Origin of the sequence: Stutzerimonas stutzeri, assembly GCF_002909485.1 — a bacterium.
Lineage (GTDB): Bacteria > Pseudomonadota > Gammaproteobacteria > Pseudomonadales > Pseudomonadaceae > Stutzerimonas > Stutzerimonas stutzeri_AH.
The window spans coordinates 339,270-452,442 of the sequence record NZ_PPXG01000002.1 but is presented as its reverse complement, the minus strand read 5'-3'; the positions used below and the strand labels follow the sequence as shown (position 1 = coordinate 452,442).

The following is a 113,173-nucleotide window of genomic DNA, read 5'->3' as shown; positions in this document are numbered from 1 at the left end:
GCCGCCGATCAGTCGGCGCGCTTGGGCGAAAGCAGTTCAATCTTGTAACCGTCCGGGTCCTCTACGAACGCCAGAATGCTGGAGCCGTGCATCATTGGCCCTGGCTCGCGGGTAATCTTGCCGCCACGGGCGCGGATGTCTTCGCAAGCTTTGTAGACGTCTTCCACTTCCAGGGCGATATGGCCGTAGCCGTTGCCCAGTTCGTACGTCTCGACACCCCAATTATGGGTCAGCTCGATCACGCTGTTATGCGCCTCGTCGCCGTAGCCGACGAAAGCCAGGGTGAACTTGCCGTCCGGATAATCTTTGCGGCGCAGCAGGGTCATGCCCAGCACTTCGGTGTAGAAGGCGATGGATTTTTCCATATCGCCGACACGCAGCATGGTATGCAGCAGTCTCATGATTCAGGTCTCCTCGTTCGGCAGCGCTTGTGGCATTGCAGAAAGTACAACCCCGGCACGTGGCCGGGGTCGGTTGGCTCAGGCGCGCCAGCTTATCAGAACTGGGTGCGGCCCTTTCCAGCAGCGATGCGCATGCGCAGCGCGTTAAGCTTGATGAAGCCGCCAGCGTCCGCCTGGTTGTAGGCGCCGCCATCCTCTTCGAAGGTCGCGATATTAGCGTCGAACAGCGAATCGTCAGACTTGCGACCGACGACGATGACGTTGCCCTTGTACAGCTTCAGGCGCACTACACCGTTCACGTTTACCTGGGAGGCGTCGATCATTTGCTGCAGCATGCTGCGCTCCGGGCTCCACCAGTAGCCGTTGTAGATCAGGCTGGCGTACTTGGGCATCAGCTCGTCTTTCAGATGCGCGACTTCGCGGTCGAGGGTGATCGACTCGATAGCGCGGTGGGCCTTGAGCATGATGGTGCCGCCGGGTGTCTCGTAACAGCCGCGGGACTTCATTCCCACATAGCGGTTCTCGACGATGTCCAGGCGACCGATGCCGTTCTGGCCGCCGATGCGATTCAACTCGGCCAATACCTGAGCCGGGGACATGTCCTTGCCGTCAATGGCGACGATATCGCCCTTGCGGTAGGTCAGCTCGATATAGGTCGGCGCATCTGGAGCTGCCTCGGGAGAGACAGTCCACTTCCACATGTCTTCCTCGTGCTCGGTCCAGGTGTCTTCCAGCACACCGCCCTCATAGGAGATGTGCAGCAGGTTGGCATCCATGGAGTACGGCGATTTCTTCTTGCCGTGACGCTCGATCGGGATGGCGTGCTTCTCGGCGTAATCCATCAGCTTCTCGCGCGACAGCAGATCCCATTCGCGCCAGGGAGCGATCACTTTGACGCCGGGTTTGAGCGCATAGGCGCCCAGCTCGAAACGAACCTGGTCGTTGCCCTTGCCGGTGGCACCGTGGGAGATGGCATCGGCACCGGTTTCGTTGGCGATCTCGATCAGACGCTTGGCGATCAGCGGACGGGCGATGGAGGTGCCCAGCAGGTACTCGCCTTCATAAACGGTGTTGGCGCGGAACATTGGGAAGACGAAGTCGCGGACGAATTCTTCGCGCAGGTCATCGATGTAGATTTCCTTGACGCCCAGAGCCTGCGCCTTGGTACGCGCTGGCTCGACTTCTTCGCCCTGGCCGAGGTCGGCGGTGAAGGTCACCACTTCACAGTTATAGGTGTCTTGCAGCCACTTGAGAATCACCGAGGTGTCCAGGCCACCGGAATAGGCCAGAACTACCTTCTTAACGTCCGCCATGCCATCAGCTCCACGGGTTGTACGGAAAACCCGAGATTCTACCGGTCATGGGCCGGCTTTTATAGGGGCGCACCGTTGCGCCTGCACTCAAGATGAAGGAGCGACGGCGGCTGTGGGCGCGGCCGCCGGCGCCGTCTCCCGTTCCAGGCGCAACGTAACCCGCCGATTCTTGGCGCGATTAGCCTCGCTGCTATTGGCGACTACCGGATAGCGCTCGCCATGGAAGCGCAGCGTAATCTGCTCTTCCGGCACCCCGTTGGCGACTAGGTATTCCTGCACTGCCAATGCACGACGTCGGGAAAGGTCGCGATTGAGCAGGCGGTTGCCGCTATTGTCCGAGTGGCCATCGAGCTCAATGCGGTTCACGCTGGGATCAGCACGCATGTACTGAAGGACGGTGTCGAGCCTGGCGCGCCCTTGGGCATCCAGCACTACGTCACTGCTCGGAAAGCCGATCTGCGACTGGCGAACCTGGTCGTAGTTGACCGGCAGCAATTTGGCCGCGCAGGCGCGATAGTCCTCGTAAGCCTTGGCAAAACGCGCAGGCAACAGACGAATCTCCAGCGTATCGCCGCCGTGCAACGTGCGGTGCCGAACCACTGGGCTGCGCCCCTCGAGCAGCCCCGTCAGCAAACGGCCAGCCTGTAGCTGCGTGCTGTTGAACGGAATATCGCCACCATTGACGGATACCACGCCAAGATTGATATCACTGCGTGAGGGCTGCCAAGGTGCAGCGGCGGCGAGAAGAGTGGCCGATCCGGCGCCAAGCCAACGTTCCGGCGAGTGCAGGCGGAACACCGCCTGCTCACCGGCGCGACGCACGAACTCGCCACTGCCGAACCCGGTGATTGGCTGCGTCAGCCGGCACTCGAACTGATCGCCTTCAACCTGCCATTGCACCCGCTCCAGTCGGGTCTGGAATGTCAGGGCGCTGGCCGGTGAGGCGAGCAGGCACAACAGTACGAGGGGGCGCAGGCGCACGATGAACTCCGAGAGGATGCGTATTCCTTCTTGGTATCGGTGCCCGGCCCGCAAACTTGAGCGCGGCAACGCCAGCGATCCTGCTTCAGCAGACGAAGGCAAGATGCCGCGCTCGGGCTTTTCCGGTAGCATTCGCGCACGTTTCACCCGCCTGGAAACCCCTGCATGTCCGACCGACTCACACTGCTGCGCCCCGACGACTGGCACATTCACCTGCGCGACGGCGCTGCACTGCCTCACACCGTCGCCGATGCTGCTCGCCAGTTCGCCCGCGCCATCATCATGCCGAACCTGGTTCCACCGGTACGCAACGCCGAAGAGGCCGAAGCCTATCGCCAGCGCATTCTGGCGGCCCGGCCTACCGGCAGCGGTTTCGAGCCACTGATGGTGCTGTACCTCACCGACAGCACCAGCCCTGACGATATCCGTCGGGCCAAGGCCAGCGGCTTCGTGCATGCAGCCAAGCTCTATCCGGCCGGCGCCACTACGAATTCGGCCTCCGGCGTAACGGCAATCGACAATATCTTTCCAGTGCTGGAAACCATGGATGAAGTGGGCCTGCCGCTGCTGGTCCACGGCGAGGTCACCCGAGGCGAGATCGATATATTCGACCGCGAGAAGTACTTCATCGACGAGCAGTTGAGTCGCGTCACGGCGCGTTTCCCAACGCTGAAAGTAGTGTTCGAACACATCACCACGCGTGACGCGGTGCAGTTCGTCGAAGCAGCCAGCGCCAATGTCGGTGCCACCATCACGGCGCACCACTTGCTGTACAACCGCAACCATATGCTGGTGGGTGGCATTCGCCCGCACTTGTTCTGCCTGCCAGTGCTCAAGCGCAACGTCCACCAGGAAGCGTTGCTGGATGCCGCCACCAGCGGCAGTCCGAAGTTCTTCCTCGGCACCGACTCGGCACCCCATGCCCAGCACGCGAAGGAAGCCGCCTGCGGCTGTGCCGGCTGCTACACCGCCCATGCCGCCATTGAGCTGTACGCTGAAGCTTTCGAGCAGCGCCAGGCACTGGATAAGCTGGAACCCTTCGCCAGTCACTTCGGTCCGGACTTCTATGGCCTGCCACGCAACACCACCCAGATCACTCTGGTACGCGAGGAATGGAATGTGCCAGCCAACCTGCCGCTCGGCGAGCAGATCGTCGTGCCGCTGCGTGCCGGAGAACAACTGCACTGGCGTCTGGAGACAAGCGCATGAGTGAAGAACAATTCGAAGACGAACTCGAGGAGCACCTGCCCGGCAAACCCCGATCGCCCATGGCGCGGCGTTTCCGTGGTTTCCTGCCGGTCGTAATCGACGTGGAATGTGGTGGCTTCAACAGCGCGACGGACGCCCTGCTGGAAATCGCCGCCGTAACCATCGGCATGGACGAACAAGGCCTGCTATATCCCCAGGACACGCTGTTCTATCGCGTAGAGCCATTTGCTGGCGCAAACATCGAGCCCGCTGCGCTGGAGTTCACCGGGATCAAGCTCGATCATCCGCTGCGCATGGCGGTCCCCGAGTCGCAGGCACTGACCGATATCTTCCGCAGCGTGCGCAAGGCGGTGAAATCCGCCGGCTGCAAACGCGCGATTCTGGTAGGTCACAACAGCAGCTTCGACCTCGGCTTTCTAAACGCCGCCATCGCCCGGTGCGAGATCAAACGTAATCCGTTCCACCCCTTCTCCAGTTTCGATACGGCTACCCTCGCCGGCCTCGCCTACGGCCAAACCGTTTTGGCCAAAGCCTGCCAGACTGCCGGGATCGACTTTGACGGCCGCGAAGCTCACTCGGCCCGTTATGACACCGAGAAGACGGCGGAGCTGTTCTGCGGCATCGTCAATCGCTGGCGTGAGATGGGCGGCTGGGAAGAGTTCGACGAGTAACGGGCGGTTCTGACGTAGAGCCGGCGGAGCGATAGCGCTCCGCTGCGGCCAGCGAATACCGCAATAGACGTATAGAAATGAAAAAGGCCAGTCCTCAGACTGGCCTTTTTTGTGCAACCGCAGCGTTAAAGCGGCTTGCCGCGATTGCCGTGTTGGCCCACGAACGCCTGGATAGCCTTCAACTCATTCGGTAGCACCGTACAACGCTCTGCTCGCTCGAACAGATCAGCCAGATGCGCGGGCAACGCGAGTGCCTGGCCAATTCCTGCCTTTTCCACTGCATCCGGGAATTTTACCGGGTGAGCGGTCCCCAATGTCACCATCGGGATGCTGAGACTGCGGCGGCATTCGCGCGCAGCATGCACACCGATCGCGGTATGCGGATCGAGCACCTCGCCGGTCTCCTTGAAGACCTGGGCAATGGTGGCGCAGGTCTGCTCATCATCCACGGCCAGCGAATCGAACAGCTTGCGTGCTTCGGTCCAGCGCTCCTCTTCCACGGACAGCTTGCCGCTGGCACGGAAGCCATCCAGCAACTCCGCCACGGCCTTGCCATTGCGCCCATGCAGGTCGAACAGCAGACGCTCGAAATTCGACGACACCATGATGTCCATCGACGGCGACAGCGACGCGTGCAGGGTATCTTTGTCGTAGCGATTGCCGGACATGAAGCGATGCAGGATATCGTTTCGATTGGTGGCAACGATCAACTGGTTGATCGGCAGGCCCATGTTACGCGCCAGGTAGCCGGCGAAAATGTCGCCGAAATTACCGGTTGGCACGGAGAAAGCCACCGAACGCGCTGGACCACCGAGTTGCAGCGCAGCGTGGAAGTAGTAAACGATCTGGGCCATGATCCGCGCCCAATTGATCGAATTGACCGCCACCAGACGAGTGCTCTTAAGGAAGCCCTGATCGGCAAAGCTGGCCTTTACCATCTCCTGGCAGTCATCGAAATTGCCTTCGATGGCGATGTTGTGGATGTTGTCGCCGGCAATGGTGGTCATCTGCCGGCGCTGCACTTCCGACACTCGCTTGTGCGGATGCAGGATGAAGATATCGACATTCTCGCAACGACGGCAGCCCTCGATCGCGGCCGAACCGGTATCCCCGGATGTCGCCCCCATGATGACCACGCGCTCACCACGCTTGGCCAGCACATAGTCGAGCAGACGACCAAGCAGCTGCAGGGCAAAATCCTTGAACGCCAAGGTCGGGCCATGGAACAACTCAAGCACCCACTCATTGCCATTCAGCTGACGCAGCGGAGCAATAGCGCTATGGGCGAAAACACCATAGGTCTCTTCGAGGATCTGCTTGAAATCGGCATCAGGAATGCTGCCGGCAACGAAGGGGCGCATAACCCGAAAGGCCAGCTCGTGATACGGCAGGCCAGCCCAGGAAGCGATTTCTTCTACTGTAAAACGGGGCAGGTTTTCCGGCACATAAAGGCCGCCATCGCTGGCCAGACCAGTCAGCAGGACGTCTTCAAAATTCAGGGCCGGCGCCTGGCCGCGAGTGCTGATGTAGCGCATTTCATCAAACCTTCGGTTTGCGCGGCAGGCTCACACTGCAGGCGTCAGGCTGTTCCATGCCTGCAGCTTGCGGCCTGCAGCATGGTTAATTGAGCTGTTCGACGCGGATGCGCACGACCTTGTCCACTACATCGTCGAGCGCTTCCAGCGCAGCGATGGCATCGTCGATGCGCTGCTCGACCACTCGATGGGTAACCAGAATGACCGGCACCAGGCCGTCCTGCTCCTCAGCCTCTTTTTGCATGATCGATTCGATGTTGATCCCGCGCTCAGAAAGGATGCTCGCGACCTGAGCCAGCACGCCCGGATGATCCTTGGCCTGGATCCGCAGGTAGTAAGCGCTTTCGCAGGCGCTGATAGGCAGAATCGGGTGGTCGGACAACGAGTCCGGCTGAAACGCCAGATGCGGCACACGGTTATTCGGGTCGGTGGTCAACGCGCGGGTGACATCTACCAAGTCGGCAACCACTGCCGAGGCGGTCGGATCCATGCCAGCACCCGCGCCGTAGTAGAGCGTGCTGCCGACGGCATCGCCATTGACCATAACGGCATTCATCACGCCATTGACGTTGGCGATCAAGCGGTCGGCTGGAATCAACGTGGGATGGACGCGCAACTCGATACCGGCATCGGTGCGCCGAGCGACACCCAGGTGCTTGATGCGATAACCCAGCGCCTCGGCGTAGTTCACGTCAGCCGTGGTCAGCCGCGCGATACCTTCGGTGTAGGCCTTGTCGAACTGCAGCGGAATACCGAAAGCGATCGAGGCCAGGATGGTCAACTTGTGCGCAGCGTCGATACCCTCGACATCGAACGTCGGGTCAGCCTCGGCATAGCCCAGCTCCTGGGCTTCCTTGAGAACGTCCTCGAAAGTACGCCCTTTCTCGCGCATCTCAGTGAGAATGAAGTTGCCGGTACCATTGATAATGCCAGCCAGCCAATTGATGCGGTTGCCGGCCAGCCCTTCACGAATCGCCTTGATAACAGGGATGCCACCCGCGACCGAGGCCTCGAAGGCAACGATTACGCCCTTCTCGCGCGCCTTGGCGAAGATCTCGTTACCGTGCACAGCGATCAGCGCCTTGTTGGCAGTGACCACGTGCTTACCGTTCTCGATAGCCTTGAGCACCAGCTCCTTGGCCACGGTGTAGCCACCGATCAACTCGACGATGATATCGATCTCAGGGTTGTTCACCACATCGAAGAGGTTCGCCGTAACGGGCGTCGCACCGGTATCGCACTTGGGGTTCGGATGCCGAGTGGCAATCTGCGCAACCTCGATTCCGCGCCCGGCACGGCGGGCAATCTCCTCGGCGTTGCGTTTGAGCACATTAAAGGTACCGCCACCGACGGTTCCCAGCCCACAGATGCCAACTTTCACCGGTTTCAAGCTGAACTCCCCATTCACAGCGAAGCGATCGGACTTGCCGATCGACAAAAGAGTCGCACATTACGAAGGGAGCAGCTTTTAGTCAATCGGCCGCGGCCCCGAGGCTAGCGAGATGAGCCGCCAAGACCCAAGCGCTGATGCCATTGCGCGAGCGACTCATCAGGATACTCGGCAAAGCAGCGATCATCCGCCTGCACGTGCGGCTCGACCCAGCTTGCCTTGGAGTCGAGCATCAGATGCGTATGCTCCGGCGGTACGGGCAGCTCGGTGTCGATTGCGCTAGCAAACGGGTGCATCAAATCGGGCCAGGTCGGATCCCACAACCACAGTGCACTGGCGCAAAGCCTGCAGAAATTACGGCGCCCCTCGCTGACGCTCACCTCACCCGTTTGCGGATCGGCCAGCCGCGCCTGATAGACACCGAGATGCTCACGACCTTCAACCTGCAGGGTTCTATAGTCGCCGCCTAGATTGATGGCGTAGCCACCACCGCCCGCCGTCTTGCGACAAATCGAGCAGTAACAGCGCATAAAAGGATAGGGCTGTGCAGACTCAAGACTGAATCGCACCGCCTGACAGTGACAGGAACCTTCGAGCTTCATCGCGACCTACCTCGTTCAGACCTAAAGGGTTTGAACGCGACAGGCCACGCAGTTCCAAGGCCACCCTTCGGCCCGGGGTAATCGGACCAATGGCCAGCCCCTCACTCGGCCGCGAGCGCGACCTCGGCCAGCTGTGCCGCCGGCTGATAACCTGGAATCATCTGACCGTTGGCAAGGACGATGGCCGGCGTGCCTTGCACACCAATCATCTGGCCTAGCTGGTACTGCTTGGCGATGGGAGTCTCACAGCTGGCCGCAGGCAGGTCCTCACGGGCCTTAGCCTTATTCATGGCATCCTGACGATCCTTGGCACACCACACGCTGGTCAGAGTATTTGCCCCTCGACTACCCATTCCCTGCCGTGGAAAGGCAACATAACGAACTTCCACACCAAGATTGTTCAGCTGCGCCACTTCGCTATGCAATTTCTGGCAATAGCCACAGTCGGTATCGGTAAATACCGTGATATGCGTCTTGGGAGCCTTGGGTGCAAACACCACCATTTCGTTCGCAGGGATCGCATTGATCTGTTTTGCGACCGACTTGCTCTGCGCCTGTTCGGTCAGATTGACGGCCTGACCGCCCTTGAACTGATAGAGATAGCCTTGGATCACGAACTGGCCATCGGCACTGGCATACAGCTGCCGGCCGCCTTCCAACTGGACCTGATAGACGCCCGGCATCGGGCTCTCGGCAATGGCCTCGATAGGCATGTCCGGCTGAATTTTTTGCAGCGACTGACGGATCGCCTGATCCGGATCGGCGGCCATTACAAAGGTGCAGGCCAGACCGAAAGCGGCGGCAGCGAACAAACGAATCACGCCCATGGGAACTCCTGGCAGCGACGATCAAGGAAAGGCGCAAAGCCTACCATAGCAACGCATGGCAAACTGCTCGCTGCGTCGCCAACGACTGCCTGAGACCGGCCAGCTGCGGAACGCGCGACGGAAATACACACGGCGAGGAGCAGCTGAGACCAGTCTAGCCCCGAGGATGATGCGTCGCATGCAATTCTTGGAGGCGCGCCCGGGCAATATGGGTATAGATCTGGGTAGTCGAAAGATCACTATGGCCGAGCAACATCTGCACGGTACGCAGATCCGCGCCATGGTTGAGCAAATGCGTGGCGAACGCATGGCGCAGCGTGTGCGGAGAAATCGAGGCGGCAATCCCGGCAACCTTGGCGTGCAGTTTTATGCGGTGCCAGAATGTCTGACGGGTCATTTGTCCGCCACGCAGGCTGGGAAACAGAACGTCACTAGGCTTGCCGGCGAGCAGCTGATCTCGCGCCTCGCGCTGGTAACGCTCAAGCCAGTGCAACGCCTCCTCACCAAGAGGCACCAGCCGCTCCTTATTGCCCTTGCCGAGGGTTCGCAGCACCCCCTGCCGCACACTGACCTGTTCCAGCGTCAGACTGATCAACTCCGTTACCCGTAAACCACAGGCGTAGAGCACCTCAAGCATTGCCCGATCACGCAGACCGAGCGGGTCGCCAATATCCGGCGCCGCCAGCAGGGCCTCCACATCGGCCTCAGACAACGCCTTGGGCAAGGGCCGTCCAAGCCGCGGCAGATCGATTCGCAAGGTCGGGTCGAGTGCGATATCACCCTCGCGCAAAAGATAGCGGTAAAAACCCCGCAACCCGGACAGGAACCGCGCGGTGGATCGCGACTTGTAACCGTTGTTCAACCGCCAGGCAAGGTGATCAAGAATGATCTCGCGCCCGGCAGCAGCCAACCGCACCCCCCGCTCATCCAGCCAACCATTGAACAGCGCGAGGTCGCTGCGATAAGCCTCGCGACTGTTGTCCGCCAGGCCTTTTTCCAGCCAGAGGGCATCAAGGTAACGGTCGATAACGGGATCGTCGAGTACAGGCATCAAAGCGCCAATGAGAGCGAGGTGTGACAGTTTTTCATAGGCAGCTCGTCACTGCCACAGCCCGCTTCTAGCGAGCATCGCTATCAGCTAGCGCTGCGCCAGCGCTAAACAGCATGAGGAACGGTTCACCAAGGAAGAGTACATAAACAAAAAAAGCAGCCCGTAGGCTGCTTTTTTCTTTCGGAAAAATCCGGTCTTAGACCAGCTTTTCCTTGATGCGGGCGGCCTTGCCGGACAGCGCGCGGAGATAGTACAGCTTGGCTTTGCGCACGTCACCGCGACGCTTGACGCTGATGCTGTCGACCATCGGGCTGTAGCTCTGGAATGTACGCTCGACGCCCACACCGTTGGAAATCTTACGGACGGTGAACGCGCTGTTGAGGCCGCGGTTACGCTTGCCGATCACCACGCCTTCGAAGGCCTGCAGACGCTGACGGTCGCCTTCCTTCACTTTCACCTGAACGATCACGGTATCACCCGGCGCGAACGGCGGGATTTCTTTGGTCATCTGCTCGGCTTCGAGCTGCTGAATGATCTTGCTGGTCATGCTGTGCTCCTAAGGTCAACCCTGCGGGCTGCCATCGATACGTTAACTATCGTCCCGCTGACGGATGTATTCCGCCAGCAGCTTCTGTTCTTCTCCAGAAAGCGAGCGGCTATCCAGAAGATCGGCGCGGCGCTCCCAGGTCCTTCCTAGGGACTGCTGCAAGCGCCAGCGCCGGATGTGTTCATGGTTGCCGCTAAGCAGCACGTCAGGAACACATTTATCCGCATACACCTCAGGTCGCGTGTAGTGCGGACAGTCGAGCAGGCCGTCGGTAAACGAGTCCTCCTCGGCGGAACCAGCATGACCAAGGGCGCCCGGAAGCAGCCTGGTCACCGCATCGATCAGCACCATTGCCGGCAGCTCGCCACCGGACAACACGTAATCACCGATCGACCATTCCTCATCCACGTGCGCTTCGATGAAGCGCTCGTCGATACCTTCGTAACGACCAGCTATAAGGATGAGTGCATCCTCGTTCGCCATTTCGCGGACATCAGCCTGCTTCAGCTGGCGCCCCTGCGGCGAAAGGTAAATCACCTTCGCCGTCTCGCCCGCGGCTTGTTTGGCATCAGCCAGCGCAAGCTCGAGCGGCTTGATCTTCATCACCATGCCTGGGCCGCCGCCGAATGGTCGGTCGTCCACGGTCTGGTGGCGGTCTTCGGTGTAGCTTCTGGGATTCCAGCAGTTAAGCTGCAACAACCCCTGCTTCACTGCACGACTGGTAATCCCGTAGTCGCATATCGCAGCGAACATATCCGGGAACAGGCTAATGACTTCAACGCGCAAAGCGGCCATGCCGTTCAGAAATCCGCGTCCCAATCCACCTGCATCTCGCCAGCTTCCAAATCGATCTTCAACACACACTGATCGGTATAAGGCAGCAGTCGCTCACGATCATCCAGGCTTCCAGCACAAGGCTGAACGACAAGAACATCGTTAGCTCCGGTTTCGAGCAGATGGTCCACCTTACCGAGCAATTGCGCGGCCTGGTTGAACACCTTCAAACCCAAGAGCTGATACCAGTAGTACTCACCGTCGTCCAAGTCGGGCAGTTCGCTGCGCGGGACACAGATCTCGAAATCGGCGTAGGTACGCGCAACTTCGCGGTCATCCAAGCCCTTGAGCGTTGCCACCAGAATCTTTCCCTGGAGGCGCCCCTTGACCAACTCGACCTGCTTGACCTCGTCACCTCGCCTCAGCGTCCAGCGGCGATAGCCCAGCAGATTGTCGATCGGATCGGTAAAAGAATAGATCTTTACGTCACCGCGCACGCCATGCACCGAAACGATCTTGCCAATGACGACCAGGTCATCGGCCGGAGCAGACGTTGCGTTCATGTGATTCAGGCAGCGGCCTTAGCAGCTTCCTTCAGCAGCTGAGCAACGCGCTCAGACGGCTGTGCACCCTGGCTCAACCAGTAAGTAGCGCGCTCCTGGTTTACAGAAAGCTTCACTTCCGCACCAGAGGCGATCGGGTTGAAGAAACCGATGCGCTCGACGAAGCGACCATCGCGCGGATTGCGGCTGTTGGTCACGGTCAGGTGGTAGAAAGGGCGCTTCTTGGAGCCGCCACGGGCGAGACGAATAGTTACCATGTGAACATCGTTCCTGTAGTCGGTGCTAACTTAAGGCACACACTTACTTAAAATGGGCCTAGGCCCGAAAGGCCGCACATTTTAAGGAATGCCGGGGATTTTGCAAACTCTTTTACTAATGGCGTCCGGCGGACCAGCGCAATGCCGGGCGGCGGGCAGCGGACTACCTTTCGCCCCTGCCAGCCATCACGACCCATCGCTGCATGCGCACTCTAGAACTTCGGCATGCCGCCACCTGGAAGCATTCCGCCCATGCCGCGCATCATCTTGGCCATGCCGCCCTTGCCGGTGACTTTCTTCATCATCTTCTGCATCTGCTTGTGCTGCTTGATGAGACGACCGATGTCCTGCACCTGAGTACCGGAGCCCATAGCGATACGGCGCTTGCGCGAGCCGCTGATGATATCGGGATTACGCCGCTCAGCGGGGGTCATCGAGTTGATGATCGCCTCCATCTGCTTGAACTGCTTCTCCGCCGCGCCCTGGGCGTGCCCCATCTGCGACAGATTGACCCCGCCGATGGAGGGCAGCTTGTCCATAAGGCCACCAAGACCGCCCATATTCTTCATTTGCTGCAGCTGGTCTCGAAAGTCTTCGAGATCAAAGCCCTTGCCCTTCTTGAGCTTCTTGGTGAGCTTTTCGGCCTTTTCACGATCAAGCGTCTGCTCTGCCTGCTCGATGAGGCTGAGCACATCCCCCATGCCGAGGATGCGTGAGGCAATACGATCTGGGTGGAAGGGCTCCAGGGCATCGCTCTTCTCGCCCATACCGAGGAACTTGATCGGTTTGCCGGTGACATGGCGCACCGACAGCGCGGCACCGCCACGAGCATCGCCATCCACCTTGGTCAGCACCACACCAGTCAACGGCAGCGCCTCGCCGAATGCCTTGGCGGTGTTGGCGGCATCCTGCCCGGTCATGGCGTCAACCACGAACAGCGTTTCAGCAGGATTGATCGCGGCGTGCACAGCCTGGATCTCAGCCATCATCTCGGCGTCGATCGCCAATCGCCCAGCGGTATCCACCAGTACCACATCGATGAATTTGAGCTTGGCTTCGCGAATCGCCGCCTGGGCGATATCCACCGGCTTCTGACTGATATCGGACGGGAAGAAGGTGACACCAACTTCAGCCGCCAGAGTCTCGAGTTGCTTGATGGCTGCCGGGCGATACACGTCCGCTGAAACCACCAGCACCGTCTTCTTCTTGCGCTCCTTGAGAAAGCGCGCCAGCTTGCCTACGGTGGTGGTCTTACCCGCTCCCTGCAGACCAGCCATGAGCACCACAGCCGGCGGCGTGACCTGAAGCGCCAGATCCTCGTTCGCCGCGCCCATCAGCTCTTCCAGCTCGGCACGAACGATTTTCACGAACGCCTGACCCGGCGTCAGACTCTTCGACACCTCAGTGCCGACTGCGCGCTCCTTGACCCGATTGACGAACTCCTTGACCACCGGCAGTGCAACGTCGGCCTCAAGTAGGGCCATCCGCACTTCACGCAGTGTATCCTTGATGTTGTCCTCAGTCAGCTTGGCCTTGCCGGTGACATGGCGAAGCGTTTGTGAGAGGCGATCGGTTAGGTTTTCGAACATGAGCCATTCCACGCTGGATGTGCTGAAGGGCGCGATTATAGAAGGTGGAAGCGCCGGGCCGGTACCCCGACTGCATCGCTTTTCGGTTTTACCAAGGTTTGACTTGCTTTTGCATAACGGCGTTGAGAGCAAATCCCGCTTAGCACCCGGGCCCGATGTGACGATCAGTACACTGTCGCCGGCTTTTGCGCCTCGGGTCTTTGTGCCACACTCACGACCTTTCGAGCCCGTTACCGGAACTTATGCACCCTCTGCTACCCAGCCTTGCCGCCGCTGCGCTTTACGCCGGCGTCACGGGTTATCAAAGTTTGCGCCTGGCACAACGCACCGTGCCGGACAAACGCCTGTTGCTGGCCGTTGGCCTGCTCGCCCTGCTCGCCCACGGTACTAGCCTGTTTATGCAGCTGCTCTCACCGAGTGGCTTGCACCTCGACTTTTTCACCGCGTCGAGCTTGATTGCTGCGGCAGTCATCTTGCTGATCTTGCTGGCACTGTACCGAATGCCGGTGGAGAATCTACTGCTGCTGCTTTTTCCCCTGGGCTGTTTGACCGTGCTCTTCGCGCAGTTCGCGCCGTCGGGCACGGCACCGGCGATCGCCGAGGAACCCGGCATACTCGCGCACATCCTGCTGTCGATCCTGGCCTACGGCATGCTGACCATTGCTGTATTCCAGTCCTTGCTGTTGCTGCTGCAGGATCATCATCTCAAGCACAAGCACCCCTCCGGTCTAATCCGCAACTTTCCACCGTTGCAGACAATGGAAAGCCTACTGTTCGGCTTTCTCTGGGCGGGCTGGGTATTGCTGTCCGCTTCACTGCTATCCGGATGGCTGTTTCTCGATGACCTTTTAGCTCAGCACCTGGTCCATAAGACACTCCTTTCGGTGGTCGCCTGGGTCGTCTTTGGCTTGCTACTGTGGGGCCGCCACCAACTTGGCTGGCGCGGCTACAAAGCCATCCGCTGGACGCTTGTCGGCTTCTGCCTGCTGATGCTGGCGTATTTCGGCAGCAAGCTGGTCCGCGAATTCATCCTGCATATCTGACGCAAACAGGCTAACTCGTGGAAAATCTACATCCCGGCTTCCTGGTCGGCCTGCTGGTCTTTTTGCTGCTGTGCTCGGCATTCTTCTCCAGCTCCGAGACCGGCATGCTCAGCCTCAACCGCTACCGCCTCAGACATCAGGCAAAGGAGGGGCATCGGGGCGCTCGGCGCGCTAGCGAACTGCTCGCCCATCCTGATCGCCTATTGGGCACAATTCTGGTCGGCAACAACTTCGTCAATATCCTCGCCTCCTCTATCGCCACGGTGCTAGCCATGCAACTCTGGGGCGAGGCCGGCATTGCCATCGCGACCATCGGCCTGACCATCGTGCTGCTGATCTTCGGTGAAATCACGCCCAAGACGCTGGCCGCTCTGCGCCCAGAGGTCGTCGCTTATCCGGTCAGCCTGCCACTGATGATGCTGCAGAAGATCCTCTATCCGCTGGTGGCGCTGCTCGGATGGGTAAGTAACGGCCTGCTCAAGTTGCTCGGTGTCGACGTATCCAACAAAGGTAACGACAGCTTATCTACCGAGGAACTGCGCAGCGTCGTGCGCGAATCCGGTGCCGACCTTCCACTGAATCGGCAAAGCATGCTACTGGGCATCCTCGACCTGGAACGGGTCACCGTGGACGACATCATGATTCCGCGCAACGAGGTCGCCGGCATAGATCTCAACGATGACCTAGAGTCGATCATAGGGCTATTGCGCACCACTCCACACACGCGCCTGCCAGTCTTTCGCAATGACATCAACCAGATTGAGGGCATCGTCCATATGCGACAGATCGCCCGCCTGCTCAGCCATGACCAGCTGACCAAGGAAAGCCTGCTGGAGGCCTGCAACGAGCCTTATTTCGTGCCGGAAAACACGCCGCTGTCCACGCAGCTGCTGAACTTCCAGAAGCAGAAGCGCCGCATCGGAATTGTGGTCGACGAATATGGCGACGTGCGCGGCGTCGTCACGCTAGAAGACATCCTCGAAGAGATCGTCGGAGAATTCAGCAATCAGGACGTACTGCGCAGCCCGGACATCCACCCGCAGGATGACGGCACGCTGGTTATTGATGGCGCTGCATATATCCGCGAGGTCAACCGTGCCCTAGAGTGGCAATTGCCCTGCGACGGTCCCAAAACGCTCAACGGTCTGATCACCGAAGCGCTGGAACATATCCCAGATAGTGGTATCTGCCTGCAGATTGGCAACTACCGCCTGGAAATTCTCCAGGCGGCCGATAATCGAGTGAAAAGCGTACGCGCCTGGACGATCAACGCCTCGCCATCGGCAGAGCAGGAACCAGCGTAGCGGAGCCCGTCAAGACGCCGATTCGGCAAAGCTCACAGCTGGATCTGGACCACACTAGCGGCTCGCAGTGCCTTCGCGCGAGCCGCCTCGATGCTCGCATCACGCGCCAGCGTCACCCCCATGCGGCGCTGGCCACTGACTCCAGGCTTGCCGAACAGGCGCAGGGAGGTATCCGGCTCGGAAAGCACGGCGGATAGATTGCCAAAGCTCACCTCGGCGGACTCGCCTTCGACCAGAATCACCGCTGAAGCGGCCGGCCCCAACTGACGAATGACCGGAACTGGCAACCCAAGGATGGCCCGCGCGTGCAGCGCAAATTCGGAAAGATCTTGCGAAACCAGCGTTACCAGACCGGTGTCGTGGGGGCGCGGTGATATCTCGCAGAACCACACCTGATCGCCTTTGACGAACAGCTCGACACCGAAGATACCCCGCCCACCCAATGAGTCGGTAACGGCCAGCGCAATCCGCCGCGCCTCAGCCATCGCTGCTGGGGCCATTGGCTGCGGCTGCCAAGACTCCTGATAGTCGCCCTTCACCTGACGGTGGCCGACAGGTTCGCAGAAGCTCGTGCCGCCTGCATGACGCACCGTCAGCAAGGTGATTTCGTAATCGAAGTCGATGAAGCCTTCGACAATGACCCGGCCGCGACCTGCGCGACCGCCGGCCTGAGCATAGTCCCAGGCCGCATCAACATCAGCCTCACCACGCAACACCGACTGCCCTTTGCCGGACGAACTCATTACCGGCTTGACCAAACAGGGGAAGCCCAGCGCCATGGCTGCCGCTCGACATTCCTCCAGCGAGTCGGCAAAGCGATAGGGAGAGGTCGGCAAACCAAGCTCTTCGGCAGCAAGACGACGAATGCCTTCCCGGTTCATCGTCAACTGCGCGGCACGGGCGGTCGGGATCACTGTGTAGCCTTCGTGCTCCAACTCAACCAGCGTAGCGGTGGCGATCGCCTCGATCTCGGGCACGATGTAGTGCGGCCGCTCCTGCTCGATAACGGCCCGTAGTGCAGCACCGTCTAGCATGTCGATCACATGACTGCGATGCGCAACCTGCATCGCTGGAGCGTTGGCATAGCGGTCGACCGCGACCACCTCCACACCCAGACGCTGCAGTTCGATGACCAGCTCCTTGCCAAGCTCGCCGCAACCGCACAGCAGGATGCGCGTAGCGCTGGAAGACAATGGGGTGCCTATTCTTGGCATGGGATTCCTCGCGAATAAAAAACAGACGGATGCAACGCGCCTACATCAGTTGGCCACTGAGCCGAACCCGCTCGTTGCAGCGTTGCAACACCTCGCGGCGCTCCTCGTTGCTCATCAACCCCCAGCGGCGGATTTCATCCGAGCTGCGCTGGCAACCGACGCATAAGTCGTCCTCATCGAGCGCACATAGGCTGACACAGGGCGAAGCAACCGGCTTTTCCTGCGTGCTCACTCATCCAGCTCCAGCTCTCGCGCATAGCGCTGCGCGTTATGTACGTAATGGGCCGCGCTCGCTTCGAGCATTTTCTTCTGCTCCTCGCTTAGCTCGCGCACTACCTTGCCTGGCGAGCCGACCACCAATGAGCCATCGGGAATTTCCTTGCCCTCGGCGATCAGGGTGTTGGCGCCGATGATGCAGTGCCTGCCGATCTTGGCACCGTTAAGCACCACCGCATTGATGCCGATCAGGCTGTAGTCGCCCACCGTGCAGCCGTGCAGCATGGCGTTGTGGCCAACTGTCACACCGGTGCCCAGAGTCAACGGATGCCCCATGTCGGTGTGCATCACGCTGCCGTCCTGGACGTTACTGTTTTCACCGATATGGATCAGCTCGTTATCGCCGCGCAGAACCGCGCCGAACCAGACGCTGGCACCGGCATCCAGGCGGATCTTCCCGACCAAGGTGGCATTAGGGGCAACCCAGCTTTGCGGATGCGCTTCGACCCGCGACTCTCCCAGACGGTATTTCACGACACACCTCTTTCTTATCAGTATGAATGGATCGCCCGCCGGCCGCAGAAGGCGCGCCAACAGGTATCGCTCAAGGTTCGCTGCGTCCAGACAGGTCGATGAATGCGGCAGGCGCGCGGCGCATTTCGATGCCGGCGTCGTAGACCACATTGACCAGCTCGACGATCATGATCGCCGTCAGGCCCCATATCTGGTATTCGCCGTAGCGGTAGGAAGGGATATACCAGCTCTGCCCCTGGTAATCGATTCGGTGCGTGACCTCGCGCGGATCCTCGCAGAAGAACTCCAGAGGCACCGAGAAGACCGAAGCAATCTCCGCATCGTTGGCGCGGTATTCGACGTAATCCGGCACCAGCCCGACATATGGCGTGACATGAATGCCATGTACCGATACCAGGCTGCTGAGCGGCCCGACAACCTCGACCATGCCCGGCGCCAAACCAACTTCCTCCTCCGCTTCACGCAGCGCAGTATGCAGAAGATCGCGATCTTCCGGATCGCGGCGACCGCCCGGGAACGCCACCTCCCCACCGTGCGTGGACAGCCCGGCGGCGCGGAGGGTCAGCACCAATTCCGGAGATTCGCTGCGAGTGATTGGCATCAGAACGGCCGCCTCAGGCAAGCGGCCCTCCGGCTCCAGGAGGTGCGGGGAATGATCTCGCACCCGTCGGAGTATTGAGTCCAGCATGAATATTCTCGTTTCGTCTTTGACCAGCATCATGGCATGAAAGGCGCAACGGCCCAAGGCCTCGGGACGCCAATCACGGCCGTCAAATGCCCCGCCGCGATGTCAATGATTGAACTACGAAGCATGCTGGGCCGCTGCGCCCGAATCACGCCTTTCGCCACCTTGTCCAATCGGCGCAGAGGAACCAAGATTTGCCGCAACCAACAGGAATCTGCAAATGAAATACTGCACCCAGTGCGGCAACCCGGTACTGGTCCGCATCCCCGATGGCGACAATCGTCCACGCTTCGTCTGCGATGCCTGCCGGACCGTGCACTACCAGAATCCCCGCATTGTCGCCGGCTGCGTACCTATTTGGGACGACCGAGTGCTGTTGTGCCGGCGCGCGATCGAGCCACGAAGGGGTTACTGGACCTTGCCGGCGGGCTTCATGGAGAACGGCGAGACACTGCAGCAGGCTGCAGAACGCGAGACGCTCGAAGAAGCCTGCGCGCGGGTTCGCGACCTGCAGCTGTATACCCTGTTTGACCTGCCGCACATTAATCAGGTGTACATGTTCTTCCGCGCCCAGCTGGTGGATCTGGAGTTCTGCGCCGGGGACGAGAGCCTGGAAGTCAGACTCTTCCATCAACAGGACATCCCTTGGTCCGAGCTGGCTTTTCCCACCATCGGCCGTACCCTAGAATGCTACTTCGCCGACCGGGTGCAGCAGACCTTCCCGGTACGCAATGAAGCCGTGACGGGCTATCGCAACCGCCAGCAGGACCAGGCCAGATCAGACTGATTGGCCTACCAGTCCGACTCGCACATACAGGTCTGATGTAGTTCGACAGGAATGCCTCGATGCGTTGGCTGCTCGCTTTGCTCTGCCTCACCTTCACGGCGCTCACTCACGCCAATGCAACGCCCAGCCTGGACGGCTCGCGCGTCGACAAGGTCCTGGTGATCAAGTCGGAGCGCAAACTCCATCTGGTCAGCGCTGGCCAGACGCTCAAGAGCTATCGCGTTTCGCTCGGCAAGCAGCCCAGCGGAGCGAAGGTGCGCGAAGGCGACAGGCGCACACCCGAAGGTTTCTACTGGATCGACTGGCGCAAGACCAGCGACAAGTACAACCTGTCGATGCACATCTCCTATCCCAACGCCCGCGATCTGGCCCGCGCGCAACAGGAGGGGGTACCTCCTGGAAGCATGATCATGCTTCACGGCACGCCGCTGGATGAGGAGTATCCAGAATGGTTCTTCCATACCCTCGACTGGACCGAGGGCTGCATCGCCCTGAGTAACAGCGACATGCGAGAGATCTGGGGGCTGGTCAAGGATGGCACGCTGATCGAGATTCGCCCCTAGTTAGGTCGATAGGCCGTACAAGGGGCTCGTGCGGGGACTGATGACCGTCAGAACTGCATATCGGACAAGCGCCAGACATCAAAGGCTGGCGTTTCATAGGGATGGGCCTTCTTCATCGCCTTGACGCTTTCGTGAATGAGCTCGTCCGCAACGACCATTTCGACCTTCCACTCGGGCACATTCTGTACCTGGCCGAGCTGCCCTATAAATGGCTGGCTACCCTCCAGCGGCCGATACTGCCCCTGCCCCAGCATTTGCCAACAGCAACTGTCATACGCGCCGATTCGACCGGCGCCCACTGCGAATACTGCCTGCTTGACCGCGTCCAGATGACTATCTGGAACATAGAAACACAGCTTGTACATCGACCTCTCCGTGGATGAGCCCAGCATCGAAGCCTGGCAACAAGATGGCAGTCTGCCATCGGCACAGACTCGAAAAGGTGCTGCGCATCAAAGCTATGACGCGGCATCGGCTCGGCGGTTCATAGACCTTGGTCACAAATGAAAAAGCCCGCCGATGTGCTATCGGCGGGCTTGTCGGGACACGCGAGAATAACCAGAACCGGTTTAGTCGACCCAGACCCTGGCGTTGCGGAACATGCGCATCCAGCCGCCGCCTTCCTGCCACTCATCAGGACGCCAGGAGTTGGTCACAGCGCGGAACACTCGCTCAGGGTGCGGCATCATGATGGTCACACGGCCGTCGCGGCTGCTGAGACCGGTGATGCCGCGCGGCGAGCCGTTCGGGTTGGCCGGGTAACGCTCGGTGACTTTGCCGTGGTTATCCACGAAGCGCAGCGCCACGGTGCCGGAGAGATCGGCCTGCAGCATGGCCTCTTCGCTCTCGAACTCCGCATGGCCTTCACCGTGGGCGATGGCGATCGGCAGGCGGGAGCCGGCCATGCCCTGCAGGAAGATCGACGGCGAGTCTTGCACCTGAACCATCGCCACCCGCGCTTCAAACTGCTCCGAGCGGTTGCGTACGAAGTGCGGCCAGTTCTCGGTGCCTGGGATCAGCTCGTGCAGGTTGCTCATCATCTGGCAACCATTGCAGACGCCAAGGGCAAAGCTGTCCCTGCGCTCGAAGAAGGCCTGGAAGCCATCACGCGCGCGTGCATTGAACAGAATCGACTTGGCCCAGCCTTCACCGGCACCCAACACATCGCCGTAGGAGAAGCCACCGCAGGCGACCAGGCCCTTGAACTGCTCGAGGCTGACACGCCCGGAAAGGATGTCACTCATGTGCACATCGACCGCGACGAAACCGGCACGATCGAACGCCGCCGCCATCTCCACCTGGCCGTTGACGCCCTGCTCGCGCAGCACCGCAATCTGCGGACGAACGCCACGCTTGATGTAGGGCGCAGCGATGTCCTCGTTTACGTCGAAGCTGAGCTTGGCGCTGAGGCCCGGATTGTCCTCTTCGAGCAGCACGTCGAATTCCTGATCGGCACACTCGGCGTTATCGCGCAGGCGCTGGATCTGATAGCTGGTTTCTGCCCACTGACGCTGCAGCAGACGGCGCTCACCGGCGAAGACTTCGTTCTCGCCGTGCTTGATCGACACATGGCCATTGTTGACCGGCTGACCGATGACAGCGACGCAGTCACCCAGCCCGGCTGCACTGAACTGCGCCAGCACGATTTCGGTATCGCCCTGACGCACCTGGATCACCGCCCCAAGCTCTTCATTGAAGAGCATCGGGGCAACCTCTGCGGCGCTTTCCAGCAGGCCATCGAGGTTCAGATTCAGGCCACAATGACCGGCAAATGCCATTTCCAGCGCGGTGGTCAGCAGACCGCCATCGGAACGGTCGTGGTAGGCCAATAGCAAGCCGTCGGCGTTTAGACCCTGGACCACGGCGAAGAATGCCTGCAGGTCTTCGGCATCGTCGACGTCAGGCGCCTGGCGACCCAGCTGACCGTAAACCTGCGCGAGGATCGACGCGCCCATGCGGTTCTGACCGCGACCCAGGTCGATCAGGATCAGGTCCGTTGCGCCCTTGTCCAGACGCAGCTGCGGCGTCAGGGTCTGGCGGATATCGGTAACCGGGGCGAAGCCGGAAACAATCAACGACATGGGCGAGGTCACGCTTTTCTCGGCGCCCTCCTCGTCCCAACGGGTTTTCATCGACATCGAGTCCTTGCCCACCGGAATGGTCAAGCCCAGCTGCGGGCAAAGCTCCATGCCGACGGCGCGGACGGTGTCGTACAGCCGCGCGTCTTCGCCCGGATGCCCAGCAGCAGCCATCCAGTTGGCGGACAACTTGATGTCGGAAATCTTCTCGATACGCGCCGCTGCCAAATTGGTCAGCGTTTCACCGATAGCCATGCGGCCCGATGCCGGAGCATCCAGCAGTGCCAGCGGCGTACGCTCGCCCATCGCCATGGCTTCACCGGTGTAAACGTCGTAGCTGGTAGCCGTGACAGCGCAGTCAGCTACCGGCACCTGCCAAGGGCCGACCATCTGATCACGCGCTACCTGGCCGGTGATGCTACGGTCACCAATGGTGATCAGAAAGCTCTTGCTGGCGACCGCCGGGTGACGCAACACGAGGGTGGCTGCTTCGCTCAGATCGACCGCAGCCGCATCGAAGTCATCGCCCAATTCCGCTTCACGACTGGCGCTGCGGTGCATGCGCGGCGGCTTGCCGAGCAGCACTTCGAGCGGCATGTCCACCGGGGTGTTGCCGAAGTGGCTGTCGGTGACGGTCAGATGCGGCTCTTCGGTCGCCTCACCGACGACCGCGAACGGGCAACGCTCACGTTCGCAGATGGCTTGGAAACGCTCGAAATCGACTGCGCTGACGGCCAGCACATAACGCTCTTGGGACTCGTTGCTCCAAATCTCGTGCGGGGCCATGCCCGGCTCGTCGTTGGGCACGTTGCGCAGTTCGAAGCGGCCACCGCGGCCACCGTCGTTGACCAGTTCCGGAAAGGCATTGGAGATGCCGCCGGCGCCGACGTCATGGATGAAGGCGATGGGGTTCTGGTCGCCCAGCTGCCAGCAGCGGTCGATGACCTCCTGGCAACGGCGTTCCATTTCCGGGTTCTCGCGCTGTACAGAGGCGAAATCCAGATCGGCCGAACTGGCACCGGTAGCGACCGAAGAAGCGGCGCCACCGCCCAGGCCGATCAGCATGGCCGGGCCGCCGAGCACGATCAGCTTGGCGCCAACGGTGATTTCGGCTTTCTGCACGTGATCTTCACGAATGTTGCCCATGCCGCCGGCGAGCATGATCGGCTTGTGATAACCACGCACCTCGTCGCCGCGCGGCGTGCTGATCGACTGCTCGAAGGTACGGAAGTAGCCGGTCAGCGCCGGACGGCCGAATTCATTGTTGAACGCGGCGCCGCCCAGCGGGCCTTCGATCATGATGTCCAGCGGCGTGACGATGCGCTCGGGCTTGCCGTAGGGCTTTTCCCAAGGCTGCTCGAAGCCGGGGATGTTCAGGTTGGAAACGGTGAAACCCGTCAGGCCCGCCTTTGGCTTGGCACCACGACCGGTGGCGCCCTCGTCGCGAATCTCGCCACCGGAACCGGTGGAAGCACCTGAGAACGGAGAAATGGCGGTCGGGTGGTTATGGGTTTCCACCTTCATCAGGATATGTACCGGCTCCTGCACCGCGCCGTACTGGCGGGTTTCAGGATTGGGGAAGAAACGTCCTGCGATGTGGCCAACGATGACCGACGCGTTGTCCTTATAAGCGGACAACACGTTCTCGCTATGCATCTGGTAGGTGTTCTTGATCATGCCGAACAGGGACTTCTCCTGGCTTTCGCCGTCGATATCCCAGCTGGCGTTGAAGATCTTGTGGCGGCAATGCTCGGAGTTGGCCTGCGCGAACATCATCAATTCGATGTCGTGCGGGTTACGCTTGAGGCTCTGGAAGGCGCTGACCAGGTAATCGATTTCGTCTTCGGCCAGGGCCAGGCCAAGTTCTTTGTTGGCCTTTTCCAGCGCGGCGCGGCCACCGCCGAGGATGTCCACCGCAGTCAGCGGCTTGGGCTCGGCATGGCTGAACAGGTTGGCGGCTTCTTCGAAGCGACCCAGCACCAGTTGCGTCATGCGGTCGTGCAGCGCGGCGGCAATCAGCTGTGCATCGCTATCGGCAAACTCGCCCTGCACGTAGTAGGCGATGCCTCGCTCCAGCCGCTGGATCTTCTCCAGACCGCAGTTGTGGGCGATATCGCTGGCCTTGCTCGACCACGGCGAGATGGTGCCGAACCGAGGCACCACCAGAAACAGCCGACCGGCGGGTTCCTGCATCGGCACACTGGGGCCGTACTTCAGCAGGCGTGTCAGTACGTTCTGCTCATCCGCACCAAGCGTGCCGGAAACCTCGGCGAAATGGGCGAACTCGGCATAGAGCCCGCTAACCGCGGGGACCTTTTCGGTCAGTTGTGCCAGGAGCTTGCCGTGACGGAAGGCGGAAAGAGCGGGAGCACCGCGCAGGATCAACATCGTCGGAACAGCCTCGGAGGGGGGAGCAGTCGGGGCGCGTATTCTAGCCCATGACGGCGGCCGAGGCTAAGGCTGAACACAGCCAGGTGCCGCGCGCTCCGACGGCACGCCCGCCTTGGCTCGGATCAGTGCAGGATCTGGCTGAGGAACAGCTTGGTCCTGTCGTTCACCGGGTTGGTAAAGAACACTTCTGGCTCGGCCTGTTCGACGATCTCGCCCTTGTCCATGAAGATCACACGATCCGCCACGGTGCGGGCGAAGCCCATCTCATGGGTCACGCAGAGCATGGTCATGCCGCTTTCGGCGAGGCTTACCATAGTGTCGAGCACCTCCTTCACCATCTCCGGATCAAGCGCCGAGGTCGGCTCGTCGAACAGCATGATCTTAGGCTTCATGCACAGCGCGCGGGCGATCGCCACGCGCTGCTGCTGACCGCCGGAGAGCTGGCCGGGAAACTTGTTGGCCTGCTCCGGAATGCGCACGCGCTCCAGATAATGCATGGCGATTTCCTCGGCCTGACGCCGCGGCAGCTTGCGCACCCACATCGGTGCCAGGGTGCAGTTCTGCAGCACGGTCAGGTGCGGAAACAGGTTGAAGTGCTGGAACACCATGCCGACTTCGCTGCGGATCGCCTCGATCTGCTTGAGATCGCTGGTCAACTCCACACCGTTAATGACGATGCGTCCCTGCTGATGCTCCTCCAGGCGATTGAGACAACGAATGGTGGTTGATTTGCCAGAGCCGGAAGGCCCGCACAGCACAATGCGCTCGCCCGCGCGCACGCTCAGGTTGATCTCCTTGAGCACATGAAACTGGCCGAACCACTTGTGCACGCCCTGCATGCGGATGACCGGCTCGCTGCTCTGCTCGGCCTGCGCGTTTGAATCACTCATATATCACTCCTAATGCTTGTGGCCGGTGTCCAGCTTGCGCTCCAGGCGCATCGAGTAGCGGGACATGCCGAAACAGAACATCCAGTACACCAGCGCAGCAAACACGTAGCCCTCGGTGGACATGCCCAACCAGGCGGGGTCCGAGGTGGCGCGCTTGATGCTGTTGAGGAAGTCGAACAGGCCGATGATGATCACCAGGCTGGTGTCCTTGAACAGGGCGATGAAGGTGTTGACGATGCCGGGGATTACCAGCTTCAGCGCCTGCGGCAGAATCACTAGCAGCGTGCTGCGCCAGTAGCCAAGCCCCATCGCAGCCGCCGCCTCATACTGTCCCTTGGGGATCGCCTGCAGACCACCGCGCACCACTTCAGCGATATAGGCGGCCTCGAAGAACACCACCATCAGCATCGCGCGCAGCAATTTGTCCAGGCTCATGCCTTCAGGCAAGAACAGCGGCAGCATCACCGATGACATGAACAGCACGGTAATCAACGGAACGCCGCGCCAGAACTCGATGAAGGTCACGCACAGCACCCGAATCGCCGGCATGTCCGAGCGCCGTCCCAGCGCCAATAGAATGCCCAACGGCAATGCTCCGGCGATGCCGACAGCAGCGATGACCACCGTCAGCATGAGCCCGCCCCACTGGCTGGTCGGCACCGTCTGCAGGCCGAGGAAGCCACCATGCAGCAGCCAGTAGGCCAGCAGCGGGTAAACCAGCAGATAGCCCAGCCCGTAGCGCAACTTGTGTGGCATCTGCCGCAGGAACAGCGGTGCCGCACCGATGATAGCCAGCCAGGCTGCCGCATCGACACGCCAGCGCAGCTCCGTGGGATAGAAGCCGTACATGAACTGACCAAAGCGGGTCTGAATGAACACCCAGCAGGCACCTTCGCGACTGCAATCGGCGCGGGTGTCACCGGTCCAGTCCGCCTTGAAGATGGCCCACTCAAGTACCGGCGGCACGATCAGCCAGACGAGGTACAGCCCCACGAGGGTCAGCAGGGTGTTGATCCAGCTGGAGAACAGATTGGCCCGTAGCCAGCCGAGCGCACCGATGCTGATCGTCGGTGGTGGCAGGTCGGGCTTGAAGGTATGAATAGTCATGCGCTCACCGCTCGATCAGCGCAATGCGCTTGTTGTACCAGTTCATCAGCAGCGAAATGCTGATGCTGATGGCCAGATAGACGCTCATGGTGATGGCCATGGTTTCGATGGCCTGCCCGGTCTGGTTGAGCACCGTACCGGCGAACAACGACACCATGTCCGGGTAGCCGATGGCAGCCGCGAGCGAAGAGTTCTTCGCCAGATTGAGGTACTGGCTGGTCAGCGGCGGCACGATCACCCGCAGTGCCTGCGGCACGATAACCAGGCGCAATACCTGCCCCGGGCGCAAGCCAAGTGACGCCGCAGCCTCCGTCTGTCCATGGCTGACTGCCTGAATACCCGAGCGCACCGTCTCGCCAATGAACGCAGCCGTGTACACCGACAGCGCGACCACGATCGACACCAGCTCGGGAATCACGACCCAGCCACCACGAATATTGAAGCGCTGCAGCTCGGGCACCTCCCAAGTGAAAGGGGCGCCCGCAATGAACGTCCCCAGCCACGGAATCACCAGGAAAAGCCCCAGGCTGGTCCAGAACACCGGAAACATTTTCCCGGTGGCATGCCGCCGCGCGCGCGCCCAACGATTGAGCAGGACCACCGCAACCAGCGCGACCAGCAGTGCCAGCCAGAACGCCCAGAAGCCATCCGCAGCGCTGGGTGCCGGCATCTGCACGCCGCGGTTGTTGATGAATACCGCATCCCACAAGCTCAGACTGTTGCGTGGCCCAGGCAGCGGGCTGATCACTGCGAAGTAGACGAAGAAGATCAGCAGCAACGGCGGGACGTTGCGGAAGATCTCTATATAGAGCGTTGCCAACTGGCGCATCAGCCAGTTGCTTGAGAGTCGCCCCACTCCGAGGACGAAACCCATGACCGTGGCCAGGATTATCCCTATGACGCTGACCAGCAGGGTATTGAGCAATCCGACCCAGAAGACACGACCATAGGTATCGCTCTCTCTGTAATCGATCAGGTGCTGTGAGATACCGAAGCCGGCAGCATTGTTAAGGAAGCCGAATCCAGAGGTGATACCGCGATGGGAAAGATTGGTCTGCGTGTTATGAAACAGGTACCAGCCGAACGCTACCACCGCCAAAACCGCTAATACCTGGAACACCCAAGCGCGTATTTGTGGATCGGTGAGCAACGAACGTCGCGGCACAGTGCCTTTGGCGATCGAACGCATTGAAAGTCCTCATGCCGCACGACCGACCCTTCTGGGTCGGCCGCGCTCTTCCATGAACATGGCCGGCAGCGGGCCGGCCAGCGGGGTCAGCGCACCGGCGGTGCGTACTGCAGTCCACCGTTATTCCACAGGGCATTAAGGCCGCGCTCGATTTTCAGCTCGCTACCGGCACCTACGTTGCGATCAAAGATCTCGCCGTAGTTGCCCACTTGCTTGACGATCTGAACTGCCCAGTCTTTCGGCACTTTGAGATCCTTGCCGTACTCCCCTTCCGCTCCGAGGAGTCGCGCCACATCGGGATTCTTGGTGTTCTTGGCGGTCTCTTCGACATTAGCCGCGGTCACGCCAAGCTCTTCAGCATTCACCATGGCGAATAGCGTCCAACGCACGATATCGAACCACTCCTCATCACCCTGGCGGACTGCTGGGCCAAGCGGCTCCTTGGAGATCACCTCGGGCAGCACGACATATTGGTCAGGATTGGCGAGTTTGATGCGCTGGGCGTAGAGCTGCGATTGGTCGGAGGTGAGCACGTCGCACCGGCCGGACTCCAGCGACTTGGCGCTTTCATCGGATGTGTCGTACGTAATGGGGGTGTATTTCAGGCTGTTGGCGCGGAAATAGTCGGAAAGATTAAGTTCGGTGGTGGTCCCAGCTTGGATGCACACGGTGGCGCCGTCCAGCTCCTTGGCACTGCTGACGCCAAGCTCCTTGTTCACCAAAAAGCCTTGCCCGTCGTAATAGGTCACGCCGGTGAAGTTCAGACCCATGGCCGCATCACGCGAGCTGGTCCAGGTAGTGTTGCGCGAAAGCACGTCCACTTCGCCCGATTGCAGCGCCGTGAAACGCTCCTTGGCGGTGAGCGGGCTGAACTTGACCTTGCCGGCATCGCCGAACACCGCCGCAGCTACAGCGCGGCAGACATCGACATCGATCCCCAGATACTGCCCCTTGGCATCGGCGTAGGAAAAGCCCGGAAGGCCGTCGCTGATGCCGCACTGCACGAATCCTTTCTTCTGCACCGCATCGAGGGTCGCCCCTGCCTGCGCCAGCCCGCTGATACCCAGCAGTGACGCAGCACCCAGCGCAGCCAGTGTGGAATTCACCCTAATCATCGAAACCTCCAGTTTGCTTTCTTATTCTCGGGTTCCGGCCGTACGTTCCTCGATGCCCTACTGACAGCAACGAGGCAACGGCAGCCTGACCTGAGTCTAGTCGCCCTTGGATGATCGGCAATGTTGTTTGATTTCATCGCCGCGCCCCGTATTTACAGGCCGTTTCCGACCAGGGCGAGCAGGACAAAGCAAGCCGCGTACCAGCTCTCTCGCTGGTGCGAACAGGAGGCTCTCGCACGGGTTCTATCGCTACGCAGGACCGGGTAATCTCGCGCTACTTCCTCGCTGGCAGCACTTGACTGCCCCAAGACGAGGCGACTTGCCCCCAACTGGAGCCGATCCATGAGCGAACCGTTGATCCTCGAACCCACTGACGTAGCTGATGCTTGCGTCATCTGGCTACATGGCTTGGGCGCCGATCGATATGACTTCCTTCCGGTGGCCGAGGCGCTGCAGCAGCGTTTGCACAGCACGCGCTTCGTTTTACCCCAAGCGCCGACGCGCCCGGTGACCATCAATGGCGGCTGGAGCATGCCGAGCTGGTACGACATTCTCGCCATGAGCCCCGCTCGCGCAATCAACCATGAGGAACTTGAAGCCTCGGCTCAGCAGGTCATCGGACTGATCGAAGCGCAGCGGGACTCGGGCATCGATCCGGCGCGCATTATCCTGGCCGGTTTCTCCCAAGGCGGTGCAGTTGTCCTGCATACCGCCTTTCTGCGTTGGCGAGGCCCGCTGGGAGGGATCATCGCCCTGTCGACCTATGCACCAACGTTCACCGAATCGCCCGCCTTTTCCGCGGAGGCCCTGCACTACCCTGTGCTGTGCCTGCATGGCAGTCGCGACGAGGTGGTGCCTTCGGCGATGGGCCGCGCCGCTTATCAATATCTGCACGACGCGGGCATCAGTGCGACTTGGCGAGATTACCCGATGGGTCATGAGGTGCTGCCGGAGGAGATTCACGACATCGGGGAGTGGCTCGCGACACGCCTCACCTGATAGACGAGCACGCACAAGTCGGAACCGTCGCATCAACGTTTCATCAATAACGGGCCGATATCCATCTGATCGGCCCGCTATTCAGTGGAAAGGTCCCCGCCGGACCAGCCAGCGCGAACAATAACCAGAGAGGCCCTAGAATCATGGCGCGCCAACAGGTCAAAAATCACAACGACACCACGTCCGAGCTGAAGCCAGGCCATGCCGAGCGCAAGGCTTCGCCACGAATGCGTCTTGCATTACACTGGCGCGCGACACTTTCCTAATAAATGACGAGAAGACCGTGCTCAAAGCACTCAAGAAAATCTTTGGCAAGGCCCCCGATGTGCGGGCCAGCGTAGCCGACAGTACCCCAGCTGCCGACAACGAGGCGCAGCAGCACAGCGCCCCTACCCCGCAGCCAGCCGAGACAACCGACACTCAATCCAAGCAGCTGCCCCCCGAACGTACTGCGGAGAAGCAGCGACGTCAGCGCAGCAGCAAACCAGCAAAACCAGCCGCTCCTGCCTGGAAACTGGAAGATTTCGCAGTCGAAGCCGTTGAAGGGAAAACCCGTTTCCACGACTTCAAACTCGCACCCGAACTGATGCACGCAATTCACGACCTGGGTTTCCCCTACTGCACACCGATCCAGGCTCAGGTGCTCGGCTATACGCTCGCCGGAAGAGACGCCATTGGCCGCGCCCAGACCGGCACCGGCAAGACGGCCGCCTTCCTTATTTCCACCATAACGCAGCTGCTCGATACACCGCCGCCGAAAGATCGCTACATGGGCGAGCCGCGCGCGCTGATCATCGCGCCGACCCGTGAACTGGTGGTTCAGATCGCCAATGACGCGCTGGACCTGACCAAGTACACCAACCTGAACGTGATGAGCTTCGTTGGCGGCATGGATTTCGACAAGCAGCTCAAGCTGCTGGAATCGAAGTTCTGCGACATCCTGGTTGCCACGCCCGGTCGCCTGCTGGACTTCAACCAGCGTGGCGAAGTGCACCTGGACATGGTCGAGGTAATGGTGCTGGACGAGGCCGACCGCATGCTGGATATGGGCTTCATCCCCCAGGTTCGCCAGATCATCCGCCAGACACCGCCCAAGAGCGAGCGCCAGACGCTGCTGTTCTCGGCCACCTTCACCGATGACGTGATGAACCTGGCCCAGCAATGGACAACTGACCCCGCCGTGGTCGAGATCGAGCCGGAAAACGTGGCAAGCGACACCGTAGAGCAGCACGTTTTTGCCGTGGCCGGCAGCGACAAGTACAAGCTGCTGTACAACCTGATCACCCAGAACGACTGGACACGGGTAATGGTCTTCGCCAATCGCAAGGACGAGGTGCGGCGGATTGAAGAGCGTCTGACCAGGGACGGCATCAGTGCCGCGCAAATGTCCGGCGATGTGCCCCAGCACAAGCGCATCAGGACGCTGGAAGGCTTCCGCGAAGGCAAGATACGCGTGCTGGTGGCGACCGATGTCGCCGGTCGCGGCATCCATGTCGACGGTATCAGCCACGTGATCAACTTCACGCTGCCTGAAGACCCGGATGACTACGTGCACCGCATCGGCCGCACCGGCCGTGCCGGCGCCAGCGGCACCTCAATCAGCTTCGCAGGTGAGGACGATTCCTATGCCCTGCCACCCATCGAGGCTTTGATCGGCCGCAAGATCCAGTGCGAGATGCCATCGGCAGAACTGCTCGCCCCTGTCCCCCACTCACGCTGAATCGGTCGAACGCGGCATCGGTTGCCGCGTTTTCCCTTCGCCATTACCTAGTCTGACTGTCGATGACCTGAGTCAGGGCTCTGTCATTGCGCAGCGGCTAGAGTTGTACACAGAATCAGACGCAAGGAGATAACCGATGGACAGCATTCACTGGCTTCTGACACTCATCGTCGTCGGCTTCATCCTGCTGTGCGTGGGCTTCGCTTACCGTGACGAGCAATGGGGCGTGGGCTTGCTGGGCCTTGGCGTGCTCACGATGTTTTCGACGCTGGCCTTCAAGATGTACATCACTTTCTACTGAAGGCTCAGTCTTTCTCGTCCCAGCGCTCGGCCGCAACCTTATCGCTGACGCGGCCTTCGACCCAGCGCGGGCCGGATGGCGTGGTTTCCTTTTTCCAGAACGGCGCCCGCGTCTTCAGATAGTCCATTACGAAACGGCACGCATCGAAGGCCGCATCGCGGTGAGCACTTGCCGCGCCGACAAAAACAATCGGCTCGCCAGGCTCTAGCGAGCCAACGCGGTGCAGCACATCTAGCTGCAACAAAGGCCAGCGCTGCTCGGCTTCGATGACGATCTTTTCCAATGCCTTCTCGGTCATCCCTGGGGCGTGTTCGAGAAACATTCCGGCGACATCCTGGCCATCATTGAAATCCCTTACGTAACCAACGAACCCGGCCACCGCGCCAATCCCCAGGTTGGCAGCATGCAGTGCATTGAGTTCGACTCCCGGATCGAACGCTGCCGTCTGTACACGAACCGCCATGCTCAGCCTCCGGTCACGGTGGGAAAGAACGCCACTTCGTCGCCATCGACCACCGGCTCGTCGAGCGAGCAAAGCTCCTGGTTGCGGGCGCACATCAGGTTCTGCTCGGCAAGCACCTCCCAAACACCACCGCGCGCAAGCAGGTGTTGCCGCACATCATTCACGCTGGCGAGCGAGGAATGCCATTGCTGATACTCGCTATCAATGCCGAGGGTTTCTCTATATCGGGCGAAGAACTGGACGGTAATCATGCTTGCACCTGCCAATGGCCGCTTTTGCCGCCGAGCTTTTCCAGCAGACGAACACCTTCGATCACCATGCCGCGATCGACGGCTTTGCACATGTCATAGATGGTTAGCGCCGCCACACTGGCAGCGGTCAGCGCTTCCATTTCGACGCCGGTCTGCCCGGCCAACTTGCAGGCAGCGCGAATCAGCACACAGTCTTCACCATCCGCCTGCAGCTCGACCTTGATGCTGGTGAGCAGCAGCGGATGACACAGCGGAATTAACTCGTAGGTTTTCTTCGCCGCCTGGATGCCGGCTATACGTGCAACGGCAAAAACGTCGCCCTTGGGATGGCCGCCCTGCTGAATCATCTGCAGGGTCTGCGGCAGCATGCGGACACGCGCCTCGGCCACGGCCTCACGCGCGGTGACGGCCTTATCGGTGACGTCGACCATGCTGGCCCGCCCTTGGGAATCGAGATGGGTGAGCATTCGGCGCTCCTGATCGGAAAAATCACGAGTCTACCGCAGCCGCCGGCGATGGACCCGCCCCCGTAAGAGGTACTACCGGGCATCGCCAGGATGAGGTTTTGGCTACATGTGCGCTTCGGCGTATTCGGCCAGCACCGAACGCGGCACGCCCTGCAGGGTGATATGCACGCCGTGGGGAAAGTCTTTGAAGCGCTCTGTGAGATAGGTAAGGCCCGAGCTGGTGGCCGACAGATAGGGTGTATCGATCTGCGCAAGGTTGCCCAGACAGACTACCTTCGACCCGCTGCCCGCGCGGGTAATGATGGTCTTCATCTGGTGCGGCGTAAGGTTTTGGCATTCGTCGATCAGGATCAGACTCTGCTGGAAGCTACGCCCACGAATGTAGTTCAGCGATTTGAACTGCAGGGGTACCTTTTGCAGGATGTAGTCGATGCTGCCATGAGTATTCTCGTCCTCCATGTGCAACGCTTCGAGGTTATCCGTAATCGCGCCCAGCCACGGCTCCATTTTCTCTGCCTCGGTGCCCGGTAGGAAACCGATGTCTTCATCCAGACCCTGCACACTGCGAGTGGCAATGATGCGTCGGTAACGCTTGCTGACGACGGTCTGCTCGATGGCTGCAGCCAGGGCGAGAATGGTCTTGCCCGAACCGGCGGCGCCGGAGAGGTTGACCAGATGGATATCCGGGTCGAGCAAGGCGAACAGGGCCAATGCCTGGTGAATGTCTCTCGGGCGCAGGCCCCAGGCCTCTTGATGCAGCAGCGGCTCCTGATGCAGATCGAGTAGCAGCAACTCATCGGCCTTGATGCCTTTGATCCAGCCAACGAATCCCTGCTCGTCGATGATGAACTCATTGATGTGCACAGCCGGCAGGTTATCGATCAGCTGCACGCGATGCCAGGTGCGCCCATGGCCCTGATGGGTCTCGACCTTGCTCACGCGATCCCAGAACGAACCGCTGACGCTGTGATAACCCGGGGAAAGCTGGCCGACATCATCGATCAGCTGGTCGGTATGGTAATCCTCTGCCGCCACGCCACAGGCACGCGCCTTCAGGCGCATGTTGATGTCCTTGGTCACCAGCACCACAGGCGATCCAGGCCGCTGTTTGCTCAGCTCGACCACCTGATTGATGATCTTGTTGTCGTTCAGATCTTCCGGTAGCGCGTTGGGCTCACCACGCTTGCTCATGAGTATCGACAGGCTGCCGGAAGGTCCGCTCTTGCCACGCTGGATTGGCACGCCGAGCTCGACCTCTTCTGGCGTAGCATCACCGAGGAGCTTGTCGATCAGGCGGATCGCCTGACGGCATTCAGCTGCCACGCTGTGCTTGCCGGCCTTGAGTTGATCGAGCTCCTCCAGCACGGTCATCGGGATTGCGACCTGATGTTCCTGGAAGTTCAGCAAAGCGTTGGGATCGTGGATCAGTACATTCGTGTCGAGGACGTAGAGCGTGGGCTGAGTCGCGCGAGTTCTGCCGTAGTCATCCATACTGATCACCTTCTTCTGGGGCCAGAAACGAAGAGCCAAAAGCGCTTCGCTGCACAGTGACCGCCATGCGATTCAGGTGAGCGGACGAGGGTAGCCAGGGGATTCGGGGCTGCCCAGGAGCCGCCACCTGTGTCGCAGGGTTCGGCGGTCTGAACTCGGTAATACCGTAAAAGTTATGACAGACAAAAGTCTTTTCCGTTGAACTCGACTTTTTTTTATCAATCGACCAAACGGCCTTGGCGCGTGGGTTTCGGCCGCGCTATTGTCGATGATCAAGGTGTGCGCTTTCGTCGCAGTGATTCACTTCCACGGTGACGTGTACCAACTGCGGAAAGTCCTGCAACACAGTCTTGTAGTCGTCGGCAGTGTGCACCTGATGCGTCACCAGGCTCAGAATGCAGCTGTATTGCGCACGCCCTACCCGCCACAGATGCAGATCGGTGACTTCGGTATCCGGCACCTCCTGCAGCGCCTTCCGAACCCTGTGCACCAGCGGATCATCCATCTCCCGATCGAGCAGTGCCTTGGCGGTATCCCGTAGCAGGCCGCGCGCCCAGACAAGGATAACCAGCGCGCCGACGATACCCATCACCGGGTCCAGCCAGCTCCAGCCGAAGAACTTTCCGCCCAGCAGCGCGATGATCGCAGCCACCGACGTCAGCGCATCGGTCAGCACATGGATGAAGGCGGCGTGCCGATTCAGGTCCTTGCCACCCGAAGCGTGCTCATGCGAGTGGTCATGCCCGTGCTCACCGTGGCCGTGGCCACGGCCGTGGTCATGCTGATCCCGAAGCAACCAGGCGGACAGCAGATTCACCAGCAAGCCGATCACCGCGACCATCAACGCCGCATCGAAACCGATCGCGACCGGCGACCAGAGTCGCGACAGCGATTCACCGATCATGAACAGCGCCACGATGACCAGCAGCAGTGCGCTGGTGAAACCGGCCAAGACCTCGATTTTCCAGGTTCCGAACGCGAAACGATGGTCCGCTGCATAACGCCGCGCCAGCAGATACGCCAGCGCCGCCAGGCCGATGGCGACCATGTGCGAGGCCATGTGCCAACCGTCCGCGAGCAAGGCCATGGAGTTGAACCAGTATCCGGCGGCGATCTCCACCAACATGGTCAAGCCGGTCAGAATGACCACCGCCCAGGTCTGACGCTCGGAGCTGCGCTCCAGCGGACGGTAGTCGTGAGGTGGTTGCCATTGGGCATGATTGCAGCCAGACATACGAACTCCTTGGTTGACGCCTTCTAGCTTTTGCCTTGCCACGTAGGGAAGGTCAACCGTTGCCTATGGCGGCTATAGCTGGAGCCGCTCCGCTCGTACCCCTACAATCGCGCCATCAGACAGGAGACCCGTACATGCTGATGGTGATTTCCCCCGCCAAGACGCTCGACTACGAAACACCCCCGATAACCGAACGCTTTACTCAACCCCAGTACCTTGATCATTCACAACTGCTGATCGACCAGTTGCGCGAATACTCGCCGGCGCAGATCAGCGAGCTGATGCATCTGTCCGACAAGCTGGCGGCCCTCAATGTCGCCCGTTACGGCAGTTGGTCGGCCAACTTCACGCCAGAGAACGCCAAACAGGCGTTGCTCGCGTTCAAAGGCGATGTCTACACCGGGCTGAGCGTCGAGGACTTCACCGAGAGCGACCTGCTCTTCGCGCAAAATCACCTGCGCATGCTCTCCGGCCTCTACGGTCTATTGCGGCCTCTCGACCTGATGCAGCCATATCGGCTGGAGATGGGCACCAAGCTGGCCAACCCCCGAGGTAAAGACCTGTACGCATTCTGGGGTGAGCGCATCAGCGGCTGGCTGAACGAGGCACTCGCGGATCAGGGAGACAATGTTCTACTCAACCTGGCATCGAACGAGTACTTCAGTGCCGTCCAGCGCAAGGCATTGAATGCACGAATCATCAATGTCGACTTCAAGGACATGAAAAATGGTCAGTACAAGATCATCTCGTTCTATGCCAAGAAAGCACGGGGTTTGATGGCGCGCTGGGTGATCAAGGAGCGTATTTGCGCCCCCGATCAACTGCCCTCGTTCGATTACGATGGATACCGCTACAGCCCGAACGATTCGTCCGTCGATCGACTGGTGTTCCTGCGCGACACAGCCGACCAGTAAGGCAACCCCACCGCGGAGCCCTGGCCGGCTCCGCCCCCTCAAGCCCTTTAAACCGTGCGACGACGTTTCAGTACGATACGCATCGCCTGCCCCGACACGTCTCCTACTCTTCCCCACCCCTTCCAACAAAGCTGCGCCAGGCCACTGGTGGGGTCCGTGAATCCGTTCAAAAAAACTCGCCGATCAACGGTAGTTGGCTCGGGAACTATCGAGCATGGGTGGCAATCATAAGCGCGTACCGACAATTCCAGGTGGAAAGGGACGTCGCACATGAACGTGCATTGGGTCATCAGTCTTGTAAACCGCTCCGCCCCTAGCCGTGATACGACTTCGGCGATAGCGCAACCTCCGGCAGCTACGCTGCTGAACATACGGCCACTGGCCGAGGCGTCGACAAATGCCAGCACGGCATCTGATACGACATACGCCGAGCAAGGCACGAACAGAGGGTTACGGCCATGCAAACGCACTGCCCCCAGTCAATTCCGACAAACAGCGGATGCCCAGCTCCACTCGCGACGACGGTGCTTATTGCCCCGTCATCGGCCAGCCACAACGTCCTGCGCAAATCGCCCTGAGCGGCTCCACGCATGAGACATAGCCAGCCTGACCGCTATCAGCGGCCTACCTAACAATAGATTTTTTAGTCCTGAGGCACCGCCTTGGGATAAAGCGAGCCTTATTCCCGCCATTCGGGAGGGCTTGCGCTCAAGAACACGAAACCCCAGGCGCAGCCATGAGGCTGGCGCCACCGGACAAGTAGAACGAACTTCGAAACGATTCAGGAGAAGCAATATGATCCCGGTTATTCTTTCAGGTGGTAGCGGCTCCCGACTGTGGCCCCTTTCCCGCAAGTCGTTCCCTAAGCAATTTCTCGCACTCACCGGCGAGCAATCTCTGTTCCAGCAGACTGTCGAGCGTCTGGCCTTCGAAGGCATGCAGCAGCCTCTGCTGGTGTGCAACAAAGACCACCGTTTCATCGTGAAAGAGCAGCTCGCCGCTCGCAAACTCAGCGTGCAGGGTTTGCTGCTGGAGCCCTTCGGCCGCAACACTGCTCCGGCCATCGGCATAGCTGCAATGAAACTGGTTGAGGAAGGCCGCGACGAATTGCTGCTGGTTTTGCCGGCAGACCACGTGATCGAAGATCAGAAGGCATTCCAGCGCTCGCTGGCGCTGGCGACCAATGCCGCCGAGAACGGCGAAATGGTCCTTTTCGGCATTCCGCCGACTCGCCCGGAAACCGGCTTCGGCTACATCAAAGGCAGCCAGGATGCCAACGACGGACTGCCAGAGGGCATCAAGCGTGTCGCTCAGTTCGTCGAAAAGCCGGATGAAGCCCGCGCCCAGAGCTATCTGGAGTCCGGCGACTACTTCTGGAACAGCGGTATGTTCCTGTTCCGCGCCAGCGTCTTTCTGGATGAGCTGAAGAAGCATGACCCGGACATCTACGACACCTGCTCGCTGGCGCTCGAGCGCAGCGTGAAAAACGGCGAAGAAGTACTTATCGACCCCGCCACTTTCGCCTGCTGCCCGGACAATTCCATCGACTATGCAGTAATGGAAAAAACACAACTTGCGTGCGTGGTGCCAATGTCCGCGGGCTGGAACGACGTCGGCTCGTGGTCCTCGATCTGGGATGTGCACGAAAAAGACGAGAATGGCAACGTTCTCAAGGGCGACGTGATTGCTGAAGACTCCCGCAATTGCCTGGTTCACGGCAACGGCAAGCTGGTCACGGTGCTGGGCCTGGATAACATCGTAGTGGTGGAAACCAAAGACGCCATGATGGTTGCCCACAAAGACAAGGTGCAGGACGTCAAGAAGCTGGTAAGCAAGCTCGACGCCCAGGATCGCAGCGAAACCAAGAATCACTGTGCCGTATACCGCCCTTGGGGCTGGTACGACTCGGTCGACATGGGAGGCCGCTTCCAGGTCAAGCGCATCTGCGTGAACCCCGGCGCCAGCCTTTCCCTGCAGATGCACCACCATCGTGCCGAGCACTGGATTGTCGTCTCGGGGACCGCTCAGGTGACCTGCAACGACAAGACCTTCCTGCTTACGGAGAATCAGTCGACTTACATCCCGATCACCTCGGTACACCGTCTTGCCAACCCTGGAAAGATTCCGCTGGAAATCATTGAAGTCCAGTCCGGCAGCTATCTGGGCGAAGACGACATCGAACGTTTCGATGACGTTTATGGGCGTGCCGAGCAAAGCAACGAAGCCAAAGTTGCCCGTTAATCCTTGCAAGTAAAGGCAGAAAACCCGCTTCGGCGGGTTTTCTTTTTTCGAGTTCTGGCTCTACTCGTTCCTTCGGGTGCATACTTTCCAAAATCAAGCACGAACACGGCGCCGGGCTTGCCGGCCTCGCTACACCTTGGTTTTTTGAACTGCTGCTCGAATCTGCCGTTGCTATGTAATTGCTTAAAGCTTTTCTATTGACCCCATGTCTCATCGACATAAGCTCGCACCTACTGCAACGGAAAAGTTCGGTTACAACCAAGGCCGAATTTCTCCCATCGCAGAGGCGTCTTAATTCAAATTAAAAAATAGGATCCTTACGTGACGAAAGACGAACTGCGCGCCGAACTTGAGCGCCAGGCTCAGCGCTTTACCAATGTTTACGGTGGCGAAATTACGACTTACGCCGCTGAACGCGAACCTGAGCGCAAGCCATGGCGGAAAAAACCCACTGTTCTTGATCAAGTATTTCAGCAGGAAGTGCAGAAGCTTGAACAGGAAAAACGTTCCGCTCGGGAAGGCGCCGTATCAGAACAGGCCTAATCCTGATTTCAGGGATGTTAAAAACAGGCCTTCAGGGGCGCCTCTCTGGTTAGCTGCTACTGCGCCGCAAGACACAAAGTTTGAAGTATCAGCGCTTACTGCCTAATAAAGAGCCAAGCAAGCCCCTGGCCAACTGCCGCCCCAACTGGCTGGCCGCCTGACTCAAGGCACTTTTCACTACGCGCCCAGCTAGATCGCCTAAATCGCTTTCGGCATTGGCCTTCCCCCGTCGAGGCTTTTCGCCTGCACCGTCGGGTTGATCGGGGACCTGCATAGCGCGGGCATTCAAGATCTCGTAAGCCGACTCGCGATCCAAGACCTTTTCGTAACGACCACGCAGATCAGAGCGAGCGATCAGCTCCGCACGCTCTGCTTCGCTCAGCGGCCCCACCCGTGACTGTGGCGGTGCGATAGCCACACGCTGCACCATCGCCGGCGTGCCCCGCTCCTCGAGCCCACCAACCAGCGCCTCACCGATCCCCAGCTGGGTCAGAACCTCCAGCGCGCCGAAATCCGGGTTGGCGCGAAAACCATCAGCCACGGAGCGCAGGGCTTTTTGCTCCTTCACGGTATACGCCCGCAGACCATGCTGGATACGCAACCCAAGTTGCGCCAGCACCTGATCTGGCAAGTCGGCAGGGGACTGGGTGACGAAATAGACGCCCACACCTTTCGAGCGTATCAGCCGCACCACTTGCACCAGCCGATCCTTCAATGCCTTGGGCGTATCGCCGAACAGCAGGTGCGCCTCATCAAAAAACAGCGCCAGCACCGGTTTGTCGGCGTCGCCGCGCTCCGGCAGCTGCTCGAACAATTCGGCGAGAAGCCACAGCAGAAACGTTGCATAGACTTTCGGTGCTTCGTGCACCAGCACGCTGGCATCGAGTAAGTGGATAACGCCTCGTCCATCCGGCGCCGGGTGCAGCAAATCCTCGAGCTGCAATGCTGGCTCACCGAACAACGCCTCGACACCCTGCTGCTCTAGTGTCGCCAGCCGTCTTAGCAAAGCCTGTGACGAGGCGGCCGTGAACAACGCGCTGTCCTCGCCCAGCACTTTTGGCTCGGCCTTGAGATGTGCAAGCAGCGCCTTGAGGTCCTTCAAATCGAGCAGCAGCAAGCCTTCCCGATCCGCCACCTTGAATGCGGCGTACAAGGCGGCCTGCTGGCTATCGGTCAGCTGGAGCAGATTCCCCAGCAGCAGCGGCCCCATTTCACTCAAGGTAGTGCGCAACGGATGACCACTGCGACCATGCACGTCCCACAGGGTCACTGGATACGCCTGTGGCTGATGATCCAGCCAGGGCATGCTGGCGATCCGCTCGGCAATCTTGCCCTGCGGCGCACCGGCCGCCCCTAGCCCACAGAGGTCACCCTTAATATCGGCGGCAAAGACCGCGACCCCGGCGTCACTGAACTGCTCGGCCAAGCGCTGCAGCGTCACTGTCTTGCCCGTCCCGGTAGCACCCGCGATCAAGCCGTGCCGATTGGCCAGACGCAAGGAATGACTGTTCGGCTCGCCAGAGGCGTCTGCACCGAGTACCAATCGATCAATCGCTGCTTTCATCAACCCGCCTCCGTATCGTGCCCGTCCAGCCCGCCTGGGCCACTTTCGCCCGCGGCTTGCCCGAACGGCGCCGCCTCAAGCCTGGCCTTCCCGCCCTGCATTCGAGCCCAGAGCGCCGCGGCATCAGCGAACTCAGCGCCCTGTTCAGGCGAAAGCGCTTCGGGGTCGTACCGCTGGGTACAGCCACCACCGATGATAGGTGGCGCTTTGGCCGCGGCACGCTCGAGAGGATCGGTCACGATAACTCCGGGCTGTCAGTTGAATACCATCGTCTTGTTGCTGTGTACCAGTACGCGGTCTTCCAAGTGATAGCGTAGGCCACGAGAAAGCACCATCTTCTCCACATCTTTGCCGAGGCGGACCATGTCCTCGATGCTGTCGCGATGACTGACACGCACCACGTCCTGCTCGATGATCGGCCCGGCATCGAGTTCCTCTGTGACGTAGTGACAGGTTGCGCCGATCAGCTTCACGCCGCGCAGCGAGGCCTGATGATATGGCTTGGCGCCGACAAAAGACGGCAGAAAGCTGTGATGGATGTTGATCACGCGCTGGGCGAACTCGTCGCACAACTCCGACGGCAGAATCTGCATATAACGCGCCAGCACAATGACGTCGGCGCGCTGTTCCCGCACCAGCCGAGTCACCTCGGCAAAGGCCTCCTGCTTGTTGGCAGGGTCGACCGGTACATGCACATAGGGAATGCCATGCCACTCGACCATGCTACGCAGGTCATCGTGGTTGGAAATCACGCAAGGAATATCGCAATCCAGCTCCCCGCTGTGCCAGCGATGCAGCAGATCCGCCAGACAATGGGATTCGCGACTGGCCATGAGCACTACCCGCTTGCGCTGCTCGGAGTCGGTAATGCGCCATTCCATAGAGAACTCACGAGCAATCGGCGCGAACGCCTGACGGAAACCCTCTAGATCGAAGGGAAGCGAATCTGCACGAATCTCATGACGCATGAAGAACCAGCCGCTCAGATGGTCGGAGTGGTGATTGGCTTCAGTGATCCAGCCATTGTAGGTGGCAAGAAAGTTACTGACCTTGGCAACAATGCCAACGCCATCGGGACAGGCAATAACCAGCCTGAAAGTGCGCATTAACGGTACTCCGACTCAAAAGGAAAACGCGACATTCTAGCCTAGGCGGCAAAACCACGGCCATCGCGTTAAACGCTGAAAGAGCCACAGCCAATCACCTGGTGTCCTGCAGGCAGCTTCGCAGCCAACGCAGGCGCCATGTATGTAAAGACACACACAAAACCAATCGAAAAAACCTGTCTAATAAATCAAGGATCAGGCGTTTTAAGCTTGTTCACTTCCGCTATTAGCTGCACAACGCTGCAGGAAATATCCATTCAAATAGTAGTCTGGCTTTTTTAACGCCTCCATATTTACTTGCGCATTACGCAGGACTATGATTGCTGCCACTTGCGTTCAAACCTATACCAAGGAAGTCACATGTCACTGATCAATGAGTATCGCGCCACAGAAGAGGCCATCAAGGAACTTCAGGAGCGCCTGAAGTCGCTCTCCGAAGACGACAAACTGAAAAAGGAACTGGAGTTCGAAGGCAAACTGCGCGAACTCATGGGCGAGTACCAGAAGTCGCTACGCGACATCATCGCTCTGCTCGATCCGGACGCCTCGCGCGCTGGCAAGAACCCACGTGCCGCCAAAGCACCGGCAACCAGCAAGCGTGCTCGTCGCGTAAAGCAGTACAAGAACCCGCACAGCGGCGAAGTGATTGAAACCAAAGGCGGCAATCACAAGACGCTGAAAGAATGGAAAGCCCAGTGGGGCTCCGAAACCGTTGAGAGCTGGGCCACTCTTCTGGGCTAAGCATCGCCGGTTTATAACGACGCCGTTTCTCGACATTAATCAGCTTGTCGAGACGCGGCGTTTTTATTTGTGTGGACCCATCCAGGCTGACGCGGCGGCACTTCACCAGCTTTTCGCCTGCCGACAGACTGCCGAGTTTGCAAAAGCGCTAGTTGCTTAATCCGTAACGTGCGCGCAGCTCCTGAGCGTACTCACGCCACTGTTGCAATAACTGTTGCTGCGCTGGTGTTGCCGTAGCCATGAACCGTTGTATCTCAGTGTCGAATTGCCCAAGAGTATTGGGTGCGCCGAACGCCTCGTCGCTCAGGCGCTGCTGGCAGAACCGGCTCCACTGCAACTTTTCATCGACGGACAACGCGTCGGGAAAATTCCGGGCGCGATAACGGAACAGCAACTCTTCAAGGCGCGGGTCATCGAATTGGCTCGAATGTCTCGCCAGCTCTGCAGCGGTCATGTTACGAACCTGGTCGCATAGACGGCGGTCCCGCTCGCCGAGAAAACCGTCATACAGCTGCTGCTCCGGATCATCGCTGCCGGCAAAACTTTCCTCACGATAGATATCATCCAGCTTGCCACTCCATAGGTGCTGTTGATCGCGCAAGGCGGCTGCACGTCCGTGGCAAATCGACAGATCCACGCAATGACGCTGGATATCTACTTCACGCAGCACCTTGATTGGCGCCACTACAGGGCAGCGATTGACGTGAATGAGCTTCAGCGGGACCGGCAGCTCACCCGCTGCAAGCTGGTCATGACGCGTATAAAGGCGCCGCCGCAATGTCTCGGCGCTTTCCTGCAGGAGCGGCTCGGTGTCGGCCTGCAAATCGCAGACGATTAGCGCGTTGCGATTGCGCGGATGCCAGGCCAGTGGCAGAACGACCGAGAGGAAATGCCGCGTGGCGGAAAAACGACCAGAAACATGCACCAGCGGCTCGAGCAGCTTGATCTGCTCAAGCACCATCTGCTTGCGGCGCAGATTGAACAGGTAGTCGTACAGTCTTGGCTGATGGCTGCGCACGAGCCTGGCGAGGGCGATGGTGGCACGCACGTCGGACAATGCATCGTGGGCGTTCAGATGCTCCAGCCCATTGGCCGCGCTCAGCCGCTCGAGTTTGAGCGTCACCCGCCCCTCCTCCTCCGGCCAGACTAGCCCTTCCGGACGCAATGCATATGCCGTGCGCACGAGGTCGATCAGGTCCCACCGACTATTGCCTCCCTGCCACTCGCGCGCGTAAGGATCGTAGAAGTTGCGGTACAGGCTGTAGCGGGTCACCTCATCGTCGAAGCGCAGGCTGTTGTAGCCTGCGCCGCAGGTACCAGGCAGCGACAGTTCCTGATGCAGCCGATGGATGAACTCGGCCTCACACAACCCCTTCTGCTGCAGGGTAGCCGGAGTGATTCCCGTCACTAGGCAAGCAGCCGGATGCGGAAGGATGTCATCGCCAGGGCGGCAATAGATGTTCAGCGGCTCGCCAATTTCCTCGAGCGCCTCATTGGTGCGGATACCCGCAACCTGCAATGGACGATCACGGCTGGGCGACACCCCTGTAGTTTCGAAGTCGTACCAGTAGATGCTTGAAGTCACGGGAGAATCCTTCTCAATCAGCGCAGCAGTCTATCAGCCGAGGCGGGGCACCGCTGTCTACGAACAAACGGTCTACCGTTGCACCTGTATGACGCCAGCAGCCGTCTCTGCGAACGACATCCTGCAATGAAGCCGGCATTTGGCCATAATTGCGCGCCATTGGCCCCGTTAGGTGCCGGTCGATTCTCGCGCGCATTGCCGCAACGGCAGTTGCCGCATAGCATCGTCCTTTGCCAGCCTCAGACGACTTTACCTTTGCCTTCATCTCTTCACCGACAACCGCTGCTCGACAATAGCCATCGCGTAGAGACGCCTGAAGGCATCGATCTGCTGCTGCGCCCAGCCGGACTCGTGCCGCGCGCCCTCGCGTTTGCCATCGACCTTGCGATTCGTGCCGCTATTTTGCTGGCCCTGTTCATCACCTTTGGGCTGCTGGGCAAGTTCGGCATGGGTTTGGGAGCATTGCTTCTGTTTCTTGTGCAGTGGTGGTACATGGTGCTCTTCGAGGTGCTTAATCAGGGCCGTACGCCTGGCAAGTACTGGTTGGGGCTACGTGTCGTACATGACGATGGCACGCCGATAGGCTGGACCTCCTCGCTCACCCGCAACCTATTGCGATTCGTCGACATGCTGCCTTTCGGATATTTCCTGGGCGCACTGAGCTGCCTCGGCCACCCCCTGTTCAAACGCCTTGGCGATCTCGCCGCCGGCACCCTGGTGATCTATCAGGAAAAACCCAAGGCCCGCCCCGCGCTTCCCGAGGCAGAGGCAGCAGCGATTGCCTTCAGCCTGACGCTCGATGATCAACGTGCACTGATCGCCTTCTCCGAGCGCCATGCCAGCCTTTCCACCGAGCGGCGTCTCGAGCTCGCTTCGATCCTCGCCGAGCCGCTGGCAACTACAAATGAGAATGCCGAGACGAGAATCCACGGCATCGCCCGCACGCTGGTGGGCTGCGCATGAAGCAGGCCGTATTCGAACGTCAGCATCACGCCGACTGGCACGCATTCTCCACCCAACTGGAGGCGCTGGAGCGCGGCAAACCAAGCCCAGGACAGGTCGACACGTTCCCTGCGGCCTACCGACAGCTCTGCCAGCAGCTAGCCCTGGCCGAGTCCCGCGGTTACAGCAGTCAACTGATCGAGCAGCTGCATCAACTGGCGCTGCGTGGCCATCAACAATTTTATCGGCACCGCAGCCCCCTGCCTGGTCGGCTGGCAGGTTTCATCATCAGCGATTTCGCCCGCTCGGTACGAGCTCAGTGGCGCTATGTACTGGCAGCCAGCCTGCTTTTCTACGGCAGCCTGATCGGCATGGGCTTGCTGGCATACGCGTTTCCCGACCTGGTCTATAGCCTCTTGACTCCTGATCAGGTCGCGCAGATGGAGCAGATGTACGATCCCGACGCCCGCCGTTTGGGTCGCTTCGCCGAGCGCGGTGCGGGTGACGACTGGCTGATGTTCGGCTATTACGTGATGAACAACATCGGCATCGCCTTCCAGACATTTGCCAGCGGGCTGCTGCTGGGGCTTGGCAGCCTGTTCTTCCTGCTATTCAACGGCCTGATGATTGGCGCCGTGGCGGGCCACCTGACAGGCATCGGGTACCACCAGCCGTTCTGGTCGTTTGTCATCGGTCATGGCGCCTTCGAACTGACCGCCATCACTCTGGCGGGCGCAGCAGGACTGCAGCTTGGCGCTGCAATACTGGCGCCGGGCCGACTACCTCGAAGTACCGCATTACGTCAGGCAGCCAAGCGAGGCATCCAGCTAGTCGGCGGCGCCACCGTGTTCCTGCTGATCGCTGCGTTCGTCGAGGCCTACTGGTCATCCATGACCCTGACCACGCCCATGATTAAGTACATCGTCGGCGCCCTGCTGTGGTTGCTTGTGGCGGCCTATTTCTACTTTGCCGGGCGAGGTCATCATGCAGCTGAGTGATGCCAGCGTCTCGATCCGCCCGCGCAGCCCCTGGGAGGCGCTGGACCTTGGCACTCTGCTCGCCAGGCGCCATGCGCCGCTGCTGATGGCGAGCTGGGCAGCCGTCACGCTGCCGGCATTCGGTCTGATCAGCCTGCTGCTCTGGCAGCACCCAACCGCGGCGTTGCTGTTGTTCTGGTGGCTCAAGCCGCTTTACGAGCGGTTGCCACTGCACATTCTGTCCAGAGCGTTGTTCGGCGAAACACCGGGATTCAAGGAGAGTCTGAAGGCCTTTCCAAGGCTGCTGCGCCCGCAGTGGTTCGCCAGCCTCACCTGGCGACGGCTGAGCATGACACGCAGCTTCGACCTGCCGGTGCAGCAACTCGAAGGACTCGGCGGCAAGCCACGCAGACAGCGCCTGATAACGCTCAATCTACGCAACGGGCGCGCAGCAAGCTGGCTGACCGTCGTCGGCGTGCACTTGGAAGGGGCCCTCTGGCTCGGCCTGCTCGGCGTACTGTATTTCCTGTTGCCGGCACAGCTGGTGCAGCGCTGGAATTGGGAGGATCTGCTCGGTTTAAGCGCCGAATGGCTCTGGCTCGAACACCTGTCCAATCTGCTGTATGTACTGATTCTGATCGTCTGGGAGCCGATCTACGTCGCCTGCGGCTTTAGTCTCTATCTCAACCGGCGCACCCATCTTGAGGCGTGGGACATTGAGCTGGCATTCCGCAGATTGCGCCAGCGTCTATTAAGCGCCATGCCGGCGCTGCTATTGGCATGCAGCCTGCTGCTTTGGCCAGCAGATCACGCCGCCTGGGCGGCACCTGCGTCTAAGCCCGATGAGCTGCAGCTTGGGCCGGAGACCGAACGCCTGCTCCACCAGCCGCTGACCAGCGAAGCGTCGCGGCAACAGATCAAGGAACTGCTCGACCAGCCACCCTTTCAACACCGCGAAACGGTTACCCGCTGGCGCCTTGGCGACGCTGACGACGCTCAGCAGCCCGGCGCTTTAGCGCGTCTGATCGAAAGCCTGCTGCAAGGCGGTTCGCTATGGCATGGCCTGGAACGTCTGGCGCAGGCACTGGAGGTCCTTCTGTGGGCGGCACTGGCCGCGCTGGTCGCGCTCCTACTGTGGCGGTACCGCGATTGGTTGCAAACCTTCGGCGGCCGAGCGCGGCTACCGCGCAGACGGCGGCGCACACCTCCTACCCAACTGTTCGGCCTCGACGTTGCGCCCGAAAGCCTGCCGACCGATATCGCCGGCGAGGTCGAACGGCTCTGGCAACACGATCCACGCGCAGCGCTGGCGCTACTCTATCGCGGCTTGCTCAGCCGCCTGTTGCATGACTTCCAGCTGCCGTTGAAAGCAGCGCATACCGAGGTCGAAGTACTGCAGCGTGTGCAACAGCTGCAGCAAGAGGCGCTGTCCCGTTTTGCCGAGCACCTCACATCTCACTGGCAGAGCCAGGCGTACGGGCAGCAGCGTGCCAGCGAGGCAACCCGCGACGAGCTGTGCGGCGATTGGCGAGCGTTGTTCAGCCGGGAGGTTCAGCAATGAACAATCCCCGCACCCGTGTCCTGGCCGCCGTCGCGGTTCTGCTACTTGGGCTGTTGATCATCTGGCTGGGCAGCCAGCTGCAATCCTATGAAGAAATCGTCGAGCACGGCCCTGCTCCCCATGCCCGAAGCAACACTTATCTCGCCGCCGAGCTTTTTCTGCGCGACCTTGGGCTGCAGGTATCCCAACACGAAGGCATTGCCGGGCTGGACACTCTGCCGACCGGGGGCCAGACCCTGCTCCTACTTGGGGATCGCCGCAACTTGACGCCCAGGCAGACCGATCGCTTGCTGGATTGGGCATCGGCCGGAGGCCATCTGGTCGTCGTTGCCGAAAGGCTGTGGGATGAGGAATCGAAGAAAAGCGGCGACCTGCTACTCGACCGACTCAATCTTCAGCAGTATGCAACCGAGGACATGGACGACAGTGATCAGCTGCCCCAGTCATCCTCAGCAGAGCGACACCCGCAGTTGACCAAGCTCTATCTGGAGAATGAAAGCGCCCCCGCCTACCTGGCCTTCGATACCGATTTTCACCTCTACGATGCAGACAACCGAGCTCACGCCTGGGCCAACAGTGCCGGCGCCACTCACATGCTTCAACTGCAGTACGGCGAAGGACTGATCACGGCAATCACCGACAGCTGGATTTGGCAGAACCGCAACATCAGCGACTACGATCATGCCTGGCTGCTCTGGTACCTGACTCAGGATAGCGAGGTGACACTGGTACATCGCAGCGAGCACGACAGTCTGCTCACGCAACTACAGCGCTACTTTCCGGAGCTGCTCGTAGCACTCGGGCTGCTCGTCCTGCTTGGACTCTGGCATTTCGGACAACGTTTCGGACCTGTGCAGCCCCCAGCCAGCCCTGCGCGACGGCAACTGCAAGAGCATTTGCATGGCACGGCCGCGTTCCTTTTGCGCCACAGCGGACAGGACGCCCTGCTGCAACATCTGCAACAGGACGTTCTGCACCGTGCCAACCACCGCCACCCCGGCTTCGAACACCTTCCGGCCAGCGCACAGCTGCCGCAGCTCGCGAAGCTCTCGCAGCTGTCGATTGCAAACGTGGAGCGGGCCATGCGCCCGCTGTCTCAGCAACGCCTATCGGCCACCGAGTTCACCCGGCAGGTCGCCCACCTGCAAACCCTCAGGAACGCGCTATGAGCGAAAACACCCCCGAATCGAACAGTTCTGCCCCAGCCTCCAACCCCGCAAGCCAGCGCCTACGTGCCAGCCAATTGGCCCAGGCCCTGCGCGACGAGTTGCACAAAGCGGTAATCGGTCAGGACGAGGTCGTCGACGGCATCCTGGTCGCCCTGATCGCAGGTGGCCACGTCCTGATCGAGGGCGTGCCCGGCCTGGGCAAGACGCTTCTCGTGCGGGCACTGGCACGCTGCTTCGGCGGTGAGTTCTCGCGCATCCAGTTCACCCCCGACCTGATGCCCAGCGATGTCACCGGTCACGCGGTTTACGACATGCAGACCGAGCAGTTCAAGCTGCGCAAAGGCCCAGTATTCACCAACCTATTGCTGGCCGACGAAATCAACCGTGCGCCTGCCAAGACCCAGGCCGCGCTGCTCGAGGTGATGCAGGAGCGCCAGGTAACGCTCGAGGGCAAGGCCCTGACCGTGCCGCAACCGTTCCTGGTCATGGCGACCCAGAACCCCATCGAACAGGAGGGCACCTATCCGCTCCCCGAAGCCGAGCTCGATCGCTTCATGCTGATGTTGCGCATGGATTACCCGCAGGCAGACGAAGAGCTGCAGCTGGTGCGCCAGGTCACCCGTTCGACCCGCGGCGACATGCTCGACGTCAGCCCGTTGCGCCAGTTAGTACAAGCACGCGACGTCATTGCGCTGCAGAAGATTGCCAGCGAACTGCCGCTGGATGAGCAAGTGCTGGACTACGCCGTCCGCCTGGCTCGCAGCACCCGCGGCTGGCCGGGTCTGACCCTCGGCGCAGGTCCGCGCGCATCGATCGCGCTGGTTCGCGGCGGTCGCGCAAGAGCGCTCCTGCGTGGCGGCGAGTTCGTCACACCCGATGACATCAAAACCTGCGCACTGGCGGTGCTGCGTCATCGAGTACGACTGTCGGCAGAACTGGATATCGAGGGGCTGTCGGTGGATCAGGTACTGCAACAGGTACTCGACCAGGTCGCGGCTCCGCGCGCATGACACCGTCCCGTCGCCTGCTCGTCGCCATGGCTGCGATGCTGCTGCTGGCCGTGCCGCTCGGCATCCTAGCGGCACTGCAGATTGACGCCGGGAGCTGGCAGTCCGCCTGGTGGGGGCTGTTGCTGGCATTGAGCGCGGTGGTCCTGGTGGACATGGTCTATCTCCGCCGCGTGCCGATACCTGCCGTGCAGCGCAGCCTTTCGAGCAATCTGCCGCTCGGGCGCTGGAGCACCGTGCAGCTGACCACTCGCAACGACCATGATCAACCAATCGAGATCGAACTGTTCGACCACGTGCCAGAAGGCATGGCGTTCGAGCAGCTACCGCAACACGTCCACCTGCAACCAGGCGAGCATTGCCGAATCGACTACCGCCTGCGCCCGACTCAACGTGGGCACTTTGCTTGGCTCCATTGCAGCATTCGCCTGACCAGCCGGTTTGGTATGTGGCGCAGCCGCCGTTTAGTCCCACTGTCCAATGAGGCTCGCGTCTATCCCGACTTCGCCCAGCTGCATGACGCCGGCTTGCAGGTGATAGATGTCTGGCTGAACCGTCTCGGCGTACGCCAACACCCACGCCGCGGGCTTGGCCTGGAGTTTCATCAGCTGCGCGAGTTCCGCGAGGGCGACACTTTGCGGCAGATCGACTGGAAGGCCACGGCGCGCACGCGAACGCCGATTGCTCGGGAATATCAGGACGAGCGCGACCAGCAGATCATGCTGATGCTCGACTGTGGCCGCCGCATGCGCAGTCAGGATGGCGAGCTGACTCATTTTGATCACGCGCTCAATGCCGGCCTGCTACTCGCCTACGCCGCATTGCGCCAGGGCGACGCGGTCGGCGTCTGCACCTTCGCCGGCGAGCAGCGGCATGTCCCTCCAGGTAAAGGCCAGAAGCATCTGCGCGTGTTAATGAACAGCCTCTACGATCTGCAACCCACCCAGCAACCGGCGGACTTCGCAGCGGCGGTTGACCAGCTATTGGCGCGGCAGCAGCGCCGAGCGTTGGTGATCGTGCTGAGCAACCTGCGCGACGAAGATGACGTCGAGCTGCATGCTGCGCTGGCGCGCCTCGGTCGCAGGCATCGCGTGCTGCTGGTAAGCCTGCGTGAGGAAGTACTGGATCACCTACGCCTGCGCCCGGTGGAAACCCTGGAGAATGCCATCGACTACTGTGGGGCGCAGGATTATCTGGGTGCCCGCCACGAGCTTCACAAACGGCTGACTGCCCGTGGCACACCTGTGCTGGACGTCCAGCCCTGTGACTTGGGACCCGCGCTGATTGGACGTTACCTATCGTGGAAGAAGACGGGATCGCTATGAGTGGCGCTACAGGCCGTGGCAGCAGTCCTTGTCGGTAAAACGATCAGATGCCGTGCCGCTGAGCTGCGGCGCCGCAAAGTGCAGCATCGGCTGAAAACTGAAGTAGTGATGCAGCGCCGTGATCATCTCGCGGATGTCACTCGGTGGCTCGATCAGCGAGAAGCCGGTGTCGTAGCTGCCAGGCGTCACATCCTCGCTGGACCACAGGCTGAATGCACTGAAATCCACATGGCGTAGCTGCTGGCCTGCCTGGGCAGGTATTTTCAGGCGCATATCGAAACGCACGCCGAGCATCATCGGATAGGGGCTGATCAACATCAGTCCACCCTCGGACAGGTTGCCGATAAAGCCCAACGGCTTTTCGGTAAACCGATTGAAAACATTGAGGTAATACGGCAATTGATGCCGCTGAATACGACGCTGGTTCGCCATGATCATGTCGTTGAAGCCTTCAGCTTGAGCCCTGCGATTCGAGTTCATTCGGCTCAGCTGCACTCCTGGCTGATACGCGCAGCCAGGCGCTGTCGAGCCGCCTCCAATTCTTTATCACTGTAGTAGACACGCTCCCCGGCTGCATCGTTACGGAAGAAGCGTCCACCAAGTTGCAGCTGCGAAAGCCGACTGCGCAAACTTCCGCATTCCTGCTCCCGAGCCGCTCGAGCCTCGCGCGCCTCCTCGCGTGCAGCCTGTTGTTCCTGCCGTCGCGCATCAAAAAAACGCTCGCTGCGAGCTTCACGCTCGCGGGTTTCATCGTCACGCTCAACAACCTGTGGCCGCACGTCGACTCGCTCCGCGCCGGACGGCGGGCGCTGGCCGAAGTGCACATGACCCTGGGCATCGGTCCAGCGGTAGATTTGAGCAGATGCCAACGTCGGCACCAGTACGGCAGTCAGCAGCAAAGCCCGCATGTTCCCTCACCTAGCATTGCAATCACGGCATCAACGTTTGGCCGGCTGAACGACTGGCGGCGTCTCGACATGATAATGGCCCAGCTGCCTCAGCGTCTCCAACCGCGCGCGGGCGCGGTAGGCGTACTCACTGGCCGGGTATCGCTCGACGATGAAGCGGTAGGTTTCGCCGGCATCGACGAACAATCCCTGGCGCTCCAGGCACTGCCCGCGCAACAGGGATATTTCGGGCTGAACCTGACTACGCGGCTTACTGCGGCGCTCTGCTTGCGACAGCGATTGCATCACGCGTTCGCAGTTATCGACCTCGTAATGTTGATAGGCCGCGTCCAGGTGGCGATCGAAGGCATGACGGCTGCTGCAGCCGAGGGTAAGCAAACTCAAAAAAACGATGATCAGGGTGCGCATGGGTTCCTCCGTATGCCTCCTGTATCGACCGCATTCAAAAAACCTACAGACGATCCGGCCGCCCAGCCGAAAGAGTAGTGGCCGCCGGGCGATGACTACAACGGAGGAGCATAGTAGCCTCGGGGCCAGCCAGAAAAAGGAGCAATTGAATGATTCCGCGTCGCACCAAGATCGTCGCCACCCTAGGCCCAGCCAGCAGCTCGCCGGAGGTACTGGAGAAGATGATCGTCGCCGGGCTGGACGTCGCCCGCCTGAATTTCTCCCACGGCAACCCCGAAGAGCATCGTGCGCGTGCCGAACTGGTCCGTGAAATCGCCGCGCGCCACGGCCGTTTCGTCGCGCTGCTCGGTGACCTGCAGGGCCCGAAGATCCGTATCGCCAAATTCACCGACAAGCGTATCGAGCTGAAGGAAGGCGATCTTTTCCGATTCTCCGTGACCCATCCGCGCGATGCCGGCAACCAGGAAGTAGTCGGCATCGACTATCCGGATCTGGTCAAAGACTGCGCTGTCGGCGACGAACTACTGCTCGATGACGGGCGCGTGGTAATGCGCGTCGACAACGCCACGGCTGATGAACTGCATTGCACCGTGCTGATCGGCGGACCGCTGTCGGACAACAAGGGCATCAATCGCCGAGGCGGCGGCCTGACTGCGCCGGCGCTGACCAGCAAAGACAAGGCTGATATCAAGCTTGCCGCGGAGCTTCAACTCGACTACCTCGCGGTTTCCTTCCCGCGCGATGCCGCTGACATGGAACTGGCGCGCCGCCTGCGCGACGAAGCCGGCTCCGACGCCTGGCTGATCGCCAAGATCGAGCGGGCCGAAGCGGTCGCCGACGATGAGGCACTGGACGGCCTGATCCGCGCCAGCGACGGCGTGATGGTGGCGCGCGGCGACCTCGGGGTGGAAGTTGGCGATGCCGAGCTGGTCGGCATCCAGAAGAAGATCATTCTGCACGCACGTCGCCACAACAAGGTGGTAATCACCGCGACGCAGATGATGGAGTCGATGATCCACAGCCCGATGCCGACCCGCGCCGAGGTATCCGATGTAGCCAACGCCGTGCTGGACTACACCGATGCGGTGATGCTCTCGGCCGAAAGCGCCGCCGGCGAATACCCGATCGAAGCGATCAAGGCCATGGCCCGTGTGTGCTGCGGCGCGGAGAAGCACCCGACCAGCACCAAGTCCGGACACCGCCTCGGCCAGCAGTTCGAGCGCTGCGACGAGAGTGCGGCGCTGGCTGCGATGTACACCGCCAACCACTTCCCGGGGGTCAAGGCCATCATCGCCCTGACCGAAAGCGGCTACACACCGCTGATCATGTCGCGCATCCGGTCTTCGGTGCCGATCTTCGCTTTCTCGCCGCACCGCGAAACCCAGGCACGGGTCGCGCTATTCCGCGGCGTGCAGACCATCCCGTTCGATCCGGCTGCGCTGCCTGCAGAAAAGGTCAGCCAGATGGCAGTCGAGGAGCTGCTTAAGCGCAACATCGTGCAGCCCGGCGACTGGGTGATCCTGACCAAGGGCGACAGTTACCACGACAGCACAGGCGGTACCAACACGATGAAGATCCTGCGCGTCGGCGATCAGTAAGGTTGACAGGGAATCACACGAGGCCGGCTCTTTAGCCGGCCTCGTGCTGTCTGCGAGATCGAACGGGGAGCCAACTACCGTGGCTGAGTCGCGCTGACGAAAGCGTCGCTGAATATCTGTCCACGCGGCAGGCCCGCGAGAAACAGGCGCCTGGCGCAGGCGTCAACGAACGCCGAACCGCCGCAGAACAGCGCGATGTCCCGCCGCGACGTTGGTCGTAGCGTCGAAAGCACGCTGTCACGCTGTTGCGCATCGACCCATTGCAGCTCCAGGTTCTCGTGCCTGTCCGCCAACGCCTGCAACGGCCCGCGCAGGTAGTGCTCGTCGCGGCAAAAATGCAGCAGTCTGATCGTCCCGGCATGGCCCTGGCGCAGGCTCTCGCGCAACAGGCTGAACAAAGGGGCCAACCCGGTTCCCGAAGCCAGCAGCAATAAAGAGCGCTCGGACCACTCCGGCTCGTAATGCAATGCACCACCGTGCAGGTCGCCCAGCCGCAGCGTGTCGCCCGCGCGCATCTGCCGCGCGGCATCGCAGAACGCCCCCGGCCTGGAGCAATCGAGATGAAACTCCAGCCAGGAATCGTCGCCGGGAAGGCTGGCCAGCGAATACGGCCTAGCGATGCCGGCACCGGTCCACAGCAACAGGTGCTGACCTGCACGATAGCGCAGCGGCCGCTCCGGCAGCAGACGCAGGCGCAACACGCTGCCGCTCAGCCACTCGGCGCTTTGCACCTGAGCGGGCAGTCCGTCGCGGCGGGGATCGAAGACTTCTACACCGAAATCCTCCTCGACACGGCACTGACAGGCCAGTCGCCAGCCGGCCGCATGCTGCTCGGGCCGCAGCAGGTCGGGTTGCAGATCGCGCGGTGCTCCGTCGACACAGCGCACCAGGCAGGCGTGGCAGCTGCCGGCGCGGCAACTGTAGGGTACGGGCAAGCCGGCAGCGATCAGGGCATCAAGCAGGTTGGTAGCGGGCGCGACCGACCAGCGCTTGCCGGCGCAATGCAACTCAGGCATCGGCGGTGACCCAGGCGGGTTCGCAACGATTGCGACCACCGCGCTTGGCTCGATAAAGCGCTTCGTCGGCACGCTGTAGCGCTGCATCCAGATCATCTCCGGCGTTCAGCAGGGTCAGGCCGATCGACAGGCTGAGATGTCCGGCTTCGATATTGGCGTCTTCCGGCTCGGCGTTGGCGAAAGCCTCTCGCAGGCGCTCACAGCACGCGGTGAACTGCTCGGCGTCGGTATTGGGCAGCAGTAGCACGAACTCCTCGCCGCCATAACGGGCCAGCACGTCGTCATCACGCAGACAGGACCGCGCTACGCTGGCAAAGGCCTGCAGCACGCGGTCTCCGGTGGCATGGCCGTGGATATCGTTGATGCGTTTGAAGTGGTCCAGATCGATGAGCGCCAGCCCCGATTGATGCCCCTTGCGCAGGCGGTTCAGGTCGCCCTCGGCGATGCGCAGGAAGCGCCGCCGGTTGTATAGGCCCGTCAACTCGTCGGTAGAAGCCAGATCCTCCAGTTGACGCATCATTCCGCGCAGGGTGTCCTGATGTGCCTGCAACGCGAAACGCCGCTGGCGCATGCGCTGGCGCAAGCGATACACGTGGCCGGCGAACAGACACATCCAGATCAGCGTCACCAGCAGCACGCTGGCCTGCAGCAGGAACACATCGGTCTCGATCGGCCGCTGCAGATAGTAATCCAGGGCAGCCATGCTGACGAAGCTGACGAAAGCCAGTGCGGCGTAGCGAATGAACACCTTCGGCGGCAGAAAGACGGCAAACATCAGCACCAGCAGATAGAGCACCAGCAGCGAGCCACGAGCGCTGCCGAGGTTGAACAGAAAGGTCGTCAGCCACAGCAACCCCACCAGGACCTGCGGCTCAGTCAGGCTGGGATCCTTGGAACGCAGGTTGACGCCTCGGTGAAACAGCCAGAAGAACAGCAGCTGACTGACCACAATCAATGCCGACTGCGCCACGGCGCTGGCCACCGAGGCCTGGTAGAAGCCCCCCGCCACCGCCACCCAGGTCAGCACCAGGCCCAGACCGTAGGTCACGGAGGCCAGTGCGAATCGCCGCGTAACCAACTGCTGCAATGCACGCATATCGGTCTCGTCACGCATCGCACTCATAGGGATCCTTCCCGCCGTGGCAATTTGCCGCACTCTACGCTTACCGAAAACAAAATCCTAGCCAGCATTCCCATCGCTCCTGGTCCATCCGTGTACCGCGCAGCCTGACGCGTTATACTGCGCCGCATTTTTTCGCGGCGCGTCGACTGCCACCCCCGACGCGCCTCTTATCGCCCCGTATGAGGACGCGCTGCATGACCGTGATCAAGCAAGACGACCTGATTCAAAGCGTCGCTGACGCTTTGCAGTTCATTTCTTACTACCACCCCGTGGATTTCATCCAGGCGATGCATGAAGCCTACCTGCGTGAAGAATCCCCGGCTGCCCGCGACTCCATGGCGCAGATACTGATCAACTCGCGCATGTGCGCCACCGGTCATCGCCCGATCTGCCAGGACACCGGTATCGTCACCGTGTTCGTCCGTGTCGGCATGGACGTGCGCTGGGACGGCGCGACCATGAGCCTGGACGACATGATCAACGAGGGTGTGCGCCGCGCCTACAACCTGCCGGAAAACGTCCTGCGTGCTTCGATCCTGGCCGACCCGGCAGGTTCCCGCAAAAATACCAAGGACAATACGCCGGCCGTCATCCACTACTCCATCGTTCCCGGCGACAAGGTGGAAGTGGACGTCGCAGCCAAGGGCGGCGGTTCCGAGAACAAGTCGAAGATGGCCATGCTCAACCCGTCCGACTCGATCGTCGACTGGGTACTGAAGACCGTGCCGACTATGGGCGCCGGCTGGTGCCCGCCGGGTATGCTCGGCATCGGCATCGGCGGCACCGCCGAGAAGGCCGCAGTGATGGCCAAGGAAGTCCTGATGGAATCCATCGACATCCATGAGCTGAAGGCCCGTGGCCCGCAGAACCGCATCGAAGAGCTGCGTCTTGAGCTGTTCGAGAAGGTCAACCAGCTGGGCATCGGCGCCCAGGGCCTCGGCGGCCTGACCACCGTGCTCGACGTGAAGATCATGGATTACCCGACCCACGCCGCCTCGCTGCCGGTGTGCATGATCCCCAACTGCGCCGCCACCCGCCACGCACACTTCGTGCTCGACGGTTCCGGCCCTGCCGAACTGACCCCGCCGCCGCTGGATGCCTACCCCGAGATCGTCTGGGAAGCCGGCCCGAGCGCGCGCCGCGTCAACCTCGACACCATCACCCCGGAAGAAGTACAGAGCTGGAAGCCGGGCGAGACCGTCCTGCTCAACGGCAAGATGCTCACCGGCCGCGACGCCGCGCACAAGCGCATGGTCGACATGCTGAACAAGGGCGAAGAGTTGCCGGTGGACCTCAAGGGCCGCTTCATCTATTACGTCGGCCCGGTCGATCCGGTCGGTGACGAAGTGGTTGGCCCGGCTGGCCCGACCACCGCGACGCGCATGGACAAGTTCACCCGTCAGATTCTCGAGAGCACTGGTCTGCTGGGCATGATCGGCAAGTCCGAGCGTGGCCCGATCGCCATCGAAGCGATCAAGGACAACAAGGCCGTCTACCTGATGGCGGTTGGCGGCGCGGCTTACCTGGTCGCCCAGGCGATCAAGAAGTCCAAGGTGCTGGCCTTCGCCGAGCTGGGCATGGAAGCGATCTACGAGTTCGAAGTGAAGGACATGCCAGTCACCGTCGCCGTCGACACCAACGGCGAGTCGGTGCACATCACCGGCCCGGCGATCTGGCAGCAGAAGATCGCCGACAGCCTGGCGGTCGAAGTGCAATAAGCGACACCCCAATAAAAAGCCCGGCTCGATGCCGGGCTTTTTATTGCCCGGCAATCAGCGGTTGAAGCGTTCGACCAGTGCCCGCAGCCCGTTCGCCGCGCATTCCAGGTCGCGACCGCGCTGCATGGTCAGGTCCGCCTTGCTGACATTGCTGTCGGTCGTGACGGCAATACAGGTGACCTGACGAGCAATGTCTTCGGCCACATGCGCCTGCTCTTCGGCAGCGGCAGCCATCTGCTGGCTCATCCCGGCAATGCGGCCGACCGCATCGCGAATGCCCTGCAATGCCTGCTGCGCCTCGACGACCTGGGCCAACCCCTGGGCCGCCTCCTTGTCACCCACCTGTGCGATTGTCACGGCCTCACCCGCCTTGCTGGTGAGCGACTGGATGATGGCCTGGATCTGCTGCGTCGACTCCCGCGTCTTGCTCGCCAACGCACGCACCTCGTCGGCGACCACGGCAAAGCCCCTGCCCTGCTCGCCAGCACGTGCGGCCTCGATGGCAGCATTCAGCGCCAGCAGGTTGGTCTGGTCGGCGATGCTCTGGATCATGCCGGCGGCGGATACGATCTGCTGGGTTTCGCCAGCCAGCTCGTTGACTACGTTGCCGATGTTGGTGACGGTCGCCGACAGCATTTCCATCGCCTCGCGGGAACTCGCTGCGACCCGGTCACCGTCGTCTGCCAGCGCGTTCGCCGTGGTGGCCTCCTCCGCCGTGTGCTGGACGTGCCCCGCCACTTCAGTAATGGATGCGGTCATCTGCGTTACCGCCGTGGCCGTCATATCCGTTTCACCGCGCTGTTGACGCAGATCGCTTTCGGTCTGGCTCGCCAGAGAGTAGGTCTCGGCCGATGCGCTTGCGACCTGCCCGGCGAGGTCGGACAGACGCGTCAGGGCCGTACGCAAACGAGCATCCTCACTGACCAGCGCCATCTCCAAGCGCGCAGCGTTACCATGCTGCTGTGTATAGGTCAGCGCTACCACCGGGTCGGTAAAGGCTTCGGGGACACGCTGCAGGATCTGTTGCAGCTGCCGTTGCATGGCAAAGTGATAACTGAGCCCCAATGCGAAGAACAGGCCAAGCACGACGACCACTTCTACTGCCGGTGGCAGCCAGAAAATACCGCCAGCAGCCAAGGCCGCGGCGCACATCGGCATCGCCAGCACGCGAGCCCAGCCCTCCACGCGCCGCCCCAGAGAGACCGCAGGCTTACCTGCACGCAGGCGCTCATACAGGGCTGTAGCCTGGGCCACTTGATCGACGCTCGGCTTGACCCGAACCGACTCGTAGCCAGTCAGCTTACCGCTGTCGAAAATCGGCGTGACATAGGCACTAACCCAGTAGAAGTCGCCGTTCTTGCAGCGGTTCTTCACTATCCCCATCCAGCTCTTGCCGGCTTTCAAATAGCCCCACATGGTCTCGAATACGGCCGGCGGCATGTCTGGGTGACGGACCAGATTGTGATCGCTGCCGATCAAGTCGGATCGAGAATAGCCACTGATGGCTACGAATTCGTCGTTGCAATAGAGGATCTTGCCTTGCGTATCAGTCGCGGAAATCAGTCGCTGATGCGCCGGAAAAGCCCGTTCTGTGTTGCTTACTGGCCCGTTGTTTCTCACCGCCTGAGCTCCGTGATAGCGATCTAATAGCAATTTCGACTCATCAGTCATGACGAATCAATCTGTTACAACCATCGGACGGAGCAGCGTTAACTTGAGCTGGATACGAGAGAAATCTGCCAAACGGGTCAGCGTGCCTGCTTTTCAGGCGCCTATTAGCCGGGGCGGTGTTCCTGAAGGTACAGCGCCTCGACCTTGGTCCTCGCCCACGGCGTCTTACGCAGGAACTTGAGGCTGGATTTGATGCTGGGATCATTGCTGAAGCATCGGACATCCACCCGCTCGGCAAGACCATCCCAGCCGAAACGCGCATGCAAGTCGATCAGGATGGCCTCCAGCGTTACACCGTGGAGAGGATCTTTTACTTGGGTCATGGGGCACTCATGGACACGAGGACAGAGCCTCACATATGAAAAGACCCGCTACGCAGTATGCGCGGCGGGCCTCCGTGAAGCGGGCATATTACAGGCTGATGCGGGTACCCAGCACTTCGAGGAACGCCGCTAACCACGCCGGATGGGCCGGCCAAGCCGGCGCGCTGACCAGATTGCCATCGGTATGGGCCTGATCCACGGGGATATCGATGTACTCGCCGCCAGCTAGCCTCACTTCCGGTGCACAGGCCGGATAGGCACTGCATGCACGGCCCTTGAGTACGCCCGCGGCAGCGAGCAGCTGCGCCCCGTGGCAAACGGCAGCTATCGGTTTCTTGGCTTCATCGAACGCACGCACTAGCGCCAGCACCTGTTCGTTCAGGCGCAGGTACTCCGGTGCTCGACCACCAGGAATGACAAGCGCGTCGTAATCGTCGGCACGCACCGCAGTGAAGTCGAAGTTCAGCGCGAAGTTGTGACCGGGCTTCTCACTGTAGGTCTGGTCGCCCTCGAAATCATGAATTGCGGTGCGTACGCTATCGCCCGCCTTCTTGTCCGGGCACACGGCATGCACGCGGTGACCGACCATCTGCAATGCCTGGAATGGCACCATGGTCTCGTAGTCCTCAACGTAGTCGCCCACCAGCATCAAAATATTCTTTGCCGCCATCGGATCGTCCTCTTTGCGCGGGTTTGGAGCAGTGCTCCGGTGCGCGGCGACATTAGCCACCGCGGTTGAAGATGTTGACCAGCAGGCGGTCCATCCAGCCCCACATTCGCTGATAAAGGCGCAAGTGAAACGGCCGGGCGAACCATCTGGCCAGATCGATTTCGATACTGTTCTTGAAGTCCCGTTCGAAACTCTCCTGCACCTGGGCGCTCAACGATTCATCTATCGCCTCGAGGTTGGCCTCCAGATTCCAGCGCAGGTTCCAATGGTCGAAGTTGCACGATCCTACGCTTACCCAATCGTCCACCAGCACCATTTTCAGGTGGGAGAAGTGTGGCTGATATTCGTGGATACGCACGCCCGCACGCAGCAGGCGAGGATAGAAGCGCTGCCCGGCATAGCGCACGGGCGGATGATCGGTATTGCGGCTGGTCAGCAACAGGCGCACATCCACGCCACGGCGGGCAGCCCGGATCAGTGCCCGTCGAACCTTGCCAGTTGGCAGAAAATATGGAGTCGCCAGCCAGATGCGCGTTTGCGCACGCCTCAGATTGCGCAACAAGCTGTGCAGGATGTCGCGATGCTGACGCGCCGCCGCATAGGCCACCCGCCCCAGTCCGGAGCCACTGGGCAGCAACGGGATTCGCGGTGCAACACTTGGCAAGGGCAACTGCCAGATGCGCCGCTTCAGGCAATGCACCCACTGGGTATCGAACAGCTCCTGCCAGTCCCGCAGCAGCGGGCCGGACATTTCAACCATAACCTCGTGCCAATGCACGGTGGGCTCAAGTGGATTCCAGAACTCGTCGGTGACCCCGGTGCCGCCGACATAGCCAACGTTGCCGTCCACCAGAAGCAACTTGCGATGGTCACGATGCAGATTACGCAGCTTCAGGCGTAGCGATAACGGGTTGTAAAGGCGCAATTCGACGCCGGCGTCCGTCATGCGGGCGCGGTTGGCCTGACCCATCTTCAGGCAACCGAAGCCATCGAACAGGCAACGCACCCGAACACCGCGTGACGCCGCCCGCAGCAATGGCTCGAGCAAGCGATCCAGGCAATGGCCGTCCTCGACCAGATAAAGCTCCAGATCGATACGCCGCTCGGCACGCTCGATCGCATCGAACATCGCCGGAAAGAACTGCGGCCCATCTATCAGCAAGCGAAAATGATTGTCGCTGCGCCAGGGGAAAACCGACCCGGCCAGCATCACAGGGCATCACCCTGAGCAAAGCCAATCGCTGCCCGACAACGCAGCAAACAACACAAAAAGCAAAATGACATGAAATCCCTTTTTCCGATGAGCATCCCAAAGCGAAACGGAGAACTGAAACGGCCACACGCGGTGCAATTGACCGCACGCTAGCTTAACCAGACCTTTCAGCAAGGCAAGGCACGGCCATTAGGCGAACTCGCAGTGCTCTGCCAGCAGCTGCCGTTCGGCGTAAACATGATCCCTATAGGCCAGACTCGGCCAGGCAGAGTTCCCAGACCGTAGCCAAGCGTGCGTCTAATACCCAAGCGATTCGGGTGATCCAAGCCCTAGCGCGGCGGTCGCCTGTTCCAGGCGGCGTGCCTGGGCCTTACGAGCAAGGCCGAGGACTGCCCGATCGCGTTGCCACAGCGCGCCCCAGACGCCCTGCGACTCGTTCATCACGCTGTCCACCTCGGGCTGCAGCGAAGCGAATTGTTCGAGCAATGCGGCCAGGAGCAGATGCGCGGCAGGTGCGTCGGCCGGTTGTCGTGCGACCTCGGCTGCCCCCGCAAGAACCCCAGCCAAGCGCAGTACCAGGCTGCGCGGCCACCGCTCCAGTAGCGCTACGCCGTAAAGCCAGGCCGTCAGCGCCGCCAGCACATGAAGATCTTCATGGGTACGAAATGGCCTGACGTAATCGCTCCAACCATCGCCAGGCAATCGTTCCCCAATGGTCCGCTCAAGACACAAACGCCCATGGGCAATATCAGGCACGAGCGGTAGATCCGGGCCGGTTACCAGCAGCGCGCCCGCGCTGTCCGGGTCAGTGACGAACAGACCCAGCCGGGGCGACTCACCTACGCCCTCCTCCCGGGCCGAGACCAGTAACCACTGCACAGCATCGCCCGCTGTCACGAAATCCTTGCTGCCACTCAGATAGCCGGCATGCCATCGCATCGTCATGTCCGCAGGTCGTAATTTGCGCCGTTCCGTCGTGCACAGCGCGCCAAGCCCAGCCGGGGCATCGGGCCAGAGCGCACGCAGTGCCGCCTGGTAGCCAGAGAGGAAAGCCAACCCTGGAGTGGTCGCCAGTCGACCGCCATATACCGCTTGGCTGAAGGAGTCAGCACGGCCGGCACCGTCACGCACGGACCGGTACCAGCCGCGTAGCCCCGAGGTTGCGGCAACCGGCTGCAGCGGGCCGATCAATTGTTCCCACGGCATGTTCATCTCCCAAGGCCGTCGCCAGTACAGGCGCCACGATCGCGCCGTCATTCAACCATCATCCGATCGTCACAGTGCCGACATGCGCCGCTCCTAGCCTGAGCAGGCCAAACCAGTCGAGCCCAACGATAACAACCAGACGCTCGCGTTGCATCGCCAACCCGCCACATACCGGCGGACAAGGAGACAGAGCATGAATGCCATCGTCGATCCACGCAGCACGCGTCAACTTCGAGCCGAACGCCTGGAAGGCGAACCGGCCCTGCGCGAGGCCCAAGCCTTGCGTTATCGGGTGTTCAGCAGTGAATTCGATGCCCAGCTGCATGGCGCCGAACTCGGCTTGGACATGGATGATTTCGACATTCATTGCCGACATATCGGTGTGCGCGATCTCCTGACCGGTGAGCTAGTCGCCACCACGCGCCTGCTGGACCATCTCACCGCAAGGCAGCTTGGACGCTTCTACAGCGAAGGAGAGTTCGCCCTGCACGGCTTGGCGGACATCAGCGAGCCGGTACTGGAAATCGGGCGCACCTGCGTTGCGCCGGCCTATCGTAATGGCGCGACAATCGCCGTGTTGTGGAGCGAACTTGCCGAGGTGCTTAATCAGGGCGGCTACCGCTACCTGATGGGTTGCGCCAGCATCCCCATGCGCGACGGCGGCATCCAGGCCCGCGCCATCATGCAACGGCTGCGCGACAGCCACCTGAGCACCGAGCTGCTACACGCGGAACCGCGAACGCCGCTCCCCGAGCTGGAACTGCCCGACAACGTCACCGCCCAGCTGCCGCCATTGCTCAAGGCCTATATGCGGCTCGGTGCGAAGATCTGCGGCGAACCTTGCTGGGACCCGGATTTCCAGGTCGCCGACATATTCATCCTGTTAAAGCGCGAGGAGCTTTGCCCCCGCTACGCCCGTCACTTCAAGGCAGCTGTATAGATGCCGCGGTTGCGCCTGTACTGGCGCCTGCTGCGGGTAGGCGCAGTGGTCCTGTTGGGGCTACTGTTGGCAGCAGCGCTTAGCCTCGGCGAGCGCTGTACAGCACGTATATCCCTGCGACGCAGGCAACAGCTGAGCTGCTGGTTCATGGTTCGCCTCGCAGCCACGCTACCCTATCGCGTGCGCATCATTGGCAAGCCGCCAGGGCAGCCAATGCTGTGGGTCGCCAACCATGTGTCCTGGTGCGACATCCCGTTGCTGGGGATGCTGCAGCCGCTTTCGTTTCTCGCCAAATCCGAAGTCGCTGGCTGGCCCGTGCTTGGCTGGCTGGCACGCCAGGCTGGCACACTGTTCATCCGCCGCGGTGCCGGCGACGCAGCGCGGATCAACCAGCAGCTGACCCGCCACCTCGATCAAGGCCACCCTCTGCTCATATTCCCGGAAGGCACTTCGACTGACGGCAGCAGCGTACGAACCTTCCACCCAAGGCTGTTCGCCTGTGCAATAGAAGCGGGCTGCGCCATTCAACCCGTCGCCATTCGTTATCTGCGCAACGGCAAACCCGATACCGTGGCCCCCTTCATCGGCAACGACGAACTGCCCGCGCACCTGCGTAGGCTACTGGCCGGTGACGTGGCAGAAGTAGTAATCCACCTGCTGCCACCGTTCCCCGCCACTTCACTCAGCCGAAAAGACCTTGCCGAGCGAGCACAGCAGGCAATCGAGCACGCACTGTTCGCACCGGTGCAGGAGGTAACGAAGGAGGCCGCATAGCGACCTTGTATCGACGCTGCGCTAAGCTTCGCCCATGAACTATCTCGCACACCTTCATCTCGGCGGCCCAAGCCCGGCTGACATGCTCGGCAGCCTTTATGGGGATTTCGTCAAAGGTCCGCTGCAGGGTCGCTGGCCGGCACAGATCGAAGCCGGCATTCGCTTGCACCGGCAGATCGATGCCTTCACCGATAGCCATCCGCTGGTACTGGAAGCCAAAGCGCGCTTTCCCAGTGAGCGACGCCGCTACGCCGGTATCTTGATCGACCTGTTCTTCGATCACTGCCTGGCGGCGAACTGGTCAGACTACTCTGGCGAATCTCTGGACCAGTTTACCCAGCGCGCCTACCGGGCGCTGAATGACGAGCCCGCGCTGCCGGGCAAGCTCGCCGTGATCGCACCACACATGGCAGCGCACGACTGGCTGGGCAGCTACCGCGAATTCGACGTGCTGGGCACGGTGCTAGCGAACATGAGTCGTCGCCTGAGCCGGCCGGATGGCCTGGCCGGCGGCCTGGAGGAACTGGAACAGCTGTACGATCCGCTACTTCAGGACTTCCGTAGCTTCTATCCGCAGCTGCAGGAATTTGCCAAGACAGCCATGTAGCGTGAGCGCACTGCGTTACTGGGCGTAGCCTGGGTTTTGCGCATCCAACTTGCGCAGCAGTCCTGGCCAGGCCAACGCGCCGCCCATACCCGAGCGAGTGCGGGTTACGCCCGCAGCCATGGCCTTGGCACCTGCCAGGATCTGCTCGGGGATGGCGATGAGTTCGCTGCCACCGGCCTGCGCCATGATCTGGATTTCGCAGGCGCGCTGGAAGATGAACATCATCAGAAAAGTATCGGCAATGCTGCCTCCGCATGTCAGTAGGCCGTGGTTGTGCAACAGCATGAAAGCGGTGTCGCCGAGATCGGCCTGCAGGCGCGCTTTTTCGTCGTGGTTCAGTGCGACACCTTCATACCCATGAGTCGAAAGACTGGCCAGCACGAACAGCGACTGCTGGCTGATCGGCAGCACACCCTGACGCTGGGCCGAAACGGCCACCCCGGCCGCAGTGTGGGTGTGCATGACGCAGGCAACGTCATGCCGCACCTCATGCACAGCGCTATGGATGGTGTAACCGGCAGGGTTGATCTCGTACGGACCGTCCAACACCTTGTTGCCGGCTAGGTCGACCTTGACCAGGCTGGACGCGGTGATCTCGTGAAACATCAACCCGTACGGATTGATCAGAAAGTGATCGGCATCGGGAATCTTGGCCGAGATGTGCGTGAAGATCAGATCATCCCAGCCATGCAGCGCAACCAGCCGGTAGCAGGCAGCGAGGTCGACCCGAGCCTGCCATTCGGCGGCGCTCACTTGAGTTTCCAGGGAAGGCAAAGCGTGCAGCGCAGTCATCGAGGGCACCTCTTGTTATTGTCATTGCGATGCCCTGGATTCTAGCCAGCCTGTTCCAGGCCGGCAGTTACCCTCGCAGCCAGGCCGCTGACCCGGCGAGCCACAGTTAGGCGCGCAAGGCAGTAGCGAAAGCTTCCAGCCACGGTTCGGCGTCGGTTTCCGGGGTAACCGTCTCGCTGGCGTCGAGGCGCAGCATCTCCATCACTTCCCGTACGCCCAGCTCGGCGTAGAGTTCGCGAATCAGCTCGCCACCGCCACAAAAGGTGTCACCGTAACTGGCATCGCCAAGGGCAATGACACCGCCGGGCAGGCCGCTCCAGGCGGGAAACTGATCCCGGATGGTCGAGTACAGCGGAATGAAGCTATCCGGCAGCTCGCCCATGCCGGTGGTCGAAGTCACGATCAGCAACGCTTCGGGGGCGAAGTCAAGAATCCGCGGCAGCTGGGCGCGGGGGTCGTGCCACGTATCGAAACCGGCGGCTTTCAACTGGCGTTCGGCGTGACGGGCCACATCTTCGGCGGTGCCGTAGACGCTCCCGGAAAGAATGGCAACCTTCATATGCGCTCCGAGGCAATCAAAGCTGCGCATTATGCCGCAATCACCACAGCAGGGCTCCAAGCCTATTCAGACCCAGCCGCACGTCCAAAAAAACCGAAAAAGGAACGAAAAACAAAACCAACGGTCACACGGGCGATTCCCCCACCCGCGGCCGTAGTGGCAGCAGGCGTAAACACGCGGCCCGATCCGCGACGCCATATGTGGAGGGCACTGTCCCTCCGAGGGTATCCGCATGGCGGAAGAGACGATTCTTAGCAAAGACGAACTGACGTTTATTCGCAAGCTGATGCAACGCAATGGTGGTACCAGTGCGGAGCGCACCACAGGCTTTCGGATCGACGGTGGCGCGCAATCCAACGAGCTGCTGATGCAACTGGCCGCCCGTGCCAACCTGTCGCTGCAGGCAGAATTCGAGGATTTCCGCATGTCCTTCCCGCTGCAGCTCAGGGAAGACGAACTGCACAGCCTTGACCTGCAGCTGGCACCGCCGGTGATCTACGAACGCGGTCCGACAACGCGCGCCTGGCGCCTGCACTTGGACGAACCGCTTACTCTGCTGGAAAACGACGGCGGCGAAAGCTCGCTCAGCGTGCACGAGCTGTCTCCGCACGGCCTGCTGGTCGATGCCGGCGAGCACCGCAAGCCTCCTAAACATTTCCACCTGCGCCTGGCGCTGCCCGATGACAGTCCGCTGGAAATAGATGCCCATCGCGTCCGCGAGCTGCCCGGCGGAAGGGCAGCCTACGAAGTCGAATTCACCCAGGAAAAGGACGCCGAGCGTATCCGCTCCTTTCTCTATCGCCAGCACCAGCGACTGCACCCCGATTTGCAACCTGAGCTGCCGGCCGATCTGGTGTAAGCTGCCACGCCTGTAGTGGCCGCCTAAAAACACGGCGGTTTCGCCTATTTCCGCCAGTGGATTTTCATGCATCAGGCCCCGATTCTTATCACCGGAGCCAGCCAGCGAATCGGACTGCATTGTGCCGAACGACTGCTGGAAGACGGCTTCCCGGTCATCGTCACCTATCGCCGCGAGCGTGACAGCGTCAGTCGGCTTCGCGCCCTGGGAGCACAGGCGTTGCAGGCGGACTTCAGCGACGAAGCCGGTATTACCGGCTTTATTAACGCCCTCAAACAGCAAGCCGACAGCCTGCGGGCAATCGTTCACAACGCTTCCGAATGGCGTCCAGACGCCCCCGGCGAGGAAGCCGAGGCGTTCCGACAGCTGTTCCATGTGCACATGCTCGCGCCCTATCTGATCAACCTGCACTGCGCGGAGCTGCTGCGTCACGGCGGCCCGGCGGATATCGTGCACATCGGTGATGACGTCACCCGCAAGGGCAGCAAGAAGCACATCGCCTACGCGGCAAGCAAAGCGGGACTGGACAACCTGACGCTGTCCTTTGCCGCCAGCCTTGCCCCGGAGATCAAAGTCAACGGCATCGCTCCGGCGCTGATCCAGTTCAACCCGGACGACGCCCTGGAATACCGCCGCAAGGCGTTGGCCAAATCCGCATTGGGCATCGAACCCGGCGCCGAAGTCATCTACCAGAGCCTGCGCTATCTGCTCGACAACCCCTACGTAACCGGCACCACACTGACCGTGAACGGCGGCCGCCACCTGATCTGAAAACTGCAAGGAGTCCCCATGCCCAGACTGGAACCCGCTATGGCACGCATCCGCGTCAAGGACCTGCGGTTGCGCACCTACATCGGCATCAAGGAGGAGGAAATCCTCAATCGCCAGGACGTGTTGATCAACCTGACGATGCTCTACCCGGCCGCAGAAGCCGTACGGGAGAACGACATCGAACAGGCATTGAACTACCGCACCATTACTAAGGCGATAATCCAGCATGTCGAAGACAATCGCTTCGCCCTGCTTGAGCGCCTGACCCAGGAAATTCTCGATCTGGTCATGCGCTATCCGCAGGTGCGTTACGCCGAGGTAGAAGTCGACAAACCCCATGCGCTGCGCTTTGCGGAGTCGGTATCGATCACGCTGGCAGCTCATCGAGATTGACCCTGCGCAAGGCTGGCCGGCTCAACGACGCAAGGTTATGATCCGGCCGACCTCAGCCAATGCCGAGACCCAAGAGATGAACGATCAAGAACGCACCGAACTGGAAGCCGCTGCTTTCCGTCGCCTGGTCCAGCACCTGCGCACCCGCCCCGATGCCCAGAACATCGACCTGATGAACCTCGCCGGTTTCTGCCGCAACTGCCTGTCGAAGTGGTACAAGGCCGCTGCGGATGATCTGGAGATCGAAGTCAGCATCGACGAGGCCCGCGAAGAGGTGTACGGCATGCCATACAGCGAATGGAAAAAACGCTATCAAAAGGAAGCGACCGCCGAGCAACAGGCCGCTTTCGACAAGGCACAGAAAGAATGAACGACCTGAAGGACTTTCGCGCAAGCCTGCGCAATCACAACCACGCGTTCAGCGAAACCCTCGCCTTCATCGAGGGCGCTTACGACTATCAGCCGAGCCGATTCGTCAACGGCACGCTGGAGAACGCTGCCGGCGAGAACGAAGGTTCCTGCAAGACACTGGGCCTCGCGCTGCTAGAAGGGTTCACCACCGAAGAAGCGCTGCTCGCTTTCGGCGAGCACTACCAAGCGGTATTGGCCAACCCGAACGGCAGCGACCACCGCAACATCCGCGCACTTATGGAAACGGGCCTGCCTGGCGTGCGCTTCGATACACAGCCAATCAAACGCAAGCAATAACTCTGCAGCAGCGAGCCGGGTATTTCCCGGCTCATGAGGAATAAAAAGGGTCATCCCAAGCACTTGGGGAAGGCTGAAAGGAGCGGATGACCCGAAACCGTTGGACGTCACCTTACCCACCTGTCGGAGCTGCGGATAATTCAGGTTCTGCATGCTGCCCATAGTCACAGACTATCCCTCTCCGCTATCCCCTTCGACGATTCAACGCTCTACAGGAGACGCCAATGCCAGTATCCGCCCTCTCCGGCCCGCAATATCTGCGCGAAGGCCTACGCCTGGTGCTCAGCCCGGGGCTGCGTCTGTTCGTGATCCTGCCGTTGACGGTGAACACGCTGCTGTTCTTCGGGCTGATCTGGCTGGCCATCGATCAGTTCAGCGGCTGGGTCGACACCTTCATGCCCAACCTGCCGACCTGGCTGGCGTTTCTCGAATACATCCTCTGGCCGTTGTTCGTTGCGCTGGTGGTACTGATGGTGTTCTTCAGCTTCACCATGCTGGCCAACATCATCGCAGCGCCGTTCAACGGGTTTCTGGCAGAAAAGGTCGAGGTGGTGGTGCGCGGCGAAGATGCCGCGCCGCCCTTCAGCTGGGCCGAACTGTTGGCCATGCTGCCACGCACCATCGGGCGCGAGCTACGTAAGCTGGCCTATTTCGCGCCGCGTGCGCTGGCGCTGCTGGTGTTGTCTTTCATTCCCGTGCTGAACCTTGCGGCCGCGCCGTTATGGCTACTGTTCGGCGTGTGGATGATGGCGGTGCAGTACATCGACTATCCGGCCGACAACAACAAGCTGAGCTGGTCAGACATGATGGGCTGGCTACGCCAGCGCCGCTGGCAAAGCCTCAGCTTCGGTGCGGTGACCTATGCGGCGCTGCTGGTACCGGTGCTGAACCTGCTGATCATGCCGGCAGCGGTGGCGGGAGCTACGTTGTTCTGGGTGCGCGAGGGCGGGCCGAACCGGCAGTTGGATCGGCAGGCGTAAACGCTAGGCGGCATACGCCTGACCCGACGAATCGTTTGTCGGCAGTCTGGCAAGCTTGGATGTCGTTGATGACCAAGGGCCACGAACCGGCAGCCAGATCACCTCTGGCTGCCGTTACTCATTCACGCCAGCGTCTTCAACGCCTCACGACTGAATGGCAGAATTTCCTCCATCCGCCCTTCACGTACCTTCACCGCCCAATCCGGGTCGCAGATCAGCGCGCGCCCTACGGCCACAAGGTCGAACTCCTGCTTGTTCAAACGCTCCAACAGTCCTTCGATGTTGGCTGGTTGCGCCACCTTGTCGGTCTTGACCATGAACTGCAGGAATTCACCGTCCAGGCCAACGCTACCCACCGTAATGGTCGGCTTGCTGGTCAGCTGACGGGTCCAGCCGGCCAGGTTGAGATCGGAGCCCTCGAACTCAGGTTCCCAGAAACGGCGCGTCGAGCAGTGGAAGATGTCCACACCGGCTTGCGACAACGGCGCCAGGAACTCACCAAGCTCCTCGGGTGACTGCACCAGTCGCGCGGTGTAGTCCTGCTGCTTCCACTGCGAGAAACGGAAGATGATCGGGAAATCAGTGCCCACCGCCGCACGCACGGCCTGAATCAGTTCGATGGCGAAGCGCGAGCGGTTGGCGAGGCTACCGCCGTACTCGTCGGTGCGCTGGTTGCTACCTGCCCAGAAGAACTGATCAATCAAGTAACCGTGGGCACCATGAATCTCCACGCCATCCATGCCGATCGCCTGGGCATCGCGTGCGGCCTTGGCGAAGGCCTGAACCACATCGGCGATGTCCTGCTTGGTCATGCCGTGCACAACGACTTGCCCGTCCTTCTGCTTCTCCATCGGGCCGTAGCCGAGTACGTCCGGCTCCGGCTCGGTGCCCTTGCGGCGTACGTTGCCGACATGCCAGAGCTGCGGAACGATCTTGCCGCCGGCGGCATGCACGGCGTCAACCACAGCCTTCCAGCCAGCCAGTGCATCTTCGCCGTAAAAGCGCGGCACGTGAGGATAGCCGTTCGCTGCTGCGTGGCCGACAGTGGTGCCCTCAGTGATGACCAGGCCGACCCCGGAGGCCGCACGACGGCGGTAGTACTCAACTACATCTGCGGTCGGCACACCGTTGGGCGAGAACGAACGCGTCATCGGCGCCATCACCACACGGGTTGGTAAACGGAGGGCACCCAGCTCGAAGGGCTGGAACAAGGCTTGTACGCTGGCGGTCATCGATCGACTCCTGTGGCATTGGTCAAGGCAACCGGGCGCTTACGCCCCGGTGAAATTATTGCAGCCGGCGCCAACAGGCGTTCGAGCTGCTGGAAAAACACCTGCAGCGGGGCGATGCTGCCACGCACTTTCATGCGCAGCAGGGCACCCTCCCAGGCATCGCTTATGAATTGCGCCAGCGTCGGGCAATCGCAGCAGGAGGCGATCTCACCAGCGCTGCGCGCTTGCTCCAGGCAAGCAGCGAGCAACTCGACGGATTGCGCCAGTATCTCGCTGAGCCGGCCCGCGATGGCTGGGCACAGCTCGGCCATCTCGAAACTCAAACTGCCGATGAAGCAGTGGTATTCGGGCTTTTCTTTCCGGGCGAAGTGCGCAACGAGATAGGCGTAATAGTCGAGCACACGTTGCCGCGGTCCGATTGCGCAGTTGCTCAGCGCAGCCTGATAGCGCTCCAGCCGAGGCGCGTAGATGTAGTCCAGCGCCTGCAGGGCAAAATCTTCTTTGCTGGCGAAGTAGTGGTAGAAGGAGCCTTTGGGGATACCGGCCGCCTGAACGATCTCCTGAACGCCGGTGCCGTGGTAGCCGCGGCGGGTCATTACCAGGGCGCCTTTGGACAGGATCAGATCGCGCTTGTCGTGGCGTGCAGGATTGGTCATGCCAGGAGGATATGACCGGTCGTCTCACCGGCACAGCATCATCCATCTCGCTTATCCATTGGCAACCATGGCGACGATGGGCAGAAGGTTTACGCGAAGGAGCAAGAGATGCGACCGCATCTGCGGTCGCGGTAGTGCGGATCAGGCCAAGGCGCTTTCGATCGCCTGAATGAGGGCGGCGTCGTCAGGTGCGGTGCGCGGTGAAAAACGAGCCAGCACACGGCCATCCTTGCCGACTAGAAATTTCTCGAAGTTCCAGGTGATGTCCCCTGGAAAATCAGCACCTTCGCCCGCAAGCAGCCGATACAACGGGTGACGCTGAGGACCGTTGACCTCGAGCTTGCCACTCAGAGGAAAGCTGACGCCATAGTTGAGGATACAGAACGAGCGGATCTCATCGTCGCTGCCCGGCTCCTGCGCAGCGAACTGATTGCACGGCACGGCGAGCACGCTGAAGCCGCGGGAGCCGTACTGCTGCTGAAGGCGCTCAAGCCCAGCGTACTGCGGGGTCAGACCGCATTGCGAAGCGACATTGACCACCAGCGTGATCTGATCGCCGAACTGCGCCAGCGGCAATTCCTCGCCGCCCAGACCTGGCAAAACCAATTGATGGAATGCGCTCATGAAATCTCTCCTAACGAAAAAACGCCCCGGCAAACGACCGGAGCGCTCTTCTTGCTTTCAACACGGTAGCCTTCCAGCCACCGTGCGGGCGAACGCCTGCCTGGCGATCGATATCAGTGGTGATGACCACCTTCGCCGTGCACGTGGCCGTGAGCGACTTCCTCTTCGCTGGCTTCACGCACGCTGACGACCTTGACGTCGAAGTTCAGACGCTGACCGGCCAGCGGGTGGTTGCCGTCGACGATCACGTCGTCGCCTTCCACGTCGCGAATGGTGACGATCTGCATGCCGCCATCAGGACCGGAAGCGTGGAACTGCATGCCCACTTCCAGCTCGTCGACGCCTTCGAACATCGCACGGTTCAGCGTGGCAACCAGCTCGGCACTGTACTCGCCGTAGGCGTCCTGAGGCTCGATGGAAACCTGAAGCTGGTCACCGCCCTGCTTGCCCTCAAGCGCTTTTTCCAGACCAGGGATGATGTTGCCTGCACCGTGCAGGTAGACCAGCGGCGCGCCGCCGGCCGAGCTGTCGATCACCTCACCGGCGTCGTTGGTGAGTGTGTAGTCGATGGAGACAGCCTTGTTAGCGGCAATCAGCATGGAGTCGAACCTTTGCTTTAGAGAATGGATATCGAAGTTTAACCATCCACCGCGCCGAATGCGAACCGGCCTTGGATAAACGGACCCATGCCGCCGGTCGCCGTGGGCCACGATGTAGTGCCATCGAATATGTGACTACAACCTTTGGATGGCATCGTTTTGACGGCCGATGTGCAAGAATCGGCGAAAAGTATCTTTGGCACCCATTTCAATAACATTAGAGAACCAAGGAGCACCGATGTCGGCTCGTAACATCCTGGTGATTAACTGTGGCAGCTCGTCGATCAAGTTCGCTCTGGTCAACGAAGCGCAATCGACTTTCCCGCTGCAAGGCCTGGCCGAGTGCATTGGCAGCCCTGAGGCCGTCATCCACTTCGAAAGCGCCGCAGGCAAGGAAAGCGTCAAGGTTCCCGACGCCGATCATCAAGCTGCTCTCGCCCAGATACTCCCCCGAGTGGAAGAAGCCGCGGGCGGCCATCTGGATGGCATCGGTCACCGTGTAGTGCATGGTGGCGAAAAGTTCTTCGCATCCTCGCTGCTCAATGACGAAACCCTGGCCGGCATCGAGGCCAACATTCAGCTGGCACCACTGCACAACCCGGCGAACCTCAGCGGCATCCATGCTGCGATCAACCTGTTTCCGGAGCTGCCGCAGGTGGGCGTGTTCGATACCGCCTTTCACCAGACCATGCCCGAGCACGCGTACCGCTACGCATTACCGGAAGTGCTCTATAAGGAGCACGGTGTGCGTCGCTACGGTTTCCACGGCACCAGCCACCGCTACGTCAGCAACCGCGCTGCCGAGCTGGCCGGCGTTGCGCCTGAAAGCAGCAGCTGGCTGGTTGCTCATTTGGGCAACGGCTGCTCCACCTGTGCAGTGGTCAACGGCGAAAGCCGCGACACCAGCATGGGGCTGACCCCGCTCGAAGGTCTGGTGATGGGTACCCGCAGTGGCGATGTCGACCCGAGCCTGCACAATTTCCTGAACAAGACCCTGGGCTGGGATTTGCCCAAGATCGACAACATGCTGAACAAGGAAAGCGGCCTGAAGGGCCTTTCCGGCCTTTCCAACGACATGCGCACCCTGGCTGAAGCTCGGCAGGCGGGCCATCCGGGTGCCGTACTGGCCTTTGAAGTGTTCTGCTACCGCCTGGCCAAGTCGCTATCCGCCATGTCCTGTGCCCTGCCACAGCTCGACGGCCTGGTATTCACCGGTGGTATCGGCGAGAACTCCTCTGCCGTGCGCGAGCGGACCCTGGAGCATCTCAAGCTGTTCGGCTTCAAGCTCGATGCCGAAGCCAATGCCCGCTGCACCCGCGGTGTCGCTGGCGAAATCCAGGCCGAGGGCAGCCCGCGCATCATGGTGGTTCCCACCAACGAGGAGCGCCAAATCGCCCTCGATACGCTGGCTCTGCTGGACGCCTGACGCAGAGTCACGCAGAGACCCGACAGCGCCCAGGCCGTCGGGTCTCTGCATATGAGCGCCGCGGCAATCAGGCAGTTTCCGCCCAGGCACAAGTGCCCTAGCCTAGCCGGCGCCCTGCACCGTTACCCGAGCACCCTGTCCTCAAGGAGATGCCATGCACACAATCTTCCTCGCCCCTACCGGTTTCGGCGGCGGCCTCAACTCCATCAGTCTTGGTCTGATTCGCGCACTTGAAAACGCAGGACTGAAAGTTGGCTTCTTCAAGCCTATCGCCCAGCCCTTCCCCGTCGACCAAGGCCGCGAGCGCTCCTGCATTCTGGTCGAGCGCACGTTGAACCTGGCCTCTCCCGAGCCGCTGCCGCTGGAGCAGGTTGAGCGTCAGCTCGCCGACGGCGAGATCGATCTGCTGCTCGAGGACGTAATCAGCCGCTATCAACAGGTCGCCGTCGGCAAGGATGTAGTCATCGTCGAGGGCATGGTGCCCACCCGCGAGTCCAACTACACCCAACGCATCAACACTCAGCTGGCCAAGAGCCTGGACGCTGAGGTCATCCTGATCGCAGCGCAGGGCGGCGACAGCCTCAAGCGTCTGGCCGAACGCATCGAAATCCAGGCCCAGCTGTACGGGGGCGCCAAAGATCCCAAGGTGCTCGGCATCATCCTCAACAAGGTCAAGACCGAAGAAGGCCTGCCGGCATACCTCGATAGCCTCAAGCAGCATCTGCCGCTACTGGGCAGCGCAGACTTCCAGCTGCTCGGAGCGATTCCGTTCTCTGAAGAGCTCAATGCATTGCGCACCCGTGATATCGCCGAACTATTGGGCGCACAGGTATTGAACGCTGGCGAAGCCGACCAGCGTCGCGTGAACAAGATCGTACTGTGTGCACGCGCAGTGCCAAACACCGTACAGCTGCTGCGGTCCGGTGTTCTGGTCGTCACTCCAGGTGATCGCGACGACATCATCCTTGCCGCCAGCCTGGCCTCACTCAATGGTGAAAAGCTCGCCGGCCTGCTGCTGTGCAGCGACTTCACGCCGGACCCACGCATTCTTGAACTGTGCAAGGCAGCGCTCGATGGTGGCCTGCCGGTGATGACGGTCCAGACCAACTCCTATGACACGGCCAACAACCTGTTCGGCCTGAACAAGGAGACTCCGTCGGACGACATCGAGCGCGCCACCCGTGTGACCGACTTCATCGCCAAGCACCTGCACCCTGAGTTTCTGCACACTCGCTACAGCGTGCCGCGCGGCGAGCTGCGCATGTCTCCTGCAGCGTTCCGCTACCAGTTGGTCAAGCGCGCCCAGGATGCCAACAAGCGTATCGTGCTGCCCGAAGGCAACGAGCCGCGCACCATCCGTGCCGCCGCCATCTGCCAGGAGCGTGGCATCGCCCGCTGTGTGCTGCTGGCCAAGCCGGAGGAGGTCCAGCAGGTGGCCCGTGAGCAGGGCATCACGCTGCCGGCCAGCCTGGAGATTCTCGATCCGGACAGCATTGCCAATCGCTACGTCGAACCGATGTGCGACATGCGCAAAGCCAAAGGCCTCACCCCGGATGATGCGCGCGAGCAGCTGAAGGACACCGTGGTTCTGGGCACCATGATGCTGGCCCTGGACGAAGTCGACGGCCTGGTTTCCGGCGCCGTGCACACCACCGCCAACACCATCCGCCCTGCTCTGCAGCTGATCAAGACCGCACCGGGCTACAGCCTGGTTTCATCGGTGTTCTTCATGCTGCTACCCGATCAGGTGCTGGTCTATGGCGACTGCGCAGTGAACCCCAACCCAAGCGCCACCGAGCTGGCCGAAATCGCCCTGCAAAGTGCCGAATCCGCTGTGGCATTAGGCGTGAGTCCACGTGTCGCGATGATCAGCTACTCCACCGGCAGCTCCGGCAGCGGTGCTGAAGTAGAGAAAGTCGCCGAAGCCACGCGCATTGCCCAGGAGCGCGCGCCTGAGCTGCCGATCGATGGTCCGCTGCAGTATGACGCCGCCTCCGTGCTCAGCGTCGGCAAGCAGAAGGCACCGAACAGCAAGGTGGCCGGCCAGGCCACCGTGTTCATCTTCCCCGACCTGAACACCGGCAACACCACCTACAAGGCCGTGCAGCGTAACGCCAACTGCCTCAGCGTCGGCCCGATGCTGCAAGGCCTGGCTAAGCCGGTGAACGACCTGTCCCGCGGTGCGCTGGTGGACGACATCGTCTTTACCATCGCGCTGACCGCACTACAGGCCGCCAACCAGCAGGCCTGATCGGCTACTGAAGCTGACGCCGCCCGCTTTCCGACGGCGGCGCCAGCCTTCAAACTCTCTCGATGGTTGCAGTTTCGCGCGCAATCGCTACTCTTGGCGCCTCGAATCAGCCGTATCGACGAGAAAACCATGCTGAGCTTCCTTCCTGCGCCCGTGCGCGGCATCCTCGCCGCACTGTTTCTGGCGCTCAATACCCTGTTCTGGTGCTGGCCCCTTTTCGCTCTTTCGCTATTGAAGCTACTGCTCCCCATCCCGGCCATACAACGCGGCCTACGTTTCGGCATGCATTGGATCGCCGAGTCCTGGATAGCGGTGAACAGCTTCTGGATGGATCTGGTGCACCCGATTCGCTGGGACGTTCAGGGGCTTGAACAGGTGGACATGCACCACTCCTATCTGGTCACCAGCAATCACCAGAGCTGGGCGGACATCCTGGTACTGCAGTACCAGCTCAACCGGCGCATGCCGATTCTCAAGTTCTTTCTCAAGCAGGAGCTGATCTGGGTTCCGGTCATTGGTCTGTGCTGGTGGGCGCTGGAGTTCCCGTTCATGAAGCGCTTCAGCAAGGAATATCTGGCCAAATATCCGGAAAAGCGCGGCGAGGACTTGGCGACCACGCGCAGGGCTTGCGAGCGCTATCGAACCAACCCGGTATCGGTATTCAATTTCCTCGAAGGCACACGCTTCACCGAGGACAAACACACCGAGCAGGCCTCGCCTTATCCGCTGTTGCTCAAGCCCAGAGCGGGCGGTATCGCCTTCGTGATCGATGCCATGGGTGAACAGCTTACGGCGCTGATCAACATCACCATCCATTACCCGGACGGCCGTCCCAGTTTCTGGGATCTACTCACCGGCAATATTCACCACGTGGTGATGCGTATCGAGGCCCAACCAATTCCCGCCGAGTTTCTCGGGCACAACTATGACCAGGACGAAGCGTATAGGCTGGCGTTTCAGCAGTGGGTCAACGGACTGTGGGTCGACAAGGATGCAAAGCTGGGGCAGCTGCACGAGAGGTTTCCAGTGCAGCGCCGGGCATCCTAGCCCCCTCAGCCCGCATCCCAGGTCGGCCGGGCAGAGAAGGCCCGCGCCTCCTCGGCTGTCATTGCCGGCGATACCAAAAAACCCTGCATGACATCACAGCCGTTTTCCAGCAACCAATCGCGCTGAGCGAGTGTTTCTACGCCCTCGGCTATCACTTCCAGATCGAGGTTGCGGCCAAGGTCGATGATGGTGCTGACCACCGCGGCATCGCGCGGTGAGCCCAGCATGTTGGCGATGAACAGACGGTCGATCTTCAGCGTATCCAGCTCGAAGTGACGCAGATAGGCCAATGACGAATAACCCGTGCCGAAATCATCGATTGCCACGCGCACACCCAGCTTGCGCAGCTGACGAAGCTTCTCGCAGCTTCGATCCAGATCCTGCATAAGCGTGCCTTCGGTGACTTCCAGTTCAAGCTGCACCGGATTGAGCTGATACTCGTCGAGCAGCCGGCGGAGCGAATCGAACAGCCCGGCGCGACTGAACTGCACAGGACTAACATTCAGGCTGAGAATCAGATCGCTGCCGGGCGATGACTCCCATCGGCAATACTGATTCATCCCCTCACGCAACACCCAGTCGCCCACCCGCTCGATAAGACGAGTCTCTTCCAGCAGCGGGATGAATACGCCGGGCTCGTTCTCACTCGCGTCGCCTTGCGGCCAGCGCAACAGGCCTTCGAAGCCCCTGAGCTTGCCGCTGGCAAGCATTACCTGCGGCTGGTAGAGCAACTCGAAGTCGTTGCGCTCGGTGGCGTTGCGCAGATTCTCCTCCATCATCAATCGCGCGTGGGCACGCTCGTTCATGTCGTTCGAGAAAAAGCGGTACTGCCGACGTCCGGCCCGCTTGGCTTCGTACATCGCCATGTCCGCCGAACGCAGCAGCTGGTCGACGCTCACACCACAATCAGGGAAATGCGCGATGCCGATGCTCGCGCCAAGGGTCACTTCGGTGCCATCGATCTTGTGCCGCACCGAGATCAGTTCGATCAGCTTTTCGGCCACCCGAGCCGCATCTTCCGGATGATCCAGAGAGTCCAACAACGCCGTGAACTCGTCACCCCCCATGCGCGCAATGATGTCGTATGGACGCATGCAGGTTTCCAGCAGGCGAGCCACCTTGCACAGAATCTCGTCGCCGGCGTCGTGGCCAAGGGAGTCGTTGATGCGCTTGAAACCGTCCAGATCGATATAGAGAATGGCCATACGTTTGCCATTGCGATCGACCCGCGCCAGCGATGACTCCAGCGCCTGATGAAAGCCACGCCGGTTCAGCAGGCCGGTGAGCGAATCGGTCACTGCCTGGGTTTCCAGCTGGACGTGCAGGTTGCGCACGACCGACATGTCCAGCGCGATAACCACCATCGAACGCTGCTGGCGCGGCAGCGGCGAACTGGACAGGGCCACCGGCAGCGGCGTGCCGTTGGCGGTGTGCAACTGGGCCTCGTGCAGGCGATAGGTCGAGCCGCTGCGCCAGTACCGATAGAAATCGGACTCTTGCCAGTTGGTCGGCATCTCCGGTGCCGCTAGATGCGACAGCAGCGGCGTGCCCTGCAGATCCTCGACGCGACTGTGCAGCATGCCGGCAATGGCTGGATTGGCGAAGTTGATGTAGCCGTCTTCACCCACGACCAGAATGCCCTCGGCCGCATTGCTCAGCACTGAGGCGTTGAACGCACGTGCGCTGTCCAGCTGCTGAGTGAGCAGCTGCAAGTCGCGGCGATTGTGCTCGTGAGCCAGCAGCGTGTTGATCTTGTGCTTGAGCACCTGCGGGTCAAACGGCTTGAGAATGAAGTCGACCGCCCCGGTGGCATAACCGCGCAATACTGAATCGCGAGTGTGAGCGATTGCCGAAACGAAAATGATCGGCGTGTAGCGGGTGTGCGGGCTGCCGCGCATCAGCCGCGCGACCTCGAAGCCATCCATGCCCGGCATCTGCACGTCGAGCAGCACCAGTTCGACGTCAAGTTCCAGCAGCGCCCTGAGCGCCCCTTCCCCCGAATTGACGGTATGTACCTGCCAATCGCCGTCGCCCAGCAACGCTTCCATCGCCACCAGATTGGCTTCGCGATCATCCACCACCAACAACGTGCGGCTACGGGGCTTGGACTTAAGCTGTGTTTGCGTCATCGCCAACCCCCAAGCGAACCGTGTCGATGCGCCCACGGCGACACCACGTGCAACGCACAAGATAGCCCGTCCATTGTCTCGCCACTGCGATGTTCAGCGTGCACCACCCGCTCACTCCTCATCAGCATCAGCCGCGCCCGTCTCCAGGCCCAGCCAGTGCCGCATCAACTCTTGCAGCGCCACTGCCTCAACCGGCTTGACCAATACATCGTCTGCGCCAGCAGCAGCGCAACGCTCGCGCTCGTCATCATTGTCCACCGCTACCAGCGCGATGATCGGCGCCTGATAGTCATGCCCCCGCTTAAGCCGCTGCGCCAACTCAGGACCATCCGCCCTAGGTTGGCTCATGTCCAGCAGTACCAGATCGAAGGCATCCTCTTCGAAGCGCTCGATGGCCTCGTCGGCGCTGGTAACCGGAACCACTTGCAGACCCAACTGGTCGAGCTGAGCCGTCAGCGAGTAGATCAAGCGCACATCATGGTCCATCAGCAGAACACGGCGGCCAGGCGCAGCCACCTGCAACGAGGCGGCAGCACTTCTCGCCGGAACGCTGGGCTCGGGCCGTGCCAGTGCCCCCATGCGCTCCACATCCTCATCCTTGGACAAGACCGATGCCGAGTATCTGCGCAACCGTTGCATATCATCCTCCGACAAAGGCGTGCCGCTGTTGACCAGCACAGTGACCGTTTTCAGCGAGCGCAGCCGCTCGAGCGCGTCCAACAGATCCAGGCCGTTGCCATCAGCAAGTTCGTGATCGGTCACCACCACCGCAAAGGACTGCTCGGCGTAGGCCAGCCGTGCCGCCTCTGCGGTAGTGGCCAGTGTGACGCTGTAGCCAAGCCGTTCGAAGTAATCACGAATCAGCACGCGCCGCCGCGGATCCGTTTCTATCAATAGCAGGCGTAGCGGATTATGATCATGCCGAGCCAGCTCGCTGAATATTCGCTCCAGCTCGGACTGCGCTACTGGCTTGACCAGATAGCGCGAACCGTCGTCATGCCAATCATGGGGTTGAGGTACGCAGGAAATGATCATCACCGGCATACCTTGGTGGCGCTCATCTGCGCGCAGCTCGCGATGAACCTGCCAGCCGCTGATATCTGGAAGCAGAATGTCGAGGATCACGGCCGCAAAATGCTCGCGATTAAGCGCTTCGAGCCCCTGCTGCCCAGTGCTACAAATCAGACTGGTAAAGCCGTGACTCTGACCGACCTCTGCGACCACAGACGCAAAATCCGCGTCATCCTCGATGATCAGCAAGCCTGGCCCCAGCCCGCGTCGCTGCGGCTGCGGCGGCAGTAGCGATTGAGTTGGAGTACCGACCATCGACTCCACGGGTAATTGGACAGTGAACGTCGCACCCTGGCCCAACTCGCTCGTTACGGTGAGATGGCCACCGAGGACATCCACCAATTGGCGTGTAATCGCCAGACCAAGCCCGGTGCCGCCGTAATGTCGGCTTATCGAGCCGTCAATCTGCTGAAATGCTTGGAATATCCGCTCATGCTGATCCGGGGCGATACCGATACCGCTGTCGCGCACCTGCAACTGGAGCAGCTGCCCCGCCTGGTCTTCGGCTGGCAGGCAACACACCAACAGCTCGACACCGCCGCGCTCGGTGAACTTCAACGCATTGGTCAACAGGTTGTTCAGAATCTGCTGAAGCCGAGCACGATCAGAACTTAGCATGAGCGGCACCTCGGGATCGACGGTCGTTTTCAACGCCAAGCCTTTTTGCTCAGCCATCGGTCTAAGCGAGATATCCAGCTCATTCAGCAGCTCGCGAAGGTTCAGCGGCTCCAACTTCAACTGCATTCGCCCGGACTCGATCTTGGCGAGATCCAGGACATCGTTGATCAACTCGAGCAGCTCGTGCCCGGCACGGTGAATGATGTCGGCGTGGCGGACCTGCTTTTCATTGAGGTTTCCCGCACCGTTCTGCCGCAACTGGTCGCTGAGGATCAGAATGCTGTTGAGCGGCGTACGCAACTCGTGCGACATATTGGCGAGAAATTCAGACTTGTAGCGATTGGCCACAGCCAGTTGGTCGGCCTGGTCGCGCAGACGCCTCTCCGCGGCCTTGCGGTGGCTGATATCAATGATCACCGCCTGCACCAGCTGCTCATCGCCGCTACGCAACGGCGACAGTCCTATCTCCACCGGCAGACCACTGCCGTCACGGTGACGGCCAAACAACTCGCGATTGCCGCCCATGCGGCGTGGCTCAGGATTCTCGGCATAACCCTGGCGCAGGCCGTTGTGCGCTTCACGCAGCGCCTCGGGCAACAGAACTTCCACCGGTTGTCCAACCAGATCTTGCCGGCTGTAGCCGAACAAAAGCTCGGTCTGACGGTTGACCATGACGATCTCACCCTTCGCATCAACCAGCACGAAGGCATTGGGGGAGGCCTCGACGACATTGCGAAAGCGTTCCTCATCGCGCTTGCGCGCCTGCAGATCGAGCAGGTTGAGTACGTAGTACAACTCGTCATCATGACTGAAACTTGTGAGGCTGACGGCCACTGGTATGGGCCTGCCATCCTCGCGCTGAGCCTGGAGCTCCAGCTGGCTGGTTTCACGCAGCTGGCGCAAAATCTGCTCGCCTAGCACACCTGGGACATAGCGACTCACGCGCTCCCCGGCCAGCAGTTCCGTTGAACTTGCCAGTAACTGCCCGGCACTCTGGTTGGCCAGTTCAATACGCCCGCCGGCGTTGCACAGCAAGGTGGCCACTGGGAGCTGCTCTATCAATTGGCGGAATCGCGCTTCACGCTCCTGCAGCTGCAGGCTTAGCGCTTGGCTGCTACGCAGCGCGCGTTCGCGCAAATACAGGTAGCCGCCCACCAGCAAGGAAAACAGCGCGGCGGCCGTTAGCGCCGCGGCCAGGCTGAACGCCCGATTATTGTCGCGCAGCACCGCTTCGTATTCCGGCGTGCTTGCCACTTGCAGCTGCCAGCTACGTCCATACATATAGATATTGCGTATGCGCTGAAACGCGGCATCCGTACTTACCGGCGCGCGCCCGGTGAGCAGCGGTGCTTCAGGGTAGGCGGCATCGAACAGCTGCAGCTGCAGCATCCGACTACGAGATCCCAGGATGCCTTCCATCAGATCAGTCAGACGGAAAGCACCATGCAGGCTGCCGACGAATGCCCGCTTACGCTCTTCTTCGGTAGTCACCGGCGCAGCGGCCGCGTAAAGGGGGAAGAACAGCAGCACGCCCATCTGCACGTTCTGCTCGGTTTCCTGCTTGAGGCGCAACGGCGCGGTGAGCACCGGATTGCCGGTATTTCGTGCGGTGTTGATGGCTTCGCGGCGTGTCGCTTCGCTGAACAAGTCGAAACCGAGCACCCGGCGATTGCGCCAATCGGTGGGGTGGATGTAATCGGTCACGACATATTCGTCCCGCTCCCCAGGCGGATACATCCGGAAGCGGTCGCGCCCATTGCTGCGGATGTGATTGATCATGGTCTCCAGGGTCGCTGGCGTGGCATGCCGCGCCAATGCAACGCCCTGAATGCCAGGGTAGAAGTCCTGCAGCTGAAGTTGGTCTGCGGCACGCGCCCACTCGTCCACTTTTACGTCGTCATTGCCCGCAACAACGCCGGCAAGCCCACGCAGGACCATTTCATAGGCACGCATTCTTTCACGGAGGGTGTGTTCTATATCATCGACGGCAAAGGTGAAGCGCTGCTCTTGCTCGACCCTGCTGCGCTGTTCCTGAACATACCATTGCCAGCCAATCCATCCACCCAGCCCCGCCATCAGGGCCAGCGCGACCAGTAATGGCAACCAGGACCTGCGGGAATGGAGAGCGGGACGATCATCCATTCGACCTCCTCGGTGCCACTACTGGTTTGCTATCGAATGTCAGATTCGAATAGTCCGCAGAGGTTCAATGGCATGAGCAAGAAACGGATTAATGGCGTCTGAAAACAGGCAACTACGAGGCCATTGCGGCCCCGCAATCTATTAGGACATTACAGCGGACGAAGATTGATCTCGACGCGGCGGTTCTGCGCGCGACCAGCAGTGGTGTCATTGCTGGCAATCGGTTGGCTTGGACCTGCACCGTAGGAGGATATCCGCGCGGGCGCGACGCCGTTGGAAGCCAGGTAGGAGGCAACGCTCTGCGCACGACGGTTAGACAGGTCCTGGTTCAGCTGCAGCGAGCCAGTGCTGTCGGTATGCCCGACGATATCCACACCATTCTTGTTGAATTCCTTGAACACCTGCACCAGTGAGTTCAGCGTCGGGTAGAAGCTGCTGGAGATATCTGCCGAATTGCTGGCGAAGGTGATATTGCCAGGCATGATCAGCGTCAGATTGTCTCCATTACGCTGAACCTGAACACCGGTGCCCTGCAGCGTCTGACGCAGCTTGGCTTCCTGAGTGTCGACGTAGTAACCGTAGCCGCCGGCTGCCGCGCCGCCAACCGCAGCGCCGATCAGCGCGCCCTTGGTGCGATCTTTCTTGCTGGAAGTCGCAGCACCGATGACCGCGCCGCTGACGGCACCGATACCGCCATAAACACCCGCTTTTCCAGCCTGCTGCTCGCCGGTATAGGGGTTGGTGGTGCAACCGACCAACAGGGCGACGCCTGCAGCCAGAGCGGTCATGTTCAGCATTTTCATAGTTACTTCCTTCTCTTGTCAGTTACCAGGGCAGTCCCCCAGCCCTTGCGAGCGCAGCCCTGAATGCGGCGCTAGATTACCACCGACCACTACCAAGGATAGGAACCGTGCAACAGAACCTGTCCAACGGCCAGGCATTCAGGCGCGAACGAAAGGATTCTCGCGCATCTCGTCTCCCAGACGAGTGTCCGGACCATGGCCAGTCACCACGGTGGCCTCTTCGTCGAGCGAGTAGAGTCGCTGCTTGATGGAGCGCTCGATGCTCGAGTAGTCCCCACCCCAAAGGTCGGTACGCCCGATACCGCGACGGAACAGTGTATCGCCGGCGATCAACAGCTTGGCGTCAGCGAACCAGAAACTCATCGAGCCTGGCGTATGCCCCGGAGTGTGCAACGCCACACCGCAACCGCAGGCCAGCTCCTCGTCATCGGCCAGCCACTTATCAGGCCCTGGCACCGGCGTATACGGCACACCGAACATGCGGCACTGCATTTCCAGGTTGTCCCAGAGAAACTGATCAGCCTTGTGCAGATGCAGCGTGGCGCCGGTCTTTTCCTTCATCTGTCCCGAAGCCAGAAAGTGATCCAGATGCGCATGGGTATGGATGATGCTCACCACTTTCAGGCCATGAGCCTCCAGTCGCGCCATGATCAGCTCCGGGTCGCCACCTGGATCGACCACGATGGCCGTCTTGCTTACCGGGTCACCGATGATCGTGCAGTTGCACTGCAAAGGCCCGACGGGGAAGGTTTCGCGGATCAGCATCGGTTGAGTGACGGCCATGAGGTCCTCTATTTCGGCAATTTCTTGCTACGCCGGCGCGCAGCCGGTGCCGATTGTGCCATTGGCCAACTACCGATGGCTGATCCGAAATGGAAAGCCGCACACCTTTGGGCATCCGGCAGAGCCTCGTGCAGCCCTGCTGGACACCTGGGTCACAGGCAGCAGCACCTCAGCTGGTCAAGGTCTGCGGTGAAGCAGCTTCGTCCTGCCAGCGTGCTATTTCGCTACGGATGCGCTTCTTGTCCAGCTTCCCGACACTCGTCTTGGGTATTTCGGATACCACGGCGATCTGCTTGGGGATCGCCCATTTGTTGATATGCCCTTCGGCTACCGCCGGCTCGAGGAAGGCATGTAGCTCATCAGCGCTCAAAGCACGGCCTTCTGCCAGAACCACCAGAGCAAAGGGGCGCTCGCCCCAGCGCTCGTCCGGCACACCGACCACGGCGACGTCGCGCACCGCCTCGTGACGACTGATCAGCCCTTCTAGGGTGAGGGATGACAGCCATTCACCGCCCGTTTTGATCACGTCCTTGATGCGGTCGCGAATCTCGATATTGGCCATCTCGTCGATCACCGCAACATCACCGGTATGCAGCCAACCGTCGGCCCACAGCTCCTCGCTTTTTTCCGGCTCGTTGTAATAGCCCTGGGTCAGCCAGGGCGCGCGAAGCACCAGCTCGCCCTGTGACGTTCCGTCTGCCGGCAGAAAGCTGCCATCGGCGGCCTGGATCGCCGCATCCACCAGCACCACCGGGACGCCGGCCTTGAGGTGGAAGGTACTGCGGGTATCTTCGTCGGCCTCGAGCAGCTCGTCGTTGATGTGCGCACCGGAGATCAGCGGGCAGGTCTCGGACATGCCGTAGGCAGCGATCAGGCTCATGCCGCAGGCCTTGGCCTGGTCGTACAGGCCACGGGTCAGTGCGCTACCGCCGATGGTGATCTTCCAGCCTTTGAAATCGGTGCCCTGGGCCGCCTTGGCGTTGAGCAGCATCTGCACGATAGTCGGTACGCAATGGGAGAAAGTCACCTGCTCGCGACGCCACAGCTCGATCAGATACTCGGGATCGTAACGGCCTGGATAAACCTGCTTGAGGCCCAGCATGGTAGCGACATAGGGCAGGCCCCAAGCGTGCACATGGAACATTGGCGTGATCGGCATATAGACGTCACCCGAGCCCATCAGCTGCGGATTCTCGCGGCAGCCGACGGTCACAGCTGCTGCGAGGGTGTGCAGCACCAGCTGGCGATGCGTGAAGTAAACTCCCTTGGGGTTGCCAGTGGTACCGGTGGTGTAGAAGGTCGTGGCGACCGAATCCTCGTCGAAATCGGGAAAGTCGTAGCTCGGTGCAGCAGCGGCCAGCAGGCTTTCGTATTCGCCGATGCAGTCGGGCAGGCCAACGTCGTGCTCGCTGCCATCGGTGAGCAACAGCGTCTTCTGTACCGTGGTCAGCTGACCGACGATCGCCTGGTATAGCGGCACGAATTCGCTGTTGACCAGCACGAAGCGGTCATCGGCATGGTTCATGGTGTAGAGAATCTGGTCCGGCGAGAGCCGCACGTTGATGGTGTGTACCACTGCGCCAATCATCGGTATGGCGAACATGCATTCCAGATAACGATGGCTGTCCCAATCCATCACCGCCACGGTGTCGCCCGCTTTGACACCAGCTTCGGTCAGCACGTTGGCCAACCGGGCAACACGTTGATTCAGGGTACGGTAGTCGTAACGCAGCTGGTCACGGTAGACGATCTCGCGATTGCGCTCGTAGCGCACGCCGGACAACAGTAGGCGCTTGATCAACAGGGGGTACTGATAGGCGTTCGCCGCGGGCTTGATCACACGGGTCTGCAGCATGAGGGGCATCCTGTTCTTGTTGGAGTTGTAAGCTGCACTCTAGAGCGTCCGACTCCATGCAAAATCAGTCCAAAGGATTATTTTCCCCGCCCCCTCGTTTCAGGGTGTTAACCGATCTCACTCACTGCAAGGCGTACCCCGAGGCCAATCAGTACGGCGCCGGTCAGTCGATCGAACCAATGACCCATCCGTGCAAAGCCAGCACGCACGCGGCCTCGACTGAACAACCAGGCCACCAGCAGAAACCACAGCGCCGTGGCGCCAGCGAGATAAAGGCCATAGCCGGCCTGCACCAACAGCGGCGTATCGGGGCTGATCACTACCGTGAATAAGGACAGGAAGAACAGTGTGGCCTTCGGATTCAGACCGTTGGTGACGAAGCCGACGGCGAATGCCTGCCACGCAGAGCGACCCACCCGCATGCTGGGATCATCCGCGACATCCAGGCTCATTGGACGTGCACGCAGCGCACGCCAGCCGAGATAGAGCAAATAGCCGGCTGCGAGCCACTTGAAGAGGTTGAACAGCACAATCGACTGCGAGACGATCAGGCCAATGCCCAGCAGCGAATAGGCAACGTGGACAAATATCCCGCAGCCGACGCCCAAGGCGGTCCAACTCCCAGTGCGGCGACCCTGAGTCACGCTTTCGCGGACCACTACCGCGAAATCCGGTCCGGGGCTGGCCACTGCGAGTAGATGCACCAGTGCCACGGTCATAAATTCCATCCAGTACACAATTCATTCTCCACGCAATGTCGGGTTTCATTGTCGATTAGCCCCGGCTTCTTCGAAAGGTACAGTTGATGTCCAGTCGCGCCGTTTTCCTCGATCTTTCTCCGCTCGAACAAGGCGACCTCGATCTGACCCCACTACAGAGCGCATTCAGTGAACTCGTCTGTCACGAGCAAAGCACCGCGGATCAAATCGTTGAGCGCCTGCGAGGCGCGCAGGTGGCCATCGTCAACAAGGTCGCGCTGAATGCAGACATCCTGGCCGCCTGCCCCGATCTCAAACTGATTCTGGTCTCTGCCACTGGCGTCAACAACATCGACCTGCAGGCTGCCCGCGAGCGCGGCATCGTTGTCTGCAACTGCCAGGCCTATGGCACGCCCACCGTCGCCCAGCACACTCTGATGCTGCTGCTGGCGCTTGCGACTCGCCTGCCGGACTACCAGGCAGCAGTCGCCCGCGGTCGCTGGCAGGAAAGCGGCCAGTTCTGCCTGCTGGACTTCCCTATCGTCGAACTGGAGGGCAAGACGCTCGGCCTGCTCGGCCACGGCGAACTCGGCAGTGCGGTGTCACGGCTAGCCGAAGCGTTCGGTATGCGCGTGCTGGTCGGCAATCTGCCGGGGCGACCGAAGCGCTCGGAGCGCCTGGATCTGGACGATCTGCTGCCACAGGTGGACGCACTGACGCTGCATTGCCCGCTGACGGAGCAGACGCGCAATCTGATCGGTGCACGCGAACTGCAATTGATGAAGCCGACCGCATTTCTTATCAACGCCGCCCGCGGTGGCTTGGTCGACGAGCAGGCGCTGGCTGACGCATTGCGTCGAGGCCATCTGGGCGGCGCTGCCACCGATGTCCTGACCAGCGAGCCGCCTAGCGATGACAACCCACTGCTGGACCCGGGCCTGCCACGACTGATCATCACCCCGCATAGCGCCTGGGGTAGTCAGGAGGCACGTCAGCGCATCGTTGGTCAACTGACCGAGAATGCTAGAGCCTTCTTCGCCGGAGCGCCGATTCGTCAGGTGAACTGAGCGCAGCCCCAAGTAGTATCGCTGCCCAGCTTGCGAGTAAAGGTCCATAGCCCATAAGCTCCCGGACTTTTTCAGGGAGACGTCGATGGATCCTCGAAGCGAAGTGCTGTTGCGGCAGGCCGAGCTGTTTCAAGGCCGGCTGTTACTGGCCGGGCTGCCCGCCGACGATCTGCTGGGCCAGCTCCCAGGCGCTGTCGGTTGGAGCTGGCATGCCGGCGAGCAGCACGTGATGGACAAGCGCTTTGCCGGGCGCTGCAGCTTCGGCGTGGCTCCACCGCAGGGCGACTTCGAAGCCGCGGTGCTGTTCCTGCCGAAATCCCGTGAGCTGACCGACTATCTGCTTCACGCTTTAGCGGCACATCTAAGCGGCCGCCCGCTTTATCTGATCGGCGAGAAACGTGCTGGCGTCGAGCGTGCCGCGAAACAGCTGGCCAGTCTCGGCCGTGCCCGCAAACTCGATAGCGCCCGTCATTGCCAGCTCTGGCGGGTTGACATCGAGCAGGCACCGAGCGCGCCGGAACTTGATGCACTGGCTCGCCATTTCACCCTGGAGCTGGCGGACGGCCCGCTACAGGTGGTCAGCCTGCCCGGCGTATTCAGCCATGGCCGGCTCGATCTGGGCAGCGCGCTCCTCCTCGAACACCTCGACAATCTGCCCCATGGGCGAGTGCTCGATTTCGGATGTGGTGCGGGCATTCTCGGCGCCACCCTCAAACGCCGCTATCCGCAGAGCGATCTGGTGCTGCTGGACGTAGACGCCTTCGCCGTCGAGAGCAGCCGCAGGACGCTGGCCGCCAACGGGCTGGAAGCTGAAGTGATCGCGGGCGATGGCATCGACGCTGCACCGCGGCAACTGGCAGCAATCGTCAGCAATCCACCCTTCCACCAAGGCGTACACACCAGCTACCAGGCCAGCGAGACACTGATCGAGCGCGCCGCCGAGCATCTGCTAAACCGCGGCGAGCTGCGCCTGGTAGCCAACGCGTTTCTCAGGTACCCGCCGCTGATCGAGCAGCATCTCGGCGCCTGCCAGACTGTCGCTGAGCGCGACGGCTTCCGCATTTACCGCGCCGCACGCGCCTGAGGCCGGCTTCTGGCAGTTGCGCCGGACAGGCGGTTGCGGCAAACTCGCCGCCGTCCTTGGGGGAGTAGTCTCCGACGAGCGCCCTGCTCGTCCGGCATGCGTCAACATACTTGGTCCGCAGACCATGGCGCATGCGACCGGCCAGTGCGTAACGATACGCCAAGCCAGGTTTGACAAGACCCATGACATGTACACCTGACCCGGGCGGGCAGGCTGCGCATGTCATGGTGAATCTGTCGACCCGCCCTAAAGGAATGCCGCTTGGAATCGTTTTTTATCCCTACCCTGATCGTTGCCCTCGCCGAAATCGGCGATAAGACGCAGCTGCTCGCACTGCTGCTGGCCGCTCGTTATCGGCGGCCGTGGCCGATCATCTGGGGCATCGTCGTTGCAACCCTGGCCAACCATGCTGCCGCTGGCGCGCTTGGCAGCTGGGTGGCAGGTCTGGTCTCGCCAGTTGTATTGAGCTGGGTGCTGGCCGCAAGCTTTGTCGCCGTCGCACTGTGGACGCTGATCCCAGACAAGCTGGATGACGACGACGCCAAACTGGGCCGCGGCTATGGCCCCTTCGTCGCCACCACCGTGGCCTTCTTCATCGCCGAAATGGGAGACAAGACCCAGGTAGCCACAGTGATGCTCGCTGCGCAGTACCCGGACTTCGTCCTGGTCATCCTCGGGACCACGGTCGGCATGCTGCTCGCAAACGTCCCGGTCGTTCTGGCGAGCCATTTCGCAGCCGATCGGCTGCCGTTGACGCTGATCCGCCGCGTCGCAGCAGCCGGCTTTGCGGCCCTGGCGCTTTATGCCGGTTATCAGGCGCTGACCATGAGCACTATTGTCTCAGGCTGATACGCAGCGCAAATCTGCGCACTCGGGGAGCTGCTAGAGTGCGCTACCGCAGCGCACCATCAGCGCCCCGAGGAGAATAGGCTGCATGTCAGCGGATGGACGCAAGAAACGAGTCTGCAACCATATCGATCTGAGCTGGAACAAGGGCCGACTAGCCCTCTCCGAACAGATGCAGAGCAAATATTTCGCCTATAAAGGCTCACTCATTGGCCAGCCGCTGAACAGCGCAGGCTTCGCCGAACTCGTGCGTAACGTGCGTGCGGCCATGCCGGATCTGGAAGTGGTTGTGGATGAGTGCATTTGCGAGGGACACAAGGTAGTCACCTCGAGCACCGTGATGGGCACACTCGCCACGCCACAATTCGGCTACTCGGTAACCGACAAGATTCTTGCAATTGCTGTGGTGAGCGTCTGGACACTCAGCCCAGCCGGGGACATCGAGGAGATTCACACGCTCATCGACCTCGAAGGCGTGCATCAGCAACTGGGCATCGAAACACCCCTTTCAGCACTGCTGTCGCCGGCCTGAGCGGTCGGCGACGAGGCATCGCTCAGCGGCCGCTGCGGGCCTGCTCGTACAGCGGCATGACCTTCGGGATATTCGCCCTGAGCGCCGCAGTGCGCGTGGTTGACGACGGGTGAGTGCTCATGAACTCTGGCGGCGCCGAGCCACCGGCGGCCCCCATCTTCTCCCACAGCGTAATCGCGGCATTCGGGTTGTAACCGGCTCGTGCAGCCAGTTCCAGACCGATCAGATCCGCCTCGTTCTCATTGCCCCGGCTGTTGGGCAGGGTCATCAGATACTCGACACCCATATTCGCCATCTGCAGGCCGCCAGTGCCTACGCCCATGGCCGAACCCAGCTGGGTCGCCATCTGCACGCCATAAGCCTTGGACATCGCCTCGCGCCCATGCTCACGTAGCGCGTGCGCGATCTCGTGCCCCATCACCGCTGCGATCTCATCGTCGGTCAGTTTCAGCTTCTCGATCAGGCCGGTGTAGAAAATGATCTTGCCGCCCGGGCCGCAGTTGGCATTGAGTTCGGGGCTGTCGATAACGTTAACCTCCCAAGCCCACTGCGCTGCGTCTGGACGGAACACCGGCACCTTGGCGATCAGCCGCTGAGCTATGCCGTTGACCCGCTTGGCGATCGCGGTGTCCTTCTTCAGCACACCCTGGCTCGCAGCTTTGCTGAGCGTCTCCTGATAAGACTGGGCATACATCTGGTTGACCTGGTCGGTCGACAGCATGCTGAACATGTACTGCTTGCGTTCGACACCCACGGCACCGCCACTGGTGGTGTTGACGGCCTGACACCCCGCCAGCACGGCTGCAGCGACAAGCATGGATAATCTGTGCGGCTTGAACATCGAGTCTCTCCAGTAAACCTGCGCCGTATCCTAGAGCGGCCCCACCTGGCAGGCAACCAGCGACTCCGCTGCAGTTGTCGCAAATTCGGCCGATAGCCTACTTATCCGCTACGCAACTGGAGTACCGCACATGTTCCGATCCATTCAGACCGCCTTCGCGGCATTGGCCGGTGCTTGCACGTTAGCCGTGATCGCGGCGCTTCTGCTGTACGCAATGGTTTCCGGCATGCGCAGCCAGGCGCTGGTCGAGGACCGCACGCGCACGTTGATCGATGGCATGGTCGAACAGCGCGTCACGGCGCTGGCGCAAGCCCAGGTCAGCCGCATCCAGGCACAACTACAGGCACCTCTGCAGATTGCCACCGGCCTCGCCCGGGTGCATACCCTCACCGGCCTCAGCGACGACGAGGGTATGCCAATGGCCAACCTCACGCGCGAGGAACTGATCAACCTGGCGCGCCAGACGCTGACCGAGAATCCCAATCTCACCAGTACCTATATCGCCTGGGAGCCTAACGGGGTAGACGCCAATGACCTGATGTATCGCGGCGACGCCCCGGGCATGGTCAATGGCCGCTTCGCCAGCTGGATCTACCGCGACACCAGCGGCAAGTTGCTGGTCGAGCGACTCACTGACATCGAGGACACCAGCCTGCTGGAAACCGGCGTTCGTGCCGGCGAGTACTACCTGTGTCCGCGTGAACAACTCAAGCCCTGCGTCGGCGACCCCGCGCCGTATGATATGAATGGCCAGACGCAGCTGCTGTCGTCGTTCAACGCACCGATCATCATTGACGGCAAGTTCCAGGGCATCGTCGGCGCGGATATCAGTGTCGACTTTATCCAGCAATTGCTGAGCGCCGCTAATAGCCAGCTATATGGCGGTGTCGGGCAGATCGCACTGATCTCCAACAATGGGCGCCTCGCGGCATACAGTCGTGACAAGAGCCTGCTTGGCAAACCCGCAGCGCAAATTCTCGATGCCGATGAGCAGGCGCTGGTCAAACAACTGCCCTCCGGCCAGACCCACTACCGCATCGATCACGCTCGCGGCCGCGTCGCACTGCTGCTGCCATTCTCATTCCCCGGTACCGATGCCCGCTGGGTGCTGATGCTCGAACTGCCGACTGCAGAAGTAATGAAGGAACTGGATCAATTGATGGTCGCGCTCGGCGAGGAAAGCCGCAGCGATCTCGGCACCATGCTGGTCATCGGCGTGCTGATCGCCTTTGTTGGACTGCTCGCCATCTGGCTGATCAGCCGTCGCATTACCCGGCCGCTGCGCGACATGGTGGTGATGCTGGACAACATCGGCCAGGGCGAAGGTGACCTCACCCAACGGCTGAACATCGACAGCCGCAACGAACTCGGCCAGATCGCGGCTGGCTTCAACGCATTCCTGGCACGCCTGCAGGGCATGATCGGTGAGGTAGTCGCGTCCGTCCAAAAGGTCAGCGATGCATCCGAGCATACGGCAGACATCGCCATCCGCACCGACAAAGGTGTGCAAACCCAGCTGGCGGAGATCGAACTGGTCGCCACGGCGGTGCATGAGATGACCGCAACCGCACAGGACGTTGCGCGCAATGCGACCCAGGCCGCCGAGGCAGCCAATAACGCGGACCGCGCCGCCAACCAGGGCCGCCATATCGTGCGGGACACCGGCTCCACCATCACCGAGCTGGCCGACGAGATTGGCAAGGCGGTTGAGGTGGTGCAGACGCTCGCCCGAGACAGCGAGAATATCGACGCCATTCTGGTCACCATCCGCAGCATCGCCGAGCAGACCAACCTGCTCGCCCTCAATGCGGCAATCGAGGCAGCCCGAGCTGGGGAGCAAGGCCGCGGCTTCGCTGTGGTGGCTGACGAGGTACGCAACCTGGCACAGAAGACCCAGCAAGCGACCAGCGAAATCCAGCTGATGATTCAGCAACTGCAAAGTGGTACGCGGAGCGTGGTGCAGGTGATGGAGCAGAGCCAGAGCCGTACGCTACGCAGCGTCGAGCAGGCTGACGCCGCAGCCGAAGCCTTGCAGGCAATCACCCAAGCAGTCTCGTTGATCAACGACATGAACAACCAGATCGCCAGCGCTGCCGAAGAGCAAAGCGCGGTCGCCGAAGACATCAACCGCAACGTCACCAATATTGGCCAGGTCGCCCAGCAAGTCGCCGCCGGCGCCGACGAAGCCAGTCAAGCGAGTGCCGGGCTGACACGCCTGGCCGAGCAGCAGCGCCGCCTGATCAATCAGTTCAGGGTGTAAGTAGGTAAGCAGCACGCCTGCTCAAGCCGGCGTTAGGCATTCCGGCCCGTTGATGCGCGGGTCATTCACCACTGTTGCGAGCGGGCGCTCACGCAATGCTGGCTGGGACTGAGCCAGCAACGCCTTCAGTGCCTCAAGCGGCATGTCAGGATCGAGCCAGGCAGCCTGCCCGGCCTCATCGAGTATCAACGGCCGGCGCAGAGTCGCCGCCGGCAGCGTCACGACCGCAGCACTGAGGTAGGTATGCCCCTGCACTGGATAGGCTTCCCAGAGCGCTGCGAAGTAGGTCAGCGAACCTTCGCTGGTCATCCAGTAAGGGCGTTTTCGTGCGGTGCCCCGCCACTCGTAGAAGCCGTTGGCCGGCAGCAGACCACGACGCAGGCGCAAGGCATCACGGAACATCGGTTGCTCAGCCAGGGTTTCGGCGCGGGCCTGCGCGGGCGTGCGCGTCAGATCGGTGAGCCAGGCCGGTGTAAGCCCCCAGCGCACCCGGCTCAGCTGCAATTCTGCATCTACCTGGCGCAGCAACAGCACCGAAGCGCCAGGCGCAAGGCTCCAATGCGGCTGCTGATCGGCGGGGAAACCCGGCAAGGCAGCGAAGTCCTGGCTCCAACGAAAAAGGGCGTAGCGACCGCACATAGAAACACTCGTCAGCAGATCAGTTCGCCGGGATAACTTTCCGGTTCATCGCCCGGCAATGGCTCGGCGCCATTGTACGCAGCGATCAGCTGACGTGCCCGTTCGGCATCCTCATCCGGCACCATCAGCCCGAGTAACCCGGCGGCGGGCAGCTCGCCCATGGCGCCGATCAGGTGACTGCCCGCCAGAAAGGCCTCGATGCCCTCACCGATCAGCATGCCGTTGAGCATCTCCGCCTCCAACAGGTCGCGCGGCTCGTAAATACGCTGCATTACTCGTCCTCCCTGAGGGTTTCCAGTTGCCACTGTTCACCGTCCGTGCGCAGATCGAACAGCACTGGCCGGCAACACACCGCACAGTCTTCGATGTACTGTTGGTCGCCGCCACTCAGATCGAGCACGGCTTCGACCGGCTCGCCACAGTAGGGGCATTGAAAGACCTGTGTTTCTAGCATCAATCCTCCACGTGACTTGCCGCTATAATCGCCGTCTTTGAAGGTCGTTGACTCGACCCCATACAAGAAGACTGACTCGGTGCGTCTTGCAATTAGGCCCCCGGGCCGCATGCAGGACCTAGCCGGCAATCATGCGAACAGCCGCTGTACTCGAAGAGTATGAGCCAACCGGCTCCGGCCCGTTCCGTGAATTGCCCTGCCCAGCGCTGCAGCCCGTTCCTTGTTTCCTTTACAGAGAGCATGATGGACGAATTCGAAGCCATCCGACCCTACGCCGACGCCGAAGTCCCGGTAGTCATGGCACGCCTGTTTGCCGACCGGGAGTTTCTCGACATTCTGGCGCACTTCCGCTTTCCGCGCTTGGCCGACAGCATGGGCTGGCTGATCAAGCCAGTCATCTCGCGCAGGCTGCGCCGACAGTTCGCCAGCATCCATACAGTGGATGCGTTACAGCACAAGATCGAAGCCTACATCGACCGCACCATTGAGAGAGCCACCGACGGTGTGACCTTTTCCGGCCTGGAACGGCTGCAGCAAGGCCGCGCCTATCTGTTCCTGGCCAACCACCGTGACATCGTCATGGACCCGGCATTTGTCAACTATGCGGTCTATCAGGCCGGCATCCGTACGCCACGCATCGCCATTGGCGACAACCTGTTACAGCGGCCCTTCGTCAGCGATCTGATGCGCCTGAACAAGAGCTTCATCGTACGCCGGTCCATTACCGGCCGCCGGGAAAAGCTGGCGGCGTATCAGGTACTTTCAGGCTATATCAACCACTCGATCCGCAACGATGGGGAGTCGGTTTGGATCGCGCAGGCTGAAGGCCGCGCCAAGGATGGTGATGACCGCACCGACTCGGCGATCCTCAAGATGCTGCACATGAGCCGCAAGGATGAGGCCTTTGCCGAAACGCTCGCCGCGCTGCGACCGGTGCCGGTGGCGATCAGCTACGAGTACGACCCGTGCGATCAGGCCAAGGCACGCGAGCTGTACATCCGCGCCACTACCGGGACCTACAACAAGGCTCCGGGTGAGGACGATGCCAGCATCGCCTTGGGCATCACCGGCTACAAAGGCCGTGTGCATATTGCCTTCGGCACGCCGATGGAGAGCGTGCCCGAGGATGCCAAGCAGATGGCCAATGCGGTCGATCGTCAGATTCTCGGCAGCTATAGGTTGTTCCCAGTGCACTATCTGGCCTATCGCCTCTGGGATGAGCAAGATCCGGATATCCAGGTACCGAGCGCAGCCGAGCTGTTCAGCCGTGAGGAAGTGGAGCGCGCCGAAGCCGAATGGAGCAAACGCCTCGCCGCCTGCCCGAGCGTACAACAACCCTATCTGATTCAGCAGTACGCCACGCCGGTGCGTAACCAGTACCGCCTGAACGCCGGGCTAGAGCCCTGAGACGCGCTGGGCCCTGCGCACAGACTGCGACGGGCCCTGCAGTCAGCCACAATGCCGTCAAACACAAACCTTCAACACGAGCTTTTCAAAGCAGCTGCGAAGCCATCGAAAGCGTCAGGCCGATCACCAGCCCAGCCACACCGCACTTGTAGAACACCTGGTTGATGCGTCTTGTTGCAGTGCCGTTCGCTGCGGTGCCGTTCGATGCCACCTGATGCGAAGCCTTCGGCGTATAGGTAGTCAATGCTCGCCGCGGGGCGCGGGCCTCGCGCCATTGGGTAGCCAGCAGCAACCAGCTTCCGCAAAGCACACTGACCAGCGCCAATGCATTGAGAAGCGTCGGCTGGGCAATCACCAGTCCCACCTGCGCATATAGCGCCATCCAGATATCCTCTTTTACAGACCCGCCAGGCAGCCGCGCAGCTTATCCAGCCACGCGTACCATTTCCGTCGTTTCCGACGGGGCGGCAACCTCTCTGCACTACTATAAGGCCAGCTTATGGCACGGTCTTCACCAGTCGGCCTTGACTAATGGCCAGGTGCGCCCGCACCCTCGGCATACCTCGAAACGGCGAACTAGAGCGTATGCGGGGGCGGCAGCTAAGCGCGATTGCCGTCGGTGGATGCAAGCATTGCATGGCCACCGAGCGGATGCCTTCCAGTGAAGGGCGCTGCCGGCACGCGTCACTACGCCGTATCACTTGGCGTCAGCATTTTTTGCGCGCCACGGGGAAACAGCTATTTAGAAACGACAGGACGAGATAATGAAAATAACAATGTTCACAACCGGGGCGCTCACGCTTTCACTGCTCGCCAGTAACGTCATGGCCGCGGTATCGGAATCCGAAGCTGCACGTCTTGGCGCCGAGCTGACGCCGATCGGCGCAGAGAAGGCAGGCAACGCCGCCGGCACCATTCCTGCCTGGACCGGCGGGCTGGCCCAGGACGCCGCGGCGGTATCTGCGGACGGTTTCGTTGGTGACCCCTATCCCAACGACAAGCCAAAGTTCACCATCACGGCGAAGAACTTCGAGGAGTACAAGGACAACCTGACACCTGGCCAAATCGCCATGTTCAAGCGTTATCCGGAGAGCTACCGCCTGCCGGTCTACGAGACCCGTCGTAGCGCAGCCATGCCGCAGCACGTGTATGACGCTGCAGCGCGCAACGCTACGCAGACCAACATGGTTCGTGGCGGCAACGGCCTGGAGAATTTCGAAAAAGCCATCGCTTTCCCGATCCCGAAAGACGGCATGGAAGTCATCTGGAACCATATCACCCGCTATCGCGGCGGCTCCGCGCGCCGGGTGATCGCCCAGGCGACGCCTCAGGTGAACGGCAATTTCAGCCTGGTCAAGTTCGTCGATGAAGTGGTCTACACCGACACCCTGACCGACTACAAGCCCGATAAGCATGGCAACGTGCTGTTCTACTTTAAGCAGCAGGTCACCGAGCCGTCCCGCCTGGCCGGCAACGTGCTGCTGGTACACGAGACACTGGACCAGGTGAAGGAACCGCGTATGGCGTGGATCTATAATGCCGGCCAGCGCCGTGTGCGCCGCGCCCCGCAGGTTGCCTATGACGGCCCGGGCACTGCAGCTGACGGCCTGCGTACCTCCGACAACCTGGATATGTTCAATGGCGCGCCGGACCGCTACGACTGGAAACTGATCGGCAAGAAAGAGCTGTACATCCCGTACAACGCCTATCGCCTGGATTCGCCGCAGCTCAAGTACAGCGACATCATCAAGGCTGGCCATATCAACCAGGATCTGACCCGTTACGAGCTGCACCGCGTCTGGGAAGTGGAAGCGACCCTGAAGACCGGCGAGCGCCATATCTATGCCAAGCGTCACTTCTTTATCGATGAGGACACCTGGCAGGCCGCAGTCGTCGATCACTATGACGGTCGCAACCAACTATGGCGTGTAGCCGAAGCGCATAACCTGCACTTCTATAACGTGCAGGTTCCGCTCTACTCGATGGAAACCCTCTACGACCTCATCTCCGGCCGCTATCTGGTCATGGGCATGAAGAACGAAGAGAAGAACCCCTACACCTACAACTACAAGGCCAACTCCAACCAGTACACCCCGGCCGCCCTGCGCAACTCCGGCGTGCGCTGATTCAACTGGCTGCATTCGACGCCCCGCTCCCCGCGGGGCGTCTTCATTTCCGCACCCTGAAAATGAAAAACCCTGCCAGGCTCAGCCATGGCAGGGTTTCGGATGAGCCGTCCGTGTGAGACGGCCCAGTGCTAACGACGCTTACTGGGCTAGCAGGCGGCCAATGTTCTCATCCCGAAAAACGCGGGTCAGCGCATCACTCAAAACATCGCTGACCAACTTGGTATTGGTCTGCTCGTTGGGTGCCATGCCAAAACGCTGATTCAGGGACGCACCATAACGGCCGTTGTAGCGCTTGCCGGCATTCTGTACCTCAATCTTCAGCGTCGCGCCAACGTTAGCCTCGGTGACGTACAAACCCTCTTTCGGCGACTGGTATTTCAATTCCGCCAGGGTCAAGGTCAGTTGTGGCGCATTGTAGGCATTGGCCGACGGCGTAAAGCCGAGCAGACGTACTGCCGCTTCGGTCTGCGCCTGGAGCTTTGGTAGCACCTTGGCGGCAGGCACGATCACGGCGCTGGTTTCCGGGTAAAGGCCGCCGCGGGTACCGAGAGTCGGCGACGGGCGTCCATCGACCACCCGCACGACGACCGGCTGGCCCTGACCGACAGGATTGATAGAGCCATTGAGTTTGGGGTTGGGATCGAGCTGCTGGGGGCTATGGGCACAGCCCACGAGACTCATTCCAAGAACGGTGACAAGACCGAACAACAGGCGTTGCAGCATGCTGTTTTCTCCAGGTTAGGGGCGACGAGTGGGGCGCAGTATACCCAGCAGCACGACGTGCCGACAGTGATGCGATTCAGACCAACGGCGGCGCCCCACCGTTCATTTCACGCGCCTGTCACAGACCTCTGAGATAAAGAGGCATCCCCTTGCGATGAGCGAAAACCATGCGACAGATCCTCTCGCTACTGCGCCGCCCCAAGCCCCGCCATTTTGCCCTGCTCGATGAGCATGGTCGCTGCCGCATGCTGCTGAGCAGTGCCGGCAAGCCCGAAGGAGCGGGCTGGATCGAGATCCAGGAGCTGCGTCTGAGCTGGATCGGCCAACAACTCCCCGCCGATTGCCTGCGGGCAGCCTGACTGGATGGCGCACGGCATATCTCACCCTGACAAACCCAATGCAAAAAAAAGCCCCGTACGCACGGTACGGGGCTTTATGCTTCAGACTAGACCGGCCTAGCGGCTCAGTACTCCAGCCCCAAGCGCTTATCAGCCATTTCGCTGATCTCGCGGTAAGCCACTGGATCGTTCTGCAGCGTGGCTTCGCGCGCCGGGAACATCTCCTGCAGTTTGCTCGTCCACGCCTGCGAACGGTACTGCTCGGGGAAGCAGCGCTCGAGCAGGTCGAGCATGATCGAAACAGTCACCGAGGCCCCAGGCGAAGCGCCTAGCAGCGCGGCGATGGTGCCATCCTTCGCGGCGACCAGCTCGGTGCCGAATTGCAGGATGCCGCCTTTCTTCGGATCTTTCTTGATGATCTGCACGCGCTGGCCTGCGACCTCCAGTCGCCAATCCTCGGCCTTGGCCTCAGGGTAGAAGCCACGGAGCGTCTCCAGGCGATCCTCCATGGACTGCCGCACTTCCTTGATCAGGTAGCGGGTAAGATCCATGTTGTCGCGAGCAACAGCCAACATCGGGCCGATGTTGCCCGGACGGATCGACAGCGGCAGGTCCAGGAACGAACCACGCTTGAGGAACTTGGTGGTGAAGCCGGCGTAAGGCCCGAACAGCAGCGACTTCTTGCCGTCGACGACGCGGGTATCCAGATGCGGCACCGACATCGGCGGCGCACCGACTGCAGCCAGACTGTAGACCTTGGCCTGATGTTGCTTGACGATCTCAGGGTTGTCACAACGCAGCCACTGGCCACTGACAGGGAACCCGCCGAAGCCCTTGCCTTCTTCGACGCCGGACATCTGCAGCAACGGCAGCGCAGCACCACCGGCACCGAGGAAAACGAAGCCGGCCTGTACCTGGCGCGAATCCCCCGTGCGGGTGTTCTTGATGTCCACCGTCCAGCCACCGGCCGTGCGGTCAATACCGGTAACTTTCTGGTTGTAGGACAGTTTGACTCCGCCGCTACGCGACAGATAGCTGAGCATCTGGCTGGTCACCGCGCCGAAGTTGACGTCAGTGCCATTCATGGCGCGAGTCGCCGCGATCGGCTCGTCCGCAGCGCGGCCCGGCATCATCAGCGGCATCCACTCGGCCAGCGTCGCACGGTCCTCGGTATAAACCATGTCGGCGAAGGCGTGGTGGGTCTTCAGCGCTTCGAAGCGACGCTTGAGGTAGTCGATGTTCTTGCTGCCGCGCACGAAGCTCAGGTGCGGCACGGGATTGATGAAATCACGGGGAGAGCCGAAGCCTTCACGGTCGGCAAGGTAGGCCCAGAACTGCTTGGAGACCTCGAACTGGGTGTTGATCAGCACGGCCTTCTTGATATCGATCGCGCCGTCTTTGCTGTCCGGGGTGTAGTTCAGCTCGCAGAGCCCGGCGTGACCGGTGCCGGCGTTGTTCCACGGGTTGGAGCTTTCGATGGCTCCGGATTCCTGCAGCTCGACGATTTCCAGCTTGATATTGGGATCGAGTTCCTTGAGCAGTACCGCGAGGGTCGCACTCATGATGCCGGCTCCCACCAGCACCATATCCACTGCTTCGCTATCGTGTTGCGTCATCAACGCGTTCTCCAGAATCACAGCATTAAACTGTCGTGACCGCAGTACGCGGCCCCGTAAAACCCACCAGCCAAACGGTCAGGAACGGAGCGTGTGCCTGTGCCGCTGCTCGGGAGCATGTGCCCGAGAACAGGTAGCCAAAGGCTGCCTGCCAGCTGTCGGAAGGGCGGCTTTTGGCCTCCTTCCTCTCGCTGCGATCCATCCGGAGCGGGCTTGACCCAGGGCTCGACGGTGGACACTGCGAGGAAATCGATTGCGAATCATGTTGCCGTAGCCAGCCGCAGCCTTGCCGTTCATGGCTGGCTAGGGTGCCGTTGTGTTCGATACGAAATGGCGACTCTCAGTTCAGCCGCGCATGGCCTCGATCAATTCGATATAGGGCCTGGCCTGACGCTGGTCGGCGACCAGGTCGATAAAGTCATGCCCCTTGCCATCCCGCGCGCCAAGATCGTAGCCAGCAGCGACGAAGAAGCCGAGAAAACGCTCGAAATCATCGACGCGAAGGCCACGGTAGGCCTTGATCAGCTTATGCAGCGAAGGGGGAGTATCGTCAGCCGGCTCAGGCTGAAGAAACAGCTTGATCGACTCATCTGCGATCTCGTCGCCAATCACCTGCTTCTTGTCTTTACGCATGCCGCCTCCGGTCCACGGGGTCTCACGGGGGCGGCAGTTTACTCCTCGCAGGCGACTCACTCAACGCGCCAAGGCGGCTTGCGACCAAGGTCGTACATCGCCGCGCCAGCATACCGGGTGATCTTGCAGCACAAATAACAAGAGCTGCCCGCGTCTATAATGGCGCCTTCGCGAACAAGGAGCGTCCCAGGCATGAAGTTTCCCCCTTTATTTGCCGCATGGCATCAGACCTTGCGCCTGGGGTACGGAGCCCGCGCCCTACGCGGCGACATTAGCGCCGGGTTGACGGTGGGCATCATCGCCATTCCACTGGCCATGGCACTGGCGATCGCCGTCGGCGTGGCACCACAACATGGCCTCTACACGGTACTGGTCGCTGCGCCGCTGATCGCGCTGACCGGGGGGTCGCGCTTCAATGTGTCCGGGCCGACGGCGGCGTTCGTGGTGATCCTGCTGCCGATTACCCAGCAGTTCGGTCTCGGCGGTCTGCTGCTGTGCACCATGCTCGCGGGCGTCATTCTGATCACCCTCGGCCTGCTGCGTGCCGGGCGCCTGATCACCTTCATCCCCTACCCCGTCACACTGGGCTTTACCGCGGGCATCGGCATCGTCATCGCCACGTTGCAAATCAAAGATCTGTTTGGCCTTACCCTGACAGAACAGCCGCAGCACTATGTAGAGCAAATCGACCTACTAGTACGCTCACTGCCCGGCGCACGCCTTGGCGACGCCCTGGTGGCCGCGATGTGTCTGGCGGTATTGATTATCTGGCCGCGCTGGGTGCCGAAAGTACCAGGGCACCTGGTAGCGCTGACGGTAGGCGCACTGGCGGGCCTGCTGCTGGAATCGTCCGGTTTGTCCGTGGCGACTCTGGGTGAGCGCTTCAGCTACACCTTGGACGGCGTCACGCATCCGGGTATTCCACCGTTCCTGCCCGACTTCGCATGGCCCTGGCTGTTGCCGGGCCCGGACGGCCAGCCGCTGCAGCTGAGTTACGAGCTGTTCCGCCAATTGCTCGCCCCGGCATTTGCCATCGCCATGCTCGGCGCCATCGAATCGCTGCTCTGCGCAGTGGTTGCCGACGGCATGACCGGCAGCAATCATGAGCCCAATGGCGAGCTGATCGGCCAAGGATTGGGCAATCTGGTCGCCCCGCTGTTCGGCGGCATCACCGCGACCGCCGCCATCGCCCGCAGCGCGACCAACGTCCGCGCTGGCGCCTTCTCGCCGCTGGCATCCATCATCCACGCGGGCGTGGTGCTGGTAGCGATTCTCTGGCTAGCGCCGCTGTTCAGCTATCTGCCCATGGCGGCGCTGGCGGCCTTGCTGGTAATGGTGGCCTGGAACATGAGCGAGGCACCGCACGTAATGCACGTATTGCGTATCGCGCCGCGCAGCGATGTGCTCGTGCTGCTGACCTGCCTGACGCTAACCGTGCTGTTCGACATGGTGCTGGCAGTCGGCGTAGGACTGTTGCTGGCGGCCGGTCTGTTCATCAAGCGCATGAGCGAGCTGACCGACACTACCGCACTTTCCCGTGAGCAGCGGCGAATCCTTCAGGACATGCCCGAGCACGTTGCCACCTACGCAATCCGCGGGCCGCTGTTCTTCGGTGCGGCAGAAAAGGCGCTGAACGCACTGCGGCGCTTCAATCCTGAAGTCAAGGTGGTGATCGTCGATATCAGCGCGGTGCCGATGCTGGACATGACTGCCCTGGCAGCGCTGGAAAACGTACTGGTGGATTACCGCCGGCTAGGGGTTACGCTGATTCTCAGTGGCAGCAATGCGCAAGTCCGCCTGAAGCTGCGCCGCGCTGGTATCCATCGGTTACAGGGCCATTTACTCTACGTGCGCAATCTGAGTCAGGCCCGCGAGAAAGCACTCCGCCTGCTGCAGGCGGGGCCAGACGAGGCCCCGGCCTGAGCGGCAAGTCGAATCGCAGTGAGGTCAGCCAGCGTACTTTTGCAGGTTGGCCATCATTTCCTTCAACGCTTCGATGTTGTCGGCCGGGTGCGCAGCGTTTTCGAAACTGCAGATCTGCTGCCATTGAGCTGCGACGTCCTCGGCATCGAAGCCGGCCTTCGGATCGAAGCCCACACCAAGGCTGCGCTCCCAGCGCACCTTGCCCATCCAGCCGCCGCCAACCTCGAACAGGCCCGATGTCTCCTGGCACTGCTCACTGGCCAGATAAACCACTAGCGGGCTCACCAGTTCCGGTTTGAGCTGTTCAAACACTTGCGGTGGAATCAACCCTTCAGTCATCCGTGTAGCGCCGGTGGGCGCGATGGCGTTCACCAGCACGTTGTTCTTGCGGCCTTCCAGAGCCAGCGTGCGAGTCAAGCCGTACAGACCAAGCTTGGCCATCCCATAGTTCGACTGACCGAAGTTGCCATAAATGCCGGATGTCGAAGCGGTGAAGATTACTCGCCCGTAACTCTGCTCGCGCATGTGCGGCCAGGCTGCACGGGTGACCTTGTAGGCACCCTCAACGTGCACGCGATAGACCAGGTCCCAATCGGCGTCTTCCATCTTGTGGAAGCTTTTGTCACGCAGAATGCCTGCGTTATTGACGACCACGTCGATACGACCGAAGGAATCCAGAGCCTGCTGTACGATCCGATCGCCATCGGTGACCGAGCAATGATTGGCGACGGCAATGCCGCCCGCCTGGCGGATCTCCTCGACCACGCGATCGGCTGCGGAACTGTTGGCGCCTTCGCCCTGAGCACTGCCGCCCAGATCGTTGACCACGACTTTCGCGCCATGACGAGCAAACAGCAGCGCATGGGCTCGCCCGAGCCCGCCGCCTGCTCCGGTCACGATCACTACCTTGTCTTCGAAGCGGATAGCATCAGTCATCGGGATCTCCCTTAGCTTTTCTTATTGGTTGATTCAGAGCGGCGAGTGTCGTTCAGCTGATAGCACCTCACAACCAACCGGCCAGAAATGAATGCCGCGGCATAAGACTCGGGGATAACCGAGACGCGGGCTTTGCGGCAGGACGAGTGCGTAGTTTTCAACCATGTGGATGAGAGGCTACGAGAACGCAGGGCCACAGCGATGTTTACCCAAACTGCACACAGAGTTTTCCACAGCTTTGGTGAATAAGTACAAGGGCTCTGTCCGCTGGCAATTTCAGTCATCAAACTCACCACCGATGCTGCACGCTCTCTGCAATGGGGCTTTCCGTCGCACCTCAATGCGCTGAGCAAAAAACACACATAACTCAGAGACGCCCGCGGCGCTTGGCTTTCCGCTACTTGCACAAAGGTTATCCACAGAAACGCGCACAAGATTCGGGGATAAAAATCTCCCCTGAATAAGCGAGGGCTATGGCGGCAATAACAAGATTCTAAAAGCGCGTCGGACTTCACCGCCCTAGGATGGACGTAATGCTTTTCGAGGGGATCGATTATGTCCAGCCGCTTTCTGCTCAAGCATCTGTTCGCTGCCTATGCATCCGCCGCCGACGCACGCTGACTCACTGCGTTTGCGCTGATGGGTTGGTCCACTTGGCCACATGAGGTCGGCGGCGTAACCTTGCGCAAGCCCCAATGAGCGGAGTAGAAGATGTCCCTGCGTTCCATTTGCGTTTTCTGCGGCGCCAGCCGCGGCTCAAACCCCATTTATGAACAAGCGGCCCACAATCTCGGCCGCACGCTGGCCGCTAACGGCATTCAACTGATCTACGGCGGCGGCGCAGTCGGGTTGATGGGGGTGGTTGCAGACGCCACCATGGCTGCCGGTGGCGAGGTTATCGGCATCATTCCCCAAAGCCTGAAAGATGCCGAGGTTGGTCATACCGGCCTTACCCGCTTGGAAGTGGTCGACGGCATGCACGCGCGCAAAGCGCGCATGGCAGAACTGGCCGATGCCTTTATTGCCCTGCCTGGCGGGCTGGGAACACTGGAAGAACTCTTCGAGGTCTGGACCTGGGGCCAGCTCGGCTACCATCCCAAACCGCTTGGACTGCTAGACGTCAATCACTTCTACAGCAAGCTCAGCCACTTCCTAGATCACCTGGTCGAAGAAGGCTTCGTGCGTGCGCAACATCGCGAGATGCTACAGCGCAGCGACCAGCCGCAAGCACTCATCAAGCTACTCGATGCGTGGGAGCCGCCAACGCATAGTCGTTGGGCGAAGACAGACCGCTTTGACCCTTGATGGTAATGCAGGCACGCTGATCAAAATTCAATCTACACCTTGAAAGCTACGATCTGTGCAGCTTGCAGCACTAACCCCCCACCTTATCCACAGCAGCGTCCACAGCTACGGTGGATAAGCGGGCGAGCCGGCCGGGAAAGCCTAAGTTTTTTAGCCCACCGGCCATTCTGGAGCGAAACGGTCATTTATTGATCAGCCACCTCAGCGCCTAGTGCCATCTACTTCGCAGTGAACAGCCCCAAGCTTATCCACAGCACGACGCACAGCTGCGGTGGATAAGCACACGAACGTTTTCCTGCTTTTAGACTCAACTGACCACAGGTTCCGCTTAACGTCAGGAGGCCGCCGATGCCTAAGTACAGAAGCCCTGCAGCACACATTCGTTCAGGTGTTGCGTGATGAGCTGGCTTGCCATGACGCTCGTCGCGTTCGTCTGCTTCGTTTTGGTGTTCTTCGTAAAGAACCGTCAGCTAAACCACCCTGCGCTGCAATTTCCCTACAGCCTCAAGGCACCATTTTTTTCGCCAGCCGAACGCGAGCTGCTTGAAATGCTGCACCGGAGCGTCGGTGATCGATACCTGATCCTGTCGAAGGTAAGCGTCGCGGATGTAGTAGAGGTTACCGCCATTCCACGGCGAGCCCATTGGTATCAAGCCACCAACCGTATCGCTGCCGCTCGCTTCGATTTTTTGCTGTGCGACAAGAATGATCTTTTCCCTGTCTGCGTCATCAATATCGATGAGCCCGAAGCCGATCAGGATTTCATGCACCAGGTGTGCGAGACCGTCCGCCTGCCGCTGGTTAGCTTGACGCCGGAAGCGGTCCGCTCCTACACAGATGTCCGTGAAGCCATCGAGTCTGCACTTCGTCCCTGACTGACCGCTGGCGGGAATAACGGCGGTCCCGGACGGTCACAGCTGTGCATGACGTAACCACGATGTGCAGTACCGCTGCGGAGCCACTCCGCAAATCGACCACCGGCTACGAGTGACAGCATGAAATACGCCCTCCCCCTATTACTATCTCTCGCCCCATTCGCCGTGTTGGCGGACAACCAGACTTGCCATAAGACCGATGAAACCCAGGTCGCCGCCTTGTTCGACCGCTGGAACACTGATGTCCAATCCGGTGATCCACATCGAGTAGTGGAAAATTATGCGCCGGACTCGCTGCTGCTACCGACGGTATCCAATACGCCCCGACAGACCCCGGGAGCCAAACTGGACTATTTCGAACACTTTCTCGCGCTCAAACCGAAAGGCGAAATCCTCTCGCGGATGATCATGATCGACTGCAACAGCGCGCTCGATACCGGGGTCTACAACTTTCAACTTGGCGATGGCAGTAGCGTTCCGGCGCGTTACACCTTCACCTACAAGTGGTTCGATGACACCAAGCAATGGCTGATTACCAGTCACCACTCATCTGCGATGCCAGAACAGACAGCAGCGCAGCAGGTACCGCTAATAGAGGATTAATCCATCGCTGCGGCCGGCGTCGCCAACCGCGGCGCCGTTCGCCCCGCCCGAGAGAGTGCGTCCGCGGTACCATGCAGCCCTGCGAGCGAAACCACACGCTTGCGCCTGCCCAGGCGTGCTCGATACTGCTAGCTAGCACGCTGTATCCGGACCCACCATGCCCCTCACACCGCTGCTCTCGCGCTTGTTCGAACTGATCAGCCAGCTGATTCGTCGCTACCCAGGCACCGTCGCGTTATTCGGCTTCGTTTCCGGCGTAGCCAGCTTCGTACTGGTGGAGCGCCATGCCGGCCTGGCTAAGGTGGTGGCCCTGGTCATGCTGGTCAGTTGGCTGTGGCTGGTGCTCGAATCCAGCCTGCGCCGCGTCCTGCATCGCTGGTTCGGCTGGCAGGTGCCACCACCACTGCTGCGCTACGCCACCCAGATGGTGCATCAGGAAACCCTGTTCTTCATCATCCCGTTCTTCTTCATCACCACCACTTGGAACAGTGGGCAAGCCGTGTTTACTGGGTTGCTTGGCGCCGCTGCGCTCGTGTCGCTGATCGATCCGCTTTACTACAAGTGGCTGGCACCAAGACGCTGGGTCTACCTCGGCTTCCATGCGTTGACACTGTTCGCCGTTCTGCTGACCGCACTGCCAATCATCTTTCATCTTTCCACTCCCCAGAGCTATCAGCTGGCCCTAGCGGTCGCAGTGGTGCTGGCGCTGCCAAGCCTGAGCGGCCTGTTCCCGCGCTGGAGTTGGCGCACCGTGCCCGGCATCGTGTTGCTGGCGGTGGCGCTTGGAGCGGCAGGCTGGTGGGGCCGGACCTGGGTTCCTCCGGCAACCCTATGGTTGACCGACGTTGCAGTGACCATGAGCCTCGATGACCGCCAGCGCAAACCAGGCAAGGGGCTGCGGCAGCTGAGCAGCGCCGAGCTGACCGCTAACGGGCTCTACGCATACACTGCGATCAACGCCCCGCGCGGCCTCAAGGAACGGATCTACCACGAGTGGACGCACAACAACCGGCGCGTCGACCGTATCGCGCTGGACATCAGCGGCGGTCGCGAAGCCGGTTATCGCGCCTGGACTCACAAGCGCAACTTCCCGCCAGCCCCCGCGGGTCGATGGCGTGTGCGGGTCGTCACTGAGGCTGGCCAGATGATCGGCATGCTACGTTTCGAGGTGACCGACTAGCGAACCCTCCCCACCATCATGACTCCATATCAGAATAAACCTGGCTTGGAGAGCGACATGGAATGGTGGGCAATCATCTCCAGCACTGTTGCGTCGGAGTTCTCCGATATTACCGATCTGGAAGATGCGACGAGAGTTAGTAGCCGGCTACTGATCGCTTCGATTCTTGGGGGCATGCTCGGCTACGAGCGCGAGCGCAAACGCAAAGCTGCCGGCCTGCGTACCCATATGCTGGTAGCCCTCGGCGCAGCGCTGTTCGTACTGGTACCGGTACAGGCAGGCATGACCCATGAAGACATCTCCAGGGTTATCCAGGGCCTGGTAACTGGCATCGGCTTTCTTGGTGCAGGGACTATTCTCAAAGGCAGCTCAGCGGAAGATGTCAAAGGCCTGACCACCGCAGCCGGCATCTGGCTTACCGCAGCGATCGGTGTGGCAGTCGGCCTCGGCCATGAGGCTACGGCCGTGCTAAGTACCCTTCTGGCCCTCGCTATCTTCGTGCTGATGCCACGCCTGGAACGACACACCGCATTACGGGCTGCCCGTAAGCAGCGCCGTCGGGCCAGCCGCTCTTAGCACCAAGTGGATCCCATCAACTCAGGAGCAGTAGGTGCCATGCATATCCCCAAAATCGTCCTGCTATTCGGCACTGCATTGCTTGCACTGGCCGGATGCAGCGAAACAGCCAAGCTGCCCGTCGAGTCCGGGTATGGCCCGAGACCAGTGCTGCCGGAACCGAACAGAACGCTGGTGCCAACCGTAAACATCGCACCCGCCAAAGGCTGGCCGGATGGAGTCAAACCGCATGCTGCGCCTGGGTTTCACGTCGAGGCCTTTGCCAGCGGCCTGGACCACCCACGCTGGATCTACGTGTTACCCAACGGTGATGTGCTGGTCGCCGAGGCAGACGCGCCGCCCAAGCAGCAGAGCCAGGGGCTGCGCGGCTGGATAGCCAGCAAGATCATGGCCCGCGCCGGCTCCGGCGGCCCAAGCGCAAACCGTATCACCTTGCTGCGTGATCGTGACGGAGACGGCAAGCCGGAGCTGCGCACTGCGTTCCTGGAAAATCTCAACTCTCCGTTCGGCATGGCGCTGGTCGGCAACGACTTCTACGTCGCCAATACCGACGCGCTGCTGCGCTTCCGCTATGAGAGAGATGCCATCCGAATAACCGAGCCAGGGAGCAAGGTGGTGGACCTTCCAGCAGGGCCGATCAACCATCACTGGACCAAGAACGTCATTGCCAGCAAAGACGGCAAGCGTCTCTACGTAACCAGCGGATCCAACAGCAATGTGGCCGAGAACGGCATGGAGGCCGAGGAGAACCGCGCAGCGATCCTGGAAGTGGATCCCCAGGCTCGAACCATGCGCTTGTTCGCTTCAGGCTTGCGCAACCCTAACGGCCTTGCCTGGCAGCCGGACAGCGGAGCGCTATGGACTACCGTAAACGAGCGCGACGAAATTGGCAGCGATTTGGTGCCGGACTACATGACCTCGGTCCGGGACGGCGGTTTCTACGGGTGGCCTTACAGCTACTTCGGCCAGCATGTAGATGCGCGGGTCACGCCGCCACGCCCGGAATGGGTCGAACGCGCCATCGTTCCAGACTATGCATTGGGCGCGCATACATCTTCGCTCGGCCTCGCCTTCTATGAGGGCGAGCTGCTCCCGCAGCGCTACGCCGGTGGCGCGTTTATCGGCCAGCATGGTTCTTGGAATCGCAAGCCACGCAGCGGATACAAAGTTATTTTCGTCCCTTTCCGCGACGGCGTGCCGGAGGGTGAAGCCGAGGATATCTTGACCGGATTCGTCAATCAGTCGGGCGATGCCCTGGGCCGGCCGGTAGGCGTTGCGGTGGACAAGACCGGCGCACTGCTGGTGGCCGATGACGTGGGCAATGTCGTTTGGCGCGTCACGCCGAGCGACCGTTGACGCGGTAATCGGAGCAGCCGGTTGAACCTTGAGCCCCGCCGAACGGCCATAAAGAGACGACCATCCACTATCCGCCATGAGGGATTCACATGTTCAAGCACGCCATCTATGCCATCGCCCCAGTGGTACTGCTCGTCGGTTGCTCGGGCAATGTCCAGAACCCCGTCGATCGAATTACCTTCCGCGATCAGCCATTGGTACGAGATGTGGAAACCGGCATGTCCCAAGAGCGGGTGCTGGCAATCGGTGGTGAGCCCTCGAAGGCCAGCGCACGAAGGGCGGTCCCTGGGCTATGCCATGACTACATTCTTAATCGCGATGGCAAGCAGCAGGCCTACTACGTGAGTTTTGACGCCTCCGGCCGGGTGGATGGCCAGGGCTTCCTGACCTGCAAGCAGCTGGACGAGAACCAACGCAATCTACGCTGATCACCCACCGGTGCAGGCGTGGACGCTCTACGCCACACGCCTGCTGGCCAATGGAGGACATCGTCATGCCCCGTGGAGAAAAAACCAAATACAGCGACCAGCAGCAGCGAAAGGCCGAGCATATCGAAGAAAGCTACGAGCAACGTGGTGTTCCCGAGAAAGAGGCCGAAGCACGGGCCTGGGCCACCGTCAACAAGCAATCCGGCGGTGGCGAGCGCAAGGGCGGATCGGGCGGGAGCAAAAGCCAGACCGCCAAGCGCGCCGAACGCAAGGATTCGGCCCATCGGGCTGCCGCTACTCGACAAGGCAAATCACCCAACAAGGGCTCGGCGCGAAACTCGAAGTCCTCGAGCACGGCGCTTGCCGACATGACTCGTGACGAACTCATGCAAAAAGCCCGCGAACGGGATATTCGCGGCCGCTCGACAATGCGCAAGAACGAGCTGCTACGGGCACTTAGCTAAGGAGTATATGCATGTCGATGCCGTACGAGCAGCCTCGAGAAGGCAACCCCAAGCGTGAGGACCCGGGCGACCCGGTTCCAATAGACGAGCCAGGCGAGTCAGATCCAATACCCGCGCCGCCGGATGAGCCTGCCAGCTAAACTTTTCGCCAACATCTCGATCTCAATTGGCGACCCGTGAAGCACCGCAACTGCGGTGAACCTAGACCAGGAGATGGCGATGAGCTACGTACAATTGAGCGATAAGCAGAGTCTGCGCGAGCGGGCTCGCCAACATGTCGAGAACGGCGCCGTCACCGAGAGTTATTCGGCTGATCGGGAAGTCGTGATCAATCTGTTGAACGACGCATTGGCGACCGAG

At 60.8% G+C, this 113,173-nt stretch carries 114 protein-coding genes and 1 riboswitch (1 of these 115 running past the window's edge); of the genes, 51 read left to right on the top strand and 63 right to left on the bottom strand.

The features are described from left to right. Positions 1-8: 8 nt before the first annotated feature. The 3 genes from gloA to CXK91_RS05750 all read right to left on the bottom strand — a co-directional run bounded on the left by gloA (position 9) and on the right by CXK91_RS05750 (position 2,695). Positions 9-401 (bottom strand): lactoylglutathione lyase, encoded by a 393-nt coding sequence (gene gloA, locus CXK91_RS05760; RefSeq protein WP_003282968.1) that lies wholly within the window; start codon positions 399-401, stop codon positions 9-11. Positions 402-496: 95 nt separating this feature from the next. Further along, positions 497-1,714 (bottom strand): argininosuccinate synthase, encoded by a 1,218-nt coding sequence (locus CXK91_RS05755; RefSeq protein ID WP_103455324.1) that lies wholly within the window; start codon positions 1,712-1,714, stop codon positions 497-499. 87 nt (positions 1,715-1,801) lie between these two features. Beyond that, positions 1,802-2,695: a flagellar protein MotY gene (locus CXK91_RS05750; protein WP_103455531.1), complete on the bottom strand. Its 894-nt coding sequence runs from the start codon at positions 2,693-2,695 to the stop codon at positions 1,802-1,804. A 165-nt stretch (positions 2,696-2,860) separates the two neighbouring features. Between CXK91_RS05750 and pyrC the strand changes: the two genes are divergently transcribed. Both pyrC and rnt read left to right on the top strand, forming a co-directional pair. Next, complete coding sequence (gene pyrC / locus CXK91_RS05745; protein ID WP_103455323.1) at positions 2,861-3,904, top strand: dihydroorotase; 1,044 nt, start codon at positions 2,861-2,863, stop codon at positions 3,902-3,904. Then, the gene (rnt, locus tag CXK91_RS05740; protein ID WP_103455322.1) at positions 3,901-4,575 is read left to right on the top strand and encodes a ribonuclease T; all 675 of its coding nucleotides are present in this window, start codon (positions 3,901-3,903) and stop codon (positions 4,573-4,575) included. Before pyrC ends, rnt begins: the two co-directional genes overlap by 4 nt. 125 nt (positions 4,576-4,700) lie before the next feature. Here rnt and thrC read toward each other — a convergent pair whose 3' ends face one another. From thrC to ffh, 10 genes are all read right to left on the bottom strand, one after another. Next, positions 4,701-6,110, bottom strand: coding sequence for a threonine synthase (gene thrC / locus CXK91_RS05735; protein ID WP_103455321.1), 1,410 nt, complete (start codon positions 6,108-6,110; stop codon positions 4,701-4,703). Positions 6,111-6,195: 85 nt separating this feature from the next. Then, positions 6,196-7,500 (bottom strand): homoserine dehydrogenase, encoded by a 1,305-nt coding sequence (locus tag CXK91_RS05730; RefSeq protein WP_003282962.1) that lies wholly within the window; start codon positions 7,498-7,500, stop codon positions 6,196-6,198. 104 nt (positions 7,501-7,604) lie between these two features. Further along, positions 7,605-8,102, bottom strand: coding sequence for a GFA family protein (locus tag CXK91_RS05725; protein ID WP_103455320.1), 498 nt, complete (start codon positions 8,100-8,102; stop codon positions 7,605-7,607). Positions 8,103-8,203: 101 nt separating this feature from the next. Then, positions 8,204-8,929, bottom strand: coding sequence for a bifunctional protein-disulfide isomerase/oxidoreductase DsbC (gene dsbC / locus CXK91_RS05720; protein ID WP_103455319.1), 726 nt, complete (start codon positions 8,927-8,929; stop codon positions 8,204-8,206). A gap of 154 nt (positions 8,930-9,083) precedes the next feature. After that, positions 9,084-9,980, bottom strand: a complete 897-nt coding sequence (gene xerD / locus CXK91_RS05715; RefSeq protein ID WP_103455318.1) for a site-specific tyrosine recombinase XerD — start codon at positions 9,978-9,980, stop codon at positions 9,084-9,086. A 196-nt stretch (positions 9,981-10,176) separates the two neighbouring features. Then, complete coding sequence (gene rplS / locus CXK91_RS05710; protein ID WP_103455317.1) at positions 10,177-10,527, bottom strand: 50S ribosomal protein L19; 351 nt, start codon at positions 10,525-10,527, stop codon at positions 10,177-10,179. A 42-nt stretch (positions 10,528-10,569) separates the two neighbouring features. After that, positions 10,570-11,322 (bottom strand): tRNA (guanosine(37)-N1)-methyltransferase TrmD, encoded by a 753-nt coding sequence (gene trmD / locus CXK91_RS05705; protein ID WP_103455316.1) that lies wholly within the window; start codon positions 11,320-11,322, stop codon positions 10,570-10,572. A 5-nt stretch (positions 11,323-11,327) separates the two neighbouring features. Further along, positions 11,328-11,864 (bottom strand): ribosome maturation factor RimM, encoded by a 537-nt coding sequence (gene rimM, locus CXK91_RS05700; protein WP_103455315.1) that lies wholly within the window; start codon positions 11,862-11,864, stop codon positions 11,328-11,330. A gap of 5 nt (positions 11,865-11,869) precedes the next feature. After that, positions 11,870-12,121 (bottom strand): 30S ribosomal protein S16, encoded by a 252-nt coding sequence (gene rpsP, locus CXK91_RS05695; protein WP_003282953.1) that lies wholly within the window; start codon positions 12,119-12,121, stop codon positions 11,870-11,872. Positions 12,122-12,333: 212 nt separating this feature from the next. Then, the gene (ffh, locus tag CXK91_RS05690; RefSeq protein WP_103455314.1) at positions 12,334-13,710 is read right to left on the bottom strand and encodes a signal recognition particle protein; all 1,377 of its coding nucleotides are present in this window, start codon (positions 13,708-13,710) and stop codon (positions 12,334-12,336) included. Positions 13,711-13,952: 242 nt separating this feature from the next. Here ffh and CXK91_RS05685 point away from each other — a divergent pair, with 242 nt between their 5' ends. Together CXK91_RS05685 and CXK91_RS05680 are read left to right on the top strand one after the other, a co-directional pair. Then, entirely contained in the window at positions 13,953-14,753 is an 801-nt protein-coding gene (locus CXK91_RS05685) for a cytochrome C assembly family protein (protein WP_103455313.1), read from the top strand. Between the two features lie 17 nt (positions 14,754-14,770). Continuing rightward, the gene (locus CXK91_RS05680; RefSeq protein WP_103455312.1) at positions 14,771-16,057 is read left to right on the top strand and encodes an HlyC/CorC family transporter; all 1,287 of its coding nucleotides are present in this window, start codon (positions 14,771-14,773) and stop codon (positions 16,055-16,057) included. A gap of 32 nt (positions 16,058-16,089) precedes the next feature. Here CXK91_RS05680 and purT read toward each other — a convergent pair whose 3' ends face one another. From purT to CXK91_RS05660, 4 genes are all read right to left on the bottom strand, one after another. Further along, a complete protein-coding gene (purT, locus tag CXK91_RS05675) occupies positions 16,090-17,271 on the bottom strand; it encodes a formate-dependent phosphoribosylglycinamide formyltransferase (RefSeq protein WP_103455311.1) in 1,182 nt (393 codons plus the stop codon). A 40-nt stretch (positions 17,272-17,311) separates the two neighbouring features. Further along, positions 17,312-17,503 carry a DUF1289 domain-containing protein gene (locus CXK91_RS05670; RefSeq protein ID WP_103455310.1) on the bottom strand — a complete coding sequence of 64 codons (192 nt, stop codon included), beginning with the start codon at positions 17,501-17,503 and terminating at the stop codon, positions 17,312-17,314. Further along, positions 17,500-18,021, bottom strand: a complete 522-nt coding sequence (locus CXK91_RS05665; RefSeq protein WP_103455309.1) for a gamma carbonic anhydrase family protein — start codon at positions 18,019-18,021, stop codon at positions 17,500-17,502. Before CXK91_RS05665 ends, CXK91_RS05670 begins: the two co-directional genes overlap by 4 nt. 70 nt (positions 18,022-18,091) lie before the next feature. Beyond that, on the bottom strand, positions 18,092-18,709 hold the full coding sequence (locus tag CXK91_RS05660; RefSeq protein WP_103455308.1) for a CoA pyrophosphatase: 618 nt from the start codon (positions 18,707-18,709) through the stop codon (positions 18,092-18,094). Between the two features lie 217 nt (positions 18,710-18,926). Between CXK91_RS05660 and CXK91_RS05655 the strand changes: the two genes are divergently transcribed. Beyond that, the gene (locus tag CXK91_RS05655; RefSeq protein ID WP_103455307.1) at positions 18,927-19,493 is read left to right on the top strand and encodes an NUDIX hydrolase; all 567 of its coding nucleotides are present in this window, start codon (positions 18,927-18,929) and stop codon (positions 19,491-19,493) included. A 59-nt stretch (positions 19,494-19,552) separates the two neighbouring features. Then, the gene (locus CXK91_RS05650; RefSeq protein ID WP_103455306.1) at positions 19,553-20,056 is read left to right on the top strand and encodes a L,D-transpeptidase family protein; all 504 of its coding nucleotides are present in this window, start codon (positions 19,553-19,555) and stop codon (positions 20,054-20,056) included. A 47-nt stretch (positions 20,057-20,103) separates the two neighbouring features. Here the strand turns inward: CXK91_RS05650 and CXK91_RS05645 are convergent, their stop codons facing one another. The 6 genes from CXK91_RS05645 to CXK91_RS05620 form a co-directional block, all read right to left on the bottom strand. Continuing rightward, positions 20,104-20,421 carry a YqfO family protein gene (locus tag CXK91_RS05645; protein WP_103455305.1) on the bottom strand — a complete coding sequence of 106 codons (318 nt, stop codon included), beginning with the start codon at positions 20,419-20,421 and terminating at the stop codon, positions 20,104-20,106. 204 nt (positions 20,422-20,625) lie between these two features. After that, on the bottom strand, positions 20,626-24,522 hold the full coding sequence (gene purL, locus CXK91_RS05640) for a phosphoribosylformylglycinamidine synthase (protein WP_103455304.1): 3,897 nt from the start codon (positions 24,520-24,522) through the stop codon (positions 20,626-20,628). 125 nt (positions 24,523-24,647) lie between these two features. Beyond that, a complete protein-coding gene (locus tag CXK91_RS05635; RefSeq protein WP_103455303.1) occupies positions 24,648-25,415 on the bottom strand; it encodes an amino acid ABC transporter ATP-binding protein in 768 nt (255 codons plus the stop codon). A 9-nt stretch (positions 25,416-25,424) separates the two neighbouring features. Beyond that, a complete protein-coding gene (locus CXK91_RS05630; protein ID WP_003285940.1) occupies positions 25,425-26,522 on the bottom strand; it encodes an amino acid ABC transporter permease in 1,098 nt (365 codons plus the stop codon). A gap of 4 nt (positions 26,523-26,526) precedes the next feature. Beyond that, on the bottom strand, positions 26,527-27,711 hold the full coding sequence (locus CXK91_RS05625; protein ID WP_103455302.1) for an amino acid ABC transporter permease: 1,185 nt from the start codon (positions 27,709-27,711) through the stop codon (positions 26,527-26,529). A gap of 86 nt (positions 27,712-27,797) precedes the next feature. After that, positions 27,798-28,826, bottom strand: a complete 1,029-nt coding sequence (locus CXK91_RS05620; protein ID WP_103455301.1) for an amino acid ABC transporter substrate-binding protein — start codon at positions 28,824-28,826, stop codon at positions 27,798-27,800. A gap of 342 nt (positions 28,827-29,168) precedes the next feature. Between CXK91_RS05620 and CXK91_RS05615 the strand changes: the two genes are divergently transcribed. The 3 genes from CXK91_RS05615 (at position 29,169) to CXK91_RS22670 (ending at position 31,846) form a co-directional block, all read left to right on the top strand. After that, entirely contained in the window at positions 29,169-29,825 is a 657-nt protein-coding gene (locus CXK91_RS05615; protein ID WP_103455300.1) for an alpha/beta hydrolase, read from the top strand. Between the two features lie 283 nt (positions 29,826-30,108). Then, a complete protein-coding gene (rhlB, locus tag CXK91_RS05610) occupies positions 30,109-31,545 on the top strand; it encodes an ATP-dependent RNA helicase RhlB (RefSeq protein WP_103455299.1) in 1,437 nt (478 codons plus the stop codon). A gap of 136 nt (positions 31,546-31,681) precedes the next feature. Beyond that, a complete protein-coding gene (locus CXK91_RS22670; protein WP_181003914.1) occupies positions 31,682-31,846 on the top strand; it encodes a hypothetical protein in 165 nt (54 codons plus the stop codon). A gap of 4 nt (positions 31,847-31,850) precedes the next feature. Here CXK91_RS22670 and moaE read toward each other — a convergent pair whose 3' ends face one another. The 5 genes from moaE to dmeF all read right to left on the bottom strand — a co-directional run bounded on the left by moaE (position 31,851) and on the right by dmeF (position 35,752). Further along, positions 31,851-32,309 (bottom strand): molybdopterin synthase catalytic subunit MoaE, encoded by a 459-nt coding sequence (moaE, locus tag CXK91_RS05605; protein ID WP_103455298.1) that lies wholly within the window; start codon positions 32,307-32,309, stop codon positions 31,851-31,853. 2 nt (positions 32,310-32,311) lie between these two features. Further along, on the bottom strand, positions 32,312-32,560 hold the full coding sequence (locus CXK91_RS05600; RefSeq protein ID WP_103455297.1) for a MoaD/ThiS family protein: 249 nt from the start codon (positions 32,558-32,560) through the stop codon (positions 32,312-32,314). Further along, positions 32,557-33,027 carry a cyclic pyranopterin monophosphate synthase MoaC gene (gene moaC / locus CXK91_RS05595; protein WP_103455296.1) on the bottom strand — a complete coding sequence of 157 codons (471 nt, stop codon included), beginning with the start codon at positions 33,025-33,027 and terminating at the stop codon, positions 32,557-32,559. Before moaC ends, CXK91_RS05600 begins: the two co-directional genes overlap by 4 nt. 102 nt (positions 33,028-33,129) lie before the next feature. Beyond that, positions 33,130-34,518, bottom strand: coding sequence for a PhoH family protein (locus tag CXK91_RS05590; RefSeq protein ID WP_103455295.1), 1,389 nt, complete (start codon positions 34,516-34,518; stop codon positions 33,130-33,132). Positions 34,519-34,777: 259 nt separating this feature from the next. After that, complete coding sequence (gene dmeF / locus CXK91_RS05585; RefSeq protein WP_103455294.1) at positions 34,778-35,752, bottom strand: CDF family Co(II)/Ni(II) efflux transporter DmeF; 975 nt, start codon at positions 35,750-35,752, stop codon at positions 34,778-34,780. 134 nt (positions 35,753-35,886) lie between these two features. Between dmeF and yaaA the strand changes: the two genes are divergently transcribed. The 3 genes from yaaA to CXK91_RS05570 all read left to right on the top strand — a co-directional run bounded on the left by yaaA (position 35,887) and on the right by CXK91_RS05570 (position 39,450). Further along, a complete protein-coding gene (yaaA, locus tag CXK91_RS05580) occupies positions 35,887-36,666 on the top strand; it encodes a peroxide stress protein YaaA (RefSeq protein ID WP_103455293.1) in 780 nt (259 codons plus the stop codon). A 795-nt stretch (positions 36,667-37,461) separates the two neighbouring features. After that, a complete protein-coding gene (locus CXK91_RS05575; protein WP_103455292.1) occupies positions 37,462-38,907 on the top strand; it encodes a mannose-1-phosphate guanylyltransferase/mannose-6-phosphate isomerase in 1,446 nt (481 codons plus the stop codon). Positions 38,908-39,228: 321 nt separating this feature from the next. Continuing rightward, complete coding sequence (locus CXK91_RS05570) at positions 39,229-39,450, top strand: hypothetical protein (protein WP_103455291.1); 222 nt, start codon at positions 39,229-39,231, stop codon at positions 39,448-39,450. 88 nt (positions 39,451-39,538) lie between these two features. On the opposite strand, the gene CXK91_RS05565 is transcribed toward CXK91_RS05570, so the two are convergent. The 3 genes from CXK91_RS05565 to purU are packed head-to-tail and all read right to left on the bottom strand — an operon-like array spanning position 39,539 to position 42,120. Then, positions 39,539-41,014, bottom strand: a complete 1,476-nt coding sequence (locus CXK91_RS05565; protein ID WP_103455290.1) for a helicase HerA-like domain-containing protein — start codon at positions 41,012-41,014, stop codon at positions 39,539-39,541. Then, on the bottom strand, positions 41,014-41,253 hold the full coding sequence (locus CXK91_RS05560; RefSeq protein ID WP_103455289.1) for a hypothetical protein: 240 nt from the start codon (positions 41,251-41,253) through the stop codon (positions 41,014-41,016). The genes CXK91_RS05565 and CXK91_RS05560 overlap by 1 nt, the downstream gene beginning before the upstream one ends. 15 nt (positions 41,254-41,268) lie before the next feature. Beyond that, a complete protein-coding gene (gene purU / locus CXK91_RS05555) occupies positions 41,269-42,120 on the bottom strand; it encodes a formyltetrahydrofolate deformylase (protein ID WP_103455288.1) in 852 nt (283 codons plus the stop codon). A gap of 360 nt (positions 42,121-42,480) precedes the next feature. Between purU and mvaT the strand changes: the two genes are divergently transcribed. Then, positions 42,481-42,861 carry a histone-like nucleoid-structuring protein MvaT gene (mvaT, locus tag CXK91_RS05550; RefSeq protein WP_103455287.1) on the top strand — a complete coding sequence of 127 codons (381 nt, stop codon included), beginning with the start codon at positions 42,481-42,483 and terminating at the stop codon, positions 42,859-42,861. A gap of 148 nt (positions 42,862-43,009) precedes the next feature. On the opposite strand, the gene sbcB is transcribed toward mvaT, so the two are convergent. Then, positions 43,010-44,446, bottom strand: coding sequence for an exodeoxyribonuclease I (gene sbcB / locus CXK91_RS05545; RefSeq protein WP_103455286.1), 1,437 nt, complete (start codon positions 44,444-44,446; stop codon positions 43,010-43,012). A gap of 255 nt (positions 44,447-44,701) precedes the next feature. On the opposite strand from sbcB, the gene CXK91_RS05540 reads away from it, so the two are divergent. Genes CXK91_RS05540 through CXK91_RS05515 form a run of 6 tightly spaced genes read left to right on the top strand, consistent with a single transcriptional unit; the run spans position 44,702 to position 51,427 of the window. Beyond that, positions 44,702-45,409: an RDD family protein gene (locus CXK91_RS05540; RefSeq protein ID WP_103455285.1), complete on the top strand. Its 708-nt coding sequence runs from the start codon at positions 44,702-44,704 to the stop codon at positions 45,407-45,409. Next, on the top strand, positions 45,406-46,386 hold the full coding sequence (locus CXK91_RS05535; protein WP_103455284.1) for a stage II sporulation protein M: 981 nt from the start codon (positions 45,406-45,408) through the stop codon (positions 46,384-46,386). The genes CXK91_RS05540 and CXK91_RS05535 overlap by 4 nt, the downstream gene beginning before the upstream one ends. Further along, on the top strand, positions 46,373-47,926 hold the full coding sequence (locus tag CXK91_RS05530; protein ID WP_103455283.1) for a DUF4129 domain-containing protein: 1,554 nt from the start codon (positions 46,373-46,375) through the stop codon (positions 47,924-47,926). The genes CXK91_RS05535 and CXK91_RS05530 overlap by 14 nt, the downstream gene beginning before the upstream one ends. Then, complete coding sequence (locus CXK91_RS05525; RefSeq protein WP_103455282.1) at positions 47,923-49,095, top strand: DUF4350 domain-containing protein; 1,173 nt, start codon at positions 47,923-47,925, stop codon at positions 49,093-49,095. The genes CXK91_RS05530 and CXK91_RS05525 overlap by 4 nt, the downstream gene beginning before the upstream one ends. Further along, complete coding sequence (locus tag CXK91_RS05520; RefSeq protein ID WP_103455281.1) at positions 49,092-50,105, top strand: AAA family ATPase; 1,014 nt, start codon at positions 49,092-49,094, stop codon at positions 50,103-50,105. Before CXK91_RS05525 ends, CXK91_RS05520 begins: the two co-directional genes overlap by 4 nt. After that, the gene (locus CXK91_RS05515; RefSeq protein ID WP_103455280.1) at positions 50,102-51,427 is read left to right on the top strand and encodes a DUF58 domain-containing protein; all 1,326 of its coding nucleotides are present in this window, start codon (positions 50,102-50,104) and stop codon (positions 51,425-51,427) included. Before CXK91_RS05520 ends, CXK91_RS05515 begins: the two co-directional genes overlap by 4 nt. 6 nt (positions 51,428-51,433) lie before the next feature. Here the strand turns inward: CXK91_RS05515 and CXK91_RS05510 are convergent, their stop codons facing one another. From CXK91_RS05510 to CXK91_RS05500, 3 genes are read right to left on the bottom strand one after another with little or no spacing between them, the layout of a single operon-like run. Continuing rightward, complete coding sequence (locus tag CXK91_RS05510) at positions 51,434-51,865, bottom strand: PilZ domain-containing protein (protein ID WP_103455530.1); 432 nt, start codon at positions 51,863-51,865, stop codon at positions 51,434-51,436. Positions 51,866-51,912: 47 nt separating this feature from the next. Continuing rightward, a complete protein-coding gene (locus CXK91_RS05505) occupies positions 51,913-52,335 on the bottom strand; it encodes a DUF4124 domain-containing protein (protein ID WP_103455279.1) in 423 nt (140 codons plus the stop codon). A 30-nt stretch (positions 52,336-52,365) separates the two neighbouring features. Further along, positions 52,366-52,743: a tetratricopeptide repeat protein gene (locus CXK91_RS05500; RefSeq protein WP_103455278.1), complete on the bottom strand. Its 378-nt coding sequence runs from the start codon at positions 52,741-52,743 to the stop codon at positions 52,366-52,368. A gap of 149 nt (positions 52,744-52,892) precedes the next feature. On the opposite strand from CXK91_RS05500, the gene pyk reads away from it, so the two are divergent. Beyond that, positions 52,893-54,341, top strand: coding sequence for a pyruvate kinase (pyk, locus tag CXK91_RS05495; RefSeq protein WP_103455277.1), 1,449 nt, complete (start codon positions 52,893-52,895; stop codon positions 54,339-54,341). 74 nt (positions 54,342-54,415) lie between these two features. Here pyk and CXK91_RS05490 read toward each other — a convergent pair whose 3' ends face one another. Both CXK91_RS05490 and CXK91_RS05485 read right to left on the bottom strand, forming a co-directional pair. Then, on the bottom strand, positions 54,416-55,357 hold the full coding sequence (locus CXK91_RS05490) for an iron-sulfur-binding ferredoxin reductase (protein WP_103455276.1): 942 nt from the start codon (positions 55,355-55,357) through the stop codon (positions 54,416-54,418). Next, on the bottom strand, positions 55,350-56,480 hold the full coding sequence (locus tag CXK91_RS05485) for a GGDEF domain-containing protein (protein WP_090519192.1): 1,131 nt from the start codon (positions 56,478-56,480) through the stop codon (positions 55,350-55,352). Before CXK91_RS05485 ends, CXK91_RS05490 begins: the two co-directional genes overlap by 8 nt. Positions 56,481-56,674: 194 nt before the next feature. On the opposite strand from CXK91_RS05485, the gene CXK91_RS05480 reads away from it, so the two are divergent. Then, positions 56,675-58,198, top strand: coding sequence for a fumarate hydratase (locus CXK91_RS05480; RefSeq protein WP_041014778.1), 1,524 nt, complete (start codon positions 56,675-56,677; stop codon positions 58,196-58,198). Between the two features lie 54 nt (positions 58,199-58,252). On the opposite strand, the gene CXK91_RS05475 is transcribed toward CXK91_RS05480, so the two are convergent. The 5 genes from CXK91_RS05475 to CXK91_RS05455 all read right to left on the bottom strand — a co-directional run bounded on the left by CXK91_RS05475 (position 58,253) and on the right by CXK91_RS05455 (position 63,287). Beyond that, positions 58,253-59,818, bottom strand: coding sequence for a methyl-accepting chemotaxis protein (locus CXK91_RS05475; RefSeq protein WP_103455275.1), 1,566 nt, complete (start codon positions 59,816-59,818; stop codon positions 58,253-58,255). Positions 59,819-59,973: 155 nt separating this feature from the next. After that, entirely contained in the window at positions 59,974-60,192 is a 219-nt protein-coding gene (locus CXK91_RS05470) for a VF530 family DNA-binding protein (RefSeq protein WP_103455274.1), read from the bottom strand. Positions 60,193-60,280: 88 nt separating this feature from the next. Further along, entirely contained in the window at positions 60,281-60,862 is a 582-nt protein-coding gene (locus tag CXK91_RS05465; protein WP_103455273.1) for a DJ-1/PfpI family protein, read from the bottom strand. A 52-nt stretch (positions 60,863-60,914) separates the two neighbouring features. Further along, on the bottom strand, positions 60,915-62,072 hold the full coding sequence (locus CXK91_RS05460) for a phospholipase D-like domain-containing protein (protein ID WP_103455272.1): 1,158 nt from the start codon (positions 62,070-62,072) through the stop codon (positions 60,915-60,917). Between the two features lie 300 nt (positions 62,073-62,372). Further along, positions 62,373-63,287, bottom strand: a complete 915-nt coding sequence (locus CXK91_RS05455; RefSeq protein WP_103455271.1) for an acyl-CoA dehydrogenase — start codon at positions 63,285-63,287, stop codon at positions 62,373-62,375. A gap of 187 nt (positions 63,288-63,474) precedes the next feature. Between CXK91_RS05455 and olsB the strand changes: the two genes are divergently transcribed. From olsB to CXK91_RS05440, 3 genes are read left to right on the top strand one after another with little or no spacing between them, the layout of a single operon-like run. Then, positions 63,475-64,221: an L-ornithine N(alpha)-acyltransferase gene (gene olsB, locus CXK91_RS05450; RefSeq protein WP_103455270.1), complete on the top strand. Its 747-nt coding sequence runs from the start codon at positions 63,475-63,477 to the stop codon at positions 64,219-64,221. Further along, on the top strand, positions 64,222-64,995 hold the full coding sequence (locus CXK91_RS05445) for a lysophospholipid acyltransferase family protein (protein WP_103455269.1): 774 nt from the start codon (positions 64,222-64,224) through the stop codon (positions 64,993-64,995). It begins immediately after the preceding gene. A 34-nt stretch (positions 64,996-65,029) separates the two neighbouring features. Next, positions 65,030-65,602 carry an ACP phosphodiesterase gene (locus CXK91_RS05440; RefSeq protein WP_103455268.1) on the top strand — a complete coding sequence of 191 codons (573 nt, stop codon included), beginning with the start codon at positions 65,030-65,032 and terminating at the stop codon, positions 65,600-65,602. Between the two features lie 15 nt (positions 65,603-65,617). On the opposite strand, the gene CXK91_RS05435 is transcribed toward CXK91_RS05440, so the two are convergent. Together CXK91_RS05435 and CXK91_RS05430 are read right to left on the bottom strand one after the other, a co-directional pair. Further along, positions 65,618-66,394: a class II aldolase/adducin family protein gene (locus tag CXK91_RS05435; protein ID WP_103455267.1), complete on the bottom strand. Its 777-nt coding sequence runs from the start codon at positions 66,392-66,394 to the stop codon at positions 65,618-65,620. Positions 66,395-66,500: 106 nt separating this feature from the next. Then, complete coding sequence (locus CXK91_RS05430; RefSeq protein WP_103455266.1) at positions 66,501-66,953, bottom strand: flavodoxin; 453 nt, start codon at positions 66,951-66,953, stop codon at positions 66,501-66,503. A 232-nt stretch (positions 66,954-67,185) separates the two neighbouring features. Between CXK91_RS05430 and CXK91_RS05425 the strand changes: the two genes are divergently transcribed. The 6 genes from CXK91_RS05425 to cysZ all read left to right on the top strand — a co-directional run bounded on the left by CXK91_RS05425 (position 67,186) and on the right by cysZ (position 70,664). Then, positions 67,186-67,812 carry a PilZ domain-containing protein gene (locus CXK91_RS05425; RefSeq protein ID WP_103455265.1) on the top strand — a complete coding sequence of 209 codons (627 nt, stop codon included), beginning with the start codon at positions 67,186-67,188 and terminating at the stop codon, positions 67,810-67,812. Positions 67,813-67,878: 66 nt separating this feature from the next. Next, the gene (gene folM / locus CXK91_RS05420) at positions 67,879-68,583 is read left to right on the top strand and encodes a dihydromonapterin reductase (protein ID WP_103455264.1); all 705 of its coding nucleotides are present in this window, start codon (positions 67,879-67,881) and stop codon (positions 68,581-68,583) included. 18 nt (positions 68,584-68,601) lie between these two features. Continuing rightward, the gene (folX, locus tag CXK91_RS05415) at positions 68,602-68,976 is read left to right on the top strand and encodes a dihydroneopterin triphosphate 2'-epimerase (protein WP_003285881.1); all 375 of its coding nucleotides are present in this window, start codon (positions 68,602-68,604) and stop codon (positions 68,974-68,976) included. 76 nt (positions 68,977-69,052) lie between these two features. Then, positions 69,053-69,346 (top strand): DUF1244 domain-containing protein, encoded by a 294-nt coding sequence (locus tag CXK91_RS05410; RefSeq protein ID WP_103455529.1) that lies wholly within the window; start codon positions 69,053-69,055, stop codon positions 69,344-69,346. Further along, positions 69,343-69,684, top strand: coding sequence for a HopJ type III effector protein (locus CXK91_RS05405; RefSeq protein WP_103455263.1), 342 nt, complete (start codon positions 69,343-69,345; stop codon positions 69,682-69,684). The genes CXK91_RS05410 and CXK91_RS05405 overlap by 4 nt, the downstream gene beginning before the upstream one ends. A gap of 224 nt (positions 69,685-69,908) precedes the next feature. Further along, positions 69,909-70,664 (top strand): sulfate transporter CysZ, encoded by a 756-nt coding sequence (cysZ, locus tag CXK91_RS05400; protein WP_103455262.1) that lies wholly within the window; start codon positions 69,909-69,911, stop codon positions 70,662-70,664. A 122-nt stretch (positions 70,665-70,786) separates the two neighbouring features. Here the strand turns inward: cysZ and CXK91_RS05395 are convergent, their stop codons facing one another. From CXK91_RS05395 to CXK91_RS05380, 4 genes are all read right to left on the bottom strand, one after another. Beyond that, the gene (locus CXK91_RS05395; protein WP_103455261.1) at positions 70,787-71,896 is read right to left on the bottom strand and encodes an NADH:flavin oxidoreductase; all 1,110 of its coding nucleotides are present in this window, start codon (positions 71,894-71,896) and stop codon (positions 70,787-70,789) included. Continuing rightward, entirely contained in the window at positions 71,893-72,552 is a 660-nt protein-coding gene (locus CXK91_RS05390) for a TetR/AcrR family transcriptional regulator (RefSeq protein WP_103455260.1), read from the bottom strand. The genes CXK91_RS05395 and CXK91_RS05390 overlap by 4 nt, the downstream gene beginning before the upstream one ends. 141 nt (positions 72,553-72,693) lie before the next feature. Beyond that, positions 72,694-73,176 carry a glutathione peroxidase gene (locus tag CXK91_RS05385; RefSeq protein ID WP_103455259.1) on the bottom strand — a complete coding sequence of 161 codons (483 nt, stop codon included), beginning with the start codon at positions 73,174-73,176 and terminating at the stop codon, positions 72,694-72,696. 113 nt (positions 73,177-73,289) lie between these two features. Next, on the bottom strand, positions 73,290-73,775 hold the full coding sequence (locus tag CXK91_RS05380) for an FKBP-type peptidyl-prolyl cis-trans isomerase (protein ID WP_003285872.1): 486 nt from the start codon (positions 73,773-73,775) through the stop codon (positions 73,290-73,292). A 238-nt stretch (positions 73,776-74,013) separates the two neighbouring features. Here CXK91_RS05380 and CXK91_RS05375 point away from each other — a divergent pair, with 238 nt between their 5' ends. The 3 genes from CXK91_RS05375 (at position 74,014) to CXK91_RS05365 (ending at position 78,499) form a co-directional block, all read left to right on the top strand. Next, the gene (locus CXK91_RS05375; protein WP_103455258.1) at positions 74,014-75,201 is read left to right on the top strand and encodes an acetate kinase; all 1,188 of its coding nucleotides are present in this window, start codon (positions 74,014-74,016) and stop codon (positions 75,199-75,201) included. Positions 75,202-75,355: 154 nt separating this feature from the next. Then, positions 75,356-77,452 carry a phosphate acetyltransferase gene (gene pta / locus CXK91_RS05370; protein ID WP_103455257.1) on the top strand — a complete coding sequence of 699 codons (2,097 nt, stop codon included), beginning with the start codon at positions 75,356-75,358 and terminating at the stop codon, positions 77,450-77,452. Positions 77,453-77,581: 129 nt separating this feature from the next. Continuing rightward, on the top strand, positions 77,582-78,499 hold the full coding sequence (locus tag CXK91_RS05365; protein ID WP_103455256.1) for an acyltransferase: 918 nt from the start codon (positions 77,582-77,584) through the stop codon (positions 78,497-78,499). Between the two features lie 5 nt (positions 78,500-78,504). Here CXK91_RS05365 and CXK91_RS05360 read toward each other — a convergent pair whose 3' ends face one another. The 6 genes from CXK91_RS05360 to CXK91_RS05335 all read right to left on the bottom strand — a co-directional run bounded on the left by CXK91_RS05360 (position 78,505) and on the right by CXK91_RS05335 (position 88,637). Beyond that, positions 78,505-80,628 carry a putative bifunctional diguanylate cyclase/phosphodiesterase gene (locus CXK91_RS05360; RefSeq protein ID WP_103455255.1) on the bottom strand — a complete coding sequence of 708 codons (2,124 nt, stop codon included), beginning with the start codon at positions 80,626-80,628 and terminating at the stop codon, positions 78,505-78,507. 111 nt (positions 80,629-80,739) lie between these two features. Further along, entirely contained in the window at positions 80,740-84,459 is a 3,720-nt protein-coding gene (locus CXK91_RS05355; RefSeq protein WP_103455254.1) for a CHASE domain-containing protein, read from the bottom strand. Between the two features lie 149 nt (positions 84,460-84,608). Continuing rightward, positions 84,609-85,262, bottom strand: coding sequence for an OmpA family protein (locus CXK91_RS05350; protein WP_103455253.1), 654 nt, complete (start codon positions 85,260-85,262; stop codon positions 84,609-84,611). A gap of 138 nt (positions 85,263-85,400) precedes the next feature. Beyond that, positions 85,401-86,045, bottom strand: coding sequence for an MBL fold metallo-hydrolase (locus CXK91_RS05345; RefSeq protein WP_044315553.1), 645 nt, complete (start codon positions 86,043-86,045; stop codon positions 85,401-85,403). A 169-nt stretch (positions 86,046-86,214) separates the two neighbouring features. Further along, on the bottom strand, positions 86,215-87,900 hold the full coding sequence (locus CXK91_RS05340) for a fatty acid--CoA ligase (protein WP_103455252.1): 1,686 nt from the start codon (positions 87,898-87,900) through the stop codon (positions 86,215-86,217). A 107-nt stretch (positions 87,901-88,007) separates the two neighbouring features. Further along, positions 88,008-88,637 (bottom strand): LysE family translocator, encoded by a 630-nt coding sequence (locus tag CXK91_RS05335; protein WP_103455251.1) that lies wholly within the window; start codon positions 88,635-88,637, stop codon positions 88,008-88,010. A 68-nt stretch (positions 88,638-88,705) separates the two neighbouring features. Between CXK91_RS05335 and CXK91_RS05330 the strand changes: the two genes are divergently transcribed. The 4 genes from CXK91_RS05330 to CXK91_RS05315 all read left to right on the top strand — a co-directional run bounded on the left by CXK91_RS05330 (position 88,706) and on the right by CXK91_RS05315 (position 92,127). Next, positions 88,706-89,665, top strand: a complete 960-nt coding sequence (locus CXK91_RS05330; RefSeq protein ID WP_103455250.1) for a 2-hydroxyacid dehydrogenase — start codon at positions 88,706-88,708, stop codon at positions 89,663-89,665. Positions 89,666-89,750: 85 nt separating this feature from the next. Continuing rightward, entirely contained in the window at positions 89,751-90,749 is a 999-nt protein-coding gene (locus CXK91_RS05325) for a class I SAM-dependent methyltransferase (protein ID WP_103455249.1), read from the top strand. 54 nt (positions 90,750-90,803) lie between these two features. Beyond that, positions 90,804-90,920, top strand: a riboswitch (yybP-ykoY riboswitch). A 90-nt stretch (positions 90,921-91,010) separates the two neighbouring features. Next, a complete protein-coding gene (locus CXK91_RS05320; RefSeq protein ID WP_103455248.1) occupies positions 91,011-91,598 on the top strand; it encodes a TMEM165/GDT1 family protein in 588 nt (195 codons plus the stop codon). Positions 91,599-91,683: 85 nt separating this feature from the next. Beyond that, positions 91,684-92,127, top strand: a complete 444-nt coding sequence (locus tag CXK91_RS05315; protein WP_003285854.1) for an ester cyclase — start codon at positions 91,684-91,686, stop codon at positions 92,125-92,127. Positions 92,128-92,149: 22 nt separating this feature from the next. Here the strand turns inward: CXK91_RS05315 and CXK91_RS05310 are convergent, their stop codons facing one another. Then, a complete protein-coding gene (locus tag CXK91_RS05310) occupies positions 92,150-92,968 on the bottom strand; it encodes a M48 family metallopeptidase (RefSeq protein ID WP_103455247.1) in 819 nt (272 codons plus the stop codon). Between the two features lie 130 nt (positions 92,969-93,098). Between CXK91_RS05310 and CXK91_RS05305 the strand changes: the two genes are divergently transcribed. Further along, on the top strand, positions 93,099-95,228 hold the full coding sequence (locus tag CXK91_RS05305) for a methyl-accepting chemotaxis protein (RefSeq protein ID WP_103455246.1): 2,130 nt from the start codon (positions 93,099-93,101) through the stop codon (positions 95,226-95,228). A 21-nt stretch (positions 95,229-95,249) separates the two neighbouring features. Here the strand turns inward: CXK91_RS05305 and CXK91_RS05300 are convergent, their stop codons facing one another. The 3 genes from CXK91_RS05300 to CXK91_RS05290 are packed head-to-tail and all read right to left on the bottom strand — an operon-like array spanning position 95,250 to position 96,321. Beyond that, complete coding sequence (locus tag CXK91_RS05300; RefSeq protein WP_102820620.1) at positions 95,250-95,867, bottom strand: SOS response-associated peptidase; 618 nt, start codon at positions 95,865-95,867, stop codon at positions 95,250-95,252. An 11-nt stretch (positions 95,868-95,878) separates the two neighbouring features. Continuing rightward, a complete protein-coding gene (locus tag CXK91_RS05295; protein WP_003285850.1) occupies positions 95,879-96,139 on the bottom strand; it encodes a DUF2007 domain-containing protein in 261 nt (86 codons plus the stop codon). After that, positions 96,139-96,321 (bottom strand): CPXCG motif-containing cysteine-rich protein, encoded by a 183-nt coding sequence (locus CXK91_RS05290; protein ID WP_003285849.1) that lies wholly within the window; start codon positions 96,319-96,321, stop codon positions 96,139-96,141. The genes CXK91_RS05295 and CXK91_RS05290 overlap by 1 nt, the downstream gene beginning before the upstream one ends. A 240-nt stretch (positions 96,322-96,561) precedes the next feature. Here CXK91_RS05290 and CXK91_RS05285 point away from each other — a divergent pair, with 240 nt between their 5' ends. Then, positions 96,562-97,728, top strand: a complete 1,167-nt coding sequence (locus CXK91_RS05285) for a 1-acyl-sn-glycerol-3-phosphate acyltransferase (protein ID WP_103455245.1) — start codon at positions 96,562-96,564, stop codon at positions 97,726-97,728. 85 nt (positions 97,729-97,813) lie between these two features. On the opposite strand, the gene CXK91_RS05280 is transcribed toward CXK91_RS05285, so the two are convergent. Next, positions 97,814-98,110 carry a hypothetical protein gene (locus CXK91_RS05280; protein ID WP_003285846.1) on the bottom strand — a complete coding sequence of 99 codons (297 nt, stop codon included), beginning with the start codon at positions 98,108-98,110 and terminating at the stop codon, positions 97,814-97,816. A gap of 394 nt (positions 98,111-98,504) precedes the next feature. Between CXK91_RS05280 and CXK91_RS05275 the strand changes: the two genes are divergently transcribed. Beyond that, positions 98,505-99,854, top strand: coding sequence for a DUF1329 domain-containing protein (locus tag CXK91_RS05275; RefSeq protein ID WP_003285845.1), 1,350 nt, complete (start codon positions 98,505-98,507; stop codon positions 99,852-99,854). Positions 99,855-99,995: 141 nt separating this feature from the next. Here CXK91_RS05275 and CXK91_RS05270 read toward each other — a convergent pair whose 3' ends face one another. Beyond that, complete coding sequence (locus CXK91_RS05270) at positions 99,996-100,580, bottom strand: YajG family lipoprotein (protein ID WP_003285844.1); 585 nt, start codon at positions 100,578-100,580, stop codon at positions 99,996-99,998. Between the two features lie 167 nt (positions 100,581-100,747). Between CXK91_RS05270 and CXK91_RS05265 the strand changes: the two genes are divergently transcribed. After that, positions 100,748-100,939 (top strand): hypothetical protein, encoded by a 192-nt coding sequence (locus CXK91_RS05265; RefSeq protein WP_058063901.1) that lies wholly within the window; start codon positions 100,748-100,750, stop codon positions 100,937-100,939. A 104-nt stretch (positions 100,940-101,043) separates the two neighbouring features. On the opposite strand, the gene mqo is transcribed toward CXK91_RS05265, so the two are convergent. Together mqo and CXK91_RS05255 are read right to left on the bottom strand one after the other, a co-directional pair. After that, a complete protein-coding gene (mqo, locus tag CXK91_RS05260; RefSeq protein WP_102820617.1) occupies positions 101,044-102,555 on the bottom strand; it encodes a malate dehydrogenase (quinone) in 1,512 nt (503 codons plus the stop codon). Positions 102,556-102,879: 324 nt separating this feature from the next. After that, complete coding sequence (locus CXK91_RS05255; protein ID WP_003285840.1) at positions 102,880-103,167, bottom strand: PA4642 family protein; 288 nt, start codon at positions 103,165-103,167, stop codon at positions 102,880-102,882. A gap of 192 nt (positions 103,168-103,359) precedes the next feature. Here CXK91_RS05255 and dauA point away from each other — a divergent pair, with 192 nt between their 5' ends. Next, the gene (dauA, locus tag CXK91_RS05250) at positions 103,360-105,090 is read left to right on the top strand and encodes a C4-dicarboxylic acid transporter DauA (protein WP_103455244.1); all 1,731 of its coding nucleotides are present in this window, start codon (positions 103,360-103,362) and stop codon (positions 105,088-105,090) included. Between the two features lie 24 nt (positions 105,091-105,114). On the opposite strand, the gene CXK91_RS05245 is transcribed toward dauA, so the two are convergent. Further along, entirely contained in the window at positions 105,115-106,026 is a 912-nt protein-coding gene (locus CXK91_RS05245; RefSeq protein WP_103455243.1) for an SDR family oxidoreductase, read from the bottom strand. Positions 106,027-106,737: 711 nt separating this feature from the next. Between CXK91_RS05245 and CXK91_RS05240 the strand changes: the two genes are divergently transcribed. From CXK91_RS05240 to CXK91_RS05200, 9 genes are all read left to right on the top strand, one after another. After that, complete coding sequence (locus tag CXK91_RS05240; protein WP_103455242.1) at positions 106,738-107,331, top strand: TIGR00730 family Rossman fold protein; 594 nt, start codon at positions 106,738-106,740, stop codon at positions 107,329-107,331. Between the two features lie 398 nt (positions 107,332-107,729). Continuing rightward, positions 107,730-108,206, top strand: a complete 477-nt coding sequence (locus CXK91_RS05235) for a DUF2726 domain-containing protein (RefSeq protein WP_103455241.1) — start codon at positions 107,730-107,732, stop codon at positions 108,204-108,206. A gap of 120 nt (positions 108,207-108,326) precedes the next feature. Next, positions 108,327-108,809 carry an SgcJ/EcaC family oxidoreductase gene (locus CXK91_RS05230; protein WP_103455240.1) on the top strand — a complete coding sequence of 161 codons (483 nt, stop codon included), beginning with the start codon at positions 108,327-108,329 and terminating at the stop codon, positions 108,807-108,809. A 157-nt stretch (positions 108,810-108,966) separates the two neighbouring features. After that, positions 108,967-109,989: a DUF5924 family protein gene (locus CXK91_RS05225; RefSeq protein WP_103455239.1), complete on the top strand. Its 1,023-nt coding sequence runs from the start codon at positions 108,967-108,969 to the stop codon at positions 109,987-109,989. 57 nt (positions 109,990-110,046) lie between these two features. Further along, positions 110,047-110,565, top strand: a complete 519-nt coding sequence (locus tag CXK91_RS05220; protein WP_103455238.1) for an MgtC/SapB family protein — start codon at positions 110,047-110,049, stop codon at positions 110,563-110,565. Between the two features lie 39 nt (positions 110,566-110,604). Continuing rightward, a complete protein-coding gene (locus CXK91_RS05215) occupies positions 110,605-111,921 on the top strand; it encodes a PQQ-dependent sugar dehydrogenase (RefSeq protein WP_103455237.1) in 1,317 nt (438 codons plus the stop codon). Between the two features lie 89 nt (positions 111,922-112,010). Further along, positions 112,011-112,349 carry an osmotically-inducible lipoprotein OsmE gene (gene osmE, locus CXK91_RS05210; protein WP_103455236.1) on the top strand — a complete coding sequence of 113 codons (339 nt, stop codon included), beginning with the start codon at positions 112,011-112,013 and terminating at the stop codon, positions 112,347-112,349. Positions 112,350-112,414: 65 nt separating this feature from the next. Next, positions 112,415-112,813 (top strand): Rho termination factor N-terminal domain-containing protein, encoded by a 399-nt coding sequence (locus tag CXK91_RS05205; RefSeq protein WP_103455235.1) that lies wholly within the window; start codon positions 112,415-112,417, stop codon positions 112,811-112,813. 219 nt (positions 112,814-113,032) lie between these two features. After that, positions 113,033-113,173: the 5' portion of a ferritin-like domain-containing protein gene (locus CXK91_RS05200; RefSeq protein WP_103455234.1), read on the top strand. Its footprint extends 393 nt past the window's final position; the window shows 141 of its 534 coding nt (coding positions 1-141); it begins with the start codon at positions 113,033-113,035; its stop codon lies beyond the right edge, outside the window.

Coding starts and splice junctions, on each gene's coding strand:
- CXK91_RS05425 (WP_103455265.1), top strand. CDS start 67,186: ATGGCGGAAGAGACGATTCTTAGCAAAGACGAACTGACGTTTATTCGC.
- CXK91_RS05650 (WP_103455306.1), top strand. CDS start 19,553: ATGCGTTGGCTGCTCGCTTTGCTCTGCCTCACCTTCACGGCGCTCACT.
- CXK91_RS05235 (WP_103455241.1), top strand. CDS start 107,730: ATGAGCTGGCTTGCCATGACGCTCGTCGCGTTCGTCTGCTTCGTTTTG.
- moaC (WP_103455296.1), bottom strand. CDS start 33,027: ATGCTCACCCATCTCGATTCCCAAGGGCGGGCCAGCATGGTCGACGTC.
- CXK91_RS05315 (WP_003285854.1), top strand. CDS start 91,684: ATGTCAGCGGATGGACGCAAGAAACGAGTCTGCAACCATATCGATCTG.
- CXK91_RS05460 (WP_103455272.1), bottom strand. CDS start 62,072: ATGCTGGCCGGGTCGGTTTTCCCCTGGCGCAGCGACAATCATTTTCGC.
- CXK91_RS05620 (WP_103455301.1), bottom strand. CDS start 28,826: ATGATTAGGGTGAATTCCACACTGGCTGCGCTGGGTGCTGCGTCACTG.
- dsbC (WP_103455319.1), bottom strand. CDS start 8,929: ATGGGCGTGATTCGTTTGTTCGCTGCCGCCGCTTTCGGTCTGGCCTGC.
- CXK91_RS05380 (WP_003285872.1), bottom strand. CDS start 73,775: ATGCTGATTGCCGCTAACAAGGCTGTCTCCATCGACTACACACTCACC.
- CXK91_RS05655 (WP_103455307.1), top strand. CDS start 18,927: ATGAAATACTGCACCCAGTGCGGCAACCCGGTACTGGTCCGCATCCCC.
- thrC (WP_103455321.1), bottom strand. CDS start 6,110: ATGCGCTACATCAGCACTCGCGGCCAGGCGCCGGCCCTGAATTTTGAA.
- CXK91_RS05395 (WP_103455261.1), bottom strand. CDS start 71,896: ATGACCGCCAGCGTACAAGCCTTGTTCCAGCCCTTCGAGCTGGGTGCC.
- CXK91_RS05240 (WP_103455242.1), top strand. CDS start 106,738: ATGTCCCTGCGTTCCATTTGCGTTTTCTGCGGCGCCAGCCGCGGCTCA.
- CXK91_RS05505 (WP_103455279.1), bottom strand. CDS start 52,335: ATGCGGGCTTTGCTGCTGACTGCCGTACTGGTGCCGACGTTGGCATCT.
- CXK91_RS05340 (WP_103455252.1), bottom strand. CDS start 87,900: ATGCTGCAGACCCGTGTGATCAAGCCCGCGGCGAACGCCTATCAGTAC.
- CXK91_RS05245 (WP_103455243.1), bottom strand. CDS start 106,026: ATGACTGATGCTATCCGCTTCGAAGACAAGGTAGTGATCGTGACCGGA.
- CXK91_RS05455 (WP_103455271.1), bottom strand. CDS start 63,287: ATGAACATGCCGTGGGAACAATTGATCGGCCCGCTGCAGCCGGTTGCC.
- CXK91_RS05500 (WP_103455278.1), bottom strand. CDS start 52,743: ATGCGCACCCTGATCATCGTTTTTTTGAGTTTGCTTACCCTCGGCTGC.
- purL (WP_103455304.1), bottom strand. CDS start 24,522: ATGTTGATCCTGCGCGGTGCTCCCGCTCTTTCCGCCTTCCGTCACGGC.
- rnt (WP_103455322.1), top strand. CDS start 3,901: ATGAGTGAAGAACAATTCGAAGACGAACTCGAGGAGCACCTGCCCGGC.
- xerD (WP_103455318.1), bottom strand. CDS start 9,980: ATGCCTGTACTCGACGATCCCGTTATCGACCGTTACCTTGATGCCCTC.
- CXK91_RS05410 (WP_103455529.1), top strand. CDS start 69,053: ATGAACGATCAAGAACGCACCGAACTGGAAGCCGCTGCTTTCCGTCGC.
- CXK91_RS05285 (WP_103455245.1), top strand. CDS start 96,562: ATGATGGACGAATTCGAAGCCATCCGACCCTACGCCGACGCCGAAGTC.
- pyk (WP_103455277.1), top strand. CDS start 52,893: ATGATTCCGCGTCGCACCAAGATCGTCGCCACCCTAGGCCCAGCCAGC.
- CXK91_RS05470 (WP_103455274.1), bottom strand. CDS start 60,192: ATGACCCAAGTAAAAGATCCTCTCCACGGTGTAACGCTGGAGGCCATC.
- CXK91_RS05205 (WP_103455235.1), top strand. CDS start 112,415: ATGCCCCGTGGAGAAAAAACCAAATACAGCGACCAGCAGCAGCGAAAG.
- CXK91_RS05270 (WP_003285844.1), bottom strand. CDS start 100,580: ATGCTGCAACGCCTGTTGTTCGGTCTTGTCACCGTTCTTGGAATGAGT.
- folX (WP_003285881.1), top strand. CDS start 68,602: ATGCCCAGACTGGAACCCGCTATGGCACGCATCCGCGTCAAGGACCTG.
- mvaT (WP_103455287.1), top strand. CDS start 42,481: ATGTCACTGATCAATGAGTATCGCGCCACAGAAGAGGCCATCAAGGAA.
- CXK91_RS05265 (WP_058063901.1), top strand. CDS start 100,748: ATGCGACAGATCCTCTCGCTACTGCGCCGCCCCAAGCCCCGCCATTTT.
- CXK91_RS05355 (WP_103455254.1), bottom strand. CDS start 84,459: ATGGATGATCGTCCCGCTCTCCATTCCCGCAGGTCCTGGTTGCCATTA.
- CXK91_RS05385 (WP_103455259.1), bottom strand. CDS start 73,176: ATGAGCGCATTCCATCAATTGGTTTTGCCAGGTCTGGGCGGCGAGGAA.
- CXK91_RS05300 (WP_102820620.1), bottom strand. CDS start 95,867: ATGTGCGGTCGCTACGCCCTTTTTCGTTGGAGCCAGGACTTCGCTGCC.
- CXK91_RS05440 (WP_103455268.1), top strand. CDS start 65,030: ATGAACTATCTCGCACACCTTCATCTCGGCGGCCCAAGCCCGGCTGAC.
- CXK91_RS05220 (WP_103455238.1), top strand. CDS start 110,047: ATGGAATGGTGGGCAATCATCTCCAGCACTGTTGCGTCGGAGTTCTCC.
- CXK91_RS05685 (WP_103455313.1), top strand. CDS start 13,953: ATGCACCCTCTGCTACCCAGCCTTGCCGCCGCTGCGCTTTACGCCGGC.
- purT (WP_103455311.1), bottom strand. CDS start 17,271: ATGCCAAGAATAGGCACCCCATTGTCTTCCAGCGCTACGCGCATCCTG.
- CXK91_RS05635 (WP_103455303.1), bottom strand. CDS start 25,415: ATGAGTGATTCAAACGCGCAGGCCGAGCAGAGCAGCGAGCCGGTCATC.
- CXK91_RS05590 (WP_103455295.1), bottom strand. CDS start 34,518: ATGGATGACTACGGCAGAACTCGCGCGACTCAGCCCACGCTCTACGTC.
- cysZ (WP_103455262.1), top strand. CDS start 69,909: ATGCCAGTATCCGCCCTCTCCGGCCCGCAATATCTGCGCGAAGGCCTA.
- CXK91_RS05405 (WP_103455263.1), top strand. CDS start 69,343: ATGAACGACCTGAAGGACTTTCGCGCAAGCCTGCGCAATCACAACCAC.
- rimM (WP_103455315.1), bottom strand. CDS start 11,864: ATGAACGCAACGTCTGCTCCGGCCGATGACCTGGTCGTCATTGGCAAG.
- CXK91_RS05660 (WP_103455308.1), bottom strand. CDS start 18,709: ATGCTGGACTCAATACTCCGACGGGTGCGAGATCATTCCCCGCACCTC.
- CXK91_RS05215 (WP_103455237.1), top strand. CDS start 110,605: ATGCATATCCCCAAAATCGTCCTGCTATTCGGCACTGCATTGCTTGCA.
- CXK91_RS05280 (WP_003285846.1), bottom strand. CDS start 98,110: ATGGCGCTATATGCGCAGGTGGGACTGGTGATTGCCCAGCCGACGCTT.
- CXK91_RS05575 (WP_103455292.1), top strand. CDS start 37,462: ATGATCCCGGTTATTCTTTCAGGTGGTAGCGGCTCCCGACTGTGGCCC.
- CXK91_RS05435 (WP_103455267.1), bottom strand. CDS start 66,394: ATGACTGCGCTGCACGCTTTGCCTTCCCTGGAAACTCAAGTGAGCGCC.
- CXK91_RS05615 (WP_103455300.1), top strand. CDS start 29,169: ATGAGCGAACCGTTGATCCTCGAACCCACTGACGTAGCTGATGCTTGC.
- osmE (WP_103455236.1), top strand. CDS start 112,011: ATGTTCAAGCACGCCATCTATGCCATCGCCCCAGTGGTACTGCTCGTC.
- trmD (WP_103455316.1), bottom strand. CDS start 11,322: ATGGCCGCTTTGCGCGTTGAAGTCATTAGCCTGTTCCCGGATATGTTC.
- dmeF (WP_103455294.1), bottom strand. CDS start 35,752: ATGTCTGGCTGCAATCATGCCCAATGGCAACCACCTCACGACTACCGT.
- pyrC (WP_103455323.1), top strand. CDS start 2,861: ATGTCCGACCGACTCACACTGCTGCGCCCCGACGACTGGCACATTCAC.
- rpsP (WP_003282953.1), bottom strand. CDS start 12,121: ATGGTAACTATTCGTCTCGCCCGTGGCGGCTCCAAGAAGCGCCCTTTC.
- moaE (WP_103455298.1), bottom strand. CDS start 32,309: ATGGCGGTTCGTGTACAGACGGCAGCGTTCGATCCGGGAGTCGAACTC.
- CXK91_RS05310 (WP_103455247.1), bottom strand. CDS start 92,968: ATGTTCAAGCCGCACAGATTATCCATGCTTGTCGCTGCAGCCGTGCTG.
- pta (WP_103455257.1), top strand. CDS start 75,356: ATGCACACAATCTTCCTCGCCCCTACCGGTTTCGGCGGCGGCCTCAAC.
- CXK91_RS05365 (WP_103455256.1), top strand. CDS start 77,582: ATGCTGAGCTTCCTTCCTGCGCCCGTGCGCGGCATCCTCGCCGCACTG.
- CXK91_RS05330 (WP_103455250.1), top strand. CDS start 88,706: ATGTCCAGTCGCGCCGTTTTCCTCGATCTTTCTCCGCTCGAACAAGGC.
- CXK91_RS05510 (WP_103455530.1), bottom strand. CDS start 51,865: ATGATCATGGCGAACCAGCGTCGTATTCAGCGGCATCAATTGCCGTAT.
- ffh (WP_103455314.1), bottom strand. CDS start 13,710: ATGTTCGAAAACCTAACCGATCGCCTCTCACAAACGCTTCGCCATGTC.
- CXK91_RS05345 (WP_044315553.1), bottom strand. CDS start 86,045: ATGGCCGTCACTCAACCGATGCTGATCCGCGAAACCTTCCCCGTCGGG.
- CXK91_RS05225 (WP_103455239.1), top strand. CDS start 108,967: ATGCCCCTCACACCGCTGCTCTCGCGCTTGTTCGAACTGATCAGCCAG.
- CXK91_RS05625 (WP_103455302.1), bottom strand. CDS start 27,711: ATGCGTTCGATCGCCAAAGGCACTGTGCCGCGACGTTCGTTGCTCACC.
- CXK91_RS05530 (WP_103455283.1), top strand. CDS start 46,373: ATGCAGCTGAGTGATGCCAGCGTCTCGATCCGCCCGCGCAGCCCCTGG.
- CXK91_RS05255 (WP_003285840.1), bottom strand. CDS start 103,167: ATGCGTAAAGACAAGAAGCAGGTGATTGGCGACGAGATCGCAGATGAG.
- CXK91_RS05525 (WP_103455282.1), top strand. CDS start 47,923: ATGAACAATCCCCGCACCCGTGTCCTGGCCGCCGTCGCGGTTCTGCTA.
- CXK91_RS05360 (WP_103455255.1), bottom strand. CDS start 80,628: ATGACGCAAACACAGCTTAAGTCCAAGCCCCGTAGCCGCACGTTGTTG.
- folM (WP_103455264.1), top strand. CDS start 67,879: ATGCATCAGGCCCCGATTCTTATCACCGGAGCCAGCCAGCGAATCGGA.
- gloA (WP_003282968.1), bottom strand. CDS start 401: ATGAGACTGCTGCATACCATGCTGCGTGTCGGCGATATGGAAAAATCC.
- CXK91_RS05485 (WP_090519192.1), bottom strand. CDS start 56,480: ATGAGTGCGATGCGTGACGAGACCGATATGCGTGCATTGCAGCAGTTG.
- CXK91_RS05445 (WP_103455269.1), top strand. CDS start 64,222: ATGCCGCGGTTGCGCCTGTACTGGCGCCTGCTGCGGGTAGGCGCAGTG.
- CXK91_RS05515 (WP_103455280.1), top strand. CDS start 50,102: ATGACACCGTCCCGTCGCCTGCTCGTCGCCATGGCTGCGATGCTGCTG.
- rplS (WP_103455317.1), bottom strand. CDS start 10,527: ATGACCAGCAAGATCATTCAGCAGCTCGAAGCCGAGCAGATGACCAAA.
- CXK91_RS05755 (WP_103455324.1), bottom strand. CDS start 1,714: ATGGCGGACGTTAAGAAGGTAGTTCTGGCCTATTCCGGTGGCCTGGAC.
- CXK91_RS05535 (WP_103455284.1), top strand. CDS start 45,406: ATGAAGCAGGCCGTATTCGAACGTCAGCATCACGCCGACTGGCACGCA.
- CXK91_RS05725 (WP_103455320.1), bottom strand. CDS start 8,102: ATGAAGCTCGAAGGTTCCTGTCACTGTCAGGCGGTGCGATTCAGTCTT.
- CXK91_RS05630 (WP_003285940.1), bottom strand. CDS start 26,522: ATGACTATTCATACCTTCAAGCCCGACCTGCCACCACCGACGATCAGC.
- CXK91_RS05305 (WP_103455246.1), top strand. CDS start 93,099: ATGTTCCGATCCATTCAGACCGCCTTCGCGGCATTGGCCGGTGCTTGC.
- yaaA (WP_103455293.1), top strand. CDS start 35,887: ATGCTGATGGTGATTTCCCCCGCCAAGACGCTCGACTACGAAACACCC.
- CXK91_RS05565 (WP_103455290.1), bottom strand. CDS start 41,014: ATGAAAGCAGCGATTGATCGATTGGTACTCGGTGCAGACGCCTCTGGC.
- CXK91_RS05275 (WP_003285845.1), top strand. CDS start 98,505: ATGTTCACAACCGGGGCGCTCACGCTTTCACTGCTCGCCAGTAACGTC.
- CXK91_RS05430 (WP_103455266.1), bottom strand. CDS start 66,953: ATGAAGGTTGCCATTCTTTCCGGGAGCGTCTACGGCACCGCCGAAGAT.
- dauA (WP_103455244.1), top strand. CDS start 103,360: ATGAAGTTTCCCCCTTTATTTGCCGCATGGCATCAGACCTTGCGCCTG.
- CXK91_RS05375 (WP_103455258.1), top strand. CDS start 74,014: ATGTCGGCTCGTAACATCCTGGTGATTAACTGTGGCAGCTCGTCGATC.
- CXK91_RS05600 (WP_103455297.1), bottom strand. CDS start 32,560: ATGATTACCGTCCAGTTCTTCGCCCGATATAGAGAAACCCTCGGCATT.
- olsB (WP_103455270.1), top strand. CDS start 63,475: ATGAATGCCATCGTCGATCCACGCAGCACGCGTCAACTTCGAGCCGAA.
- CXK91_RS05490 (WP_103455276.1), bottom strand. CDS start 55,357: ATGCCTGAGTTGCATTGCGCCGGCAAGCGCTGGTCGGTCGCGCCCGCT.
- CXK91_RS05520 (WP_103455281.1), top strand. CDS start 49,092: ATGAGCGAAAACACCCCCGAATCGAACAGTTCTGCCCCAGCCTCCAAC.
- CXK91_RS05390 (WP_103455260.1), bottom strand. CDS start 72,552: ATGACCAATCCTGCACGCCACGACAAGCGCGATCTGATCCTGTCCAAA.
- CXK91_RS05325 (WP_103455249.1), top strand. CDS start 89,751: ATGGATCCTCGAAGCGAAGTGCTGTTGCGGCAGGCCGAGCTGTTTCAA.
- CXK91_RS05230 (WP_103455240.1), top strand. CDS start 108,327: ATGAAATACGCCCTCCCCCTATTACTATCTCTCGCCCCATTCGCCGTG.
- CXK91_RS05480 (WP_041014778.1), top strand. CDS start 56,675: ATGACCGTGATCAAGCAAGACGACCTGATTCAAAGCGTCGCTGACGCT.
- CXK91_RS22670 (WP_181003914.1), top strand. CDS start 31,682: ATGGACAGCATTCACTGGCTTCTGACACTCATCGTCGTCGGCTTCATC.
- CXK91_RS05295 (WP_003285850.1), bottom strand. CDS start 96,139: ATGCAGCGTATTTACGAGCCGCGCGACCTGTTGGAGGCGGAGATGCTC.
- CXK91_RS05290 (WP_003285849.1), bottom strand. CDS start 96,321: ATGCTAGAAACACAGGTCTTTCAATGCCCCTACTGTGGCGAGCCGGTC.
- CXK91_RS05465 (WP_103455273.1), bottom strand. CDS start 60,862: ATGGCGGCAAAGAATATTTTGATGCTGGTGGGCGACTACGTTGAGGAC.
- CXK91_RS05645 (WP_103455305.1), bottom strand. CDS start 20,421: ATGTACAAGCTGTGTTTCTATGTTCCAGATAGTCATCTGGACGCGGTC.
- purU (WP_103455288.1), bottom strand. CDS start 42,120: ATGCGCACTTTCAGGCTGGTTATTGCCTGTCCCGATGGCGTTGGCATT.
- CXK91_RS05350 (WP_103455253.1), bottom strand. CDS start 85,262: ATGAAAATGCTGAACATGACCGCTCTGGCTGCAGGCGTCGCCCTGTTG.